The organism is Alteromonas sp. K632G, assembly GCF_017653625.1.
In the GTDB taxonomy this organism is placed as follows: Bacteria; Pseudomonadota; Gammaproteobacteria; order Enterobacterales; family Alteromonadaceae; genus Alteromonas; species Alteromonas naphthalenivorans.
Genome location: NZ_JAGGDM010000012.1, coordinates 1 through 115,343 on the forward strand (window position 1 = coordinate 1; position 115,343 = coordinate 115,343).

Genomic DNA, 115,343 nt, shown 5'->3' on the forward strand with positions numbered 1-115,343 from the left:
TCACTGGCATTTTCGATGATGTGGCTACCCATGTACTGCTGAGTGAAATATATGCAGCAAAGATCAACAGGCCCTAGCTACAGTAAAATTGTTTTTAGGAGACTTAGTTTTAATTCGTGTACTTTTTCCACGCAACATATGACGTAGTTCACTACGGGTGTTACTGGAATTTGCGGTTGTCAGCGCTTTGTTTGGAGACGTAAAAACCATGCCGCCGTTTTCGTCCACATAAAAAAAGTCAGGATGGGAAAAATCTTGGATGTCTTTTACTGACACACTATCTGGCTTCCCATCATTATTCTCATCAGTCGGTAGCGTAATATTCCACTCACTTAAATCAAATTTATCAGCGGGAACGTCATCTGCGATAGCACCAACACTAAATATTGAAAGTATGAGCAACATAGCCGCATTACTGCACTTTCCTCGTTGAATGATAACTTTCATAAAAAACCTTTTAAATTATATGTTAAGCGTACTTCTTATGCGGTACTTGCTTGATACGAATCTCTTCCATAACAACAAACGGCTTTACCAATAAACCATCAAGGATGCATTTAAAAGCAGAGATAAAATACCAAAAAACATTACCAACGAAGAATTAATGTAATACCAATTTAACATTCAAACAATTTAATTACAAAATACTTTCATTTCATTCATTAGGTTGTGGAGAACAATTGCCTAGTATGGGCTAGTGAAACGTAAAGGAAGGTTTAAAAGCTAAAAAAGTGTGGGTGTCCATTAGTGGTGAGAATATTGATGAGACTCATGGGTGAAACTCTTTTTGAACCTTGCATTTGTGACTGTCTGCTAAATAGAGGGTCTGCTAGATAGACGCTTGTTCATATTTAATAGGCTAAAGAAGTAGGTTCGTCTAGCCTTCAAATACGTGGGTGTCTATAAATTGCTATACAGAACTATGGGTGTCCAAATTCAAAGAACAGGTACAATTATTAAAGAATTATTGAAACCAGCGAGTTTCCTGAGGCTCGCAAGCCAGCCTACAAACTACTTATTGATTTTTGTGAGGATATTGGAACGCTTAAATCCAGTGCTCAAATAACTGAACACTATCTAGCTGAAGAATTATTGGGAAAGCAAATTGTGGTTATAGTTAACTTTCCGCCCAAACAAATAGGCCCATTTATGTCAGAATGCTTGGTGACAGGTTTCTATCGTGAAGATGGTGTGGTGTTAGTCAGCCCCGACAAACCTGTGCCTAATGGCGCAAAACTGGGCTGACTATTTAACCCGTGGCTACATCGCTCTGCGTCCTTTCTCAAAACGAGCAATCAAGACGAGCTATCAACACTAGCCTCATAAAGCAGGCTTAAGCATCCGCCTTAGCCAAATGCGCAACTTCATTGCGCCATGCTTTTTCATAGGCCGAGCGAGACAACACCCGTTCAGCATATGACTTTACATTGCCGAACTTTAGGTCTAGCTCACTGCCTTTTGCCCATGACAACACTTGGGCTGTCACGATGTCGGCCATTGTGAACAAACTGCCGCACACATACTCTTTGTCATTAAGAAGTAGCGAGAACGCTGTTAACGCTCGATCAAATTCCCACGCTGCTGTGTTTTGCATCTGGGGAATACGATGCTGCTCAGGTAAAGCAAAGGTATGCTTTGCTTTACTCCATAAGGGCTGCTCTAGTTCGCTAACGGCAAATATCATCATTTGCTCATACAACCCACGTTCAAATGTACCTGATGCAGGAATAAACTCTTCCATTGCATGCTTTTCTGCTAAGAAGGTCACTATGGCACCTGACTCAGAAAGGGCACCTTGTTCAGTGACTAATACAGGAATTTTAGTGGCCGGATTAAGTGTTTTAAATGCTGAGTTTAAGTGTTCACCGGCTTTTAAATTCACCACCTTGTACTCGTAAGGTAAGCCAATTTCTTCTAAAGCCCATGCCACCCTTACCGACCGCGTTTTCGGGTATCCATAAAGTGTATACATTGCGTGCTCCGCGTTTAAAATACTTCAATTTAACAGCATAAAGCCATATTGAAGCCAAAACGCGGTGCAAACAGCTTATGCGTCTTGGCGTCGTAAAAAGACTAATTCAGTGGCTGTACTTTGTGACTCGCTATAAACATAACCTTCACTGTCGAAAGCTTGTAACCCTTCAACATCACTTACTTCGTTTTCAATAATATATCTTGCCATTAATCCACGAGCTTTTTTGGCAAAAAAGCTGATAATTTTATATTGATCGTTTTTATAGTCTTTAAAGACAGGTGTAATCACCATACCTTCAAGTTCTTTTTTCTTAACGGCCTTAAAGTATTCATTAGAAGCAAGGTTCACCAAAACGTTATCACCCTGCGCATGCATGGCGTCGTTTAAAACCTGAGTAATACGACTCCCCCAAAACGCATACAAGTCTTTACCTTCCGGGTTAGCAAGCTTGGTACCCATTTCTAAACGGTATGCTTGCATTAAATCTAATGGGCGTAACAAACCGTAAAGGCCTGACAAAATTCGCAAGTGGTCTTGGGCATAGCTAACGGCTTTATTGCTTAGTGTATTAGCGTCTAGCCCTGTGTATACATCACCATTGAATGCGTACATGGCTTGTCGCGCATTATCAGCAGTGAAAGGGGTAGAGAATTCAGCAAATCGATTAGCATTAAGTGTGGCTAACTTGTCACTAATTTTCATTAACGAAGAAAGGTCGGCTGGCGAAAGGGTACGGCACACTTCCATCAAACGCTCTGTGTCTTGAAGCATGGTAGGCTGCGTGAAATCATCCACCTCAATGGGGGTTTCAAAATCTAGGTTTTTCGCTGGGGATACTACAACTAACATCTTCGACTCCTTATCTTTTTCAGGCTTTATTATACCACTGTGAAAAAGTTGAGGTTGAATTTAGCATTAAAAACCCATAAATCAACGTAACAGAGAAATCCGATTAGCCAGTATTTCCCGTGTCTGCGCTATAAATTGTCACACGGGTTTGGTATAACTATACCCAAATACGCAAACGTTTGAACCTATCAAACAATTACGCCCTACATACGCAAAAGCGAACCGCTTTACACGACTTGCCTTTCCGGCAATTCGTCCGAGTTTTTTAATTTAAGATTAGAGAGAATTATGAGCAACCAGCTAGCTTCGTTACGTGAGATCACCACGGTCGTTGCCGACACCGGCGATATCGACGCAATTAAAAAATACCAGCCAGTAGACGCAACAACAAACCCATCTTTGTTGTTAAAAGCCGCCAGCTTGCCTCAGTATGCCAGCCTAATCGACGACTCAGTAGCGTGGGCTAAACTACAATCATCTGATAGCGATCAACAGCTTATCGATGCATCCGACAAACTTGCTGTGGCTATTGGTAAAGAGATTTCAGACTCTATCCCAGGTCGTATTTCTACGGAAGTAGATGCCCGTTTGTCTTTCGACAAAAATGCCACCGTAGAAAAAGCCGAGCGTCTTGTTCAACTTTATCAAGATGCTGGTATCGATAAATCACGTATTCTAATTAAAATGGCATCAACGTGGGAAGGCATTCAGGCTGCCGAAATACTTGAGAAAAAAGGTATTCAGTGCAACCTAACCTTATTATTTAGCTTTGCCCAAGCGCGCGCTTGTGCTGAAGCTGGCGCATATCTTATTTCACCGTTTGTAGGCCGTATTCTAGATTGGTACAAAAAATCGACTGGTAAAACTGAATATGCTGCTGATGAAGATCCAGGTGTGGTGTCGGTTACCAGTATTTACAACTACTACAAAGAACACGGTTACAACACGGTAGTCATGGGCGCAAGCTTCCGCAACATTGGTGAAATCCAATCATTAGCGGGCTGCGATCGCCTAACTATAAGCCCTGCTTTATTAGAAGAGCTTGCCAATGAACCGGGCGAACTTACTGTTAAGCTTAAAGATAATGGCGCGACTAAAACCCCTGGCGATCGTTTGACCGAGTCTGAATTCCGCTGGGAAATGAACCAAGATGCCATGGCAACTGAAAAGCTTTCTGAAGGTATCCGCAACTTCGCAGCAGACCAAGACAAGCTCGAAGTGATGCTTCGTGAAAAGTTAAGTGCATAAACCACAGGGAATTAGTAAATGAGTACACTAACATCATTGCCACAATGGCAAGCACTTAATCAAATTGCAGCTTCAATGAAAGATGCACACATGCGTGATTGGTTTAAGGCTGATCCTAAGCGTGCTGAAAAAATGCAGTTAGAAGCGTGCGGCATTTTTCTTGATTACTCTAAGAACCGCGTAAACGAACACGCGTTAGGTGCACTTTTCGATTTAGCCCGTGCATGTAAGTTAGATGACGCCCGCGACGCCATGTTTAACGGTGAGCAAATCAACAGCACTGAAGGTCGTGCGGTTCTTCATACCGCGTTACGTAACTTCTCTGATTCACCTGTAATGGTTGATGGCGAAGACGTCATGCCCGAAGTACGTGCCACCCTTGATAAAATTCGCGACTTCACTGCATTAGTTCACAGTGGCGAACATAAAGGCTACACAGGCAAATCTGTGAAGCATATTGTTGCGATTGGTATTGGCGGTTCTTTCCTTGGCCCTAAAATTATGACCGAAGCCCTAAAACCTCATACGGTTGAGACGGTTAAGGTTCATTTTGTGGCTAACGTTGACGGCTGCCATATTCATGATGTGTTAACTAAACTCGATCATGAAGAAACCCTTGTCGTGATGTCTTCTAAGTCATTCACTACGCAAGAAACATTGCAAAACACACTTTCTGCCAAGGCTTGGTTTTTAAAATCTGGCGGCACGCAAGAAGATATCGCGAAGCACTTTGTTGCCGTGTCTTCAAATGTAAAAGCGGCCACTGAGTTCGGAATAGCAGAAGATAATATTTTCCCTATGTGGGATTGGGTTGGTGGCCGTTATTCTTTGTGGTCAGCAATTGGGTTACCTATTTCTTTAGCGTTAGGTTTTGAAAACTTTAAAGGTTTACTTGAAGGCGCGTTCGACATGGACACGCACTTTAAAACAGCCCCGTTAGAACAAAACCTACCTGTATTACTTGGACTATTAGGCGTGTGGTATCGTAATTTCTTCGATGCACAGTCTCAAGTACTTCTTCCTTATTACCACTACCTTCGCGGCTTACCTGCTTATGTACAGCAGCTTGATATGGAAAGTAATGGTAAACAAGTCACTCAAGGCGGCGAAGCCGTAGATTACGCCACAGGGCCTATTATTTGGGGTAGTGAAGGTACTAACGGCCAGCACAGCTTCCATCAGCTTATTCACCAAGGCTCTGGGGTTATTCCAGCTGACTTTATGTTGCCGTTGAATGTACCTAACCAAGATGACACACATCATTCGATGTTAGCATCTAACTGCTTTGGCCAAGCGCAAGCGCTTATGCAAGGCAAAACCTTTGATGAGTGTTATGCCGACCTAGAAGGCAAAGGCTTAGACGAAGCGGAACGTACTCGTTTGGCGGCCCACAAGACGATGCCGGGTAACAAGCCTAGTAACACCTTAATGTTTGATAGCCTTACGCCTAAGACACTTGGCGCACTAGTTGCAATGTATGAGCATAAGGTATTCGTTCAGGGTGTTATCTGGAACCTTAACTCATTCGACCAATGGGGCGTAGAGTTAGGAAAAGTACTGGGCAACCAAGTACTAGCAGGCATTCAGGGAAATGCAGAAGAAGAAAGTTTTGACGCATCTACCCAACAATTGATTGCCCGTTTCAGAGCAGCGAATGCACCAAAATAAGGAAGTCCGAGTGATGTAATCACTCAAATTTGGTGCAAATAATAACTGAACGGCCGGCTTACCCCCGGCCGTTTTTATTGGCAGAAAATAAGAACGTACAAGCTAACTTGCTGCTAAGTATGTAACCTGCTAACTGTTTTGCTAAACACACTGACGATATCTACCTGTGTCATCATACTGTCACAATTTGTTAATAAAAAGTAAATTTACTTGTTTTATTTTAATTGTGGCTGTGATACAAAATTATACAGAGGGAATAAATACCAAACTCTGTATTGTTGTAGTGGTAATAAAAAGGAGAATCCCAGTGGACAAATCAGACTTATTTGCCATGTTAGATATTGAAGCAAGCCCAGCGAAAACAAAAAGTAAAAAACGCAAGTGGAGAGAGATTGAAGCGCTTCAAGATCGCTTCAAACTGGAAAAGGAGCTCTCTGAACTCGATTGTGGTTTCGAATACGAGTTAGAAACACTGGAAAGATAATATAAAGGCCGCCTGTTAATAACAGGCGGCCTTTTTACTTTCTGGCTTCTTACTTTCAAAGCGGCATTCAAAGTTGCGAAAGAACGACGCCTAACGTTTGCCTTTTGTTAACCGCGATCCTTTCAATAGGCTACAACTGCCAGAAACTATACCTGCCAAAGAATGGGTGAAAGTCCTTTGCTTGCTAGGTAGGCATTGGTGTCGCTAAAGTGGTGACAGCCAAAGAAGCCTCGGTAGGCTGATAACGGTGACGGATGTGGCGCATGTAGCACACAGTGCTTAGTGCGTTTGATATGCTTGCCTTTCTTTTGTGCATGACTGCCCCACAATAAAAACACCACGTTTTCTGCGTGCGTGTTAATTGCCTCTATTAGCGCATCAGTATAAGTTTCCCATCCCCACTTGGCATGACTATTCGCCTTGCCCTGCTCTACCGTTAACACGGTATTAAGCAGCAGTACACCTTGTTCGGCCCAAGAGGTAAGCGTGCCGTGGTTCGGAATGGAAAAGTCGGTAATATCATTGGCTAATTCTTTATAAATATTAACCAGCGAGGGAGGTGTTTTAATGTTTGGCAATACCGAGAAGCATAAGCCATGAGCTTGATGTGGGCCGTGATAAGGATCTTGCCCCAATATCACCACCTTTACTTTTTCTAGCGGTGTCATCGTCAGGGCGTTAAATACATCTTCTGAAGGCGGGTAAATGACTTTACCCGCTTCACGTTCAGATTCTACTTTTTGCATTAGGGCTTTGAAGTAAGGCTTATCTTCTTCACTGCCCAATGCTTGTGCCCATGTGGTCACGCTTTTAGTAAATCCAACATGTGCTGTTTAAGCGCATCGTAAGATGCAGGCAAATCAACAGCAAGGCTGTCTTCACCGGCTACATCAGCTAACGGCTTAGGCAAGCTAATAGGCGTGCCCAGCACGTTTTCTACCGTTTCGCGGAATTTCGCAGGATGCGCAGTACCTAAGAATAGGCCAATTTCGCCGTCTTCTAAATCGTGGCTAACTGCACGGTAAGCAATAGCGGCGTGAGGCTCACTGGTATAGCCTAATTGCGCTAATTGGCGCATAGCTAGCTGAGTGTACTCTTCATCTACCATTTCGCCTTTTAAGCAGCCTTTATCAACATAGCCCTGCTCGATTAAGGCTTCAATGCGCGGCCAGTTGTTAGGTTGGCTAACATCCATCGCGTTCGACATAGTAGCGACAGTCTTCTTCGGCGCCCACTCGCCAGTTTTTAAATAGCGTGGCACAGTATCATTAGCGTTAGTGGCAGCGATAAAGCGTTTAATTGGCAAGCCCATTGATTTTGCAATCATACCGGCGGTTAAGTTACCAAAGTTTCCACTTGGTACAGAGATAACTAGTTGATCACGCTTATCTTTAGGTAATTGGCTTACCGCTTCAAAGTAATAACATACTTGGGCTAGCAAGCGACTGATATTAATCGAGTTAGCCGAGTTAAGGTGTAAACCTTCACGGATGTCTGGGTCGTCGAATGATGCTTTTACTAAGGACTGACATTCATCAAAATCAGATTCAACAGCTACTGTATGGATATTGCCACCAAGAGTGGTGAACAGCTTTTCTTGCAGGGCGCTAATTTTGCCTTTAGGGAAAAGAATGACCACATTGATATTTTCAATACCGTGAAACGCATGCGCTACCGCAGCACCTGTATCACCAGAAGTGGCGGTAAGAATAGTGACTGGTTTACCTTCACTAATTCTTGATAAGGTTTGCGCCATGAAGCGACCACCAAAATCTTTAAACGCCAATGTCGGTCCGTGGAAAAGCTCCAAGGTATAAATATTGTCGCTTACCTGCTCTACCGGCGCGCCAAAAGCAAATGCGGTATTCACAATATCTTCTAGTTCGCCATTGTTAAGCTCATCACCAATAATGGCACGCAGTACTGCTATGCTGCGCTCCGCGAACGGCATTTCAAGCAGTTCGTCAATGTTGTCTAGTTTCGGGATATGAGTAGGGAAATACAAACCTTGTTGTTTACCCAACCCTCTTTTAACTGCTTCAGAGAATGAGGCAGTGTCCTGTGCGTCTTTTAAATTAACCAATTCCACGTTTTAATACCTTTTATCGTTGTGCCGTAACATCTAGCTGCTGTATCACTTCATTAAGCGATAGGGCCAACCGTGGTTCCCTGCTCAGGGATTTGGCACACATGGCTAAAGCCATCTTCATTTTGAATATAGTGTTCGTCTAAATAGGCAACGATACGCTGCGCTTTTTCTTTACTGTCACATACGGCGAATACGGTTGGGCCGGAACCCGAAATACCAAAGGCTAACGCGCCTTCTTGTTCGCTGAAGGCTCTTGCTTCATCGAAACCCGGCAGTAACTGTTTACGATACGGTTCTGCAATTACATCTTTCATTACCGAGGCAGCAAGATCATTTTCACCTGCATGCAAGGCGTGTACAAACACCCCTAACTGGCGACCAAAAGTGAGCGCCGTGGCCATATCAACCTGCTTGGGTAATATGTCACGGGCGGCCGCCGTAGATACGCTAATGCCAGAATAACAAATAGCATAATACCAGTCTTTCACTAAAGGCAGCGATAAGGTTACAGGAGATGTTGCCCCAGTCATCAATGTCATGCCGCCAACATAACATGGCGCCACGTTGTCGTAGTGAATGCTACCGCTGATTTGCCCTTCTAGTTCACCCATCATGGTCAATAAAGTGTCTTCATCGAAGGGATAATCATAAAAAGCGTTTAATGCGACAAAAGCGGCAACAATAGAACTTGCGCTCGACCCCAAACCGCTGCCTATTGGCAAGTTTTTCGATAAAATCATCGCCACTGGTGAAGTCGCTTTCCCGACTTTCTCCATTTGCGCACAAAAGTAGTGATAGCATTGAGTCACAATATTGCTGTCTGCGTCGCTAGGCAATTTGTGTGCGAAAGGGCCAACCGTGGTTAACGAAAAGGTATCTGCACTTTCAATATCGACTTCGTCGCCCAAGCGCGAACCATCGACAGGGGCAAGTGCGGCGCCTAATACATCAAACCCTAAACTTACATTGCCAATAGATGCTGGCGCATATGCTCGTAATGCTTTCATAATACTTTTCTTTAATTACTCTTTAAACTTCAGTGGCTCTTTAACGTTAAAAAAGCCAATTAGTGTGCCATTTGCTTCCAAGGCATAGTACGTAATATATCAGCAAATACCCCCGCAGCCGTTACTGTACCACCTGCCCCATAGCCTCGAATAACATAAGGAATAGGCTGGTAATAATCACTGTTAATGGCCAACGCGTTCTCGCCGTCTTTCACTTGCGATAATGGGTTAGACGCAGGCACTGCTTGAATCGTTACCTTACACTTGTCGCCTTCAATGCTACCTATATAACGAAGTACTTTTCCTTCGGCTTTTGCAGCATCTACACGCTTAGCAAATTCAGCATCAAGTTCAGGCAACTGTGTCATGAATTCTTCAATGGAACAGTCTTCAGCAAAACCAGCAGGTAATACCGATTCTATTTCAATATCAGAAAGCTCAAGCTTTAAGTCTGCTTCACGGGCCATAATAAGAAGCTTACGGGCAACGTCCATTCCGCTTAAGTCATCACGAGGATCTGGCTCGGTATAGCCATTATCTTTCGCTGTACTTGTCGCTTGAGATAGCGACATTCCTTCTTCCAACTTGCCAAATACGTAAGACAAACTGCCTGATAATATGCCTTCAAAACGGTGTAATACATCACCTGCACTGAATAGTTTTTGAAGGTTGTCGATTACCGGTAATCCTGCGCCTACCGTAGTTTCGTATAGATACTGACGATTCGTAGATAATGCTGTTTTCTTCAACTTACGGTAGTAGTCTAGTGAACTGGTATTGGCTTTCTTATTCGGTGTCACTACGTGAAAGCCATTTTCCATCATGTCTACATATTGCTGAGCAATAGCATCGTGGCTAGTGCAATCCACAATGACCGGGTTTACCAAGCTGTTCTCGTCCACAAACTGTTGTAAACGTTCAACGGAAAGCCCTTCACTGGCCGCATCTAATGCTGGCTTCCAGTCTTGGCTTAAATCTATGCCTTGACTGTTAAGTAACAACTTACGGCTATTCGCAATACCGTATACCCGCAGCTGTACATTACGATTAAGTAAAGCTGGCTGTTGTTTTGCTATTTGGCTTAAAAGCTCAGTACCCACGTTACCGCACCCTACCAAAAACACATCAATGGTATGGCGGTCTGAGAAAAAATTCTGGTGAATAACCTTAACCGCTTTTTTCGCCCGCTTGTTTTCGATAACTGTTGAAATAGAACGCTCTGATGAGCCTTGTGCTATCGCCACGTTATTAACGCGGGCTTGCGCCAACGAGTTAAAGAAGCGTGCCGCCAAGCCTTTCGCATGACGCATACCGTCACCCACTAAGGTAACAATCGCTAAGTCATGGCGCACTTCGATAGGGTCTAACAATTGGTTTTGCAACTCTAGCGCAAAGGCATCTTCTAACAAGCTTAACGCGCGATCAGCATCTTTACTTTGAATACAGAAGCTTATTGAGTATTCAGAAGAAGACTGAGTGATTAGGCTTATTGAAATATTCGCATTCGACATCACCTCAAAAACACGGCTTGCCATGCCAACCATGCCTTTAAGACCAGGGCCTGCCACGTTGAACATAGTGACATTATCAAGTTGAGAGATACCTTTAACCGAGGTCCACTTTTCGCTGGCTTCATTACTAATTAACGTACCAGGCGCCGCTGGGTTCAGCGTATTACGAATCAAACATGGAATATGATGCTGGGCAATGGGGCCGATAGTTTTCGGGTGAAGTACTTTTGCACCAAAGTACGAAAGCTCCATGGCTTCTTGATAAGTAAGCTTATCAAGCAATACCGCCCCTTCAACTTGATTCGGATCGGCATTGTAAACACCGTCTACGTCAGTCCAAATTTCACAACAACTCGCATCAATACAAGCTGCTAAGATAGCCGCTGAGTAGTCAGAACCATTGCGACCAAGCGTAACTTTTTCACCGGCTTCGTTAGCCGCAACAAACCCAGGCATGACCAGTAACTCACTACCATCGATAGGCACATCGGTAAAGCGCGCTTTACTTAACGAAACATCAGCAATGCTGTCTAGGTACTCACCTTCTGCAAGAATGTAAGTCACCGGGTCGATAATACGATTTTTCACGCCTTTAGCGCTTAAGATACCGCTAAATAACGTTACCGAGATGTACTCGCCAATACTTAAAATACCTGCGGCAATATTGTCAGGTGCAACACCTAATAGTTTAATACCATCGAGGTGTTGATTAAGTACACGCAGTTGCGCAAGAATGAAGTCGGTAACATCCGCGTGTGCGAAGCCGCTGAGCTCTTCGTTTAGTGCATCAGCAATACCGGTCACGGTAGACGTTAATTTTTCAAATAGAGGGTGGAAATCTTCGCCAGCGGCTGCCTGCTCACATAAAAGTGACAATGCATTCGTTACCCCTTTAGGGGCAGAAAGTACCACTGCAGCGCCATCGGTTTGGTGGGTGGCCGTGCTAATGTCGTTCACGCGCAAGTAGCGCGGTGCGTCGGCAAGTGATGAGCCCCCAAACTTTAAGACTTTCATGTGCTGCTCCTATATCGGTTACGCCAGGTTACTGCTTTAAATCGGTTACGATGACGTGAGTAAAAAAAAGCCCGCTCTCTGTGAGGGCGGGCTTTCGTTGTCTTATGCTTACTTGCACTAGCCAGCGACCGCCCGTTTTAAGGTGGTAATCATAATGCTGGTGGTGCCAATAAGAAGAATCGTTTTCATAGGGTCAATTTGCCGTATAGACGTCTATCTGTCAACCGCAGTTTTCACCATACTGTATTGCAAAAAGTGAAACACAAAGTATTTCACGTTTCGATTTAAGCGATAATCAATCAAGCAATGCTAGATTCGGGTAGTAAGAACTATTCATCATCAACTAATTTCGCAGATAAAAAATCAACTAACAAGCGTATTTTTGGCACTAAATGCCTGTTCGATGGAAACAATGCCCATACCGCTTCTCGCTTGTCTCGATATGATGATAGTACTTCTATTAACTTGCCTGCCGCTAACGACTCACGTACATAAAATCCTGGCAGCTGTACTAAACCCAGTCCGGCCAATGCAGCATGATGTAAGGCATTACCACTATTATACTTCACTCTTCCCTTCACACGCACGGTTTGCACTTGCCCTTCATGATTAAACCGCCAAAGGGGCTGAGATCCTACTAAGCACTGGTGTTCGCTGAGCATGTCGGTACGCTTCGGTGCAGGGAAGGCATTTAAATATTCAGGGCTGGCGCATACATATAGCTGTCGAGTAGCCAGCTTTTTGGCCACCAACGTAGAATCTTCTAAATTACCTATGCGTATGGCAAGGTCATAACCTTCATCAATAATATCCATGGTGTCGTTAGTAAAACGACACTCTACTTCTATACCTTCGTATTTTTTTAAAAACTGATTAATAAGCGGGGCGATAAAAGCTTCGCCAAAAGCGACCGGAACCGTGAGTTTAATCAGCCCTTGGGGTACTTTTTGAAGTTGGCTAATATTGAGCTCAGCCTCTTCTAACGCTTTTAGTGCTGGTTGGCATTGTTCAAAATAAATATGTCCTGCTTGAGTGAGTGACACACTTCGGGTGGTACGGTTGAATAACTTCACTCCCAAACGCTTTTCCACATTGGCGACTTTTCTACTTATTTGCGCGCCCGACGTATTTAATTTAGCAGCAGCCGCAGTAAAGCTGCCTGTACTCGCTACTGCACAAAATTCTACAATACCTTCCCATGTCATCGTTTATACCTTTACAGATTCTCGTTTTTTAGCATGGCGCTATGGGGATAAACACTCACTAGAAGACGCCAGTTAACTTACAATTAAACACCAACACATTATTACACTCAAGTAATAATGAATTACCAAATCTGTATTTATAAAGTCACGCCTCAGGTCTATAATCTATTTCATAACGTAAGAAATTAAAGGTAACGACATCGTGTTGTTTACTTACACTTATTTAGGAGCATGCCATGACATTAGCATTGAAAGATGGTCAGACACATATTAAGTCCAAAGCAGCCGTTGCATGGGCCGCTGGTGAACCGTTAAAGATGGAAGAGATTGATGTTGAATTTCCAAAAAAAGGCGAAGTACTAGTACGTATTGTTGCCAGCGGCGTGTGTCATACCGATGCATTTACGCTTTCAGGTGATGATCCAGAAGGTGTGTTTCCTTCAGTACTTGGCCACGAAGGTGGCGGTATTGTAGAAATGGTAGGTGAAGGGGTGACGTCTGTTGAAGTAGGCGACCATGTTATTCCTTTATACACAGCGGAATGCGGTGAATGTAAATTCTGTACGTCTGGCAAAACAAACTTATGCCAAGCGGTTCGTGAAACTCAAGGAAAAGGCTTAATGCCTGATGGCACCAGCCGCTTTTCGAAAGATGGTGAGCCAATTTACCATTACATGGGTTGCTCTACTTTTTCTGAATACACCGTATTGCCAGAAATTTCACTGGCTAAAGTGAACAAATCAGCGCCGCTTGAAGAAGTCTGCTTGTTAGGCTGTGGCGTTACCACGGGTATGGGCGCTGTGCTTAATACTGCTAAGGTAAAAGAAGGCGATACCGTTGCTATATTTGGCTTAGGCGGCATTGGGCTTTCAGCTATTATTGGTGCACGTATGGCGGGCGCTAGTCGTATTATTGGTATTGATATTAACGAAAGTAAATTCGACCTTGCTACGCAACTTGGTGCTACAGACCTTGTTAACCCTAAAAATTTCGACAAACCTATTCAGGAAGTGATAGTTGAAATGACCGACGGCGGCGTAGATTACTCTTTTGAGTGTATCGGTAACGTGAATGTGATGCGTTCAGCACTCGAGTGCTGCCACAAAGGTTGGGGCGAATCAGTTATTATTGGTGTAGCGGGTGCTGGCCAGGAAATATCTACTCGTCCATTCCAGTTAGTAACTGGCAGAGTATGGCGTGGTTCTGCTTTTGGCGGTGTGAAAGGTCGCTCTGAACTACCGGGTATTGTTGAACGCTACCTAGAGGGTGAATTTGGCTTACAAGAATTCATTACACACACAATGGGGCTTGATGGCATCAATGATGCGTTCGATTTAATGCATAAAGGCGAAAGTATTCGTTCTGTTGTGCACATGGATAAATAGCGCTTAGCTTCTAACAAACTGTGTTTAAGTGTTAAAAGGCCCGCATTAGCTAATGCAGGCCTTTTTATGTTTATAACCACCCTAACTCTAGCGCTTTTAGCACGGCTCGTGTTCTATCTCTCACGCCCATTTTCGCCATAATGGCAGACACTTGATTCTTAACCGTACCGGTTGATTTAAACATAGCTTCAGATATTTCTTTATTACTGTAGCCAGCGGCCACTAAACGTAAGATCTCAATTTCCTTTGGGCTCAAGGTTTCTGGTTGTTCAAATGACTCGAAACTAACCTCTAACCCGTGCAACCCTTTTAGTACTTTTTCGGTAACACTGGGCTGAATAAGGGTTTCCCCATTAACGACGGATTTAATTGCGTCAATTAAGGTTTCAAGTGAGACATCTTTAAGCAAATACCCTTTCGCCCCCGACTGCATCGCTTGAGTAACCAGTTCATGATCGTCAAATGTGGTTAACATAATAACGGGGGTATCAATGTTATGTTTTCGCATTGCACGCAAAGCATCAATACCCGTCATCTCGGGCATTCGGATATCCATCAATACAATATCTGCACTATTAGCATTAAGTGCATCAATAACATAAGCACCGTCATCACACTCGGCCACGACTTCTACACTATCATCCAATGCCAACAAGGAGCGTATCCCTTGTCGCACTAACATTTGATCTTCAACTAATACAACACGAATACTCATACTGGCTCCGGCAACAACACATGCGTAAAAAACCCATGTTTATTAAAACTAAATTTCACCGAACCACCTGACTCTTCAATTCGCTCCGACATCCCCGTCAACCCATTACCTAACTGAATTGTTTTTGCCGTAGGCACTTGCTCATCTTGCAGCGTTAATGAATACCCTTTTTCGCTTTTATCTAAGGTGACTTGTAATTGCGCAGACTGCGTATGCTTAATGGTATTGGTTAAGCTTTCTTGTACGCAGCGAAGTAAGATATCTGCTGTCGTGACATCTTCAATGCTGACATTATCGGCAATAGATAATTGAAGGCTTGGACGCGGTAAGTCTTTAAATAATGCCCTTACCGCTTGCTGCCAATCTAATGGGGCGTTTTCGCGAATATCAGAAACCGCTTCTCGCACATCTGATAGAAGCAACTTTGCTAAGCTGTGACACTGGTCTACGTGGGTCTTTACTTCATCTTCCCCAGCACCTTTGGCTTTATGTGAAGCCACCTGCAAGTGGATGGTAAGCGCGGTTAAGTGGTGCCCTAATACATCGTGTATATTTCTGGCAATGCGCAGCCTTTCGTCTTGTCGACCGGCTTGGTGAATGAGTTGCTGGGCACTGGTTAACTGTCGATTTAGTGCTTCAGATTTCTCTCTGGCGGACTTTTCTTTAATAGCTACATTCGACATCATCATGGCAAATAAATTAAATGTCCAAAACAGTGCGGCCGTTAGCCATGCGTAGGGATCTTGCCAATAGAAGGTGTGAATCACCCCTAAAGGTAAAGCCGCTAATACTGAAACAGCCAAACATTTTCTCCACCCTAAGTAATAAGGTAGCAATGCCGACCATACCACTAAGTATATAGCGAGATAACTGTAAGGCAGTAAAAGCAAACTCCCTACTGCCAATAAGTACATTACAATTAATAGCGGAATACGCCAAGAAGGAAGCGACGTGTCCCGCCTAGTTACCACACTAAAGCACAGCGCTAGCCCAACTGCTGCGGCAACAATCAACCACGGTCTGTGGGATGAGACACCATATTGACTAAATGCGTAGTAAAGCGCAGAGCTACTCACAAACAGCCATGTTACTAAGGCGCTTGCTCGCTCTATATTCATAAAACTGAGTATTTTCATAAACCTATTATTAACTTAAGCTACGAAAAATACATAGGCCAAAAGTCACTTTTTATCTTGTGACCTTCGGCACTAATACTAAACAGAAGATATCGGCAAACTGGCTACATCAAATATTTAAGGTGTAAGTCATGCAAAACATTCACAGCGCTATCGTTCTATTTCACATTATTTGTGGTGCAATTTCACTGCTACTTTTTTGGGGGCCATGTTTTACCAAAAAAGGCGGAAAACAACATAAAAAGGTAGGTAATGTTTACCTAGCCACAATGACGCTGACATCAGTCAGTGGTGTAGTTAGCTCATCATTAGTACTGCTTGCTCCCCTTCTCATCTTTCCGACGATGCCGGCGCATTTTGAATCTGTGGAGTACTTTCTTGCTTACCTTCAAGGCCAGTATATTTTCTTGCTCATGCTAAGCCTGCTGGTTTGGAATAATGTCAGGCACGCTAAAAGAGTCTTAGAGGTAAAAGTTAACCGAGGCGAGCTTCGGAAGGTTAAATATTTATGGTTACCTACTGCACTATTTGTTGTAGCCAGTATCGCGTTGTATCAGGGCATAAAATACAACATTACGCTGACTCAAATTTTTGCGCCTATCGCACTATTTAACAGCGTTGGCATTGTGCGATATGCATTCAAAAAAGACATTGCTAAAGGAGCATGGGTGATTCAACACATCGGGCATATTATTGGCTCAGGCATTGGAGCCTACACAGCATTTTTCGCTTTCGGTGGCCGCAACCTATTTCAAAGCCTACCCTTGCTTCAGATAGGAAGTTGGGTATTGCCAAGTTTGATCGGTGTCCCTTTTACTATATGGCTAAGCAGAAAGTATTTGAATATGTTTAACCCAAATCTAAAAGCCGCAAAGTAACCACGCAATTGTATTTATTTGTTATTTAGCGCAGTCTACACTTTATAAATAAGTGCTACTTGGTAATCATAATTGCTATGAAATATAAAATTGTAACTCTCTTTTCTTTGTCTATTGTTCTATCTACAACAGTGGTCGCTATGGGCCAAACAGTGGCAGTTGATACAACCACTGTCTCTACTACCAATTCAGCGCAAAGTGCAGCGCAAAATACAGCAACAGTAGCTGCGCCCCAGGCAGAGGTAACCCTAGAATCACTCACCAATTACCAAGTTAATAACGAACACATGGTGAGCTCAGGTTTGCCTTCTGCTGCGCATTTTCAATTATTGAAAGACGAGGGGATAAGTAGGGTTATAGATCTCATTCCCGGCGAGCGAGGGCAAGAACAGCTAATGGTTGAAGCACTATCGCTTAACTATCACAACATTCAAGTTGAATGGGAACACCCCACCCTTGCCAATTTCAAAGAGTATACGGGCTATATGGCTCAAGCAAATTCAGCCGATGATAAGGTGCTTACTCATTGTAAATTGAATTGGCGAGGTGCCGTATTTACCTATTTGTACCGCATTACCGCATTAGGTGAATCAGAGCTATCGGCTAAACAAGACTTACTGGCAATTTGGCAACCGAATCAAACCTGGTTTCAATTTATTAATACCGTGATAGATGACTTTAACCAAACCCACAATGCTCAACTCGTTACCTCTGTAACGCCTCAGATAGAGCCTCTTGAACAATAATTTCTAATTACATCTTGGTAGCGACATCACCACGAGCATAGTAAGAATTCATTTGAGTTTGACATATACGAAAATTCATATATGATTCCAACATATATGATTTAGCGTATTTGAGATAAATGATGACTGCAGCAACTTCTACTTCATGCGTTTCGCTTTCACCTCTTTCATTGTTTAAATGTTTAGCGGAAGAAACTCGGCTAAAAACACTGCTTATGCTTTGTGTTAAAGACGAACTTTGTGTGTGTGATTTAACTGACGCGCTCAATCTTAGCCAACCCAAAATATCCCGTCATCTGGCCGATTTACGTAAATGCGGGCTAGTGGTTGACGACCGACGTGGTAAATGGGTTTATTACCGCCTCAACCCAGCGCTTCCTGCCTGGGCCAAAGAAGTGATTCATTTATCTGCCACAAACAACGCTGACTATATTAGCGATGCCCTAAACAACCTTAAATGTGACGCGGGCTGTTAAACGCCCTTCTTACTTTTTTCAAATATGTGACGTAAACCATCAGGATTTTTGTAATGAAAATATTGTATATCTGCACGCACAACCGTTGCCGTAGCATCCTTTGCGAAGCCATTACTAATGCTTCAAGCAATTCATCTTTAGAATCGCGCAGTGCGGGAAGCCAGCCTGTGGGTGAAGTACATCCGTTGTCAGTAAAGTACCTTGCCGAGCGTGGCTATAGTACCGATGGGCTTAAAAGCCAGTCTTGGGACGACTTTGAAGACTACCAGCCTGACATTGTCATTACCGTGTGCGACTCAGCAGCGGGTGAAGCTTGCCCTGTGTATTTTGGTAATTCTCTTAAGTTGCACTGGGGTCTTGAAGATCCTTCGAAATTAGAAGGTAGTGAAGAAGACAAAGCCCAAGCGTTCTACAACACCATCGATATTATTGAAAGCCGCGTTGCCGTATTAAGTGATATTGCATCTCGTAACCTTGCTATCGAAGACGTTAAAAAGGCGCTTCAGGAAAAAGGGGCTCAGTAATGTCAGAAAAAACATCACCTTCTGATAACTTAGTGACAAGCGTTGCGCCTGCACCTACAGCAGACGACTTCGCAAAAACGTATTCTGAACACAAACCGCGCATATTGTTACTTTACGGCTCGTTAAGAGAGCGCTCTTACAGCCGTTTAGTCATTGAAGAAAGCGCACGCCTGCTTGAGTACTATGGTTGTGAAGCTAAGATTTTTGATCCTAGAGGGTTGCCACAACCAGACACGGAAGATGACACCCATCCAAAAGTAAAAGAGCTTCGCGAGCTAATGATGTGGTCTGAAGGGCAAATTTGGTGCTCGCCTGAACGTCACGGCAGTATGACAGGCATTATTAAAAGTATTATCGACTGGGTACCATTAAGCATTGGCGCGGTGCGCCCAACTCAAGGGAAAACCTTAGCCGTAATGCAAGTCAGTGGTGGCTCTCAATCATTCAACGCAGTGAATCAAATGCGTGTGCTTGGTCGCTGGATGCGCATGCTGACCATTCCTAACCAGTCTTCGGTGGCAAAAGCCTTTTTAGAATTTGAAGACGATGGCCGCATGAAGCCTTCTTCTTACTACAACCGCATCGTGGATGTGGTTGAAGAACTGGTGAAATTTACACTGCTGACCCGCGACAACAAAGATCATCTTGTTAATCGCTATTCTGAGCGCGTTGAAAGCGCAGAGGAATTAAGTAAACGGGTCAACCAAAAAACGATTTAAGCAATATTGTGTAGAACAGATTGTAAGTTTTAAAGACATCAACGTCATTAAGGACACTGTCTCATGGGATTTTTCGAACGATACTTATCCGTATGGGTAGGACTTTGTATTATTGCAGGTGTAACCGTCGGCAGTCTTTTTCCAGACTTCTTTGCGCTAGTAGCTAGCCTTGAATATGCTCACGTAAATTTGGTAATTGCTGTACTAATTTGGCTCATGATTTACCCAATGATGATTCAAATTGATTTTTCATCCATAAAAGATGTGGGTAAAAAGCCCAAAGGGCTGGTACTTACCTTAGTCGTGAACTGGTTGATAAAGCCTTTCACAATGGCGCTACTTGGCTGGTTATTCTTCAAAGGCATTTTTGCCGATTGGGTAGACCCACAAACGGCCACTGAATATATCGCGGGTATGATTTTACTAGGTGTAGCACCGTGTACTGCCATGGTATTTGTATGGAGCCACTTAACAAAAGGCGATGCAAACTACACCTTAGTTCAAGTCTCTATTAACGACTTGATAATGATTATCTTATTTGCCCCTATCACGGCTATGTTATTGGGTGTTACCGATATCACAGTACCCTGGAATACCTTGATCCTATCTGTAGTGCTATATGTGGTATTGCCGCTCATCGCTGGTGTTATCACACGTAAGAAGATGGAGAAAAAAGGCGAGCAAGCGGTTACGGCAATTATTGAACGCTTTAAGCCATTTTCGGTACTTGGGCTGTTAATTACCATTGTATTGCTGTTTGGCTTTCAAGCAGAAACAATATTAGCCCAGCCTCAAGACATCGTGCTTATCGCGATACCGCTTCTTATTCAAACCTACGGTATTTTTGCGATAGCGTATTTTGCAGCGAAAAAAATGAAGCTACCTCACAATGTTGCGGCGCCTGCTTGCATGATTGGTACGTCTAACTTTTTCGAATTAGCCGTTGCGGTAGCCATATCCTTATTTGGCTTACATAGCGGTGCTGCCCTAGCAACCGTTGTTGGTGTGCTGGTTGAAGTACCAGTTATGTTATCGCTGGTATGGTTCGCGAATAGAACCCGTCATTGGTTTGACTAGCATGAGCATTCATTAGCGCTACAAGATTTAACACAAAACTAAATGCAAAAAGGAGCTCATATGAGCTCCTTTTTTGGTATTTATAAGTGCATGAACACCCAATATCATTACCCGTGAAGATGTTTATTTAACACGCCATGGTTTCTGGCAGAATAAATCCGTAGCGCTTCAAGGTAGTTTCTAATGGCAGTCGTTTTAGCGGCTTTTCAATAAATGCCAGCGCGCCGAGTTCCATCACGCGGTTTTGCATCACCGGCTGAATATCACCTGAAATGACCACTACAAACACTTCTATTTTTCGGCGCTTTATTTCTTCAAGCACGCCTACCCCGTCGAGTATCGGCATGGTTAAATCTAGCAGCACTAAATCAATGCGATGATGCCCCATTATCTCAAGCGCATCCACACCATTAGATGCTTCATAAATTTCACTTGCTAATCCATCGGGCAAGTTACGGCGCGCCATCTTTCTTGCTAGCGCCGAATCATCACAAATCAGAATGTTAAAGCTCATGGTCAACTCTTAGTCATCTACAAGTACGTATATCGCCACAAGGAACTCAAAGCAATGCGTCTATTGTCGAAAACATGGATGAAGAAAGTAGGGATAAGACTATATTAAACGAAAGTATAAAAAAACACTTTTAGGTCAATTTTCCAGTAGCTTATCGTAAATATTTGTTACTTTAGAAGGTATATGCAGCCAAATATAAATACAAAGCACATTGCACTGCATTGAATATCACTTATTGTTTAAGGTTAAATTATGCTGGATGTAACCCTTTCTAAAAAAGTTGCTTATCAAATTCTTTCTCATTTTGATAAGAGCTATCGCTGGTTTACGCGAATTACTAGAGGTGCCCAATCGCGGTTTGAGCAAGGCCAATGGAAAGAAATTCAGCTCGCTTCAAAAGAGCGTATTACCATCTATGAACAAAGCCTTTCAGATGCCGTTGCCGATGTTTACCATTTAACCGAAGTTCATAAAAAAAATGACGAGTTTTGGCAAGACCTCAAGAAGGTTTTCGCACGACAACTTGAAGGCCACCCGCAATTTGAGCTAGCCGAAACCTTTTATAATTCTGTGATTGGACGTTTATTCAAACACCGCAAAATCGACAACAGCATGATGTTTGTATTGCCAAGTCGCTGCTTTTTACCCGGCCAAGACCGAGATAAAGTCATTCACAGCTTCGATACCACCACCACGGTACGCGAGATGTACGTGTCTATTTTCAAAATCTATCGCTACGGCATCCCTTTTGAAGATTACGAACGTGACATGCAAAACCTTGAAGAAGCACTTAGAAAGCGATTAACCACACAGCAATTGGCCAGTGTTCATACTGTGGAACTGCTAAAACCCACGTTTTTTAGAGGAAAATCGGCGTATCTTATTGGCAGAATATGCATGCCAGAAGAAACCCTCCCTTTTGTAATCTCTTTACAACGCAGTGATGAACACACCCTGTTTGTAGACGCATTACTCACGGACAGAAGTGATTTAAGCGTTATTTTCGGTTTTGCCAGAAGCTACTTCATGGCAGACACCCAAAACCCAGCAGAAGTGGCGGCGTTCCTTCAAGAACTATTACCCAACAAAAAACACTTTGAGCTTTACATGGCGCTAGGTCATTACAAGCACGGGAAAACAGTGTTTTATCGTAATTTTCTCGATCATATGGATACCACCGACGATCACTTTGAGGCCGCGCCAGGCATTAGAGGATTGGTGATGATGGTGTTTCACCTGCCCTCTTACGGGGTAGTGTTTAAAATTATCAAAGATGAGTTTGCCGAAAGTAAGAAGATCACCCGAGAGCATGTTAAAGACTGTTATCGGTTAGTAAAAATGTCAGATCGTGTGGGACGAATGGCAGACACCCATGAATACGTTAACTTTCGCTTTCCCTTGTCTCGTATCGACCCTCTTTTAATCGAAGAACTTAAAGAAACCTGCGCTTCTAGTCTCGAATTTACCGATGACGAACTGGTCATTAAGCATTTATACATAGAACGTAAGATGACTCCGCTTAATTTGTATCTTCAACAAGAAGAAGATGAGGACAAAGTACGCAGCGCATTAAACGAGTTAGGGCTTTGTATTAAACAAATAGCCATGGCGAATATTTTCCCTGGCGACATGCTGCATAAAAATTTCGGTATAACCCGACATGGCAGAGTTATCTTTTACGACTATGATGAAATATGTTTAATGAACGAACGTCATTTTAGGGCGCTACCCAAATCAGATGACCCTTATGCGATGGACATGTTGTCGGTTGGTCCCAGCGATGTCTTCCCTGAGCAGTTTGAACATTTTATTGTTGGAAAACGGAAACTTAAGGATATTTTGAAGTCGTTGCATGGCGACCTAATGACCCCAGAATACTGGCACGAAGTTCAGGTGAAATGTGCTCGTGGGGACATTCAACATTTTACGCCATATAACGCTAATGTCCGTTTTAATAGGGGTGCTGATAGCAACCCAAAGTGATCGCAACACGATAGATTGTATGTATAAACACTGATATTTAACTCCATTAATTAGAAGTACCAAAATCATGAATGTGCTACTTGTTGAAGATGATCCCAAGGTTGCCGCTCACATTGAAAAAGGATTTATTGGTGAAGGGCACAGCTGCGTTGCGGCGCGTGATGGCGAAAAAGGCTTAGCTGAAGCTTTGTCCGATGATGTAGATGTTATTGTACTAGATGTAATGCTTCCCTTGTTAGACGGCTTTACCATCTTAGAACGTTTACGAAAAGATAACGTGCTTACCCCTGTGCTACTGCTTAGTGCGAAAAGCCAAGTAGAAGATAAAGTCCGGGGTTTACGTTCAGGCGCCAACGATTATTTAACCAAACCTTTTGCGTTTGAAGAACTACTCGCCCGTGTTGAAGGGTTAGCAGGAAGAGAACGTGAAAGCGGTGATAAAACACTTATCAAAGTGGGCGACCTCACGCTTGATCTTGTTAACAGGAAAGTACAACGCGGTGATACCGAAATAGACTTACAATCAAAAGAGTTCCAGTTACTAGAGTGCTTATTACGCCATCAAGGAAAGGTCGTTACTCGTAGCATGCTATTGGAGCAAGTTTGGAATTATCACTTCGACCCGCAAACCAATGTTATCGACGTGCATATCAGCCGTTTGCGTCAAAAAGTAGACAAAGCATTTAACGTCCCTCTTATTGAAACGGTAAGAGGCACGGGTTATAGAATTGCGGATCCGGTTGTGTGTTAGCAATAGGCAATTTCACCCGAAGCTCTAGTTTTCGAGTTGGGGTATTACTTACCTCGTTAGCGCTTGTTGCTATTTTATTTATCGTTTACTTCTGGCGTCTTGCCAGTAGTGACGTATTTATTCGTGAGGCAAGCGCTGCGGTTGATGCTGAAACTTATGCGTTTACGCTATTGCATGAGCAAGTGGGTATTGATGCGGTTATTAGTAACATTCAAGCGAGAACCACACCAAGCCTTTCGTCAGATTCGAACCTAACCGACACCTCCCACGCCTTAACGCCATCTCGTTTAATTGTGGTTCTTCGCGACAGCGAAAACCAGATAGTAGCAGGCAATTATCCAATGTGGCCTATTGCCATGGGTGAAAGTGTTGACGCTGGTACTCCCTTCACAAGCATTATTAAATTGCCCGTACTGAGCGGCGAAAAAGAGAGTATCGCGCAAGACAGCACCCGCTATTCCTTTTCTGAATCAACCAACAGCATTCTTTTCGAGGAAGTAAACCTAGAAGGTTATTCTTTGTTTGTTGGCCGGAATATCGATGATTTATACAGTGCACAGTGGTTAGGAAAAACGTTTGGTTGGATAATTATTGCCTTGCTATGCGTATTGGGTGCCATAAGCTTTGCGGTCGCACTTTACGTAGTTAAGCGTATTAACCGCATGGCACAAACTGCTGATTACATTATTCGTACTGGTAATTTAGAAGAACGCTTGGAAATAGACAGCAACTGGGATGATTTAAGTCGACTGGCTGTTGTGTTCAATCATATGCTCGATACCATTGAAAGTGCGGTGAACAATATAAAGTCGGTAAGCGACAGTATTGCCCATGACTTGCGTACACCGTTGGCACGCTTACGCAATAATTTAGAACATATTGGTGATGAGAAACTACGCCACGAAACTACCTACGAAGCTGACAAACTCTTAAATATGTTCAACAGTCTTTTGCGAATTAGCAAACTAGAAACGGTTCACAAAAAAGAAGGGTTTTGTGAAACCGAGCTAAGTGAAATGATTATTGATGTAGAGGATTTATATCAGCCATTGGCCGAAGACCGTGATATTAACCTAATTAGTCAGCTGTCAAAAGTTCAGTTCTACGGCGATCCAAACTTACTGTTTCAAGCAGTAGCGAATGTGCTAGATAACGCCATAAAATACACGCCTGATGGCGGAACCGTTACGCTACAACTTACCGCCACGTCTTCCCATGTGATTATCAGCGTGAATGATAATGGGAAGGGAGTTGATGAACATGAACTTGATAGTTTAGAACGTCGTTTCTTCCAAGCTGATAAAAGCAGAACCTGTGAAGGGAACGGGTTGGGGTTATCGCTTGTTTCGGCAATTATTAAACTGCACAAAGGTAAACTCTGGTTCGTGCACGACCCGCTTATGCAAGGTCACGGGTTGGGCGTAGTATTCACCTTCCCCCGTTAATGCTTTGATGTTAATGCTTTGATAAACTGTTAAATCGACACTAGCTTTGTTTCTGCATAAAAATAGTCACCTCAGCCATTACCACGCCAAATTTTCTAATGTATGAGCGGTTCATCATGGCGCTATCGTCAAATGCCCAAAACCAATCATCGAAGGTAACTGCATAGGTTGTATCATCAACCGGTAAGTCCATATTGTAATGAAAGTTAAATGCGTTGCCGTATGAAGTGCCTGTTGCAGGGCCATCAATATCGCCCGCGTTGCCCACGTAGGTGCCATCGGCCTGTTTAACAATTTTCCACGTACGAGTTTTTGGCCCTTCACCTACCCCGTAGGTGAATGTTTCATCTAGCGTTAATGTACCGCCCTCGTTTTTACCTTCAATATCTACCACAAAGCGCTGAACCACTTCGCCAGAACGATTTTGTACTATGCCCCAAGCCCGAACGTTGCCAGCAAAAAATTCCTCAATATTAAACGTGGGTGAAACTTGTTTGTAAGTATTGCCATCTACCGATGTAGAACATCCGGCTACAAGAGTAAGGCAAGATAAAAGCCCGACTAATACCGTGCGCTGTATAAATTTCATAATGACCTCGATTTTGGTTTATATGGCTGCCTGCTTAGCGACTTATTTTTTTAATAAATATTTCGCCAAATGAATGCCGTTCACTGCGCTTGCTGTGCGCTTTTTGTTTATATAGGTTGATGCTTTAAGCTGATATTTTTAGCTAATATTTTTGTTTATAGTCTTTATTCTTGAGCTTATTTGATAAGCTTTTTAACGCGCTTAGAATCGCTGCCCATAATTAATAAAGAATGGGCTTATTACTTTTGTAACAAGGCCTTGCGTAATTTGGGTTCAGAGGTTTTTTCTGACAGCCAAATGTCGAAAAAAGACTGCGTGAAGTTTGTATCTTCAATAGTGCCAGCTAGCTCACCATTGATATAAAACTCACTGGCTTGGTCTGAGGTAGCCACACCGGTAATCACGTCACCGTCTTCAACATCGGGGAAAAGCGCCGCCATTTTGTCTCGCCATTCACTTAACATTGCTTCGTCGCTAATACCTTGCTTACGCATTTCATCTACTGAACGCTGTGCTATCTTTTTACCGTCTAGACTTCTTTGATAATCAAGCTTTAATGCAAAAGGAGCGTCAGACTGCCACTGTCCCTTCGGCGCATAGAGCGTAGCGTCGTACACGTCCCAAAACATATACGTAAACATTGCATTACCCACAACTTGCGCCTCGGGCACTTGTTTGGTGACATAATCAGGCACACTTTGCGCCAGCACATTTTTCGACAAAACCACAAGTGATATTCCCAATACGATGACGAGCTTTAAAGTGGAATAACGACGTTGAAACATATACATGTACCTTCTTTATCTATCTTCTAGTTATACTGTTGGAATTGCCACATTGATCATTTGAATAGCTTGTTTTGAATTTTGAAAGTTTTGCTGATGCCCTATGTTTACCCTCGCCGCTAGAGCCCTTTGCGCCAGACTGGGAGGGGGCTGAACATGTATCAATGTTTGTTAAGCGGGACGATAAAATACATCCCATCATTTCAGGCAACAAATGGCGTAAATTAAAGTACGCGTTTGCTCTTTTGCCGCACCAAGAAATGGCTTTAAATTCGCAGGCGGGTTTACGCTCGGATTTGAAAACCCAGCTACCTTCCTCAGTAGTCAGTTTTGGCGGTGGGTTTTCCAATCATCTGCATGCTTTAGGTTATTTATGTCATCAGCTAAATGTGCCTTTTCACGCTATTATTCGCGGCGACTACACAAAACACCCCAGCCCAATGATTCAGGATTTAGTGAAATGGGGCGCTCAAGTTCACTACGTAAATAAAAAAACCTATCAGCAAAGGGATGAGCCTACTTATTTAGCAAGCCTACGAACTCAGTTTCCCGATGCGTTGATTATTCCTGAAGGTGGCAGCCAAATGGCGGCGCTAAAAGGCGTGCAAGAAGTCGTAAACGAAATAGATATCCCTTTCGACCGTATTATTGCTCCTGTTGCCAGTGGCGCGACCTTGGCAGGGTTAACCTCTGCATTATCACCCCACCAACACGCTATTGGCATTGGCGTATTAAAAGGAGAAGGATACCTAGAAGGACTCGTAGAAAAGTTTATTGAGCCGGGGCGGGCACTTAATCTTGCTCATACTTCTACACCCACTCATGCATCAGCCCTTAGCGCTCGCTCAAAAAGCCACTTCAGCATCAATCATGATTTTCATTGTGGTGGATATGGGAAAATACCCCCGTACTTGAAGACATTCTGTGAAAACTTCAATCGAACAATGCCGTTTGAAATTGAAGGGGTTTACTCTGGAAAGGTGTTTTGGGCACTTAAGCACTTGCTAGCCACTTTGGCTTCAACCAATGCCTCGACCAATGTAGGTGAAAAAAGGACAATTGAAAAAGGACAGACACTTATCATCGTTCACACTGGCGGAATTCAGGGTGCCAGAAAAAATAAAACCCCTTGATCTTATAGACCCACACATTCGTTTAACCTAATATCAAGGCTGTGGAAGGTGTATATCTAAAAGCACAGCCTGGTTGTATCTAGCTTCGCGTTACTCATAGCTACCGCTCAAACGCAATAACTGTTAGGAGATGCACCATGATAAAAGGAACAAGTAGCTTACCACCCCCTTTAAACATACTGGTTTCTAGGGCGCTCAAGTTATGCGAACTGGTACTTTCTACCAGTTCCGTTTTCTATCCCTTCGCGGCTATTTATGAAAATGGCAAAGTCGGTTGTTTGTTTAGCGAAGAAACCCATTATCGTATCGACGAAAGTCAGCTTATAGAGTGTTTGCAGTGGCGAATCATCGACACTACCACAGACTCTGAAAGTTACAGTATTCTCGTTTACGCCGCGACGGTTGAAACGCAAAAACACACTCGTTTAGATGCTATCGCCATCAGCGCTGCGTGCCCCAATGACGAGGAAAAACTTTTACTCTATCCTTATTATCGTGTGGGCGACAAAATTGTGGTTTCCCCTCCCATCAATACAATGCCAGAATAGGCGTTATCGCGTATAAATTGCGCTTATTCGTTTTCCTTGTGATTACGATGACTATTTTTTGTCGAACCTATGCTGTCTTTGCTTGCCAATTTGGTATCGTCTGCTAGCATTCAGCCCAAAATTCATTAGCTTATTTAGGGATTAATTATTATGTCTCGCGTTTTAATTATTGGTGCTGGCGGCGTTGCCTCAGTAACCGTAAAAAAGTGTGCACGTTTACCTCAACACTTTGACGAAATTTTTCTTGCCAGCCGCACTGTGTCTAAGTGTGAAGCCTTGCAACATGAAGTGGGTGCAGACCGCGTTAAAGGCGTATTCGCTCTTGATGCTGATAACGCCAAAGAAGTAGAAGCGCTTATTAACGATGTTAAACCTGACCTAGTAATTAACCTTGCGCTACCGTATCAAGACTTGCCTATTATGGATGCTTGTTTAGCAACCAATACTGATTACCTTGATACCGCAAACTACGAACCAAAAGACGAAGCAAAATTCGAATACTCTTGGCAGTGGGCTTACCAGCAGAAATTTAAAGACGCTGGCATTATGGCGTTGTTAGGCAGTGGTTTCGATCCAGGTGTAACCAACGTGTACACCGCTTACGCTGCTAAGCACTATTTCGACGAAATTCACTATTTGGATATTGTTGATTGTAATGGTGGTGATCACGGTCAAGCATTTGCTACCAACTTCAACCCTGAAATCAATATTCGCGAAATTACTCAACGTGGTCGTTTCTGGGAAAATGGCGAGTGGAAAGAAACCGATCCACTCAGCGTGCGTGAAGATTTGGATTACCAAAATATTGGTGTGCGCGCGTCATACTTGATGTTCCATGAAGAATTGGAATCTTTGGTTAAGCACTTCCCTACTCTAAAACGTGCGCGTTTTTGGATGACATTTGGTGATGAATACCTAACACACCTTCGCGTATTAGAAGGCGTTGGCATGACCAGCATTGAACCGATTGAATTCCAAGGCCAAAAAGTGGTGCCTTTAGAGTTCTTAAAGGCAGTTCTGCCCAACCCAGGTTCGCTGGCTGAAGGTTATACCGGCATGACCTGCATTGGTACTTACATTACCGGTATAAAAGATGGCAAAGAAAAAACCATTTTCATCTACAACAACTGTGAACATGCCAAGTGTAACGATGAAGTTGGTGCACAAGCGGTGTCTTACACCACAGGTGTTCCGGCCATGATTGGTGCAGCGCTAATGCTAAATGGCACTTGGAAAGAAAACGGTGTTTGGAACATGGAACAATTCGATCCAGATCCATTCATGGATATGCTTAACGAGCATGGCCTTCCATGGCATGTACTTGAGTGTGATAGCAGCCCATTCACTAAGTAATAGAACACTGTAACTGGAGCAAATAAAGGTTGGCAGACTTAACGCAACGAACAGATATCCCTTCTCCTTGCTATGTGCTGGAAGAGGAAAAACTCATCCGAAACCTTGAGTTGATGAAGCGTGTACAAGACGAGTCAGGCGTTAGAATTATTCTGGCTTTAAAAGGGTTTTCAATGTGGTCGAGCTTCGACATCATTAAACCTTATTTACATGGCGCAACCGCAAGTTCGGTATGGGAAGCCAAATTAGCCGCTGAAATGGGTAAAGAAGTCCATGCCTATTCTCCTGCGTATAAAAAGGCGGATATAGAAGAGCTGGCTACGCTGGTGAATCACTTGTCGTTTAATAGTCTGTCACAATGGCAAACTCACAAAGATGCGCTTGCGGGCGTGTCTCTGGGTTTGCGTATTAATCCAGAGCATCAAGAAGCAGATACCCCGCTTTACGACCCCGCAGCGCCGGGGTCGCGATTGGGGCTTCGAGTAAGTGAGCTCGAAGGGGTAGGTTTATCGGGCATTGACGGTTTCCATTGTCATAACTTGTGTGAGTGTGACTCATTTGCTACCGAACGTACGCTTAAAGCAATAGAGGCACGCTTTGGCGATTACCTAGGTCAGTTAAAGTGGTTAAACTTAGGTGGCGGTCACTTGATGACTAGCGAAGGTTACGATGTTGACCACCTGATTAAAACCCTTAGCGATTTTAAACAGCGCTACCCGCATTTAGACGTTATCTTAGAGCCGGGCTCTGCCGTCGCGTGGCAAACAGGGCCGCTAATTGCTGAGGTCGTGGATGTAGTAAACAATGATGGTGATATTGCCATTTTAGATATTTCAGCCACGGCGCACATGCCTGATGTACTTGAAATGCCTTATCGGCCGACGATTTTAAATGCAGCGTTACCTGGCGAGAAAGCCTACGACTATCGCTTAGGTGGAAATTCCTGTTTAGCCGGTGATGTTATTGATACTTACTCGTTTGATGCGCCATTAAAAGCCGGCGATCGGGTTCAGTTTGAAGACATGATGCATTACACCATGGTGAAAACATCATTCTTCAACGGCGTTGAACACCCCGCCATTGGTATTTTGCGTAAAAACGGTGAGTTCGAAATTGTTCGCCAATTTTCTTACGAAGACTTTAAAGGCCGCTTGTCGTAAGCAGTAGATAGCGCCTTTTAACTAAAAAATAAATGCCCGCTGCGTTAACGCCAGCGGGCATTTCTATTTATGACGTTTGAATACAGCGTAGTGGATAAAAACCTATTTTATAAAATGCCTGTACCGTTAAGATTCTGGCTTTTATCAACCGTGCCTTCCGCGATAACCGTATCATCAAGATAAATAGCAAATGGCGTACCTTCAGGGCCAGTAAGATTATACCGAAACCCATGCATTTCATCGGCTAAGGCTAACTTCACCTGCGTATTAGGGTGAATTAAATCGTACTCGCCGGAATCGCCGGATTTACCAAAAATATCGACAACCCATTTACCCTCTGGCATCTCAATTTTCAAAACTTGCTGACTCATAACTATCCTCCAACCTTACACTTAACGTGATAAGCGATAGTGCAAAATGCGCTAAGCCTATTGTGTGTTAACTATATTGTTTAGATAGGTACCCTTAACCCATAGGTCTGAGATCAATCAGCGTCTTTCGCACCTTTTGCGTCTAGCCCAGCTTGGTACAAGGCATTCTTTTTCAAGTCATAATGCTCAGCCACCACTGCTGCGGCTTTCTTTAATGGCATGTGGTCACATAACGTGGTTAAAAGCGACATGGCTTCAGCCGATATTTCAGATAAATTCACTTGAGCTGGCGACACCATCACCACGAACTCACCTTTTTGGTGGGCTGCGTCTGCTTCTAAATAATCAATAACATCACCCGGCGTACCACTCACATAGGTTTCAAAGGTTTTGCTAAGCTCTTTGGCGACCACTATGTGTCTGTCTCCTAGCACACGGGCAATGTCTTTCACTGTGGCTAAAATACGGCGCGGTGCTTCATAAAATACGCTCGTGCAAGTACGCGCTTTTAGTTCGGCAAGTTGGTTGTCTTTAGCTTGTGTTTTTACCGGTAAAAAGCCTTCAAAAATAAATCGGTCTGTTGGCAGCCCAGAAGCACTTAACGCGGTAATAGCGGCACATGGGCCTGGCAATGCGATAACAGGAATACCTTCTTCTCGGCAGCGCCTAACAAATACAAAACCAGGATCGCTAATTAATGGCGTGCCCGCATCGCTGATTAACGCCACAGATTCGCCGTCTTTTAAGCGCTGTACCAGCATCGCGGTACGTTTATCTTCATTGTGATCATGCAGCGATAAGGTACGTGTAGAAATACTGAAGTGCTGTAACAACCGAGAGCTGTGTCGTGTATCTTCCGCAGCAATCCAGTTAACCTGTTTTAATACCTCGATAGCGCGGGCGCTAATATCATCAAGGTTGCCGATAGGTGTAGGAACGATATACAAGGTGGCGAAATTGGTCATATAAACAATAAAAATAACGAATAATAAAGAAAGTGTACCACGCCATTGGGCTAGTTTACGTCGGCAAACGTAGATTTTCATCGTGGTTAGGATAAACTTGCCGCTACTTGCCGTTAAACGAAGTGAAAGGAAACAGACTGTGGGTCACATTGGACATTTTACAAAGCGCATTACCTTTGCAATGGCGACAGCCACCAGCGTGCTATATTTAGCAGGCTGCGGGAGCACACCTGAACCCACCTCGGCACCTAAGATTATCAATACTGAGCCGGTAGAAGCGCCAGTAAAGCAACATATCACGCCAGAACACAAGCTGGTAGAAGCCAAAAAAGTATGGCTTCAAACCCGAGATAAAGTAAAACGAGATACCTTACTACTAGATGCAGTGGGTCTTTATCTCGCGCAAGACGATACTATTTTAGCGCAGCAAATCTTGTTTGAAATGAAACAAGACGGTGTAGCTACCTCGTTGCAAGATAGCTACGCCATACATGTTGCAATGGCATATCAGAACGACCCTTCTTCATCGCCAGCACAACTTACTGCCATGCTGGAAGATGTGAATACTAGCCCTGCCCTTGTTGCCAAACTGGCGGCGCTGGAAGCAGACCTTTATGCCAAGCAAGGTTTGTGGGCTAAGGCGGCCAATAGCGTTTTGTCTACTGAACTAGAAGACGAACAAAAAGTCGCTAAAGTTTGGGCATTATTAAACCAAATACCTGCTGATGAACTCACCCAAAGTGAAAATCAGTACCCTAAATTGCAACCCTTCTTTGCTCTTCGTCAGTTAACCGTTGAAAGTGCACGAAACCCGCAGCAGTTGAATCAGTCCATTGCCCAATATCAACAGGTTTATGCAGGCCATATGTTGGCACAGCATTTACCCAAAGAGGTTGCCTTAGCGCAGGCACTAACTGCCCCTCAAATTCGTGAACTTGTTGTTCTATTGCCGTTAAGCGGAAGGCTTGCGGCTACTGGTGAGGCGGTGAAAGATGGCATTATGGCGGGTTATTACCAACAGCTCCAACAAAGCAGCAACCCAAATAGTATGCCTGACATTCGGTTTGTTGATACCACCAACGCCGATACACAAACCCTGGTCGCCGCCATTGGCGATGCTAAATTTATAGTCGGCCCGCTACTAAAAGAAACCGTTGAGCAATTAATACCCGCGTTACCGCCTGGCGTGAACATGTTGGCGTTGAACCGCCCGGATGAAATGCCGACAATTTCAGATAGCTCAGCCTCAGTAATCTCAGCGTCAGTAAACTCAGAGCCTTTAAACCCAGAAGGCGTTAACGCTGAATCTGAGATGCCTACCACCACAGCACCAGCGGTTAATTATTTCGCCCTTGCGCCGGAAGATGAAGCCAATCAGCTTGCAGAGTTTATTTATAGCAAAGGCTTTAGAGCCCCAATTGTTATTGCAGCGCAAAGTAACTTGTACCAGCGTATGAACGATGCGTTTAAAAATCGTTGGAACACGCTGCACGAACAAGAAGCCCAAGCCCGCAAGGCTAACATCACTTCAGTAACGTTCAATGATAGTGAGTCACTAAGAGAAGGCATCACGCAGGCTTTAGATGTAGCCCAAAGTAATCAGCGTATTAACCAAATTGAATATATGACGAACGAAGAAGTTTACAACATGCCCCGCAGCAGGCGAGACATTGATGCCATTGTTGCATTCGCGTCGCCGCAAGATACCGAACTTCTTAACCCCATAATAGAAGCGAGCTTAAACCCGTACGATGGAAAACAAGTGCCTGTTTATGCGACCTCTCGTTCAATGGACTACAACAGTGGCAAGAACCAGTGGCGTGATTTACAAAACGTTCGCTTTATCGACATGCCATGGATGATGCCAGACCATAAATGGCAGCAACTTGCTCAGCAAACCAACCAAACTTGGCCCGATCGCAGTACGTTGCAAAATAGACTGTTCGCGTTCGGTGTAGACGCTTACGAATTACTCCCCCAATTAGGGATGCTAACGACCTTGTCGTACATAACATTCGACGGGTTAACCGGCACACTTACGCTGAATGAAAACAGTGAAGTAGAACGAAACTTACCTCAAGCCGTTATTCGTAACGAGCGCGTGCAAATGCTAATGGAGTAAACTACATTGTCCGTATTGCAAGGGAATGCAGCAGAAAACAAGGCCGTTACTTATTTAGAGGAACAAGGGCTTACATTACGTTGTCGTAATTACCGAACCAAACGTGGTGAACTTGATATTGTTATGCAAGATGGTGACACCATTGTTTGTGTAGAAGTGAAGTTTCGCAAAAAGTCACAGTACGGTCAGGCCGCTGAATTTGTCACAATGAAGAAACTTCAACGAATTCAGGCTGCGTTTGCGTTCTATTTGTTAGATAATAACTTTAATCCCGCGTCTACCCCATTACGCATAGACGTTATCGCCATTGACGGAAGCGACCTTCAGTGGCTTAAAAATATTGGATAAAAAGCGCGTAGCGGTTAGGTGTGCTGGTGATTAGGTGTAGGTAGTACTTAGGCTGTAGTAAACCCTCCGCCGCATGGATGCGGCAGCGGAGCTCCCATGGATGGGTTCACAGCGTGTTTACGGAAGCCTAAATACTGCCTGCGCCGAATTCTCAAGCCAACCTCCTACAGCCTGATGTGCACTCATTGTTGAGATTGCTTGATATCCTGAAATGCAGAGAAAAGAAGTATGATTGAACAAATTAAAGCGAACTTTACTGAAAGTATTCAAACCAAAATTGCTGCATCTGAAATTTTGCCTGAATCAATTGAAAAAGCAGCCATGATGATGGTTGAAGCGCTAATTCGCGGTAATAAGATTTTAAGCTGCGGTAACGGTGGTTCGGCAGGTGATGCTCAGCACTTTTCTTCTGAAATGCTTAACCGCTATGAACGCGATCGCCCTAGCCTTCCAGCTATTGCGTTAAGCACTGATACTTCTACTATTACTTCCATTGCTAACGACTATAGCTACGATGAAATTTTTGCCAAACAAGTTCGTGCGTTAGGTCAGTCTGGCGATATTTTGCTTGCTATATCAACCAGTGGTAACTCACGAAATGTCATTGCCGCCATGGAAGCAGCCTTGTCTCGTGATATGACCATTGTAGCCTTAACCGGTAAAGACGGTGGTGAAATGGCAGGCTTCTTAAGCGAGCACGATGTTGAAGTGCGTGTGCCTTCTAACCGCACTGCCCGCATTCAGGAAGTTCACTTGTTGGTGATTCACAATTTATGTGAATGCATTGATGACAGCTTATTCCCGGCCGACCTTGGAGACGAATAACGTTTACCCATTTATGAAACGAGTTAAGACGTTAACTATTACTCTTGTATCACTTCTTTTTGTAATGCAATTACAGGGCTGCGTGGTGGCGGTTGGCGCCGCGGGAGCGATGGCTGCGAAAGTGGCGAACGACAGACGCACCGTTGGTACTCAACTTGATGACCAAAACGCAGGTCGCGCTGTGGCTTATCAATGGTCAAAGAGTGAAGCGCTAAAAGAGCAAACCAATCTACAAGTCGATATGTATAACGGCATTGCTTTACTTACTGGCCAAGCTCCCACGCAAGCGTTAATTGATGAAGCGGTTAGACGGGCTCAGGAAGTCGATTACCTCAAGAAAATTCACAATCAAATTCGCATTGGTGAACCTATTGGGGCGGGTACTCAAGCTAATGACATATGGCTTGCATCAAAAGTACGCACCAAGATAGTGGCCGATGAACGCGTGCCAGCCTTACAGGTTAGTGTGGTAGTGCAAGATTCTGAAGTGTTCTTAATGGGCCGATTAACCAATGCAGAAGCTAATGCAGCTGTAGATATTGCAAGGAACATAACGGGCGTAGCCCGCGTAGTGCGCGCATTTGAGATCATTTAGTCGCGATACCGCAACGGCCCTACTTGTTGCTGGGGCCTTGTTTATGGAAATTCTGGATGCCACGGTGATCACCACCGCGCTTCCCGTTATTGCCGCTGATTTCGGCGTGCCAGCAACTCAGCTTTCTATTGGCGTTTCTGCCTACCTTGTTGCCGTTACCTTTTTTATTCCGCTAAGTGGTTATGTGGCCGACAAATTTGGTGCCCGTAATGTCTTCATGGCCGCCATTATCATTTTTGTGGTGGCATCAATATTATGTGGAATTAGCACTAACCTAACTAGCTTTACCTTGTCTCGTATTATGCAGGGCATTGGCGGCGCGCTTATGGTGCCCGTAGGACGTTTAGTGGTGCTGCGAGACTTACCAAAAGAAAAGCTAGTTAAAACCGTGGCTATTATCACGTGGCCGGCGTTAAGTGCCCCTATTCTTGGCCCTGTATTAGGGGGTTGGATTGCCACCCACTTGAGCTGGCAATGGATATTCTTTATGAACGTGCCATTAGGCATATTCGCGCTTATTGCTTCCGCCTATTTGCTTGAGAACTTCACCGCGAATGTGGGTAAGTTTGATGTAGTAGGTTTTCTGCTAACCGGTATTGGCTTTGCCTCTTTTATGGCCGGTATAGAACTATTTGCTGGTCACAACACCTCTACCCTATTGGGCAGCGTGGTGACCGTGTTTGGACTGTTATTATTGATAGCTGCGGTGTTTCATATTCGCCGTGCTAAAAAACCTCTGTTTTCTTTTGAAGCCATGCAGTATCGCACCTTTCGATTGTCAATGTACGGCGGCTCGGTAGTACGTATAGCGTTAGGCAGTGCGCCATTTTTGGTGCCGCTTATGCTGCAATTGGGAATGGGTTACTCGCCGGTGGAAGCAGGTACATTATTGCTATGGCTGTTTGTGGGTAATATTGCCATTAAACCCGCGACTACCTGGATAATGAACACCTTTGGCTTTAAGCGTGTGCTTATTGCAAATGGCATTATGATCTCACTGGGTTTTGTGGCGCTATCGCTAATTACTCAACAAAGTTCATCGGTTGTGATTGCGGTTATTTTGTTTGTTAGCGGTGTGAATAGGTCGATGCATTTAACCTTATTAAACACCATCGCCTTTGCGGATGTGCCAAAAGACAAAATGCGCGATGCCAATACACTGGGTGCAATACTCATGCAAATGAACCGTGGCATGGGGATCACCATTTCTGCGCTTATGCTGGCCGTAGCTTCACTGATGGTGGGTAATCCAAATAGCGATCCGTCGCTTATCAACTTCAAAATTGCTATGGCGATGATGGCAGTAGTTGCGCTGCTTAGTATTACCGACAGCCTAATGTTATCAAAAACTGATGGCGACTCAGTTTTGAAAAAGCGACTTAAAAAGCAGGTGAGTTGAGGTAGCACGGGCAAGTGCTACTGCTCAGAGGAAGCGAATGACTGTGCTTATTTAGGGTTTATCGCGGATTTAAACTGACACTTCAACAACCTAACTTAACTATATCTGACAGTCCGTTGTGTACGTAGGGCGGCCGTTGGCTTATTGAAACTTTCACAGTACCGTTGTTGCGTTCTGCACGCATTAAAGTTTTTCAACGCAAATTAATACACAGACTAGCCATGGCCTCTGAGAGCATTCGTGAGTGCAGATTCTGAAGGAGCTATAAATAAGGCGGTCTTACCGTGCGTTGAAGAGAGAAAGAGCCCTTCGTTTGAAAGCATTTTTAGATACTTCCGAGCAGTATTTTCAGCAATGTTATAACTGTTGGCGGTTTCTTTCACTGTAAACGCTCTTCCAGGTTCCTTAACAGCTTTCTTGATCAAGTCAATTTGGACAAAGTTAAGCCTCTTACCCCACTTTGTTTGCTCCAGCAGAGCTGTAATTTTCTGAAAATCACTTACTTTATTTTCAAGGTAACTTTTCAAATCATTAAACGCTTGAATGATTATGTCTAGTTGATAATAAATAAAGTACGTAAGATCGTTGTGTCCTCTTTCTGTATATAAAAAAGACTCTCCGTAATCTCTTGGGTTTTCTCTCAATAGTTTTGATATTGAAACATACTTGAAAAGTTTATAATCACTCTTTAGCATAAACCAATAAAACAGTGCTCTCGCAGTTCTACCATTTCCATCTCTGAAAGCGTGTTCATATCCTATAAAAAAATGCAGTATGATTGCTTTTAATATTGGATGCATAAAACTTGAACCGCTTTCAGACGTGTGATCAATATTTGCAAATGCGCACAAAGATCTTAGTCTATCTTCAATTAACTTAAAATCGGGAGGGCGATGGGCAATATTTCCGTCGCCATCTTCAATGTAAATATCGTTGGCTTCCCTAAAACTACCTGGTACTACGTTGTTTTCCGATGTCTTAAACGTGGCGAAATAATGAAACTCTAGAATCAAGTCGATAGTTAATGGTTCTCCAGCTTTTCGTTCTGCATGTTTGAGAAGTAAAAAGTTATTAAGAATCATTCTTTCATCTTCATCTATTGGTTCCCGTTCTTCCTCAAGCATTTTTTTAGCCACCTCCCGAGTGGTAGAGGCCCCCTCCAGTTGCGCACTTGTAATCGCTTCTTCCATAATTAGTGAGGAAACAAGAAACCTATTCTGGAGGCTATCACTAGCAGCTGATTCTTCAATACTTCCAACGTTACCACCAGCTAATTTATCAAGATGATACAATTTCGATTCCATACTTGCTGGAATATTATATGTAAATGAAATTCCTCCTGGATCTTGAAGGCCTGTATGTTTCAAATTGAGACCACGTTTGAATAAAACAGTTTTCCATGCCAACTCAACGTCATCACCTTTATCCACGCGCCACTTAAATTGTGACCAATGTAGATAACGGCCTTGTTCATCAGTATCAGAATACTTAGTTATGTATGGGTGAATTGCACTAAACTCTGAATCAAAATTAAAGCTGGGTGCCTTTTCTATTCTCAATTTAGCCATTGTGGAGTTCTGGTTGTTGACGAAATATAAACATAACACAGTAGAAGTGAAACGCAAATTTAAAATTTTGCGTTTCATGTCTATAATGCAATTTGTAAAGTAATATAAGCATAAGAAATATATAAGAAATACGTGGAATCAGGTGCTTGACTAAGAGTTCTAACTAGTACGTGTTTTTCCTACATCACAGCACTGCTAACGTAAGCCGTGAATAAGTTACCCATCAGATTATGTTGTAACTAGCTAACAAGTTACTTTGATTCTTTAAGCCTCGAAAAGTGTGGCCTCCACTGGATTCGCTAATGCTGACCAGTTTTCGATGCATTGAATGTCCGTCCCTTGTCTATTTGAGCCTGACAGGAAGGATGATGGGCGGCAAAGTACGTTTAACTGCCGCTGAGTCGTGCAACAACAAACGACAGAAATGAGCGATCTGCGGAGTCTCGGCAAACCAGAACATGGTAATAATTTTGTTCGAAAAGTGACTTAGTGGGGCTTGCTGGGTATATTTAAAAACATGAATTTTAGAAGAATTAATGCAATCAAAAAATGGAACTTGGATTGAAGACATTTAATATATGCCTACTGTTACTCATACCGCTAATGGCCAGTGGTGTAGAAACGAACGTCGAGACGACTATTGAAAAAACAGTTCAGAATGAATGGATTTTGACATATAGAACAGATGCTCAAATAGATATGTTGGCGTTCAAAAGCTCCCCAGATAAATCTCGAACTTTTAGATGGCGTCCACTGGATGATAATTTTGTTGTTACCGTTTTAGATAATAAGGAAATAATCAGGAAAAGCGATTCAACCAAATTTACAAAAGTTAGTCTGTACTTGACTCCAACCTATATTGCGTTACCAAAAGACTATGCGCCTTTTTCGCCATTTTCTGATGGAAGTATGCTTATTCATTCAGGGCGATTTTTTGCTTGTCCGAATACTTGTACTGGTTATCAGAACAGTTGGGAAATAACTCTTATATCTAACAATACCGATTTAATAATTGTTGATGGTAAGAGCTTTAAAGGAAAGTCTTCTTGGGTAGACAAGGATGAAGGACAAAAGGTTTATGTTGGCTCAGCAGTGCCAATTGAAAACGAAGATATTTTCGCTTTAATTGACAATGAACTGCCTTCGATCCTTTTCAAAGCTCTTCAACGACAAATACCTGAAATGATGGTCTATTTTTCTGAAAAATTGGGCAAGCTGAAGTTCAAACCAACACTATTCGCCTCTTACAGTGACGATAATAGTGGTTCTTATGGAAATCAAGGAGGAACACTTCCCAATCAAGTATTCATGCACTGGTATGGAAAGAAAGCTATTGCAGATTTAAACGAGTTTCAAGTTAGTTGGTTTTTTGCACACGAAATCGCACATGTTTTTCAAGGAGAGGCAAAAAATATTTCGGCCATCGAACAGCAATGGATTCATGAAGGTGGCGCAGAATATATGGCTTACGAATTGCTAAATAGTTTGGGCAGCAAATATCGTAATTACGCAAAAGAAAAATTTAGTACGGATACAAAAAATTGCCTTAAAAACACAAGCGAACAATCTTTTGGAGCGCTAATTCAGCAAAAAAAATATGATGCTTTGTATGAATGCGGTTTGGTCTTCTGGAAAATTATTGCAACTGACGAATTAGCCCTAGAAAATAAAGTTAGTATTTTTGATATATGGACTAATTTCAACCATCAAGTAGATGATGGAAATCCAGCAAATTTTAATACTTTCATTAACACTTTAAAGCCATTTGTCACAGAAAACACATACAACACTATTCAGGGGTTCTTAGAATACAGAACTACTGAAAATAAACATCCAAACAAAGAATAATTGTTCATTGCAGAGCATCGTCGAACGACCGTTAATGGCACATAACGGAATTAAAAGCAGAGAGTGATGAATGTCCGCTCCTTGTCTGAAGCGGATTTGCGCAAAAATTATGTCTAATCTCCGAAGTTCGCTCATAACCGTCCATCAGCTGCCGTTATGAGCTATCCATTAAAGCACTAAGCTCAAACCTCAGCCTCTACACATCACGCGTTAACTTTTTTTAAATACAGCTCAACGCCTATGTTTGCTGCATCAACCGCACCAGCTACATAGCCTGGAAATTGCACCGACCATTCGCTGCCAATACCGACTAAATTTTGATACCACGGGCCATTTTGCGCGGTTATGTAAGGTGCTGGTGCATGTGTATTCGCAGCATGTGTATCTAAATGTGTTGCTGTGAGTGGGTCTTGTGCCCAGTCTTTAATAATATCGGCTTTGGGAGTGGCGGCTTGTGCGCCAAAAAGCCTGACTAATTGCGCTCTGCAGTGTGTGATAAAATCTTCATTACTAATGCGTTTTCGATCATCAGCGGGTATGCCAATAAAGCCAAATAATGCGGCTTGGCCTAGTGGATTTGATGCATCGTGTATTTCTGCCATTGGCCCAACACTGCTGCGGGCGCTGCCCGAGAGCGTTTGCTTACGCCAAAATGGCGTATCGTACACTGCAATATACTTAGCGTGGGGTGCCATCCAGGTTGCGGTATTTTGCCACTGCGGTACTAAATCGCTTGGCAATGCGGGGGTAAATGTTATTTGGCTTGCGGCTAAGCGTGGTGGTAGCGCAAGCATTACGTGCTCAACGTTTACTTTATTATCGGTTGTGTTTGAGGTGCTAAAGTTAACTTCAATATTACCGTGTTGGTGGGTAATTGTTTTAACCAAAGCGCCGGTCACTATGTGTTTGTTGCTAAGCTTTGCATGTAAGGCATTAATAAGTGTGCCCATGCCACCTTTTAACCGCATAGACGTAGGCGCATGCGTATAACCGGGCATTGCTGTGGGCGGTTGTGTATGTGAGCGCTCTACTAGCGTATTGCCTTGCTCGTACTGGGCAAATGTTTCTAGGTTTAGGGTTTTAATAATGGCATTTAATTGCGGCTGAAACTCTGGCCAAAACCACGTTGGGCCAAGATCAAAGCTATTTGTTGTCGCTTGCGACAGGCTTGTAAAGTCCATAATACGGCCACCTAATTGGTCTCTGGCTTCAAGCAATATGTAATCGGTAATGCCGCATTGCTCTAACTGGTAAGCTGCATACACGCCGCTTAGCCCACCGCCTATAATCGCAATTTTTGTACGCATTATTTAGCCTCCACAGCCTATGTTTTTAAAATTACCTACTTTTAGGTAAATTGTAGCGCTGTTATTTCCCGCAGATATTAACGCTTTACTCGTGCTTGGCAGCCTTAGCCAGCTTCCTTTTGAATATTCTACCTCGTTGTGTATTACGCTGCCGCCCAGTACAAATAGCTCTAAGGCATTATGTGCTTTTAGGTTATCAAATAGGGGCTGTTGCGGGGTTAACTTTACCAGTTTAGTTACTTCGTTATCATCTTGATAAAGCGGGCATATTAGGCGGTTATTTTGGGTTATCCACGTAGCCGGATCGTGTGTATTTATGCGCACAGAGGTGGCTTCTGTTACGCACATTTGCCACAGTTTTACAAAAATGGTTGCGCCACTTTTACTTTTAGGTGCATGTGAAGACCCTGGCGGGTTTCGTAAATAAAAGCCTTGTGGGTAGTCGCCCGACTCATCTGAAAAAGTGCCCGAAAGTACCAATATTTCTTCACCACCTGGGTGAGCATGGCTTGGAAAAGTAGACTCAGGCGCGTAGCGTACTACGCTAGTTGCTCTGGCTTTTTCAGCGCCTATTCTGTCGAGCATTACCCGCTCAACACCCGCCTGAGGCGATGTTTGCCAACTATATTGACTTGGCAGCATTAAAGCGTTTTTTGAAAAATCTGAATTGACTCGCATATATCTAACCTAAATCAAATAAGAGCAATAATGTATGTTATTGCTCTATGATACCAATCCGCACTAATACTTAATCATTTTGCGGGGCTTAGCGTTTCGCTACCTGCGTTAAAAAATTCTCATTTAGAACAACTTAATAGCGAATTTTTTGCCTAACTATCAACACGTTTTTCCAACCTCAAAATAGATCACTTAATTAAGCGAATTGGTATAAATTTACGCTTATTAAGCGTTTTGTAATTGTGCGTGAGCGTCAAGTACTCGTGCACTGTAAGTTAGCGCAGCACCTGCATTTAAGGCTACAGCAACGCCTAACGCTTCAGATATTTCACCAATTGTTGCGCCGTGCTCAACCGCTTTTTTAGTGTGCATCGCAATACACCCATCACAACGTGTTGTTACTGCAACAGCGAGCGCTAATTAGCTCATGTAATTTAGGCGTTAAGTGGCCTGTCTTTTCGCCAGCGCCATCCATTGTCATTAATCCGCGTAGGGTATCTGGGCTTTGCTTAGCAAACGCACCTACAGTGTTCATTACTTCGGTGCGGTACGCGTTCCAATCTTGTGACATTTTTTTACTTTCCTATCTTAAATTTTTACTAAGCTACGCAGTAAATGCGTACTTCTGGTTCATTAGTAAGTAGTGGCGCGAGCGCGGTAACCACATCTGCATTAAATAAATCGCTTTCTAAGTACTCATGAGCGTGCTCAATAGTTTCAAAGCCGTGAAGTACCTGTACATCTTCATCACGCGCTAATAACTCTTTTGAAACTGCGCCTCTTACAGTGTCTAAAAATGGGGCTTTGTAGGTATTAAAAACCTCTGCTGCTGCTTTTCTATTACCGTGGTCAACATTTAGTGTAATTTGTAAATAAACCATATTTGTTCTCCAGTGATTAAATTTAGCTACGGGCAGCTTTAGCCCATTAGCGCTTACGATATTTAGTTACGACCTGCCATTACGCCGCCGTCAACATCCCATACGGCACCTGTGACCCAAGCAGCTTTGTCGCTGAGTAAAAACGCAATGGTATTGGCGACATCTTCGCTGGTACCTACACGGCCAATTGGGTGGAAACTGTTAAAGCCTTGTAGGGCATCGTTTACTTGTGCTTTAGGAATAAAACCTTCGTAAATTGGCGTTTGTACAACCGCTGGCGATACTGCATTGACGCGAATGTTGTGCACGGCTAATTCCATTGCTAAATGTTGAGTTAGCGCATGTAAGCCTGCTTTAGCCATTGAATACGCTGACGATGGTGTAGCGGCAATAGCTTGCTTACCCCACATAGAACCCACATTAACAATGGCGCCTGCGCGTTTTGCTGTAACTAAATTAGCGGCTACTTTTTGAGTAATAAAAAATAGCGCGCGGTTAATTTGCATGTACTGATCGTAATCAGCTGCTTCGTGCTCTAAAAATGGTTTAGGGAAAAACACACCGGCCGCATTTACCAGTAAATCGACGTCTGCGTGGTCTTGTGAAAGTGTGTTAATTAAGTTTTGCACGCCTTCGTCGCTGGTTAAATCAGCGGTTAACACCTCAACAGTGCCTAAAGCTGATAACTGCTCTTTTGCTGCTTGGGCTTTTTCTTTTCGGTGGCCAACAATAACAGCGTGGCCGCCTTGCTCTAAAATTAATCGAGCCGTGTCAAAACCCATTCCGCTAGTACCACCAATAACGAGTAACTTTTTACCTGAAAATTGCTTAGTCATGTTTATTGCTCCAAGCGCCACTAAGCGCTGTATTTGTTATATAAATAAAAAGTATTGGGTTGCCTAATAGCAAGTAACTTGCTGGTTGGCTTGGGCGGTATTTTTTACTTATTTACTTGCTTTAACAAACGAGATAATCTGAATCATCAGTAAAGAAAAAGTTTATCGTATGAAATCACCTATACACCTCAATGCATTAAAAGCGTTTGAAGCAAGCGCAAGGCACCAAAGTTTTTCAGCGGCAGCTGAAGAGCTAAATGTAACGCCTGCAGCCGTTGGGCAGCTGGTAAAAACATTAGAAGAGTGGCTCGACACGCCGCTATTTCATAGAATGAGCTCAGGTAAAACACGGCTAGTAACCACCGAAACCGCGCAAAGTGCCCTGCCATTAATACGCGAAGGCTTTGATAAACTAGCCCAAGGGCTAGAGATTTTAAAAGACAACACCATAAGTGGCGCGTTAACAGTGGCAGTAAGCCCCGCATTTGCCGCCAAGTGGTTATTGCCTAGGTTGCATTTTTTTCAAGAAATATGTTCGCAAACCAGTGTGAATTTAAATACTAATTTAAAGCCTGTTGATTTTACTGAGCAGCGCATAGATATAGGCATACGCTTTGGTACAGGCACTTGGCAAGGCTTGAGCGCAGAAAAACTAATGGATGAAGAGGTATACCCGGTATGCTCACCTAAGTTTTTAGAAGACTCAAACCGCTTAAACACCATAGATAAATTATTGAACGAAACCCTAATACACGATCAATCAATGGACGACCATATGGGGTTTCCGTCTTGGTCGGCGTGGTTAAAAAAAGCCGGAGTAACAGGCCCTTTAACCACTAAAAGCATTCAAATAAATAACTCAGCGGCTGTATTGCAATCAGCTATTGATGGTCACGGCGTGGCGTTAGCACGCAGTGTTATGGCTAAAGATGATCTAGCCGCAGGGCGATTGGTCAGGTTATTCCCTGATATTTATTTTGAATCGCCTTTGGCGTATTACGTTATTTACCGCCTCGAATGTGCTGAACTGCCAAGAATACACGCATTTAAAGAATGGCTGTTTAAAGAGGTAGAAAACCCGCGGGCTAAAAGAGATTAAAGCTCAGGAGTACTTTGATAAAATACAGCAGTAAAGAAAATATTCACCATGGTAAAAGATAATCTCTGTGGTTAAGTACGTTCATTCCCCGTAAGCTTTCGCTCCAAGTTAGCCACTTTAATGACTAAAGTGGCGTTTAATTAGGAGTAAACATTATGTCACAAGTAAGAGTAACGCCACGGCAAGATGGCGAGCAAGCCCCAGCCGAACTTCTAGCCGAAATGCAAGGTCGTCGTCCAAACGGTGAACGAATAGGCCGTGATCTCCATGATGTAGCTGGTCATGCATTAAGCAGCATTTCGTTGAAGGCTCAAGTGGCCGATAAATTACTGTCTAAAGGCCGCACCGCTGAAGCTCAAGCAGAAGTAAAAGCATTGGCGCAGCTGTCTCAGCAACTACTCAGTGAGATTAGGCAAACGGTAAGTGGCATTAAACACCTTTCCTTTAGCCAGGAAATCGCTAAAAATATGGCTAAGTTGTCGGAGCAGGGTTTTCATGAAGTGAGCGATGTAGACGAAAGCAGCTTCACTCACCTTACTCCCCTTCAAGAAACTCAATTGTCGTTAATAGTAAAAGAAGCGACTACGAATATTCTTCGTCATAGTAAGGGCAACCAAGCAACGCTTACCCTTCAATGTACCAACGATATGTTGACTCTCGTTATAACTGATAATGGTAACAGCCACTGCCAAACTGAGGGCAACGGCGTTCAAGGCATTCGCGAGCGAGCTGAACTCATTAATGCAACGGTTGAGTTTCAGTGGGGCTCCCCAACCGTGCTAACACTTCAATTACCGCTACTTTCTAAACCCGATAATAACGCACAGAGCACACATTGAAATATGACTAATTCTATATCGAGCAACCGGCAATGAATCGAATTTTAGTGGTAGAAGACCAATCTTTGGTGCGTGATGCTATCGCCACCTTATTGTCTTTAGAAGACGACTTTGAAATAAGTGGGAAGTGCGCTAATGGACAAGAAGCGCTAGATTGGCTTGGCGCAAACGAAGCCCCCGATATTATTCTTACCGACATTGAGATGCCCTTAGTCTCGGGGCTAGATTTAGCAGAAAAGCTTGCAGCTTTATCTATAGACAGCAAAGTGGTGGTAATGACCACATTCTCCAAACCTGGCTACATAAAGCGAGCGCTGGCACTGGGCGCTAAAGGGTTTGTTTTAAAAGAGGCTGACAGTGAGTACCTTGTTAACTCATTACATAAAATTGTAAAAGGCGAAAGAGTTATTAGCCCCGAACTTGCTTTAATGGCACTGAATGATAACAACCCGCTTTCGGCAAAAGAAAGCAAAGCACTGAAACTCGCCGCTGACGGATTAAAAACCCATGATATTGCGCAGAAGCTGTTTTTGTCAGAAGGTACCGTGCGTAATTATTTGTCTGAAGCCATCGCAAAACTTGATGCAACAAACCGTGTAGATGCCGCCAGAATCGCAAAACAAAAAGGCTGGTTATAAACCAGCCTTTGTTATATCCGCTACCCCTATTTCAGATGTAGCGTTTGTCTTTTTAACTTACTCAATTCGTTAATTAAAACTCAGTTGAGAAACGTACGCCAAACTCACTCGCGTCATTACTTAATACTTGGATAATATAATCCCCAGTATTTAAGCGAGCGTTGTCATAACGCTCATCAAAGATATTACGGCCATATAAAGCAACCGTATAACCTTCATCTGCTGGCGTATAGGCAACATCGAAATTAACCAATTCACGGCTATCAATGTTCGTCATACGAGTAGGCTCTGAACTAGGCTCGCCGTACATTTCTGCGCGGTATGAATAGTCGATACGTGCGCGAATTTTATCACCGCCTTCAAGGTCGAAGGTGTATGACGGGCCAATTGCGAAAGTTAAATCAGGCGTTAATGGCGCAACAGGGTTAAATCCGTCTTGCTCATCAACTTCAACATCCATGTAACCAATGCTGGTTAGCATACTGAAGTTGCCTACGTTCAAGGTCGTATCTAGCTCGATACCACGTGACGTTTGCTCAACCACTAAGTTAGCCGTATCAAAACCACCTTCACTAACTTGGCTTACTTGGTACGGTAAGTCTTCAAACTCAGTGTTAAATACTGCAATGCTCACGTCAAAGTATTCATTTACACGACCTTTAAGGCCCACTTCGTAGTTCACCGCTGTAATGTTGTCAGAGGCTTCAAAACAGTTGCTTGCATTAACTGCTGCTACTGCGCCGTCTAAATCATCGAAGCCACCCGCGCCAAAGAACTCGCCAATTAGGCAGTATGGACGAGCAGGATATTGACCTGACTGATAACCGTTTTGAATGGTGGCATAACCTGTCATGCCATTTTCAAAGGTATAGTTGGTCGCCAATTCCCACGTTACTTCGTCCCACTCATTTGAGTCATAAATGGTGCCAAGCGCATCGAATACATTTGCAGACGCGTCTTTTTCATCTTCAGTGTAACGAATACCACCAGATACACTAAGCTCGTCAGTTAAGTCATGACGAAGGTTTAGGTATACCGCTTTACTTGTGGTTTCTTGGTCAAGTTGAAGGGTGTTGCCACCGCCATCAAAACTTGAATCACTACCTTGACGGTTGCTACCTTCTTCATTGAAGTAATAAAGGCCAGCAACGAAGTCAGTGTACTCATTGATGTAACCATTCAATTGAACTTCAATTGACGTTTGGTCTGCTTCACCACGCTCTGGGTATTGGTCTAACGAGTAGATAGTACCATCATCATCCAGACCCGCTTTGTACTTAGATGTACGGCGGCTAGCAACGACTTTAGCGGTGTAATCGTCACTAATATCCCATTCGGTAGTCAGTGACACACCACGGGCTTCATTAGATACGCCAGTGACTTCTGGTGTGCCTGTAGCGTTATCGTAAATATCATAACCTTCTGGGGTTACATCGCTATTTCTAAGCTCAAGACCTAGGCTGTTTGTACCAGCATAAAAACGCCCATCTGGCATTTCATCAATAAGCACTGTGTAAGGGCGTAAACCACCGTCACCATTATTGGCATCAGCGGTTAGTACCATACGGAAATCATCAGACGGCTCATATTTTACCGAGATACGACCAGAAATATCTTCTGTTTCGCCCACATCATATTCTGCATTAGGTACGTTAATGAACTCGCCCAAACCATCACGGGTGTTGTAAGCAAGGTTCATGTTGAATGCTAGGGTGTCAGATAATGCATGGTTCACGAACAAGTCAGTCTTAACACGACCGCGAGTACCGAACTCTGCATTTACTTTAGTCACATCGCCTTGATCTGGCTCTTTGGTAATGATGTTAATGGCACCACCAATAGAGTTACGACCGTATAGCGTACCTTGAGGACCACGAAGTACCTCGATACGCTCGATGTTATTCAAGCTCCAGTTTTGACCCACTTGGCGGCCTAAATAAACGCCATCAACATAGACGCTTACACCAGGATCAGTAGTGATAAGATGGTCTTGAAGACCAATACCACGAATAAAAGGGTTTACAGAAGAAGTGTGACCCGCTGAAAAGCCCGTTACGTTTAAGTTTGGAACAAACTTACCAACATCCGTTAAGTCAGTAATGCCTTGTTCAGCTAACATATCACCGTCAAATGCACTAATTGCAATTGGTACTTCATAGATAACTTGAGGACGCTTGGTTGCTGTAACGGTAATCGCTTCATACATTTGTTCTTCAGTGGCTTCAGCCTCTTGAGCAAATGCAGAATGAGAAATAGCAGGTACAGTTAACGCTACTGCCAAAGCGACAGGCGAAAGCCTACTAACTAGTGTCTTAGACACGTCAGTATTGGTGATCATGTGTAACCCCTTTGCGAGAGTGTTTAGTGTCAAAAAATTTATTGTTTTTAGGCTGCTTCAAGTTCTCTATGGAACTTTAAAACCAATAGACTCACAAAATAGAGGGCGTTACGACGAGTAACATTTAGCTGATTTATGGATATCCTGATGAAAGTGGCGTGTATCCCTACTGGTTTTAGTGTCACTTTCTCTACCCTACCAGCCCCCATCTACCCACGACTGGAGTATTGGCTTGAAGACTGGAGAAATATCATACTGACTTCCTTTTAACTTGCATAGCGAAATATTGCACTTTTATTAAAATGAGACTTTAAAATTAGACTAATTGGTTAGGCCGAAAACAGTGCTAACCCCCTCATTCCAATTGACATATTATTATTTATAATCATTACGTTAGCATAGGTTACTTATTAAGCATAAAACCGATTCCCTTTAACTATTCACTAGACCATTTAGACAATATTTTCCCACACCTTTACAACCTTCAGACAAAAAGCACCGCAGGTTGTAGCCGCCCCACTACCCCAATTCGCCTTCTTTATACTTTGCCTCTTGTCGCTAGCCTTTAAGATTAACCTCTTGCATTAGCAGCAAATTGTTACCTTTTTAGATTTTGCTCAACCTTTCAATTTATAAAAACCAACGCCACTTTGTCGACAATAACTACTAAGAAAGTTTGACCAAGCAGCCTAAACCCCCTATATTGTCGACATAACATTTATTTTGTGGTGCATAGCTTGTCGGTACAGATAACCCTAGAAAAGCCTGTAACTAATGCAGATAGAACCTTCTTTCAATTGCGTAAAGACATTGTAGAAGGCGTTATTCCTGCAGGCTCTAAACTCAGTGAAACTGATTTGTCGACAAAATACGAAGTCAGCCGTGCGGTTATTCGCGAAGGTATTAATCGACTTGCCGCCTGCCACCTAGTTGAGCGGAAAGCGAATATTGGGGCCAAAGTAGTATCGCTAACCCCTGAAGGGCTAATTCAGCTTTACCAAGTAAGAGAAGCCTTAGAAGGCATGGCCGCACGCCTTGCTGCAAGACACATGAGCGACGAAGAAGTCGCCTCACTGCAAGGCTTATTAGATTCTCACTTCAATAAAGTGAAAGACGCCCAGTTGTATTACCAAGAAGCCGGCGACGTGGACTTCCACTACCGCATCGTGACTGGCAGTAAAAACAGCCACCTCATTAGCGTGTTAATAGACGGGCTCTATCATCTTGTACGCATGTATCGCGTTCAACTAGGCATGGCTGGCCCAAGGGTTACTACAGCCTTTGACGAACACAGACACATTGTGAACGCGATTGCGAATCGCGATGAAGAGCTAGCCGAGATGCTAATGCGCCGCCATATTCTTTATTCAAAGAACAATATTGAAAACAAACTTAGCGCCACACCAACCTAATTTAAAACCAGAGAGTGTTACTTATGAGTGCAGGAAAGAAATTCAGACAAGCACTGGCCGACAATAAGCCACTGCAAATATTAGGCACCATTAATGCCTATACCGCCATGATGGCAAAATCTATCGGTCACAAAGCGATATACCTCTCAGGCGGTGGCGTTGCGAATGCTTCATACGGGCTCCCCGATTTGGGCATGACATCACTAAACGACGTTATTGTGGATGTACAACGCATCACGTCAGCCTGTGACTTACCCTTATTGGTAGACATAGACACAGGCTGGGGCGGCGCATTTAATATTGCAAAAACCATTCGCGATATGGAAAAAGCGGGCGCAGCGGCTGTACACATGGAAGATCAAGTTGCGCAAAAGCGCTGCGGTCATCGCCCTAACAAAGAAATTGTGAGCACAGAAGAAATGGTCGATCGCATTAAAGCCGCGGTAGATGCCAGAACCGACCCAGACTTTTTCATTATGGCGCGAACCGATTCTTTCGCTCAAGAAGGGTTAGAAAAAGCCATTCAACGCGCTAAGGCTTATGTTGCGGCCGGTGCCGATGGCATATTTGCAGAAGCAGTAAAAACTGAAGAACACTACCGCGCATTTTCAGAAGCGTTAGACGTCCCTATTCTTGCCAACATTACCGAATTCGGACAAACCGAACTTTGGAACAAAGAACAACTTGGCGAATGGGGCGCTGCGATGGTGCTTTACCCACTAAGTGCATTCCGCGCCATGAACAAAGCTGCCGAGAACGTTTACCAATCAATACTTGATAATGGCGATCAAAAAGCCGTTGTCGACACCATGCAAACCCGCATGGAGTTATACGATTACCTTGGCTATCACGACTACGAGCAAAAACTCGACGAACTGTTCGCCAAAGGCAAAGGCTAACGGCTGAGGTGAATCGAGGCCGTTTTACCTGCGAGGTCGCTTTGGCTGAGGAGGCAGGGATACGGCGCTGCCACGCCGGTTGCCTTTGCAGTAAATATGCGCGGTCCTGCTGAGGTCGGTGATGTAGAGGTAGAGAGTGCGAGCGCTGCCCCTCTGAGGCATGGATGCCGAAGCGGAGCCCCCATGGATGGGTTTACGGCGTGGCAGCGCCGCACTTTGTACCTCTGCAGCAAAGCGGCTTCACTGAGGACGCTGATGTAGAGGTAGAGAGTGTGAGCGCTGCCCCTCTGAGGCATGGATGCCGAAGCGGAGCCCCCATGGATGGGTTTACGGCGTGGCAGCGCCGCACTCTGTACCTCTGCAGCAAAGCGGCCTCAAGCAAATTGCGGCAATTAATTATACTAAACAAACTTTTGTACCTTACATACACAAGACCGGAGACAACAAGATGGCTAAACAATTAAGTGGCGCGGGATTACGCGGCCAAGTTGCAGGAAAAACAGCACTGTCTACTGTAGGCGTATCAGGCTCTGGCCTGACATACCGTGGTTACGATGTAAAAGATTTAGCAGCCAGTTGCCAGTTTGAAGAAGTGGCTTATCTTATTTTAAAAGGTAAATTGCCTACCCAGTCCGAGTTAGATGAATACAAAGCCTTACTTCGTAGTATGCGCGGATTACCTCAGGCCCTTAAAGATGTATTAGAGCGTATTCCAAAAGACGCACATCCTATGGACGTACTTCGTACAGGTTGTTCTATGTTGGGTAACCTTGAAATGGAGAACGACTTCAGCGAACAGCAGCACGCAACCGATCGCATGTTAGCTTGTTTCCCAAGCATTATTTGCTATTGGTATCGCTTTACTCACGATGGTGTTCGTATTGATGTAGAAACCGATGACGATTCAATTGGTGGTCATTTCTTGCATATGCTGCACGGCGAAAAACCTCGCGAGTTGCATGAACAAGTCATGCACGTTTCACTTATTTTGTATGCAGAGCACGAATTCAATGCATCTACCTTTACCGCTCGCGTATGTGCTTCAACCTTGTCAGATATGCACTCATGTGTGACCGGCGCTATTGGCTCGCTTCGCGGTCCATTGCATGGCGGTGCGAACGAAGCAGCCATGGAAATGATAGAAGGCTTTACATCAGCCGAAGACGCTGAAGAAAAAATGATGGCCATGCTTGCCCGTAAAGACAAAATCATGGGCTTTGGGCATGCCATTTATTCTGAATCAGACCCACGTAACGAAATCATTAAAGGTTGGTCTGAAAAGCTCGCTGCCGATGTAGGTGACGAGGTGCTTTACCCCGTATCTGTGCGCTGTGAAGAAGTGATGTGGCGCGAGAAAAAGCTATTCTGTAACGCTGATTTTTTCCACGCTTCCGCTTATAACTTTATGGGAATTCCCACCAAGTTGTTTACCCCTATCTTCGTGATGTCTCGCCTAACGGGGTGGGCAGCACACGTGATGGAACAACGCGCTGACAACCGTATTATTCGCCCATCAGCTGAATATACTGGTGAAGATATTCGTGACGTACCTCCTATGTCTGCACGTAGTTAACGACTAAGGCTTAAAATCATGAGTAATATGAATTACGAATACCGTAAACCTTTGCCTGGCGCAGGTATCGATTTCTTTGATACCCGCGAGGCAGTGGAAGCCATTGAACCTGGCGCCTACGATAAACTTCCCTACACTTCACGAGTGTTTGCCGAAAACTTAGTGCGCCGTTGTAACCCTGACGCGTTAACCGATTCACTTAAGCAGTTTATTTATCGCAAGAACGATTTGGATTTTCCGTGGTTTCCAGCCCGCGTGGTATGCCACGACATCCTGGGGCAAACCGCGTTGGTTGACTTAGCTGGCTTACGGGATGCCATTGCGGCGAAAGGCGGCGATCCAGCGAAAGTAAACCCAGTTGTGCCTACCCAGTTAATTGTCGATCACTCATTAGCCGTTGAACATGCGGGTTTTGAACCCGACGCGTTTGAAAAAAACCGCGCTATTGAAGATAGACGTAACGACGACCGATTCCATTTTATCGACTGGACTAAGTTAGCGTTTAAAAACGTGGATGTGATACCGCCGGGTAATGGCATTATGCACCAAATCAACTTAGAGCGTATGTCGCCAGTTATTCAGTCTCGCGACGGCGTTGCCTTTCCTGATACCTTGGTTGGCACCGACAGCCATACCCCTCATGTTGATGCACTAGGCGTTATTGCTATTGGTGTAGGCGGCCTTGAAGCAGAAAGCGTTATGCTGGGGCGCGCCTCTTACATGCGCCTACCTGATATTGTAGGTGTTGAGCTTACGGGTAAGCCACAGCCCAATATTACTGCTACCGATATTGTATTGGCACTTACTGAGTTTTTGCGTAAAGCGCGTGTGGTGTCTTCTTATTTGGAATTTTATGGCGAAGGTACTACGCACCTCACCCTTGGCGATCGCGCTACTATTTCAAACATGACGCCCGAATACGGCGCTACCGCGGCGATGTTCTACATCGACCAGCAAACCATCGATTATTTGCGCTTAACTGGCCGTGAAGAAAAGCAAATTGCCTTAGTTGAACAATACGCGAAGCACACCGGTTTATGGGCAGATTCATTAGCGAGTGCCGAATACGAGCGTGTTCTCACTTTTGATTTATCCTCTGTTGGCCGCAACATGGCTGGCCCATCTAATCCACATGCTCGTTTAGCCACCAGCGATTTGGCTCAGCGCGGCGTTGCTAGCGCATGGGAACAAGAAGAAGGCAAAATGCCTGATGGTGCGGTAATTATCGCTGCCATTACTAGTTGTACTAATACGTCTAACCCGCGCAATGTAATTGCAGCAGGCTTAATTGCCCGCAATGCAAACCAGCGTGGCTTAACCCGCAAACCTTGGGTGAAAAGTTCGTTAGCGCCAGGTTCTAAAGCGGTAAAACTGTATTTAGAAGAAGCCGATTTGATGGGCGAACTGGAACAGTTGGGCTTTGGTATAGTGGCTTTTGCCTGCACCACCTGTAACGGAATGAGCGGCGCGCTAGACCCGAAAATTCAGCAAGAAATTATAGACCGTGACTTATACGCCACGGCAGTGCTTTCTGGTAATCGTAATTTCGATGGCCGTATTCACCCGTATGCGAAACAAGCCTTTTTGGCATCACCGCCATTAGTGGTGGCCTACGCCATTGCCGGTACGGTTCGTTTCGATATTGAAAAAGACGTATTAGGCATAGATAACGACGGTAACCCCGTCACGCTTAAAGATATTTGGCCAAGCGACGAAGAGATTGATGCCATTGTCGCTAAAAGCGTGAAACCAGAGCATTTTCGTAAAGTGTACGAGCCCATGTTCGACTTAAAAGTGAATACTGGCAGCGACATTAGCCCGCTGTATGATTGGCGTGAAATGAGTACCTATATTCGCCGCCCGCCTTATTGGGAAGGTGCAATGGATGCTGAGCGTACAATGACAGGCATGCGACCGCTGGCTATATTGGGCGATAACATTACCACCGATCATTTATCGCCATCGAACGCGATTATGGCTACCAGTGCAGCGGGTGAGTATTTGGCGAAAATGGGGTTACCGGAAGAAGACTTTAACTCTTATGCCACCCATAGGGGCGACCATTTAACGGCGCTTCGCGCTACTTTGGCGAACCCGAAAGTGTTCAACGAAATGGTGCTTGAAAACGGCGAAGTGAAACAAGGCTCGCTTGCTCGCATTGAGCCAGAAGGCAAAGTGGTGCGCATGTGGGAAGCCATTGAAGCCTACATGCAGCGCAGACAGCCACTGATTATTGTAGCAGGTGCCGACTATGGTCAGGGCTCTTCACGAGACTGGGCTGCCAAAGGTGTTCGTTTAGCTGGGGTAGAAGTCATTGTCGCAGAGGGCTTCGAGCGTATTCACCGTACCAACTTACTTGGCATGGGTGTATTACCCCTTGAGTTTAAACCGGGTACAACACGCAAAACCCTTGAACTTGATGGCACTGAAACCTACGACGTTAAAGGTGAACCTGCACCGGGTGCTACGCTAACCTTAGTGGTTAATCGAGCCAACGGTGAAACCCTAGATGTGCCCGTAACCTGTCGCTTAGATACCGCAGAAGAGGTGTCGATTTACAGCGCAGGCGGTGTGCTTCAACGCTTTGCCAAAGACTTCTTAGAAGCTGAAGAGGTTGAAAGCTAGCGCCTTCATCTTAGCGCATTGACGTTTGGCACTGAGCCACTTCACTTCATAAACACGCCGTGAACCCATCCATGGGGGCTCTGCCACAGCATCCTTGCTGCGGAAGGTTTATGAAGCGAAGTAGCTCAATACCTTAGTGTGTAACGACGTTAAGCCAAAACTTGTAATACAACTGTGGAAAGTGATTTTTAAGCGCTGCTTTCGCTGAGTGACTGGTTGCCTTGCTGTTGTAAGCTCCCAACTTGCATCCATGCGTATTGAGGGCCCTGAGCCCAAATTACGTTCCCCTAACATCCTCCAACAATGTTTAACTAGGTGTTAGACGCTGGAGGTTGTTCGGAATTTAAAAAAGGAATAAACATGACGAAGTATGCCCCTCAAATTCGTGTACCAGCTACCTATATGCGCGGTGGTACCAGTAAAGGTGTGTTCTTTAACGTATCTGATTTACCCGAAGCGGCGCAGCAGCCTGGGCCGGCGCGAGATGCGCTTTTATTGCGTGTGATTGGCAGCCCAGACCCTTACGGTAAACAAACCGATGGCATGGGTGGCGCTACGTCGAGCACTAGCAAAACCGTGCTTATTAGTAAGAGTGAGCGCGATGATTACGATGTCGACTACTTATTTGGTCAAGTTTCTATCGACAAGCCTTTTGTAGATTGGAGTGGAAACTGCGGTAACTTGACGGCCGCAGTGGGCGCATTTGCGATAAATAATGGGTTGGTCGATGCCAATAAAATTCCAGATAACGGCATTGCTGTCGTCAATATTTGGCAAGCTAACATCAATAAAGCCATTATTGCCAAGGTGCCTATTACTCATGGTGAAGTGCAAGAAACCGGCGACTTTGAATTAGACGGGGTGACGTTTCCTGCCGCAGAAGTTGAGGTTGCGTTTGTCGACCCTGCCGATGGCGAAGGCGCTATATTTCCTACCGGTCGTTTAGTCGATACGCTTGAAGTACCTGATGTAGGCTCTTTCAGTGCCACCATGATTAACGCAGGCATTCCGACTATTTTCATCAACGCTGAAGATATTGGCTACACGGGTACGGAACTTCAAGATGACATTAATAACGATGATGCCGCCCTTGCCAAATTTGAAGCTATTCGTGCTTATGGCGCGGTGAAAATGGGGCTAATTAATGATATTGGCGAAGCGGCCTCTCGCCAGCACACGCCCAAAGTCGCTATGGTAGCGCCACCTGCAGGCTATAAGGCCTCTAGTGGTAAAGATATTTTGGGAAATGATATTGATGTACTGGTTCGCGCTATGTCTATGGGTAAGCTGCATCACGCTATGATGGGCACAGCCGCTGTGGCCATAGCTGCAGCTGCGGCTATTCCGGGTACATTAGTGAACCTTGCTGCTGGTGGCAGTGAACGTGAAGCAGTTGTTTTTGGACACCCCTCAGGCACCTTGCGTGTAGGCGCAAAAGCAAGCTTTGAAAACGACAAATGGAATATTGAACAAGCCGTCATGAGTAGAAGCGCCCGCATATTGATGGAAGGCTGGGTTCGCGTTCCGCAAGAACAAAGCTAACCAACAGTATAAAATTTAACCCTTTGAGAAATGCCAGCTTTTCTTCCCTTATCGCTAAGGTAGACTTCCGTATAATATTGCGCTCTTAGGGGCGCTTTTTTTATGTTTATTCGTTATTCTTTTCGTCTGATTACTTAGAGTCCACGTTGTCATGAATAAAGTATTGGTGGTAGAAGACAGCCTAACCGTTCGTAAAATTTTAAGTAAACTATTAGAAGACAACCCGTACTTAACGCCAATCCTTTGTAAGGATTTCGCTGAAGCAACGCAAGAACTTAAAAAAGGACACGACTTTCTTGCCGCTATTGTAGATTTAAATTTACCTGATGCTCCCAACGGTGAGAGCGTAGATTTAAGTTTATCGTATTCAATTCCCACTTTGGTGTTAACAGGCAATTTTGATGAGTTTACCCGAGCACAACTTCTCGATTTAGGTGTACTTGATTATATAACCAAAGAATCTCGCTATTCCTACAATCAGGTCATCAAGCTCATTGACCGCTTGAGAAAAAACCTCACCACTAAGGTACTCGTTGTTGAAGACTCTGTTACTAGTCGAAACTATATTTGCAGTCTGCTTAAAAAATTCCAATTCCAAATTTATGAGGCAAGTGATGGCCTAGAGGCACTCAATGTGCTTTCTGAGCATCAAGATATCCGTATGGTAATTTCCGATCACCGCATGCCTAATATGGATGGATACGAACTCATCAAAGCAATTAGACACGAACGTCGAATGCAAGATTTAATCTTTATTGGGCTTTCAGGTACCAATGATGGCGTACTTTCCTCTAAGTTCATTAAAAGTGGCGCTAACGATTTCCTTTCTAAACCTTTCTATCATGAAGAGTTCTTCTGCCGAGTGATGCAAAATTTAGAAGCTCAGGAAATGATTCAGACCATCAGGCAATCAGCCAATATCGATCCCCTGACTCAAGTTTACAATCGCCGCTACCTTATAGAACAAGGAGAAGAAATATTAGCCCAGGACACGTCTACCTCTGCGGTAACCGTATGTATGATTGATATCGATAACTTTAAATCGGTGAATGACAATCAAGGTCATAAGGCAGGTGATATGTTGCTTCAGGAGTTTGCCACTTTGTTAAAAGAACATTTTAGTGAAGACTTGGTGGTTCGCTACGGCGGTGAAGAGTTTACGGTGATATCGACCCGAGCTTTAAAGGAGCATCTTGGGAACGTTTCGCACTTTATTAACCTTGTACGAAGCTCACGTTTCACGCAGCACGAACTAAATATAACGTGCAGCATTGGTATTTGCGCAGAAAAACACACTAACCTTGAAACGCAAATTGACATTGCTGACAAACGGCTTTATCAAGCTAAGCGTACTGGAAAAGATAGAATAATTGCCAGTGACAGCTAACGCTAAACAATTGCATCATACCTGCCCAAATTAGTCGCTTCGATTGCCTTAACGTAATCACAAAAATAAAACAAGCTGTGGTCATATTCTGGAGGTGCCACGCTTGTTATCGAAAAATTATTACATCCAAGACTTTCGTTTCGATTCCACTTCAAATAGCACGTTATTAGCTAACTCATTCGCATAACCTTCAGGTAAAAACGGCACTGAAATAGCCCCAGATGCTAATACAAACTGCACGGTAGCAAGCTTTCGCCTTTTCATGAACACACTTTGCTTTACCACTACCTGCTGAACTTTGTAGGGTTCGAAGCATAGGTAATCCACACCTATGCGCCCTCGCCTTACATAAATGTATTTACCGTCGCTAACCACACCCCAACGCCACCATCTAAGCACAATAACACTTAGCAGTATTGCGCTAACAAAAGTTACCCCTGCAGTAATATCTAAATGTTCTATATAGATACCAAATCCAGCACCCACCACAAAAGGAATAGAAAGCCCTGCTATCACCCAGTGTAAAATGTAACGCTTACTTATAGACTGGTAGTCGCTACGGCGAATTTTACTCTGCGGCATGACTTCTTGGCTTAACTCATCCGCTTCGTCTTCAGTCACAGAAGGTACAATAAGTCGGTTTGGCGACATAAGCTCATTGGTCGAGTGCCCAATTGATGCGTTTTGCTCGAAGTACAGGTTCACGCGCTTAAGAATTCTGTCTAACCAATCTTGCTTCGCAGAAATTACTTGAATGCGGGATGCCCGCATACTCACTTCCTGTTTATTCAATAAACCACTTCTGCGGATATATCTGTCGTTGTGGCGCGACAATGTATAATCGTAAAAGGTAAACAGAGCACCGCCAATACTAATCACTGCGACCAAGGCCATAGCCATCATTAGCATCACAAACGCGTACAAGCCAAACTGCCACCACGCTATGGTCTGCTCGCCAACAAGCTGATTTAGCTGCAAGCCCTTTTCAGCCAGCCATTCTGATAAGTAGCCAAACGCATTGTCGTAAAAGGGGGCTGCAGCACCTAATAAAATCCATACTCGGTTGTTGGTAATTCCGTGGATCACGATATCGGTTATAGAGCGCCTATTCAGTATGGTTTCGCCATCCTCGTTGGTTTCTAAATAGCGCTTGCTTTGCTCACTGTTAACCGCAGTATTAGCAACTGCATTGCTATCATTTACATAAGAGCTTGCGTGACGCCCAGTCTCTTGATGCCCAGGCTCGTGATGCCAATTGTCGCGATGTTGAGGGTCTAGGGGGCGAGAGTCTTGATGCTCGGCAAGCACTTGCTTTCTTAAAGCATGAGCATAGGCCAAGGGAACGGCGACTATTTTAGCCTCTTCTCCTGCACTTCCAGCAGTATCAAGTATTACGAGTGCAAAGCCGAACGGTCGATAGTAGAAAGGTAATTCAATTTTTACATTCTGAATACGCCAAAATGGCAAGTTGGTGTAACTTCGAGAAAACACACCACTGTGAATTTCAACATGCTGGTTGTTTACTCTAAATCGGTACATGAAGAAACTGACGACACCGCTTGAAAAGAAAATAATGAAGAGCGCAGCAATGCCTAAAAGGGTATTGGGCGATTGAATGTTATCGGTAATATTGGCCGTTACCGCAATGGCTGGTACGGCGTAAATGGCGCCTTGTGCCATATTTTTAATGCTGCGAAGCGTAAAATAAGCAATGGCGATAGGTGAAAGCCTACGCCAGCCTTCGCCCGTATCAACCTTAACCGCTTTCCCTTGTGCGCGGCTTTCGGAAGGCTTCGCCGTTTCTACTTCGGGGGAAGCCATTATTTTGCACTCACATCTTTATGATCAAGTATGAACTGCCTTAATCGCTCGGCCACCTCCACCTCTATACCTGGAATTTCAAACGTGTGGGTTGCGCCACCAGCCGAAAACACCTGCAAAGAAGCGAGCCCTGCTAAACGAGCAATAGGCCCACGCTTTAATTCAACGTGTTGAACACGCAATATAGGCTGGCAAGATAACGACCTAAATACTAAGCCTGACTGCAAGCTTAAGTCTTGTTCCCGTAAGGCATATTTAATGAGTGGATCGGCAAAAAAATGATAGGTCGTCCATAAACATCCCAGCGCACAAATGCCCACAACAATATAAGGAAAGGCGGCGACTAAGGGCTCTGGTAGCGCAAAAAATGACTGATACCGTAGAGCACTAGCCACCATAATCAATACAAACGCTATGCCAAAAGCCAGTGAAATATTAATTACGCGGTAACGCGGAGAAATAGCTTCTAAGTTTAGTTGGTGAAGTTGAGGCTTGGTTAATGCAGACGTGTTTTCATTAGCTGTTATAGCGTTTAGCTGAGCGTTGCTAAACGTCTCGTTATCAGTACTCATTGTCATTGCGTCTACCCCTTGTAAACTCGCGAAATCAACTTCCAAATAAAAACGGGGCTTAATCAGCCCCGTTTTTTAATAAACGATTTAATCGTCTACCCGCTGCTGATTGAGCCACTCTTGTAAGGCTTTCATATCGTGCTGTACCGCCATTTGCAACTCTTCAACCCAATCGTGAACGTTTTGCCACCACGTAGGGTGGTCGCCTTGTTGAATTTGATTTGCAATACGCTGAACACGAGCAAGCCCTACAGAGCCTGCTGCACCTTTAATTTTATGCGCTTGCGAGCAAACTTCAGATTTCTCATCAGCGCTTAGGCTCAACTGCAAAATTTCCATGTATTCAGGCATTTTCTCCTGGAACACTTTCACACTTGCTCGCACCATATCATCGCCTATTGTATCCACTAACATCTGGAGCAAGTCCATATCTAAAATGTTACTTAATATTTTGCTTGGCTCTGGTGGGCGTTCTACCTGACCTTCAACTTCTAACGGCGCAGGTGGCGCATGGAATAATTCGTTGAACACCTCAATCACGCGAGATTTCTTAATGGGCTTGGCAATAATATCGTCCATGCCATTTTGCAAATATTCTTCCCGCTTTTTAATCACGTTCGCAGTAAGTGCCACAATAGGCGTTTGCATTACTAAGTCTTCTTCATGCAGCGTACTGGCCACGTCGAAGCCCGTCATATCTGGCAACTGAATATCTAACAGTATTAAGTCGTATTGGTTCGCGCGGGCTTTATCAATCGCTTCTTGCCCCGTCATGGCCACATCCACCTTTTGCCCCATTTTTTCAAGCAAGGCTTTGGCAACCATCACATTAAGTTCAATATCTTCTACCAGTAGAATGTTCAAGTCAGTAACCTGAAGCTGCGCCACTTGCATAGGCTTTTTCGATATTTCTACCGGAAGCTCTATTTCAAAGCGCGTGCCTTTACCTACCACACTGGTAACCTTGATATTACCCTTCATTAAATCGACCATTTGCTTACAAATAGCCAAACCAATACCGGTGCCTGTTGCAGACTGGTGATCGGGGTGATCAACCTGATAGTACATAGCGAAGATTTTTTCTATCTCTTCTTCAGGTATGCCTACCCCAGTATCTTCAATAACAAAAGTCACGAACGCGACGTCATTTTCTGGTTTAGTGGCTTCAATGGATAAGCTCACATGGCCTTTTTGGGTAAACTTCACTGCGTTAAACAGGATATTCCACAAAATTTGGCGCAGGCGCGTGCCATCGACTTCAACTAATCTCGGAAGAGGCTCTTTAATCGTAGTCTTAAGCTCTAGCTGTTTATCACCCGCTAATAGTCGAATAATACTGCTTAGCTCTTCGGTGAAGTCGCGAAGCGATACAGTCTTTAAACTAAGCTCAACTTTATCTCTATCCAGCTTATCCAAATCGATAATATCGTTAAAGATATTGCCAAGCGTGATAGCACTGGCATAAATAGTACTTACCCAGCTAAATTGCTCTTCGTTTAATTCGGTATCGCGCAGCATTCTACTTAAGCCAACAATACCGTTTAACGGCGTACGTAGTTCGTGGCTAATCGTAGCGATAAAGCGCGTTTTGTCGGTACTGGCTTTCGCTGCTGCATTTTCTGCTTGTTTACGTTCAGTCATGTCTCGACCAAATGATAGCAAGCCTAAACGGTTACCTTCTTTATCGAAGAATGGAACTCGCTTCATTTCGAAGTAGCGACGGCGGCCATCGGCAAAGCGTAGCCATAACTCTTCGGTAATACTGGCGTTAGTTTCTAGTACTTCGTGATCACTGGCGACGATTTGTCGCGCCAAGTCTTCTTCATAAACATCGGTAGGGGTTAAACCAAGCAGTTCCTGCTCTGTTTTACCCGTCATGAGTTCTGCTATACGGTTACAGCCCGCAAAGCGCCCTTCTTCATTACGGTAGTAAATAAGATCTGGCGAGGCATCGATAATCGAGCGCAGCAAGGTAGATAAGCGGCGGGCTTGCGCTTCTTGTTCAGATTTATCCTGAATTTCACGCTCTAAGTCTTTAAATAAGGCTTCACGCTCTTCTTGCGCTAATTTACGCTGCTCAATTTCGTGATTTAATTGGCGGATATTTGTTTGCAGCTCACGGTTAAGAAAAACATCTTCTTCTCGCAAGCGCTCTAGTTGGCTTACCACTTCTTTAAGATTGGTACGTGAATTTTCTAACTGCTTTATAAGTTCGCTAAAAAAGTACAGTACCCAAGGTGCCGAAAGCATGGTGAGTATAACCGCGCTGATAAAGTCATCAGGCTGTACTGCACTGCCCATGCTTACGCGAATTACGTAAGAGCCGCCAAGCGTAAATACCAGCGAAAATACAACGAACAGAATACTTAACTTAAGCGTACCGAAGCGCTGTACAAACTGCGCAAAACGAATAGCCCAAGAATCGTTTGGTGAATCTGAATGCATGAACGACTTATTTTTAGGATTATATTCAGCATATCCTATCAGGCTTTATGCATTACGGAAATGCTGACAGACACCGTATCTACTGAACAATAGAATGTTGTTTATAGGAATTGATTCACCATGGTGTAATTTTTGTACAACTGCAAATGATTCTGGTAGGCTGGATATAAAGAATGAACAACTACATAAAAATACAGAAAACATGCCTTTGACTAGATATTAAATCCTTCAATGTGAATTTTTATTCACTTTTAGCGATTCCAAGTCACTTACTTGAATTTCATTGCCTACCAATAGAACGATATATCGGGTTATAACATTTTTGTTACAAAGATGAATTTAAAAGTTTAACATCATGAAAGTATTGATAATTTTAAACTATATGCTAAATCTTTGCTATACCCTTAATTTTAGCGTTTGATTTTACATATCAATATAGGTATTTTGTACGCCCCGCAAAGCAATAATGCATAAAAATGCGGAACACGACTGGAATCCTCTAATAATAAATAACGACAAGAAAAGGCGCATAGAGCGGTAATAGTGCCAGCTCGACAAAAGACGTCTGAACAATGTTGTGATACGCAATACCTAGGCGCATCTACACGCAACGCACACCTTGCCCCAGTCAAAGGTTGAAGGAGTTAAGAGATGAGTTTATACAACCCCAACGATTCCCGGGATAACTGTGGATTTGGCTTAATCGCCCATACCCACGGAGAAGCTAGCCATACGCTAGTAGAAACTGCTATTCACGGTTTAGACCGTATGCAGCATCGAGGCGGTATTGCCGCTGACGGGAAAACCGGAGACGGCTGTGGTTTATTACTACAGAAACCGGATGCGTTCTTCCATACTATCGCCGCAGAAAATGGCTGGAAACTCAGCAAAAAATACGGCGTTGGCATGATCTTTCTAAGCCAGGACCAGGCCCTTGCGCAAATTGCGCGTGAGGTGTTGAATGAAGAACTTGAAAAAGAAACCCTTAGTGTTGTTGGCTGGCGCGAAGTGCCTGTCGATCGCTCTGTATTGGGTGAACTTGCTCTTACCGGCGTGCCACAAATAGAACAAGTATTTGTGAATGCACCAGCAGGTTGGCGCAAGCGCGATCTTGAACGCCGCCTTTATATGGTGCGTCGACGCGCTGAAAAGCGTCTTGAAAGCGATCCAGATTTTTATGTTGCCTGCCTATCAGGTTTGGTCACTATTTATAAAGGCTTGGTAATGCCGAAAGACTTACCCGCCTTCTATTTAGATTTAGCCGACGAACGTCTGCAAAGTGCTATTTGTGTATTCCACCAGCGCTTTTCAACCAATACGCTTCCACGTTGGCCATTGGCTCAACCGTTCCGCTTCTTGGCCCATAATGGTGAAATTAATACCATTAAAGGTAACCGAGATTGGGCAATGGCACGTGCCTCTAAATTTGCTACGCCGCTTATCCCTGATTTGAAAGAAGCAGCCCCTTTTGTTAATACCGAAGGTTCTGATTCATCGTCACTTGATAACATGCTTGAGCTATTCTTAGCCGGTGGGATGGATTTGTTCCGTGCCATGCGTTTATTAGTGCCACCTGCTTATCAAAATAACAAAACCATGGATGACGACCTACGTGCATTTTACGAGTTTAACTCGATGCATATGGAACCATGGGATGGCCCTGCCGGTATCGTATTAACGAACGGCCGCCACGTGGCATGTAACCTAGACCGAAATGGTCTTCGCCCTGCCCGCTACGTTATCACCAAAAATGGCTTCATTACCCTTGCCTCAGAAGTGGGCATTTGGGATTACGAAGAAGCTGACGTTATTGAAAAAGGCCGCGTAGGCCCAGGTGAAATGCTAGCGGTTGATACCTACACAGGTAAAATCTGGCGTTCCACTGAAATTGATGAAGAATTAAAAGCGCGCCATCCTTATAAAGAGTGGCTCGATAAGCATATTCGTCATTTAACGCCTATTGAAGAGCTAGATGCTTCACTGATTGGAAAGCGCGTTTTTGATGACGACACCATTTCGGTATTCCATAAGCAGTTCAGCTATAGCTATGAAGAAATTCAGCAAGTTATTAAAGTACTTGCGAAAGACGGTCAAGAAGCCGTTGGCTCTATGGGTGATGATACGCCAATGGCGGTTATGTCTTCACGCCAGCGTACCGTTTACGATTACTTCCGTCAGCAGTTTGCACAGGTAACTAACCCGCCTATCGATCCATTACGTGAAAACCACGTAATGTCGCTAGCCACCTGTATTGGCCGCGAGCAAAACGTATTCAGCGAAACCTCAGGTTATGCAGACCGCGTATTGTTTAACTCGCCAATACTGATGTATACCGATTTAAAACAGCTACGTGAATTTAATCCTGATAACTACTATTCAGAAGTGGTTGAACTTCAGTATCAACCGCAAGAGGGCTTGAAGAAAGCCATCGAGCGTATTTGTAACGAAGTAGAACACTTAGTTAAACAAAAGCGTGCGGCGTTCGTGATTTTATCCGATCGCAATATCAGACAAAACCGCTTACCTATTCCAGCTGCTATGGCCGTTGGTGCAGTACAGCGCCGTTTAGTTGATAAATCACTACGATGCGACGCGAACGTAGTAATAGAAACCGCCAGTGCCCGTGACCCACATCACTTTGCCGTACTCATTGGTTTAGGTGCTACAGCGGTTTATCCGTTCTTAGCCTACGAAACCATTGAACAGCTTTGTGAGAAAGGCGAATTAGACATTTCACCTATGCAAGCCACGTTGAACTACCGTAAAGGTATCAACAAGGGCTTGTACAAGATAATGTCGAAAATGGGTATCAGTACCGTGGCGAGCTACCGTAGCTCGAAGCTATTCGAAGCTATCGGTATTAACGATGCGGTAATGGAATTGTGCTTCAGAGGCGTTACCTCGCGCTTACAGGGAGCCGATTTTGACGACTTCCAACAAGATACGGTTAATCTAAACCGCGTTGCTTGGTTAAAACGTAAGCCTGTTGATCACGGTGGTTTGCTTAAGTATGTACACGGCGGCGAATACCATGCGTATAACCCAGATGTAGTCAGCACTCTGCAAAAAGCAGTAATGTCCGGCGAATACAGCGATTACCAGCAGTATGCGAAACTGGTTAACGAGCGCTCTCCTGCGCACATTCGTGACCTGCTAGCGCTCGACCCACAAAGCGAGCCAGTGGATATAAGCGAAGTTGAAGACGCACAGAACTTATTCCCGCGTTTTGATACGGCAGCAATGTCTATAGGCGCGTTAAGTCCTGAAGCGCATGAAGCGTTAGCGATTGCCATGAACCGTTTAGGCGGGCAGTCGAATTCAGGTGAAGGTGGTGAACATCCATCACGCTTTGGTACTGAAAAGAACTCGAAAATTAAGCAGGTTGCTTCTGGTCGCTTTGGGGTAACACCGCATTACTTAGTAAATGCGAATGTTATTCAAATTAAAGTGGCACAGGGCGCGAAGCCTGGTGAAGGTGGTCAGTTACCTGGCGACAAAGTGAATAAGTACATTGCACAGTTACGTTTCTCAGTGCCTGGTGTAACCCTTATTTCGCCTCCACCGCACCACGATATATATTCAATTGAAGATTTAGCCCAGCTTATTTTCGATTTGAAACAGGTGAACCCAACTGCACTTATTTCAGTGAAGTTAGTGTCTGAACCTGGTGTAGGAACTATTGCTACCGGTGTAGCAAAAGCCTATGCAGATCTTATTACGGTATCAGGCTACGATGGCGGTACAGGCGCAAGCCCACTTACGTCGGTTAAATATGCTGGAAGCCCGTTCGAATTAGGTTTGTCTGAAACTCAACAAGCGCTCATTGAAAACGGCCTTCGCCATAAAGTACGCGTTCAAACTGACGGCGGCCTTAAAACAGGTTTAGACGTAGTGAAAGCGGGTATTTTAGGTGCTGAAAGCTTCGGTTTTGGTACTGGTCCCATGGTGGCGTTAGGGTGTAAATACTTACGTATTTGTCACTTGAACAACTGTGCAACCGGTGTAGCAACACAAGATCAAAAGCTTCGTGACGACCACTTCATTGGTTTGCCAGACATGGTTATGAACTACTTTAAGTTTATTGCCCAAGAAGTACGTGAAATTATGGCAGCCCTTGGCGTGACCAAGTTTGACGACCTTGTTGGCCGTACTGAGCTATTAAAAGTGATAGACGGTGTGACTGCGAAGCAAAACCGCCTTGATTTAACGCCATTGTTGGTAAGACCGAAAGCAGGTGAACATACCCGTTTATTCTGTTCACAAACCACCAATGAACCCGTTGATAAAGGTGTGCTAAACGCACAAATGCTTAAAGACGCGCAACAAGCGGTTGTTGACGGCGAGTCTCTTGAATTGAAATACCCTGTTCGCAACACCGACCGTTCGGTAGGTGCTTTGTTATCGGGTGAAATTGCTAAGCACCATGGCAACCACGACTTTGAAGATACGCCTATTAAAGTGAATCTTACCGGTACTGCTGGTCAAAGTTTTGGCGTATGGAATGCTGGCGGCTTGCACATGCATCTTGAAGGTGACGCAAACGATTACGTAGGTAAAGGAATGACTGGCGGTAAGCTTGTTATTCATCCACCAAGAAACATGACTTACAATGCGCATGAAAGTGCCATTATGGGTAATACCTGCTTATACGGTGCAACTGGCGGTAAATTATTTGCTGCAGGCCGTGCCGGTGAGCGTTTTGGTGTACGTAACTCAGGTGCTATTGCGGTAGTTGAAGGTATTGGTGACAACGGTTGTGAATACATGACTGGTGGTATCGTTGCTGTACTTGGCCCTGTAGGCGTGAACTTCGGTGCCGGTATGACAGGTGGTTTTGCGTACCTTATGGACGACAACGACGACCTAGATAACCGTGTAAACCAAGACCTTATTGAGATTATGCCTGTTGACGGTAAAGCGATTTTAGTAGAGCACTTACGTGGTCTTATTAATCAGCATTACGAAGAAACCGGCAGCGACCATTCGTTAGGCTTGCTAACCGATTTCGCGGCAACGCTGAAACGCTTTAAGCTTATTAAGCCGAAGACCAGTGATGTGAAAAACCTATTAGGTCACATCAGTCGTTCAAGCGCAGAATTGCGCATCCAGGCTCAGTAGGAGGAGAAAAGTTTATGGCAAAGAACGTATACCAGTTTGTCGATGTTGAACGTATCGATCCGCCGAAAAAGCCGATCATGGTGCGTAAACACGAGTTCGCTGAAATTTATCAGCCGTTAAGTCAGTCACAAACCGAAGGCCAAGCAGATCGCTGCTTGGACTGCGGTAACCCGTATTGTGAATGGAAGTGCCCGGTACACAACTACATTCCTCAATGGTTAGACCTTGCCAATGAAGGTCGTATTATTGAGGCGGCTGAGTTGTCGCACAAAACCAATAGTTTGCCAGAAGTATGTGGCCGCGTTTGTCCTCAAGACAGACTGTGCGAAGGTGCATGTACCCTAAATGACGACTTCGGCGCGGTAACCATTGGTAGTATTGAAAAATACATTACCGATACCGCGTTTAAAATGGGCTGGCGCCCAGATATGTCTGACGTAGTTTGGACAGATAAGAAAGTCGCTATTGTAGGTGCAGGCCCAGCAGGCCTAGCGTGTGCCGATATTCTTGTGCGTAACGGTGTTAAGCCCGTAGTATTCGACAAGTACGAAGAAATTGGTGGCTTGCTAACCTTCGGTATTCCATCGTTTAAGCTTGAAAAAGATGTAATTAAGCTTCGACGCGAAATCTTTACCGACATGGGTGTTGAGTTTGTACTTAACACTGAAATTGGTAAAGACATTGAAATGCAAAAACTGTTAGATGATTACGACGCCGTGTTCTTAGGCATGGGTACGTATAAATCGATGCAAGGCGGCTTTGAAAATGAACATGTACACGGTGTTCACGATGCTCTGCCCTTCCTTATCTCAAATACAAACCGCGTGATGGGTCTTGAAAAAGACGAAGCCGACTTTGTGGATATGAAAGGTAAGCGCGTAGTGGTACTTGGTGGTGGTGATACCACCATGGACTGTGTACGTACGTCTATTCGTCAAGAAGCCGACCGCGTTATTTGTGCTTATCGTCGTGACGAAGAAAGCATGCCTGGTTCTCGCCGAGAAGTAGTTAACGCAAAAGAAGAAGGGGTTGAATTTATGTTCAACATTCAACCTTTAGACATTGCTGTTGATAGCGAAGGAAATGCTTGCGGTGTTAAATTCGTAAAAACCGAGATGGGTCCACCAGATATTAACGGGCGTCGTCGCCCAGTTGAAATTGAAGGTTCTGAGCACGTAGTTGAAGCTGATGCAATTATTATCGCGTTTGGTTTCCAACCTAGTCCTGCCCCTTGGTTTGCTGAGTTCGGCATTATGCTAGATGAAAAAGGCCGCGTACGCGCTCCTGCTGCTGGTAAGTTTGCTTTCCAAACATCGCACCCTAAAATCTTTGCGGGCGGTGATATGGTACGTGGTAGTGACCTTGTGGTTACCGCTATCGACGAAGGCAGAAAAGCCGCTGACGGTATCATGGATTACATTGGCGTTTAATAACCACGTGTAAAACAGCACGTTAACCGTACCTCGTTGTATGTAATCTATTTAAAAGCTCGCTTAGGCGAGCTTTTTTGTGGCCAGTATATCTAAAGCTGTAAAGAAATCCGCTCAGGGAACCTTCTTCTACAACATACTTTGTAACAACCTTCCGCTAGCTTTCTACAAGCACCCATGTACAATATATTTAACATTGAGTTAAATTTAACGTACACAAAGTAAAATTTAACCACCATTACTAGGGCATGGAGAAAGATAATGATTTCGTTCAGAGAGAAAAGTTTGTGGGTGTCTTTTTTAGTATCTGCGGTGATCGCCTCTATTTATGGAGATAGCGTATATACACTTATGTTTTTGCAACCAAATACTAGCCTAGATGTCACCACCGCCCTCATCATGCGAATTACTATTGCCTTCATTATCTTAGAGGTAGCGTTACATGTTGCGTTAGCCATGAGCCAGCAAGAAGATGCCAATACCCCTGAAGATGAACGAGAGCGTTATCATCGACTTACCGCGAATAATGCGGGTTATTGGGTACTGTCAGTAGGTATTGTGAGCTGCGTGATACAACAAATGATCAACAGTAACATCGATTTTGACGCGCAAAATAGCTACACCAATTATGCTCTTGCGCCTATTGAGCTAAAGTTAGTCCTTATTTTTTGGTTATCGGAGGTAACCCGCTTTGGTACTGAGATTTACTATTGCCGGAAAGAAAGTTAATGGCTGAACATTATTCAATAACTAACAATATAAGAACCTTGCGCTTTCTTGTCGATGAAATGACGCAGCAGGAACTCGCGTCAAAAGTGGGTGTTACACGCCAAACCATTATGGCGATTGAGAAAGGAAAATACTCACCATCTCTTGAAGTGGCGTTCAAAATTGCCTTGGTATTTGATAAGCCATTTAATGAGGTGTTTCAGTATTCGAAAGTGAAGGAGTGATGGGATTGAGAACCCGGTTCTCAAATTATTTTCACCTTATACCCATCACGTTATGAACATACCTTGTGCAACTATTTACCTATTGCTCTTATATAGTTAGCCCATTATTATCGATACAAAGAGTGATTAATGGTTAACAAGAATAATGACAAGTGGTTTACGTAAAAGCATTAATATAGTTTTACTTAGCGGGCTAGCAATGGCGAGCCACGCGTTTGCCGATACGGTGTCCACCGACAGTTCATTAGATGAACCTGTTGTTCGGTCTTGCCCTGCCTCCTTTTTTGACGTCTCGCTAATGGCTAATGCTCGCCAGTGTCAGCAATTCGACGATAGCTTGCCTGCGAGTTTGGTCTATTTTACTAAGCACGCGCCTAAAGAGGTTATCGCCTTCTATCAAAATGCCTATCCGCAATTTGTCAGAAAACCTGCGGTCAACCAACGCACCATGCTTGCAGCAACAGATGATTCGGTTCGTATTGTGGTCTCCCCGGATAATGTGGGCACGCAAGTTGATGTACTCATCATTAGTAAGCCATAACCTTCCATAAATTTTATTTCCGACTAGTTACTCTCCTCGTTCAATGTGGCACTGCCTTTGCAATTTCAGTAAAGAACCACAGTGGTGTCAAAAAAAGCGTCATTTAAATGACGCGCATTACACGTTGATATGCGAGGAATATGATGGAACTGGCAATTATTTTAATGATGTTACTTATCGTGGTGGCATTAGGCGCCATAAAATTATCAGATGGTGGCGTAGCGTTTCCTTTTCGCCGAAAGCCACAGCTTTTCACTCCTGTAGAACACTCTTTTTTAAACCTTATTGAACAAGCAATGGGGCGAGAGTTTCGTATCATTTGCCGTGTACGCTTAAGCGACATAGTGTCAGTAAGGCAATCGGCCAACAAGAAAACGGCCAGCCAAGCTATTTCTAGAGCCTCTTCGCGCCAACTTGATTTTATCTTGGTCGACAAACAGGACATGAGCCCCATATTAGCTATCGACCTTGTGCATAACCAAGGGAAAGAGGGTTACAAAACTCAGCGTGATTGGTTTGTTTCTGGCGCATTAGATGCTGCCGGTGTTCCTCATGCGCGAATTAAGGTTAAGTCGGGTTATACTGTAGACGATATTCGTGAATGCCTTGAAAATAAGCTTATTCCTTATAGAAGAATTCAACAAAAAATGTCGCAGCTTCCTACGCACAACCCTGAGCCAACTAAGCGCCCGACTCGCCCAGTTAGGTCGAGCCGCGCGGCAGCTGCATAAAAAAGCCGGTTTCCCCCTAGCCTTTGTTGCACTCCATTATTGCTGTAATAGCAGGTGACAAAGGCTTTTTCCTGTCAGTTTTCCTCATTTCCTTATACAATTCATTACCATATCTGTAGCAAGTTTTGCTTCCCCCAACATTTGAACAAATCGGTATGTACATGAAAGAGACTGACATGAAAGAGACTGGCATAAAAAAAATTGGCATTCTAGGCGCAATGGATGAAGAAGTTGCGTTACTTAAAGCTTCACTTTCAAACCTTAAAGAAACCACATGGAAGCACTTAACCTTTTATGAAGGCACCCTTAATAACGTTGAGGTTGTGTTAGTAAAGTGTGGTATTGGAAAAGTTGCGGCGGCCCTTGCCACTACGGTACTTATCGAGCAATACGCACCAGATGTGGTAGTAAATACAGGTTCAGCAGGCGGGTTTGATAAGAACTTAAACATTGGCGACGTAGTGATTGCCACCCATGTTATCCACCACGATGTGGACTTAACCCATTTCGGCTACAAGCTTGGCCAATGTGCTGGCATGCCTGCAGACTACCGTTGTGACAATACGCTCATTGAAGCCGCAAAAACGGCGACGGGCGAGTTAGAAAACATCCAATCTACCAGCGGTCTTATCTGTACTGGCGATTCGTTTATCGGCACCGACGAAGCGGTAGAGGCGCTGCGTGAAAGTTTCCCAGATATGAAAGCAGTTGAAATGGAAGGTGCAGCTATAGCCCAAACCTGTCACATGCTCGACGTACCGTTTTTGGTAATTCGCTCGCTATCTGACATTGCGGGTAAGACATCAACTGTCAGTTTTAAAGAATATTTAGATACGGCGGCAAAACATTCAGCGCAACTTGTTATGGCTATGATCAAAGCGCTGGCGTAGCGGTAAATGGAAGCATTGCTGACCCAATCAGCATATCAGTCGGTGCTGGTATTATGGTTGGCAGTTGTTCTAGATGCCCTTTGGCGGTGGCCGCTTAGCAGCCACCCGCTTACCCTCATGCGTTATTTGGTTAGGCAGATGGGGTTTAAAGTTCTTCCCTCTTTAAATTACTCTCGTTCGCAGCATTATATCTCTGGTTCATTAGCGGCTATCGTATTATTAGCCCCCTTAATCGTTTGCCTTGCCATACTCATATACATGGCTCAATACCCTGCTTTTTTCGAAGCCGTGATCATGGTTGCCTTGCTCGACTTTGCCTATCAGCGCCATCAGTTCAGTAAGATATTAAAAACAGTAGGAAAAAATAAAAAAGTACTCACCAGAGAAACCGTAGACACCATAGTTGCCCGTGAATGCACCCAATTAACCGATGTAGGTATTGCGAAAGCAGCCATTGAATCGCTATGGCTTAAGTTTTTATATCTTTATTGCGGCGTTATTTTTTACTTTATGTTGGCAGGCCCGATTGGTGCGCTAACCTACCGTTTGTTATTACTCACCTCGTGGCAATGGCACTACCGAAACCCTAAAATGGTGCATTTTGCTAAACCTGTGCGAAAGCTTGTTTCGTTATTAGTGGTTCCCCCTGCGTTACTCGGTTGTGTTGCTGTGCTTCTTTTCACTCACCCCGTAAAAGGCATTCGAGCAGTAAGACGAAGTAAAGCACGAGATAAAACCTCCTTGTTACTTGCGCTGTTTGGTGGAATACAAAATATTCAATTAGGCGGCCCTGCAATTTATCATGGACGAAAATACCGCTACCCTCGCGTAGGCGGTGCCGAGCAAGTAAAGTATTCAGACATGATACGCAGTAAGCGCACTATAGTGGGTGCCATGGCTGTGGTCACCGCCATTGCGAGTGTTTGTTTGCTATTGATCGCAGTACAGACACAAACCCTGAGCGAGGTCTTCTAACGTGAAGAGTCTATTTCACAAATTGCGCAAACACGCTGCATTTATAATAAGTGTTTTACTACTTAAGATATTGAGTAAAGGTAGTACTGTAGAGCGTTCGCTAATAATCGTTACATTACTCACACTAGTACCTCTTTCCACTTCAGCTGAAGCGCAAAGTGGTGAGAAAATTAGTGAGGAAACTCAGCATGAATATGTTCAGGCTGTAGAAGCCAGAAAATCAGCCCCGCGGATTATCACGCTTGCACCTCATTTAACCGAGTGGGTTTATAGCCTTGGTTTAGAAGCACACTTAATTGGCGTTAGCGACTACAGTAACTTTCCTAAAGAAGCACAGCTTTTACCTAAAGTGGCCGACTATCAAGGAGCCGATTTATCCCAGATAATGGCGCTGCAACCTACCCTGATATTAGCGTGGGAAGGAGGCAACAAGCCGCAAGATTTACACCGTTTAGAAAGCTTAGGTTATAAGGTGTTTCGAGCCAAAATCACTGAAGTTGAGGACATCGCCAGTGAGTTGATGCGGTTAGCTAAAGTAACTAACACAGAAGAAAAAGCCAATGCGCTCACCAGTGAGTTTTTACATCATTTAGCAGCAATAAGAGCCGAGTACGCCACGCCTTCAAATAACAAGGTGTTTTATTACTCTTGGACATCGCCGCTAATGACCATAGGTGACAATGCGTGGCCGAACAAGCTACTTAACGTATGTGGTGCGCAAACCCTATTTGCCGACAGCCCAGTCGATTACCCGCAAGTTTCGGTACAAGAAGTATTATCTAGGCAGCCTTTTGCTTTGGTGGCCGCAAGCAATCAGCCAACGTCCGATCTTGAGCAATTTTGGCGTCCTCACCGTCGTTTTTTGTCAGCCCCCTTAATTGTGGTCAATCCAGACATTACCAGCAGGTTCTCACTGCGGTTAATTAATGAACTAAAAACACTGTGTAAGGGTATTAACTAGTACTGCCACAAGGTATAATATCGCCTTGTTATGTTTAAAGGTTATTCATGCGAATCGTTTTAGTCTTGTTTGTCGTCGTTGCTGCTGTCACGCTATTTGTGTCAATGCAATGCACAGCGAAAGCAACCTCTCAAGTGTCGGTTGCGGCTTCCCCGTACCTTATTGAGCGGGTGAAAAACAATGACTGGATGCTTATCGACGTGCGTTCTCCAAGCGACTTTGCTGATGGGCACATTCCAGGTGCCATCAACATGCCTCATGAAAATATTAACGATTATCTTACCGAGCTAGAAGGCCATAAAGACAAGCCTATTATTATTTATTGTCAATCTGGTACTCAGGCTAAACTTGCTATGAAGTTTCTAAAAGACTTAGACTTTTCAGAAGTTATGCATTTAGAAGGCGATATGCTGGGCTGGAATGCCTCCCAAATGCCAATCGACAGAATGTAGCTTTCCGTAGTTATAGCCTTAGCAGATAAAGCCTTTGAAAATATAGCGTCTGTAAATCTAGCTCTCTGCCACTGAATTCGCCACTAACTGCACGCTACGACCTAAACTCTGTCCTACACCGCTATTTACTATCAGACGACAACATCCCTACGTTTTTGATACACTGACACGCATTCACTATGGTGACAGACATTTAATGAAAATAGACCTCGCAACACCCGCTATGCTTTTTCCAGCAATCTCATTGCTGTTACTGGCCTATACAAACCGGTTTTTAACCCTTGCTACGCTTATTCGTAACTTTTCAAAAGAAGAGCGTGACGACAATACTCTAGCCCAAATCAAGAATTTGAGGCTTCGTATTCAGCTTATTAAGCGGATGCAAATTGCGGGAGTTGGCAGCTTCTTTTTGTGTGTTGTATCTATGCTGGCGATTTACCTTACCTACCAACAAGTGGGAAATTGGATATTCGCATTAAGCTTAGTGTCTCTTCTGTATTCACTTTGGATGTCGGTAAAAGAAATACTCATTTCTGTAGAAGCATTAGATTTTCACCTTGATGGTATGAAAGAGCAACATGACAGCACCAAATCTAAATAGCGTTACTTATCTACCTTTGGCGCCCGAACATTTTGATGATGTTATACGCTTAGGCAACCAAGTTCAGGGTGAAAATTACCTGATGCCCGACACATTAAAAGCCATGTACGACAAAAGCTGGCACAACAATATTAATGCTAGCTTAGTGAGTTATTGCGGTGATGACATTGTTGGCTTTCGAATTACCTACGCCCATTCGCAGTGGCAGTGTGATAAATGGTGCAGCCCTGAATTATGGCCGGTAGCACCCGAGAAAGTATGCTATTTCAAATGCAATACAGTATCGCCCGCCATGCAAGGAGCTGGCATTGGAAGTACCTTATTAGCCAAGTCGGTGAGCGCGGCCAAAGCGCAAGGCGCTGAAGCAGGACTTGCTCATATTTGGCTTTCAAGCCCGGGTAATAGTGCGTTTAAATACTTTACTAAAAACGGCGGCGAACTTATTAATAAGCACCCGAACAAGTGGCGCTATGAGTCTATACATGAAGGTTACGATTGCCCTGTGTGCCCTGAAACCTGCGAATGTGAAGGCGCAGAAATGATATTGCGGTTCTCTTAAAGCCGAAATAAGTACACAATTTAATGATTATTGGGTAGCACTGTTTTCACGCTTAAAAGCCGCAAATTAATTAGCGACTGACGAAACAGAAAGTAATACAGATAGCATTCCAAGCAAAAAATACAGACATTAAAAAGCCCCGATAAATCGGGGCTTTTTTGTATTTCTTTTAGCACCTAAGTGCTAATGCCAAACTAGGCTAACGTAATTCTCGCGAATTTACGTTTACCCACTTGATAAACATTTTCGCCAGCTTCGGTCAGTACAAGACGAGTGTCTTCTACTTTATCGCCGTTAATTTTCACAGCACCTTGCTTAATCATACGCATAGCATCAGACGTTGAGCCTACCAGCTTGGTTTCTTTTAATAAGTTGCCAATTGCGATGCCATCATCGCCCAGTGCAATTTCAAACTCTGGCATTTCATCAGGAATCGCATTTTTCTGGAAGCGCTGGATGAAATCTTGATGCGCACCTTCTGCTGCCGCATCGTCATGGAAACGGGCGATAATTTCTTTCGCCAGCAATATTTTAATATCACGCGGGTTTTCGCCGTTCTCAACACACTGCTTAAGTTCAGCAATTTCTTCAAGTGGGCGGAAGCTTAGCAGGTCGTAATAACGCCACATTAAATCATCTGAAATCGACATCACTTTACCAAACATATCGTTTGGTGCATCAGTAATACCGATATAGTTGTTTAATGACTTAGACATTTTTTGAACGCCATCTAGGCCTTCAAGTAACGGCACCATCACAATAGACTGTGGCTTAATACCTTGCTCTTTTTGAAGCTCGCGGCCCATTAGCAAGTTAAAGCGTTGATCGGTACCACCTAACTCAACATCAGATTTTAGCGCAACTGAATCCCACCCTTGTACTAACGGGTACAAAAATTCGTGTATCGCAATAGGCTGACCATTGTTGTAACGCTTTTTAAAGTCGTCACGCTCAAGCATACGTGCAACAGTTTGGCTGGCAGCTAATTTAATCATACCCGCAGCGCCTAATTGATCCATCCACTCTGAGTTAAAGCGAATTTGAGTCAGTTCAGGATCAAGAATTTTGAACACTTGTTCTTGATACGTTTGCGCGTTTTCTAATACCTGTTCTTTGTTTAAGGGCTTGCGTGTCACATTTTTCCCTGTAGGATCGCCAATCAGGCCAGTAAAATCCCCAATAAGAAAAACAACGGTATGGCCTAACTGCTGAAAGGTACGCAGTTTATTGATCAAAACAGTGTGACCAAGATGAAGATCAGGCGCAGTAGGATCAAAACCCGCTTTAATGGTTAGGGTTTTGCCGGATTTTAATTTCTCAATTAAATCCTCTTCGGGGAGTATTTCATCCGTTCCCCGTTTAATTTCAGCTAGCGCTGTTTGCCAGTCTTTCATCGGTTATTTCACACTCTTGATGTTGTAGAATCTATTTTGAGCGGCATTTTACGCGGACATTGGAACCATTAAAAGGTTTCTGCGTCAAAAAGCGGATGACTTGTCGTCACGTTCGTTATTGAACGCAATGGTTGAGGGCTTATTAACTGCTGCACTTTGCATATCAAGGTGCACGTCGAGGACATTGAGATCAGGAGGAAGGGGGCTTACGCAAACACGCGGTAAACCCATCCATGGGCGCTCCGCCATCGCATCCATGCGATGGAGGGTTTGCTACAGCCCCCTCCCTCCTGCTCATGCCCTCGATGTATCATCACTTGCAGTTAAAGTAGCTTTTCGCTATTTACTATAGCCATTGCGTTCAATAATTAACTTTTGCGCTAAAAAACAATGAGAAAAGTTGCATTTTTAAGCAACTTATGTGACAAGTACATTGCACATAAAATTCTCAAGTAGGTAGTATTATGAGAATCAAACTAGACGCCCTTAAGGCGCTAAACATATTTAAACAATTGCCTAAGCAACACCGAACAGGGTTAGCTATCGCTAGCATGTTTTTAGGTGGGCTTATTCTTTTGCCGTCAGACACGGTAGAAGCGAGTCGTCATCAAGACGCTTTGGTCCTTGATACCGGTATTCGTTACCCTCTTGATTTGAACATTATGCCGTCAACCGACGTGTTTTCAATTGAAGAAGAGTCGAACTGGCAAACCTATAAAGTACGCAGCGGCGATACCCTTGCAAAACTGTTTAAGCGTGCGGGTTTTACTTCTCGTGACGTTTACAATGTTACTCAAGCGGGTGATCTTGCTAAAACACTGGTTACCTTATTACCCGGTGATGAGCTTTCGTTTAAAATTAATAACGATGGCACATTTGGTGAGCTTAAATACAAGCTTTCTTCTACCGAAACCTTATTTATTCGCCCTGACTCCACCAGCGAAGATAATAGCTTAACGGCCGAACTTGAAAAGCGTGACGTGGATATTCGCTATAATTTTGCCCAAGGTGAAATTCATTCAAGCTTTTGGAATGCTGGGGCAACAGCAGGATTAACCAGCAACCAAATTATGAACCTTGCGGGCATATTTGGCTGGGATATCGATTTTGCGACAGAAATTCGTTCAGGCGATACCTTTAACGTGGTGTTTGAAGAACAATACATTGATGGTGAGTTCGTCGGCTATGGCGACATAGTTGCAGCAGAATTCACTAACCAAGGTGAAGAGTTTAGCGCTATTTTGCATGAAGATGGTACTTACTACACGCCTGAAGGCCGAAGCATGCGTAAGAGCTTTTTACGTGCGCCAATTAACTTTAGGTACGTGAGCTCTAACTTCTCAAAAGCACGTTTCCATCCCGTACAAAAACGCTGGAAAGCACATCGTGGCACAGATTACGTTGCGGCTGTTGGTACGCCAGTTATGGCGGCGGGTGATGGTAAGGTGATTAAGTCTGCGTACGATAAATACAATGGTCACCATGTATTTGTTCAACATGGTGAAAAATATACCACCAAGTATTTGCACTTCAAAAAACGTGCTGTGAAAGTAGGCGACACGGTTAAACAGGGTCAAACCATTGGTTACTTAGGTAGCACTGGCTTGGCATCAGGCCCGCATGTTCACTACGAATTCTTGGTAGACGGGGTACACCGCAACCCTCGTACTGTTTCGCTACCAAAAGCTCTGCCTATTGCCGCTGAAGAGCGCGAAGCATTTATGGAAATTGCCCATGTACGTCAACAGCAGCTTAACAACAACAAACGCATTATGCTTGCAATGAAATAGCCTACTTATGGCAAAGTATATTGGCCTTATGTCAGGAACTAGCATGGACGGCGTTGACGCCGTCCTTTGCGATATCACTGGCGATAACTGCCAAACTTTACATGCGGTCTCTATTTCCTACCCTGAGAACCTGCTTTCTTTACTTCATTCTCTTTGCAGCCCCTCTACTAACGAGCTAAATGCGATGGCAACCGCCGACAGGTTGGTGGCCGAAAGCTTTGCACGTGCCGTAAACGTGTTGCTATCAAAAACCCAGCTTTCACCAGACGATATCACCGCAATTGGCTCACATGGTCAAACGATAAGGCACTTTCCACAGGGAATTGAACTTTCACATGACGTTGAGCAAAAAGGTTTTACGTGTCAGATTGGCGACCCTAATACTCTTGCCGTGTTAACAGGTATTGATGTTATTGCTGACTTTAGGCGCAAAGATATTGCTCTTGGCGGCCAAGGTGCGCCTTTAGTTCCTGCTTACCATAATGCTATTTTCGCTCATGACACCAACCCCAGAGTGTTGGTTAACATTGGCGGTATTGCGAACATTTCAGTATTAGCAGCTAAACGAGATGCTATTGCCCCTCTTGGCTATGATACTGGCCCAGGCAATACCTTAATGGATGGATGGATTAAGCAGCATTTGAACCAACCCTATGATGACAAAGGGCAATGGGCTAGTACCGGTGTAGTAAGTAATGACCTATTAGCAAGACTGCGAGCAGATAGCTATTTTCATCAAACTGCACCCAAAAGTACCGGCAGAGAGTATTTCAATTTAGCATGGTTAACGTCTTACCTTGATGGGATCGCAAGTTCACAAGCCAGCACCCTCGCCCCTCAAGATGTGCAAGCGACGTTATTAGCGCTAACAGCAACGAGTATTGCTGATGAAATTAACAAGCAAAAAATGCCCAAGGGAGCACAAGTCCTTGTATGTGGGGGCGGTGCCTTTAATCCGGTGTTAATGCAACGTATAACCGGCTTACTGCCACGTTATCAAGTGAGTGACAGCCATAGTATCAATATTCAACCCCAACACGTTGAAGGAGCCGCATTCGCGTGGCTAGCTTTTGCACATCGAAATAATATACCAGGCAACGTACCTGCGGTTACCGGTGCTTCGCGAGAGGCGGTACTGGGAACATATTGCCCAGCAAGCTAAATACAACCCGCCAACTAAATTCAAGTAAGTATTTTAGTTTTGATAGTAACCAGCGCGTTTCATTACCGCTTCAGATTGGTGTTGCGCTGTTTTTAATGCTTCACGAATAGAGAGTTGCTGCTTCACTGCTAAATTTATCTGGACCCCCACTAGGTAACCGAGTGCCGTGAATTCAGGTATTGGAACAAACTGGCTTCCCGTCGTAGGGACATTAATATTATCTAACTCGGTTGCTAGTAATGCGTTGTATTCATAGCTGGCATAGGGAATAGCTTGTACATAGCTGTCACTGTAAGTTGAATGACGCGTGCCAGCCGGCGCTGCATAATAACCATACTTACTTTTGACCAAAGTTATAAACTCTTTAGACGTTAGCCAATAAGCAAGTTCCTGTGCTACTGCTTTGTTTTGAGATAAATGAGGTATAGCGAAATTCCAAGACCAAAACCATTGAGCCCCCTTTGTCGTTGTCCCTATTGGCGCATAAGTCACACCAACATTCTCTGAAACTTTAGAGTATGAAGGGTTTGGATATAACCACCTAATGATGATGCATCAACAAAGAATGCTAATTTTCCGTCAGCAAAGAGTTGCTGATTATCTTTCCAACCTAAATCGTATTCACCTGGCGGTCCGTTTTTTACTGCGATTGAGACATAGTCGTTGATTGCTCGCTCCCACGACTTAGAAGTCAGCAGTGGCTTCATATCCTCATCAAACCAGCTTCCACCGTATGTATTTACCATGGTGCCAATTAGCGCCATATTTTGCCCCCACCCTACTTTTGTGCGCAGGCCTACCCCATACAGCTGTGATTTGGGATCTTGGACTACCGTAGCTATGTCGCTTAGGTTTTTATATGTTATTTGCGTGGGCAAACTAATATTAGCGCGCTGTAATAGGTCTGTTCGGTAGAAGGTCAGGGTCGTTTCTCCTACAAACGGCAAACCATAGATCTCATCTTGGTATGTATTTGAATGCTTGGCGATGGGTATAATATCTGTCATATCATAGTTCGAGGGGTGCTCGGAAAAAGGTAACAACCAACCCTTTTTAGCCCAGATAGGCACTTCGAAATTACCCAGCATTGTTAAGTCAAACTGCGTTTCGTTAACTGCAAAGTCTCCTAGAAGGTGCTTTCTAAGTATGCTCTCTTCCATTACGCGCCATTGAATATCTAGCGCTGAAAAAGGCGAATCATTGTTATCCAAGTACCTAATAGCGGCTTCAATCCCATTTATATTAGGCGCACCAACTATCAACTTTTTGTCACTCGCAATATTATCCGGTTCGATAAAAATTCCATATCGCTCTAGTATCGAATCGATGGTTCCATCTGCTTCTAAGGAAGCCAAAGCTTGGTTGAAACGCGCCATAATTTGAGGCGCATCGGGCAGTTTTTTTGATATTCCTAAGAAATGGGGATTACTTTTTCTAAGCCCTTTTATGAACTTAAATTTCTGTGCTAAATGAGGCCGATGATTAGTTATTGTTTGTTTTGCGCTGTACTCATCAATGTAAATAAAGTCTACTCGCCCCCTATCTAACATATCTAACAATGTCGGTAATGATTTGGCTAAGAGTACATCGATATTTTCAGCCTCTTGAAGGCTTGACGGTAATTGGGCTCCACGTAGAACCCCAAGACGAGAAAGACCCAAGTTGGTAAATTGTGTCATCGAATCACCTAATTCGACGTTTAATAGATTCTTTATATTTCGGCTATTATGAATAAGATAGTTGATGCCCCCACCACGAATAGCATCGGAATATATCATTCCCTCAATATGTGCGGAGCTATCGCGAAGCGGAAAAACACCTTCAACTTGAGCGCCATCGGCCAGAAAAATAGCCCTAGCATGTGGAAAGAATTCAACTTTGGGTATGTAGCCCATTCTTTCAAAGGCAAGGTGAATGATTTCGTTTACGTACCCTTGTTTAGGGTCATGAGCGCTGCTGAACGGACTTGCTTCTGAGGTAGCTAGAGTAATCGTGTTTCGTTGCTCGGCACAAACGCTAAGTGAAAACGTATAACTCCCTAATAGAATCAAAAATATCGAAAAAAGGCCGATGATATTTGAGTTAATAGAGCCAGACCAATTATTCATAATCCCAATAGTAGTTGAAAACCATTAAGTTAGTATTGACATGAACGACCGAAATTACCAGTTAATCTAGTTTTCTGCGCAACTCGAATTTTATGTAATTGGCTTTTTGATATTGAGGCAGCAATTTTATCTACTAGTGTTTTCGTTCCGCCCAACGTTACCAGCAACTATTAGATCCTTGCTTATTGAAACAATCTACTTCGCTGTTCATCTCGCATAAAAATGCCAGCAAAGGCTGGCATTTTTAAAATCATGATGAGCATCACTACAGCAAAGTAAGTATTACTTCGCCATGTTTGCCTTCAAATTATTGGTCTTCAAATCGTCAATGGATACTTTCTGAGGATTTTTAACTGCTTTAATGTCAAACAGTCCATAGCCAGCCACAAACATAAAGCATACTGCAGGAACAATATAAGAAATAACGATACCTGCTGAGTCGATAATTGCAGCTTGGAAGAGTGGCATTATTGCACCACCTAAAATAGCCATTACCAAACCCGCCGCGCCAAGTTTAGTATCTTTCCCTAGCCCTTCTAACGCGATGCCGTAGATAGTAGGAAACATTAGCGATAAACATGCAGATATTGAAATTAGTGCCACCACACCGACTATATTTGGCGATTGTGTCATAACAATACACAAACCTACTGCTACCAGTGACATCATCATAAGCAGTCGTGCTGGGTAGAGATACTGCATTACCCACGTCATCACAAAACGTGAAATAAGAAACACTATCATGCTGTATTGAAGTACATCGCCGCCTTGTACCTCATTACCTCCAATCGCTTTCATGACGTATTGGATAGTAAAAGTCCACACACAGGTTTGCGCGCCCACATTGAAGAACTGAGCCATTACACCAAAGCGATAATGTTTGTTCGCCACTAGGCGCTTCAATGACGCTGCAATGTCGATATCGTCAGCTTTAGACTCAGTGGCTTCATCCACAGGGGTTTTAATCAAAGCTACAGCAACCCAAACCACAAGAAGTACACACGCCATAGCAACATAAGGGATCATCACCGCATCCAGTTCAGCACCTATAACAGATTTTAGCTCAGTCATAGACATAGCACTTCGCTCTTCAGCTGAAGCCTGATTCAAGTTAGGGAGTATAAGCGTAGCGGCTAAGAATACGCCAAAGTTTGTTCCTACAGGGTTGAATGCCTGTGCTAGGTTTAATCTTCTAGTGGCGCTTTGCTCGTTGCCCATCGCCATAACATAAGGATTAGCGGACGTTTCTAAAATAGACAACCCACCGGCCATCACAAACAAGGCCAACAGGAAAAAGCCATAAGTCATTGTCTGACTTGCTGGGTAAAATAGAAAGGCACCGGCTGCGGCACATCCTAGCCCTACTAGCACACCCGTTTTATAAGAGTATCGTTTATTAATAAAGGCTGCGGGTATCGCTAAACAGAAATAAGCACCGTAGTAAGCGAACTGAACTAAGGCCGATTGTAGTGACGACATAGTAAATATCTTACTAAAGACTTTCACTAGTGGATCTGTCATGTTGGCGGCAACACCCCATGCAGCAAAACACACCGTCAATAGAATAAACGGCAATAGCGTATCTCTGGAAACTATAGGCGTTTTAGTTTGCATCACCCCAACCTCATCTTGTAAACAATTTGTTGAACAATTTAAACAACAATAAATGTTCATGTCAATAAATCAACAAGACTTATTTAATAATAATTAAGGCTATAAAAGTCACAGGAAATTCACACCAATACAATAACTTCAACTATTCATACCATTCCAAATCTTATCAATTCTTTATATTAAACAAGGCTTAAACCACATTTACATATGAAAAAAGCACTACAAAAGTCTATAAAAATAGCATTTCCGTACCGAAAAAACATCACATTGCCTCACTTCAACTATTAACAACTTTGTAAAATACAAATAAATAAACATGATTGATTTATTTCTTTAACTGCATTAAATTGCGTTTCCCATACGAAAACTGTTAACACGATGTAATTTAAGTTCACTCTGTTCTAGGCATTGGAAACAAATAAAAACATCGTGATGAGCACACAAAGATAAGTGCAAGTTATAAGCACGTTCAATCAACTCTAAGGGTAAGATATGAAGCATACTTTTCATTGGTTAAAGCAAAAAACTCTGGCTTTAAAGCCATTTACACTTACTTCCTGCTATCTATTAGTCAGTTTTTCTTACCCTACATTTTCTGCTCAAGATACATCGGAATACATAGAATGGCAGGCCAGCTACACGGGAGAAGCCGCTAGTAATGTTGAAGGGGGGAAGCGTGAAGGGAGTGCATATGCTGGTCAATTATTTTTGGGCGCAGAAATAGACTTAGAAAAATTTGCAGGTTGGGAAAAGACTAAAGTCCATGTGGCATTTACTAATCGTCACGGACAAAACCTTGCGGCCACGCATATTGGAAGCAGTACGTCTGTTCAAGAAATCTATGGCGGCCAAAACTCCCGTTTAGCCAGACTTACCGTAGAGAAAAGCTTTTTTGACGACCAGCTACAAGTAGAAGTTGGCAGAACTGTGGCTAACATCAGCTTTCTTGGTTCAGAGCTATGCCAGTACTTTCAAACGAATTCTGCCTGCGGTAACCCCACCTTTGTATTTAAAACCAGTAACTTTACATGGTGGCCTGTTTCAAGTTGGGGAGGTCACGCAAAGTACTGGCTATCACCTGAAATCTATTTTCATACTGGTGTGTATGAAGAGAACACTCCCCATCAAGATTTGCGTGATCATGGCTTTGATTGGTCAACGGATGAATCTACTGGCGTGGTCGTACCTGTGACGTTGGGCTATCAAACTACATGGGAAAATGACGACTACCCAAAACGCTATGAAATTGGCGGTTGGTATGATGGCGCGGACTATACCGATCCTGCTAAAGATGAGAATGGTAATTTTGCTGCTGTCACCGGTAATGACTATGCAACACAAAATGGGCGCTCTGGTATTTTCGCCCGATTCGAGCAAACCATTTTACGTCCAGATTTAAATTCTAAACGCAGCGTTACGATTTTTGGTGCCGTGTTAACGGGCACATCTGGTGAGCTAATAGAAGATGAGTATATTAAAGCTGGCTTTGTTAAACGTGGTACCTTCGAAGGAAGAGACGAAGACACAATTGGTTTTGTCTTCACGCAACAATTTTATAGTGAGGATGCTATTGAAGACCAACGCGTATTGCGCGAAGCAAATGGCGGTTCAGGTCGCCCTGCAAGCAGCCAAACCATGATGGAGTTAAGCTACGGTGTCCATATTAACGACAATATTCGGGTTCAGCCCAACGTGCATTATATTATCAATCCAGACCAGTTTAGCGAGCGTGACCGACTTCAATCCTTAGATGATGTATGGGTGGTGGGCGTACGATTTGACGTAAACCTTGCAGGTTTACTACTGCGCTAGTTAAAGCAAACTCCCTCTTATTTCTACCGTACAGGTCGTCATTTTGAGGGCCTTTTTTCTTTTTAGCTTAAACGCATTTTCATTAGTTAACGCCTCTTCTCGTATTACGCGACTAACATCTGCATTAACAACTTCGCAGCGTTCCCCCTCGCCTCTATTACACTCATTTTGCTATTTATTAGTACCAATCGGCATATCCTTTCATCTTGAATCAATCCAAGTCGCGTCCATTTCTGTAATCACTTACACACAGTTTTAAAAGGAACAACAAATGTCAGAGTTATCTCTGTTTAAGCCTCTAGAATGGGCAGGAAATACACTTCAAAACCGCATGGTATTAGCACCTATGACACGCGGCCGTGCAGGTAGCAACCGCATCCCTAACAAAATAATGGGCGATCAATACGTACAGCGCGCCGATGCTGGCCTTATTATTACCGAAGCAACGGCCATATCGGAAGAAGGTATTGGCTGGGTAGACACGCCTGGAATCTATACCGAAGAAATGGTGGAAGGATGGCGCTCTATTAATGAAAGAGTGCATGAAGCTGGCGGCAAAATCATCCTTCAGTTATGGCATACCGGTCGTGCGTCTCATAGTGACTTTCATAACGGCGACCTGCCTTTTTCTGCGTCTGCTATTGCCATCGAAGGCGATGAAATTCACACGCCAAAAGGTAAAAAGTCTTATGAAGTGCCAAGAGCAATGACGCAAGATGACATTCGTAGAACGGTGGCTGATTTCAAACATGCGGCTGTAAATGCGAAAGCTGCAGGCTTTGATGGTATAGAAGTGCACGCCGCTAACGGTTACCTGTTAAATCAGTTTTTAGACAGTCGCAGCAATCAACGTAGTGATGAATATGGCGGCAGCGTAGATAATCGATACCGCTTCCTTAGTGAAGTGATGGACGCTGTGCTAGAGATTTGGCCTTCAGAGCAAGTTGGAGTGCGTTTATCGCCTAACGGCGTATTTAATGACATGGGTGCAGATGATTTTCGCGATACGTTTACTTATGTCGCCCAAGCACTTAATAAGCTAGACCTTGGCTATTTACATGTGATGGATGGCCTAGCGTTTGGTTTTCATGAACGCGGTGAGCCTATGACACTTGCTGAGTTTCGTGCCTTGTTCGACGGCATGTTAATGGGCAACTGTGGTTATACCCAAGAGGAGGCAGAGAAACGTATTAGCGACGGTGATGCCGACATGATTGCTTTTGGGCGCCCTTGGATCACCAATCCTGATTTGCCTACGCGGTTTAAAAACAACTACCCGCTGGCAGCGTTTGATGACCCTTCAACATGGTATGGTGGTGGTGAAGAAGGTTATACCGATTACAACACCTACCGTGAAGAAAGCGGAAAAGCGGCCATGGAGTCTTTAACCTAACAAATAAGGTTAATTTAACTGCAGGTGCAAAAATGTTGCAGTTAGTAAATAGAAAAGCAGTCATTTCATGACTGCTTTTTTTATATCTTTAGCAACACTGCGCTATTAATATTTCGCTAGCATTACAGCTTTAGTTAAACGCCACTTGTTTATCGGCTAATACCGCAAGCTTTTCTAGGCAAGACATCCATGCATATTGATGTTGATCGCATTCTTGTTGGTTACTGAAACCACTGTGAATTAGCGTTAACGCCACTTCGCCTTCGCTTGTTTCTTCAAACGAAACATCCACTGAGCTCATTACCGTTTCTTCTACGCCATCTTCCCACGCCCAAGAGAACACAAGCTTCTCGTTTGCTAAGATAGTCACATATTCGCCCGTTAGCGCTATTTCAACGCCGTTGGGTTCAATCATCTTTATGCGGTATCTTCCGCCCTCTTTAAAGCTACTCATAATTTGCGATACCGTGCAATTACCCGGAGCAAACCATTCAGATAAATATTCAGGTTCATGAAACGCAGCAAACAAAAAGGAGATGGGCGCATGAAGGGATACATTCAGGGTAAATTGAAACATGTTAAGTCGCCTGTAAAAAAACTAGAGCCTTGGTAAGTTTAGGCGCTAGCAGAAAAGGATTCTAGGCTGTTATCGGCTATGTTCGACATTTTCTTTAGTTTGACCGATAGCGTTGCCTTATGTGAATGATTATCTTAGGGTATCCTCACTAGCAGTCTCGACTCTGCGTAAACTATTTAAGCTATGTATTCGTGTGCTAATCGTAAAAGCCACCAATAAAGATTACTAAGGCTCATTTATGTCAATTCAATCGCCTACACTCAACGTCTCTATACTCAGCAAAGATGCCAGCGCATTAGCAGAGGAAATAGCAAATGCATGGCCCCAGCCTCATGCTTTGAATATCTGCCAAGCCGTTACCACTTCTGAACAAATTAACCCCGACGAGGTTGAGGTATTGCTTGCCGATCCTAATTTGGCGGCTAAGGTTATCGACCAGTGCACTGGCTTGAAGTGGTGCCAGTCAACGTGGGCTGGTAATGCACCTCTGCTTAATTTGGACAAAAGCGATTATATACTCACTGGCGTAAAAGGCGTGTTTGGAAAGCTAATGCGCGAATATGTGTTTGCTTATCTCTTGCAATACGCACGCAATATTCCGGCGTTTGCGCATAACCAGAATCATCAGCCCCCAATTTGGGAAGAAAGCCCTCGAGCACCCCTTACGGGTAAAACCCTTGGCATTTTAGGCGCTGGTTCAATAGCCCAAGCACTTATTCCTGTGGCAAAAAGTTTTGAAATGAAAGTCATAGGCTTATCGAGAAGTGGTCAAGCGGTAGACGGTTTCGATAGCGTCTATGCAGCAACTGATCTACTCAAGTTTGCCCAAAAGGCCGACCATGTAGTGAACCTGATGCCAGATACGCCCGCAACTACAGGTGTATTAAACCAGGCTTTCTTTAACGCACTGAAGCCTCATAGCGTGTTTATCAACGCAGGACGCGGAAGTGCCATTATAGAAGGTGCCCTTTTAAACGCGCTGGATAACGGCACACTACAAGCAGCAGTCCTTGACGTATTTACACAAGAACCACTGCCAGAGAAGCACCCATTTTGGACACACCCCAAGGTGGTAGTTACTGCTCATACTGCCGCAGTATCATCACCTGAAGATGTTGCTAGCGTATTTATAACCAATGCAATGCGTTACATGGCTAACGAACCGCTCCATTATCAATTTGATTTCAACAAAGGCTACTGACGTGGGTCGGTAGCGGTTAGCTCTATACGATCACGGTGCTTTTCATGAAACTCCAGTAACAAAGGATAGTCTTTAAAACTGTGCAATTCTCTGAATAGCACCCAATCTACCATTGAGTACAGACATATTTCAGGGTACGTCCAGCCGCTAAATCCACCCGCTTCCAACTGCTTAGACAGTGTCGAAAAAACTGATTCTATACGTTCTTTTTGCAAACGAATGATGAGCTTGTCTTGATTGATATCAATATCAGAACGCTTTAGTAGCATCAGCTGCACGAATGAATCATTAGCAGCATCTATCAGAGTGAGTAGGTTTTCTTCCTCCCAAGACAGGGAGTCATGGTCGAATTTACTCGCCAAATAGCTATAAATTACTCTGGAATCGAAAATTAGCTGCCCGTCGTCTTCTAGGCAAGGCACTTTTAAAGTGGGGTTTCGCGATGCAAGTAGCTCTCTGTCTTCCCCAGAGAATATTTGTAAATCGAGGAATTCATGGGGCGTGTTAGAAAGTACTACGCGAATTCTACGTACAAATGGAGATGTTACCGAACCATACAGTTTCATAGCTTCAACCTGAGTGAGTTTACTTACACACTCAGTTTAGCCATAAAATCAACGAGGAGAAAAGTACAAGATCATAAACGCGAGACAAGCATACACCATGATGCGATGTATGCCCGATAATCATTTACACGCTGAAGCTAGCGCCGCATCCACAGGTAGTGGTTGCATTTGGGTTTTGCACTAAAAAGCGTGAACCTTCTAAACCTTCAACATAGTCAACAACGCCGCCCACTAAGTATTGCAAACTCATAGGGTCTACCACTAAGGTAACGTCGTCTTTATCAATTGTCATATCGCCGTCGTTCACCTTCTCATCAAAAGTGAAACCATACTGAAAGCCAGAACAACCGCCTCCAGTAACATAAACCCGCAGTTTTAATTCAGGATTTTCTTCTTCCGTGATGAGCGCTTTTACTTTTGTCGCCGCTGCATCAGAAAACTCAATTGGCAACGCCATTTCTACAGACATACTCACCTCTTCATTAACCATGTGCACCTGCACGCCTTCACGTACACGTATCGATAACCCAATTATCTAATACTTGAGTAATGCTATCAACTATTGGGGTGAAACTAACTGAAACAATAGCTAGCGACATTTCATTTAGCATAAATATGAATGGCAAAATGGACACTCAAGCCCGTAAGGCATACTCTAAAAAGAAACCGACGGGATTAACATGGCGCATTCAGTATCTTCTATTTCCCTTCAAAATCGTAAGCTTAGACTGCCAGAAGGCGCACAAGCTCCTGCTATTGATGAACGAGAACATTACAAACAAGCACTGAAAAGCTGGCAAAAAAAATTACTGCATGTTCAACAGGCCTACTATCACCAAGGCAGGCGTGCAATCATTGTGTTTGAAGGATGGGACGCCGCAGGAAAAGGCGGCGCTATTAGAAGGATAACCGAAAAACTCGACCCTCGCGGGTTTCGCGTTCACTCCTTTGCCAAACCCACACCTGAGGAACAAGGTCGCCACTACCTCTATCGGTTTCAAACCCGGCTACCTGTACCGGGAAGAATAGCCATTTTCGACCGCTCTTACTATGGCCGTGTGATGGTAGAACGCATTGAAGGTTTTACACCTAAACCCGCATGGGAAAGAGCGTATCAAGAAATTAATGAGTTTGAACGACTCTTAATTGATGACGGCGTAACAATTATAAAACTCTTTATGCATATTTCAGCAGCCGAGCAATTAGCGCGCTTTGAAGAACGCTTAAATAACCCTTACAAACGCTGGAAGCTAACCGAAGAAGATATACGAAATCGTGGCCGACGGGACGATTACATTAATGCCATAGAAGAGATGTTTGATAAAACCGATACTGAAATGGCACCTTGGCATGTGATACAGGCCGAGCATAAATGGTTTGCACGTATTAGCGTGCTAAAAACGATTGTAGAGGCACTGAGTGAAGGCGTGATTGTAGAACCACCACCAATCGACCCTACCGTGGTGTATTTAGCAAAGCAGCAACTTGGTATTACCTTAGAGAAAAGCGAATAAACAATAGCAATTTACCCATGCCTTGTTGCTAAGACATGGGCAATACTATTTTAGAGTAAGTCGTGGCATGGGCGGCTTTGATACGATGTAAATCGTCTATTCTTGGCCTTCGCCCTAGCTTTAGCTTTAGCTTTAGCTTTAGCTTTCAGGCAAAGTCACGTTTAGCTCTAGTACGCTGCAATCGTCACTGCTTTCCAACTGTACCGACACTTGGTCGTCTGCAATACTCACATATTTACGTATTACCTGAATAATTTCTTGCTGCATCATGGGCAGATAATCAGGCTCAGTACGTTTACGTCTTTCGTGGGCTACAATAATTTGTAACCGCTCTTTGGCCATGGCCGCAGTGCGCGGCTTTTCCTTTTTCTTGAGTAGGTAATCGAAAATACTCATTACTTGCCTCCTAGCAGGCGCTTAAAGAACCCTTTCTTCTCTGCTTCTAGAAATCTATGTTCAATGGTTTCGCCTAATAAGCGGCGAACGGCGTCTGAATATGCCTGACCAGCATTGGCTTCTAAGTCTAGAATAACCGGCTGACCTTGGTTAGAAGCCTTAAGTACCGCTTCCGATTCAGGAATAACACCCAATAATGGTATCGCTAATATTTCTTCAACATCAGCAACACTAAGCATTTCTGCACTTTCCACTCGCTGAGGATTGTAGCGGGTAAGCAATAAATGCTCTTTTACCGGCTTGCCTTGTTCAGCGCGCAAAGACTTACTTTGCAAAATACCTAAAATACGATCTGAATCACGTACCGAAGAGACTTCAGGGTTAGTCACAACGATAGCTTCATCGGCAAAATACAATGCCATTTGAGCGCCTTGTTCTATACCTGCTGGTGAATCACAGATAATAAAATCGAAATCTTCTTTCAACTCGTTAAGAACGGCTTGAACCCCATCGATGGTAAGCGCGTCTTTATCACGTGTTTGTGATGCTGGCAGAATAAACAAGTTGTCGGTACGCTTATCTTTAATTAGCGCTTGTTTCAGCGTGGCTTCTTTATTTATCACGTTAACGAAGTCGTAAACCACACGGCGTTCACAGCCCATGATTAAATCGAGGTTACGTAAGCCCACATCAAAATCGATGACTACTGTTTTATGACCCGCTAAGGCTAAACCTGTACTGATAGCCGCACTTGAAGTCGTTTTACCAACCCCACCTTTACCCGATGTTACTACGATAATCTTTGCCATTTTTAATTCCTTGTAGAATACGTTAACACTTAGGCGATAGGCTCAATGTGTAACGTGTCCTCTTCTAAATAGATTTGTGCGGGCTGTTTCCAGCATGATGCTTTTACGGTTTCATGCATAATGAATTGCCCAGCAATTGAGATAAGTTCTGCATCTAACGACTGACAAAAAACGCGGGCATGCACATTACCTTTTACGCCCGCCAAAGCTCGGCCTCTAAGTGTGCCGTAAACATGAATATTTCCATCTGCTAGTACTTCTGCCCCTTCGCTCACCGCTGCGGTAATCACCAAATCACCACCTTCGGCATAAACTTGCTGCCCTGAGCGTACTGGGCGGCTAATGACTTTTACAGGTTTAGTGACAGCTGCTGGTGTGGGTACTGGCGGAGATACTGGTGTGGATGCCGCTGGCTCATTCGCGGCCTGCTCTTTTGACGTGGTACTTTCTGATTTTGTTGTTTTCAACGAGCTTTCTGTGAATTTACTTTGGCTAACATCCGCTAAGCCCAAATCGTTGATGATACTTCTAAGTGGCCCTACTTCACCGCGAACCGCCATAGGTTGAAGCTTAAAGCGTCGACACAACGCAACAAGCAACTCGAACTCGGTGGCACTGAGCGATTTGACTAAATGCAATATTAGCGATGAACGAGTGAAAAACTGGGGGGCACTATTTACCTTTTCAGCAAGCTGAGATTCAAAGGTATCTGGCTCAAAATCGATCACTTCTAACACGATACTGGTTAGTGTAGTGCCCTTCATGCGAAAGCATGTATCTGTCATTAATTATTCCTGAGTAATTTTTATTGCTCAACTGCCCAACCATGAGGGCTTAAAGCGAGTATGCACTCTATCAAATTCCGCTTCATCGGCAATAGGCAAGCGCTTAACAAGCGCACAACTGCTCACAAAACAACCACAATCTAACATTCCTTTGCACTAGGCATCTAGTATCGACCTAAAATTGCTTTGAAAATCCGTAAAAAAAGCGTGGGGCTCCACGCTTTGCATACCAATATTTTGTCCATAGAGCCTTTCAACCAGGGAATTAAAGCTCGGTTAACCGCCCTACTAAATGCTTTAGCGCTGAATTTCAGTCAGTTTTTTAGGGTCTAATAACGATTCCAGCTCAGACCTTGGCAAGTCGGTCATCGCTTCTGCAACATCGATAACGGGCATTTTATCTTTGTAAGCTTTTTTCGCTATTTCTGCGGCTTTCGCATAACCAATGATAGGGTTAAGCGCAGTCACTAAAATAGGGTTTTTCGCCAATGCTTTCTCAAGGTTCTCTTGGTTAACCGTAAACCCTTTAATGGCCTGCTCGCCCAAAAGCACACAGCTATTCGACATTAACTTGATGCTCGACAGCAAATTATCGGCAATCATAGGCAACATAACGTTAAGCTCGAAATTGCCCGACTGCCCGCCCACCGTTATGGCTGCATCGTTTCCTATCACCTGTGCAGATGCCATCGCTACCGCTTCGGGTATTACGGGGTTCACTTTGCCGGGCATAATAGATGACCCTGGTTGCAATGCCGGCAGCGATACTTCACCTAAACCAGCAAGGGGCCCTGAGTTCATCCAACGTAAGTCATTTGAAATTTTCATTAAGGTAACGGCGAGGGATTTTATCGCGCCTGATAAAGTTACCGCCGTATCTTGCGAGCTAATTAATGCAAAGCAGTTATCAGCGGGGGTAAATGTTATACCTGTAAGGTCAGATAGAGTGCTCGCAAAAGTGGCGGCAAAATCAGGGTGTGCGTTTACTCCTGTGCCAACTGCCGTTCCACCCTGCGCTAACGTTTGAATGGCGGGTTGAAGCGATTTTATTGTCTTACGTTGCTGACTAAGCTGCGCAGACCAAGCACGCAAACTTTGATCCATCCTAACCGGCATAGCATCCATTAAGTGTGTGCGGCCGGTTTTGCAATAATCAGACACTGAGTTCGCTTTGGTACCAATGATATCGATTAGCCTACTAATGGCAGGGATAAGCGATTCTGTCAGTTCGATAGCGGCACTTGCATGAATGGTAGTGGGAATAACATCGTTTGAGCTTTGTCCGTTGTTAACATGATCGTTAGGGTGAACCGCTTCCCCTTCATGTTTACCTTGTTGCTGATTCGCCAAGTTAGCGATGACCTCATTGGCATTCATATTGGTGCTAGTGCCTGAGCCCGTTTGAAATACATCTACCGGGAAGTGTTGCTGTAACTCGAGCTCATCAAGCAATGTGTCACAGGCCTGCTGTATAGCGTCGGCAGTTCCAGCATTAAGGGTTTCGAGTTTTTTGTTCGCAAGTGCAGCGGCTTTTTTAATTGTCACTAGGGTGCGAATAAAAGTAAGCGGCATTCGTTCACCACTTAATGGAAAGTTATTAATTGCGCGTTGTGTCTGTGCGCCATATAACGCGTCGCTAGGAACTTCGAGCTCGCCCATGCTGTCACGTTCTGTTCGGGTATTTGTCATTACTGTCCCCTTAATCTGATGAAATAAACGTTACTCTACTCTTGCCTACTTCACCCTGCACGGTTTGGATCCTTATTTATCTCTTTCAACAACATTGCATCCATCAACGCGGTTATCAAAGTTTCCCTCAAAGCTCCTATTAACGTAGGACCCAACAAAGCTGAGTCACAAGTGCTATCGGTACGTATTGACAGGACGTATTAACAGGACATCTTGACAGAATACCGATTAATGATAATAATAACCATTATCATTTAATGCAATTATAGCATGATCTGATCACGTAAAAGTTCGTAGGAATTAGTACTGTTTGTTTAAAAAGCACATTACATGTGCTTTTGCTAAAACCTGTTATTTTCACTGTAATGTGTGGGGCTGGAGCTTTAGTACTGGGCCTTTATTTCTGTGCCTTTTATTACCGGGCCTATTATTACTGGGCTTTTTATTACTAAGCCTTGTAGGACCACCACCTGTTGCTAGCATCTGGAATCGAGAGTGTCTTCTTTAACTTCAACTGAAAAAGTCAGTAGATACAGCATTAGACAGAAAACGCTAATGTTAAACAAGCGCCTGTTCTTACCAGCGTTTATCGTCGTGCTGCTTGTTTACTCATTCACGCGTGAAGCGACCATCGCGGTTCTATCCGATGCCTATTTTCAAGTAGCTGCATTTGTTTATGCATCACTGTCAGTTTATTACCTTGCCACTTTGAAAGTATCCGCTGAAGCCATTGGCGACTTTATGCGCAAGCATCCGCTCTATGAAGTAGGCTTGGCATCTTTTCTTGGTGCCCTTCCCGGCTGCGGGGGCGCGATTATTGTAGTCACTCAATATACCCGAGGTGTTACTAGTTTTGGTGCCGTGGTTGCCGTGCTAACAAGTACCATGGGTGACGCCGCGTTCTTGCTTTTGGCTCAGGCGCCGTTTGACGGCTTAACCGTAATGGGTGTAGGCATGGTAGTGGGTACCCTTACCGGCGTTATTGTAAACCGGTTCCACAATTACCAACCGCCGTCCTCCACTACTGCGTTTGGCAGTGCTGACGACAATACCGATGATAGTGTTGATGATAGTGAGCCATCAGCTACCATTGCCTCCTCTTCCATTGATAAGCTTTCTACATATTTTTGGCTGATTGTCGCATTACCATCACTTGCTATCGCCCTAGGCTTGTCGTTCCAATCGCCCGTTCATGAATATCTGGGGGTAACGGAACCTACATTGCAACTTATTGGTGCCGTATTGTGCTTATCGGCCATTACACTGTGGTCGTTAAACGGCGGCAGTGCAGGTTATGCTTCGCTAACTAAAGAAGATGCTATTACGCCTCCGCCACGCTGGCAGAGTAAAGCCGCGCTAGATACCCAATTTGTATTAGCTTGGGTTGTCGTCGCTTTTTTATTGTTTGAATTATCGATACTGTGGTTTGGACTTGATATAGGTGCCACCCTAACCTCTATGGGCGCAAGCGTTGTAGGCTTAGCAATTTTGGTGGGGTTTATACCCGGGTGCGGCCCACAAATATTAGTGACCAGTCTGTATTTGAATGGTGCAGTACCTTTTTCTGCTCAACTTGGTAATGCTATTAGTAACGACGGTGATGCATTGTTTCCCGCCATAGCACTATCACCAAAAGCGGCCATTCTAGCCACTGTCTACTCCGCTATTCCTGCCATAACGGTGGGCTATGGGTATTATTTTCTATTCGAGAGATAGCGATATCAGTGAGGCTAGTAGCTGTGAAACACTCACGGTTCACACTTGAGAATGAGCTTCTTCGCCCGGCACTGTGGGTTTGCATTGTACTTATCGTCGAAGCGCTACTGCGTATCTTCTATTATACTGCCACTATTCAATGCGTCTTCCCACTTGACCGTTTTAGCTAAGTCTCCGCGCTTTGCATTATATTGGTATACAGTAGTTTCAAGGGTAATTGATGTAGGCTGAAAGCCATCGGGTAGCGTAAAGCTTGTATTAATGGCTTGAAAATATTTAAACCTGTACTCAATTTCTTGCTGAATAAACTCTGGCTCACCAATAGTAACCGTGTACTCCTTCCCTTCCCGCTCACCTACTAAGGTGACTGCAAGTTTGCCCTTAACTACTGCTTTGTTTTGTCGCTGCTGTAGTACTACAAAACGCATTTGAAACTGATTAGGCTCTGGCAGTGAGACAACCTCTACCCCTTCAATGATAAAACCATCTTGGGTGGTTTCAGGTGCCATAATTCGTTGGTAAAAAGCGAGTTGCTGCTGAAGCTCAGCCTGTTCGGTTTGAACGTTATTGAGTTGCTCGGCAATCGATTTCTTTTCCAATTCTGTTAACTGTAATGCGACTTCCAATTGGTTAACCTGAGTCACATATTGATTATTTTCACTGACTAATAACGCAATGGTTTTGTCTTGAGCAGCTACCTTCAGGCTATCACCCTCATCCACTATTCGCGCTAACTTGTAGCCAAACGCTATCATTATTAGTAACAAAGCAGCGACAAGCAATGACCACTTGTAATCACCTAGGAGTTGTTTCAATTTATCAGTTGTCATGAATAGTTATGGTTCTTAATTTTCTCGAGCCAGATACATTAAAATTCTTAACATTATGAATTTCAAGTGTTTGTGGTAAGCTGCTTATATCTACGATTTCTCTACTGTATCACAACATGCGTTTGCAGGCTTTACGACAAGAAGTGGCTCACCCGAGGACGTCTATACAACTTTGCCTCTTGGGTATTGTGGGCGGCGTAAGTGCTGCATCACTGATCATCATGTTCCGCCTTTGCGTAGAATGGCTTCAAGCGTCAGGTTTCGGTGCACTACGAGAGTGGTTCAATGATGAGTGGCCCGTTTGGTTTCTCATGCCCTTACTTAGCGTGCTGTGTATTTTGCTTATTGCCTATATCACGGGCTTTAAGCACTATCGTATGGGTATCCCCTTTGTTATCCACCGCGTAAAATATTACTACGGCCATATTCCCTTTCGCACTACTATTAATCAATTTTTCGGCGGTATGTTGGCCTTAGCCGGCGGCTTCGTGGTAGGCCGCGAAGGCCCTTGCGTTCATTTAGGTGCATCGGCCAGTAGCTTCTTAGGCCAATGGCTACGACTTCCCTACAACAGCATTCGTATTTTAGCGGGTTGTGGTATTGCTGCGGGCATATCCGCCTCATTTAATACCCCGTTTGCCGCGGTTATCTTCGTTATGGAAGTGGTACTGCGGGAATATAAAATTCATATATTTGTGCCCGTTATGCTTGCCGCTGCGTGTGGCTCGGTGTTAACCCGTATCGTATTTGGGCAAGTAAACGAACTGTCGTTTTTATCTTTTACCGCGTTTAGTCAGTGGATGTACCTATACCTTGTTTTACTTGGCGTTTTACTCGGTATGCTCGCGACATTATTTAACAACCAACTTATGCGGGTAATGACCTGGTTTAGACCTGTCCCTATGGTATGGCGACTCATGCTGGCGGCGCTAATAACAGGTACAGTGGGTATGTTGTTGCCCGAGGCGTTAGGGGCCAACTTTATTGATGTCGAAACGCTGTTTTCCAGCAACCCAGAAACCCTTTTACTGTGTGCTATTTTAGTGAGTAAAGTCGTGCTGGCTGTATTTGCTATTGGACTGGGTATTCCCGGCGGAATTATTGGGCCTGTAATGGTTATCGGCATGCTTGCTGGTGCGGTACTGTTGGTGCCCTTGTCTTACTTTATCGACGTACCTGAATTTACTAACAGCTTTGCCTTATTAGGTATTGCTGGCATGCTAACAGCCGTGCTTCACGCGCCCTTAGCTGCCTTGTCGGCGGTAATGGAGTTATCGTACAGCCCTGAAATTATTTTGCCCGCCATGTTGGTTATCGTGCCTGCTTATGTGACATCAACACAATTTTTCGGCAATCGGTCGATTTTTATTCGCCAATTAGATTATCAAAACCTACCCTATGCTATTTCTTCCATTCGGGAAGCCCTTGAAAAAACGGGTGTACTGGCAGCATTAAGCAAAGACTACAAACTTTTTCATGACGCTCCAGATAAGGCACTTGAAGACTATTTATCGAAAAATCCAACAAAGATCGTAATTCAACAATCAAAATTTGAAATAGATGTGCAGTATCGTCTGGTCCAATATAATGTGAGCTTAGAACACGATGCGAATGCGCTCAGTTATCACGAGATGGAAGGCTTAAATGCTCAAAGCACGCTTCATGAAGTATATGAGCATCTCAAAAATACGCGTTCTGGCGCGGTCTATATTTACGATCAGGAACTCAACGACATCATTGGCGTTATTACCTGGAATATTTTGCAAAGCTTTTTACAAAAGGCACAGTATTAACAATGTACATTTTATGGTTTAAAGCACTTCATATTTTTTTCATGCTTGCGTGGATGGCCGGAATTTTTTATCTTCCTCGGTTGTTTGTTTACCATGCTGAAGCTACATCGCAAGAAGTGAAAGATCAGTTTAAAGTGATGGAGAGAAGGCTGTGGTTTTTTGTCACCCCTTTCGCTTTGTTAACCTTGGCGTTTGGTGTTGCACTTATCGTGAGCTATGGGAGTACGTGGTTTAAAATGTCAGGTTGGCTACACATTAAATTCATGCTTTTGCTTGCGCTTTACGGCTATCACTTCTATTTGTTTAAGCTAGTAAAACAATTCTCCCGTGATGAAAATCGTCACAGCGCCAAATTTTACCGCATTATTAATGAAGCTCCGGTACTGCTTATATTGGCTATTGTTTGTTTAGCAGTAGTAAAACCGCTATAAATTCAACAGGCCGTGTTACCACGTACTGATGTTATGGAATAACCGTTAAATAACCTAAAGGAAACTACATGGATGATAGTAACCAGCACTTAAAAGATTTGTTGTCGCAAACTGATTTAGCGTTTAAAGCGCTGATGCGCCAACCTAACTCTAGTGAGTTAAGTCATGCTTACGACAACGCTAAAGCAGAGTTAGACGCTTACATGAAGTCATTGCGTAATACGCTTTCTCAGCGCAAACACCTGCAGCGTCAGAAAGCTCGTTAAGAAGTTTTCGTAAAGGTTTCAAATTGGTTAGGTAATGCTGCGCTCAGTTCGCCAGCCAGATCAATATAATCTTGAATCATTGCTGGAAGTTGTTTCCACAATAAGGGTAAGTTGGCTTTAAGCTGTTGCGCTTGGCTGGGGTTACGATACTGCAATGCCAGTTCAACATTTGCTAGGGTAGTAAATAACTTTAAGCAACGAGACAGCCGTTTCTCTGGGGTATCTGAGTCATTGATATCTTCACGCATTGCATCTTTTGCACTTAACTTTTCCCACGCTTGTTGCCAGACATCTTCAAGTTGCTGGTGCACGTAAAGTAATCCTTCAAGCCATTGAGCTAATTCAGCGGGTATTGCAGAAGCGGGTTCAACAGTAGCATCACCCTCTGAATACACACAGCGTGATGGCATTAAGGGCTTCTCGTCGGTCATACACTGCAGGTGAGCCCTTAAGTTATTCATCAGTACATCCGCTAATGCATCTACATCTTTGTCTACCAGTGCACTTGAAGAGCTCTGTATCAACCATGGCATCCACTGCTCTGGCATAGGTATTTCTGGTGATGCTGCAACAGCGAATATCATACCGTCGGCTTTGTAGGCGCTAGGTAGTACATGCGTTAACTTGCCCTTTTCAAATACAGGCAAAAGAATATCGATGGGACGCGCCGTTTCTGACATTAAAAATTCCTACTAGCGGTTGAAATGACCTATTTATAACCTGTACCCTTCGCGCCCGTTTTTATGTTGGGTTAAAAACCTGTGTTAACCGTTATATTCAAAGCACAACAACATAGTGAGCGAGTAGCAATAGAATTAGTTTGCGTGGTTGCGCAATAGCTAACCTGTTGTCATGATAGCAAAACTAAACTAAGAGTGACTGCAATGGCAAAAGATAAATCAGGATATATTATCGCGGCTGCCTTTATTGGCCCAGGTACAGTAACAACGGCAAGTCTAGCAGGCGCTAACTTCGGTTTTCATTTGGTGTGGGCATTACTGTTTTCAATTTTTGCCACCATTGTATTGCAAGATATGGCAGCTCGCTTGGGGGTGGCAACGAGCAAAGGCTTGGCATCAGCCATGAAAGACATGGTGTCTACACCATGGCTGAAAATGCTTTTCATTGCGTTAATTGTTAGCGCAATCGGCATTGGAAACGCCGCTTATGAATCAGGCAATCTAACCGGCGCTGCCATCGGTCTAGATGCTTTTTGGGAAATTGGCACAGGCACCTGGGCGCTTATTCTTGGGGTACTTGCCATTGCTCTACTTTGGACAGGTAGCTATTCATGGATAGAAAGCGTACTGGTTTACCTCGTGTTTATTATGGCTGGCGTGTTTTTCGTTACCCTTATTGTTGCTAAACCCGATATATCACTAATGTTTAGCCAGCTACTGCAGCCGCGTTTAGCCGCCGATTCTATTACCACCATACTTGCGTTGATAGGCACCACTATTGTGCCTTACAACTTATTTCTTCATGCGAGTCTTGTGGCGAAGTCATCCACAAACACGGACAATACAAATTCTGATAAAAGTGATGCGATTAAAGCGTGCAGAAAACAATCGGCAACGGCCATTAGTATGGGCGGCTTAATTACCCTTGTGGTGATGGCCACTGCTATGATGGCCTTTTTCAACCAAGCTGCCACCATGGACGCCGGAAACATGGGTGAGCAGTTAAAGCCCGTCTTAGGTGACAAAGCTCAATGGTTTTTTGCATTAGGCTTATTCGCGGCTGGGCTAACCAGTGCCATCACCGCACCGCTTGCAGCAGCCTATGCGGTTTGTGGAGCACTTGGGCTGTCTGACGACATGAAAAGCAAGGGGTTTAGGGCGGTGTGGCTGACAATAATTGTGTGTGGCGTTGCCGTTGCTGCACTCGGCTTTAAACCCTTACCTGCTATCTTATTTGCTCAAGCAACCAACGGCTTATTGCTGCCTATTATCGCTATCTTTTTATTGGTAGTGATGAATAAAAGTAACGCACTTGGCGAATTCAAAAACACCCTATGGAGCAATCTTGCAGGCGTTTTAGTGGTATCTGTTGTGGTGGGATTGGGTCTTTATAAATTGACTAGCCTATTCATTTAATTCGATAATTTCAGCCACAAAAAAGCCCGTTATGCGATAAGCAGACGGGCGTTTTTATAGGCTAGCGTTTAATTAGTGGCTAACTTGACCACTACTTGGCTAAACGTTGTAGCACATCATTAAGCATCGACTGGCTACAGCCAAAGTTAATTCTGAAATGATCAGCTTTATGAAAATCTGCGCCAGGAGAAGGGCCTACGCCTTTTTCTTCAGCCCATCTTTGCACGTTTTCTACGCCTAAACCGCTTGCGTCTACCCACGCTAAAAACGTGGCTTCTTGCTTCAGCATAGATAACCCATCGATACCGTTTATCGTTTCATACACGGCATCACGGTTAGCGCGCAAATACTCAATTTGAGCGCTGTGCCATTCGTCACACAAAGTAAATGCGGCTTCGGTAGCGGCTAATCCCAACACGGTAACCCAAGGCATGATGCCAGCGGCTGCGCTGGTAAATTGCTGCCGGAGTTTAGGGTCTGGAATAATCGCAAAAGAGGTGCCTAAACCCGCAACGTTAAAGGTTTTGCTAGCAGCCATTAGGGTAACGCTGTTGTTGGCTAAGTTAGCCTCACGACCAGCAGGAATATGCTTCACTCCAGGCTCTAAAATTAAATCACAGTGGATTTCATCAGAACATAAACGCACGTTATTGGCGTTACAAATATCAGCAACCCTATCTAGCTCTGCTTTGGTTAATACTGAGCCAACTGGATTCATTGGGTTACAAAGAATGAATAACTTACATTTAGGGTCGGCGGCATTGGCTTCTAGTGCTTCGAAATCCAACGTATAGCGCTTTCCTTCCGATTCAGAGTCAATCACAGTGCCAATATCGACACGCTCTAATTCATTTAATTTAGGCGCCGCGAGCAATGGTGGGTAATTAGGCGTTTGAATAAGCACCTTATCGCCTGGCTCACAATAAGCTTTACAGGCTACATTAAACGCAGGCACTACGCCGGGTGTCCACACAATCCATTCTGATTTAACATCCCAGTCGTGTTTGTCTTTCAACCAGCGCTGGATTGCACGAATGGCACCTTGATGCTGACTAGGTAGTACATAACCTAAATTACCGTGCTCAACTTGTGCTGAAATTGCATCTAAAATAGGCTGTGCGCAACGAAATTCAGTGTCGGCAACCCAAGCAGGAATAATGTCCTTGCCTTTATATTTCTGCCACTTGAACGAATAGGTATCTTTACGAGGTGGGGTTTGGTCAAAATTAATCGTCACACATACATCCTGTTGCCATTACATTATGGGCACCAGTGTAATAATTCGTGAGCATATAAACTAGCGCTGCTTAGACCATTTAGGACTTTTTTATTTGTTTGCTAACGCCATTACCTATATTCGCTGACGAGTAGTTCGCTATTAGCTAACGCGACTTTTCGTTTTTGCTTGCACAACAGATTTCGCCTTTGCGGCCAAGGCGTCCATTTCCAAGGGTTTCGCTAAAAATCCAGACACGCCTAACTTGCGCGCTTCCATAACGAGTTCTTTATTAGGATCGCCAGTAATAAGTAAAAAGGGAACGGATAAATTCGCAGAGCGGCATGCTTTCAACAAACTTAACCCATCGAATTCTTTCATGACTTGGTCGCTGATAATAAGCTGAAGTGTGTCTGGCGTTTGTTGGAGTAAGAATTCACGAGCAATTTTACTTCGGCTAAACGGATAAACCGTCGCCGACAAACGGGTTTCTAATGCATCGGTAATAAGATCGAGCGTAATAACATCGTCTTCAATAACTGCTACAGAAAACACGGGCTTTGCCTTTTTAATTTCAATAACTTGATAATAGAGGCCAAATTCGATGTTGCCAACTCATCTTTCGTCGACATTTTGGCAAAAAACGTGAATATAAAAAAAACGCCAGCTTTCAAGCTGGCGTTTTTGAATCATATCAATGCATTTGAAAACTAATTAAGTTATCAAAGCAGTGGTGATTACTTTTTCTCGCGTGAAGAACGCTTACGTTCGTTTTCAGTAAGTAACTTCTTACGAATACGAATAGATACTGGCGTAACTTCAACTAGTTCGTCTTCATCGATGAACTCAAGCGCTTGCTCAAGAGACATCTTGATAGGCGGAACCAAAGTTTGCGCTTCATCAGTACCAGATGCGCGAACGTTGGTTAACTGCTTACCTTTAAGGGCATTTACAGTTAGGTCGTTATCGCGGCTGTGAATACCGATAACCATACCTTCGTAAACTTCTACACCGTGACCGATAAACAAACGACCACGCTCTTGAAGGTTAAACAAGGCGTTAGTTAGGGCTTTACCGTTAGCGTTAGCAATAAGAACACCGTTCTTACGCTTCCCAATGATACCGCCTTTGTATGGGCCATAGTGATCAAACGTATGGTAAAGCAAACCAGAACCAGACGTCATCGTCATGAATTCTGTTTGGAAACCAATCAATCCACGGCTAGGAATTACGAAGTCGATACGTACACGGCCTTTACCATCTGGAGACATGTTGGTCATTTCAGCTTTACGCAGACCAAGTTGTTCCATGATTGAGCCCTGATGCGCTTCTTCACAGTCAACCGTTAGTGTTTCAAACGGTTCTTGTGTTTCGCCATTCTCTTCTTTAAGAATAACTTCTGGACGTGATACTGCTAGCTCGTAGCCTTCACGACGCATGTTTTCAATAAGGATACCCAAGTGAAGTTCACCACGACCTGATACGCGGAATTTATCCGGATCTGGTGTTTCTTCAACACGTAGTGCAACGTTATGTACTAGTTCGTCGTTCAAACGCTCTAGAATGTTACGTGAAGTAACGTATTTACCTTCTTTACCAGAAAACGGTGAAGTGTTTACTTGGAAAGTCATGGTCACTGTTGGTTCATCAACAGATAACGGTGTCATTGCTTCTACTTGGTTAGTATCACAAATAGTGTCAGAGATTTTAAGCGAACCTAAACCTGTGATTGCGATGATATCGCCAGCACTTGCACCTTCAACTTCATGACGTGCTAGACCAAGGTAACCATATACTAAGCCAACTTTACCGTTACGCTTCTCACCTTCAGCAGTAACAACAGTTACTTGTTGGTTTGGCTTAACGGTACCGCGCTTAATACGACCAACACCGATTACACCAACATATGAGTTGTAATCAAGTTGAGAAATTTGCATTTGGAATGCACCAGAAGCATCAGCGTCTGGAGGCGATACTTGGTCAACAATCGTTTGGAACAACGCGTTCATGTCTTCTTCAGGTTTGTCGGCGTCTAGTGAAGCCCAACCATTCAGTGCAGAAGCATAAACAACTTGGAAGTCTAGTTGATCGTCAGTTGCGCCAAGGTTGTCGAACAAATCGAATACTTGATCCATAACCCAATCAGGACGTGCGCCTGGCTTATCAATTTTGTTGATAACAACAATTGGCTTTAAGCCTTGAGCAAATGCTTTTTGTGTTACGAAACGCGTTTGAGGCATTGGACCTTCTTGCGCGTCTACTAGAAGCAACACTGAATCGGCCATTGACATTACACGCTCTACTTCACCACCGAAATCGGCGTGTCCTGGAGTATCTACGATGTTGATACGGTAGTCGTTCCAGTTAATCGCAGTGTTTTTCGCTAAGATTGTGATGCCGCGTTCTTTCTCGATGTCATTCGAGTCCATCACGCGCTCTTCTTGCTCACCGCGAGTTTCAAGAGTGCCTGACTGTTGTAACAGTTTATCAACCAAAGTTGTTTTACCGTGGTCAACGTGAGCAATAATAGCAATGTTACGTAATTTATTAATATCAGTGGTATTCATCTAGGGAGCCTGTGTAAATCATTACATGATGTTAAGCATGCATTAGATTTGTTGCAAAAAATGCAGATAGTAAATTTTGCGCGGATTGTACAGAAAAACCACGGCGTTTGCGCACCTTTTTTTAAAAGGGAGGCATGTTTTTCACTATTATAGTCTTTGATTAACGAATTTATTACTTTTGCGCCCTGTTTTCGGTGGTAAGTGAAGACAAGTTACTCTAGGCTAGCTAACGGCTACTTAAGTTTAATTTGCACCAAAATATAGCGATTGAGCACCATTATAGTGCAACACCATTAATCATTCAGTTATCCTCTTGCTGCTAAGCCAGCAAAATTGGAATCACGATAGATGGCATGAAAATCGCTTTTAGTTTTTCCACTGTTGGGATGAAGCTGATCATTCCGCATTTTTACATTAAACCTGGAGGACACGATGTCAGTAGAAAAGGCATTAGAGCTGATTAAAGAAAGTGAAGCGAAATTTGTTGATTTGCGCTTTACTGATACTAAGGGTAAGGAACAACACGTATCGATTCCTGCTGCTACGGTAGACGAAGAGACATTTGAAGAAGGTAAAATGTTCGATGGTTCTTCAATTGCTGGCTGGAAAGGCATTAATGAATCAGACATGGTACTTATGCCTGATCCTACGAGTGCGGTAGTTGACCCATTCGCAGAAGAGACTCAAGTTAATATTCGTTGTGACATCCTAGAGCCTTCTACTATGGAAGGTTACGAACGTGATCCACGTTCTGTTGCGCGCCGTGCAGAAGAATACCTAAAATCTACCGGCATCGGCGACACCGTATTCTTCGGTCCAGAGCCAGAATTCTTCCTTTTTGACGATGTTAAATTCCACACAGATATGGCTGGCTCTTTCTATAAGATTGATGCTGCTGAAGCAAAATGGAACTCAGGCGCTGATTTTGAAGGCGGAAACATGGGTCACCGTCCTGGTGTTAAAGGCGGTTACTTCCCAGTTCCTCCAGTAGATTCAGCACACGATATTCGTGCTGCTATGTGTTTAGTAATGGAAGAAATGGGCTTAGTTATTGAAGCGCATCACCATGAAGTTGCTACTGCTGGTCAAAACGAAATCGCTTGCGAATTCAACACACTAGTAACGAAAGCAGATGAAATCCAAGTTTATAAGTATGTAGTACATAATGTAGCTCACGCTTATGGCCAAACTGCTACGTTCATGCCTAAGCCTCTTGTAGGTGATAACGGTTCTGGTATGCACTGTCACCAATCAATCGCTAAAGATGGCGTAAACATCTTTGCGGGTGATAAGTATGCTGGTCTGTCTGAAGAAGCGCTTTTCTACATTGGCGGTATTATTAAACACGCTCGTGCAATCAACGCTTTTGCAAACGCATCAACCAACTCTTACAAGCGTTTGGTTCCAGGATTTGAAGCACCGGTAATGCTTGCATACTCTGCACGTAACCGTTCTGCATCTATCCGTATTCCATACGTAACTAGCGATAAAGCGCGTCGTATCGAAGTACGTTTCCCTGACCCAACAGCTAACCCATACCTTGCTTTCTCAGCAATGCTTATGGCTGGCCTTGACGGTATTAAGAACAAGATCCATCCTGGCGATTCTATGGATAAAGACTTGTACGACTTACCACCAGAAGAAGCGGCAGAAATTCCAACCGTTGCTAGCTCGCTAGAAATGGCACTAGAAGCATTGGATAACGACCGTGAGTTCCTTAAAGCGGGTGGCGTTATGACTGACGACATGATTGATGCATACATCGATCTTAAGTCTGAAGAAGTAACTACGCTTGCCATGACAACTCACCCAGTTGAGTTCGACATGTACTACAGCGTTTAATTAACGCTTAAGTGCTTATTTATACAAAAGCCCGCTTATGCGGGCTTTTTTTTATGCCAAAGCTTTTCTACTATATAAGTAAGAAACTATGAGTGGGTCTTCCTATTGACTATTTATCCCTACATTGCGTTGCTTACGGTGATGGTGTTACTCCCCAGTGAAAGCCATGGGCAAAGCACATCAAACGACCCTGATGAGTCTACTACCTCAAGCTCTCCTGTTTATAAAGTGAAGCAAGCCGATGGCACTATCCTTTATACCGATAACCCTTCACCAAAAAGCGACCCTGTTGAGTTTGAAGCGAAAACACAGAATGTAGTGTCTAGCCCCTCAACACCGAAACCCGTTTTCGCTCAAACAACTAAATCCAAGGAGGTTGCCTATAAGGTGGTTATAGCCTCTCCTGCCCCTGAGGCTACTCTTCGAAACAACGCCGGAAACTTCACCATACGAGCGAACCAGCCGACTTCAGTGAAGGCGCCCCGCTATCAGTTAATTTTTGATGGCGCCCTATTGCAGAGCAATACAACAGGCGTATTTACCTTAAATGGTATAAATCGGGGCGAACATCAGTATAAGGTTGAGCTAACAGATAATAAGGGCAAGACTCTTGCATCCTCTGCACTACAAACGCTGTTTCTACATCAAGCATCAGCGTTAATAAATAGCAACTAACGTTCGAAAGTAGCGCAAAGCCCGCACCATAGCGGGGAACAGAAAAAAAGTAACACCAATTCTGTGCCTACAATTTTTACCGATACGTTACAATGCACCCATATAGTGCAGAGGAGATAAGCTCGGATGCAATCTACCGAGTTAGACACGCAACAATTTTTGAACAGCCTGAATACTGCGCTTGTGATGGTAGACAATAGATTAAATATTGTTTACGCCAACCACGCAGGAGAAGCCCTGTTTGAAACTGGCAGAAAGCAACTATGCGGTCATCGACTTGATGACTTTTTCCTGCCTGGAAATATCGACACCACTCGTTTACGCGCAGCACTAAGGCACGGAGAAGACTTTACCGAAAACGAAATTCGCCTTTGTTTTAGAGATAATCGCAATGTCATGGTTGATTTAACCGTAACGAACTTGCAGTTAGAAGAAGGGGCTAGGCTACTATTTGAAGTAAAAAAAATAGATCAGCAAAAGCGAATATCCCGTGAAAATTTACAAAACGCACAACATTATGCAGCTCGCGAACTTGTCCGTGGGTTAGCTCATGAAATTAAAAACCCATTAGGGGGCATTCGCGGGGCGGCGCAATTACTTGAAAAAGAATTGAGCGAAGAGCATAAAGAATTTACTCAGATGATCATTGAGCAATCTGATCGACTTAGAAATCTAGTCGACCGTTTGCTTGGACCAAATTCACTGCCTCGGTTTAATTGGAGCAATGTGCATCAAGCATTGGAGCAAGTGCGAAGCCTGATGCGGGTTGACTCAGAAACCCCTATCACCATCATTCGGGATTACGACCCTAGTATTCCACCTCTGATGATTGACGCCGATATGATTCAGCAAGCTGTTTTAAATATTGTCAGAAATAGTATTCAGGCGTTAACCGAAAGTGAAACGCCTGACCCTCAAATTCGCTTGGTAACGCGTATTGAGCGACAGATGACTATTCAGGGAAACCGCCATGCCCTAATCGCTAAAATAAAAGTGATAGACAATGGCCCAGGCATTCCCTCAGAAATAAAAGACACGCTTTTTTACCCCATGGTGAGCAGTAAGCAAAATGGTTCCGGCTTAGGGTTATCGATATCGCAAACATTGATAAACCATCACGGCGGAAAAATAGATGTAGAAAGCCACCCTGGGCACACTGAATTCGTAATTTATATTCCGATAGACCGCAAGGAGACAGACAATGACGAATGAGTCAGTATGGATTGTCGATGACGATAGTTCTATTCGTTGGGTGCTTCAAAAGGCCTTACAAACAGCAAGCATTGGATGCTTGTGTTTTGAAAACCCGCAAGATTTACTCCTTCAATTACAAAGCGGTCAAGCGCCAGAAGTGATTATCTCTGATATTAAAATGCCGCAGATGGACGGCATGACATTGCTTAATGAAGTTCATGCTACGCACCCCATGATGCCGGTAATCATCATGACAGCACATTCCGATTTAGACAGCGCGGTAAACGCCTATCAAAAAGGGGCATTTGAATATCTACCTAAACCCTTTGATATCGATGAAGCGGTCACGCTGACTCAACGTGCGTTAGCCCATGCAAGAGAGCAGTCGAAAACGCAGCAAGCCCCTCAAGACGATCCGGAAACCGAAATTATCGGAGAAGCACCCGCGATGCAGGAAGTTTTCCGTGCAATCGGCCGATTATCTCGTTCTTCAATTAGTGTATTAATTAATGGCCAGTCAGGTACTGGTAAAGAGCTGGTTGCCCACGCCTTACATCGCCATAGCCCGCGCTCTAGTAAACCTTTTATCGCACTTAATATGGCCGCTATTCCAGCCGACTTGGTAGAGTCTGAGTTATTTGGCCATGAAAAAGGCGCGTTTACAGGTGCCCAAAATGCGCGCCAAGGGCGCTTTGAACAAGCTGACGGCGGCACCCTTTTTCTTGATGAAATAGGTGACATGCCTTTAGATGTGCAAACTCGACTTCTTCGGGTTTTAGCCGATGGACAATTTTACCGTGTGGGCGGCCATCAATCTGTGGCAGTAGACGTACGAATTATTGCTGCCACCCACCAAAACTTAGAAAAGCGTGTGGCTGACGGAAAGTTTCGTGAGGATTTATTTCACCGGTTAAATGTTATTCGTGTGCATCTACCGTCTTTATCTGAACGCCGTGAAGATATTCATTTATTAGCCCGTCACTTCTTACGCCGAGCAGCGAAAGAGTTAGATGTAGAAGCAAAAAGTTTAAGCAAAGATGCTGAAAAGTTAATGGCTCAGCTTCCTTGGCCAGGTAACGTAAGACAACTCGAAAACGTATGCCGTTGGTTAACCGTGATGGCTAGCGGACAAGAAGTGTTACCGAGTGACTTACCGCCTGAAATCCACTCAGACAACAGCATCGAAAAGCCCGCCGCCGAAGCGGGAGATTGGCCAGACTTACTCGCCCGTTGGACCGACAAACAACTTCGCGATGGCAGATACAATATTCTTAATGACGCCATGCTTACGTTTGAAAAAATTATGTTGGAACGTGCCCTTGAGCATACTCATGGCCATAAGCAAGATGCCGCTAAGCGTTTAGGTTGGGGCCGTAATACCCTTACTCGTAAACTAAAAGAGCTAGGTATTACGTAGTTTGCGCTAGCTTGTAAGGCCTGCTAATACACAAAAGCCCGCTTTATTCATTGTGAAATAGCGGGCTTTTCTATGCTTGTTGAAAACAAGAAATAGGTTCGTTACTAATTGGAGGCTAGCCGCCTTTTTTCAACAAACTTGTCATCGCCTGGTTGAACAACCTTACCCACTGCATGCTAAATTGCCCTTTAGCACTGCGGTTAATTTCAATAACTGCCTCTTTCTTAGATAGTTGTTTTTCATCATTGTGGGCACGAGAATGTGTCATCGCATCATAAGTATCAACAATGGCAAGTAACTTGGCCCCATCACAAATATCATCTTCTTTAAGGCCTAATGGGTAACCGGTGCCATCAGTACGCTCATGGTGCTGCATCACTATTTTACGGGCCAAATCCCATTGGTCTAAGTGTTCAAGCAAGCGGGAGCTTTTATACACATGGGAACGCATTAAGTTGAATTCTATATCGGTTAACGCCTCGCTTTTATGCAAAAGCTTTAGTGGCATAAATGCCATACCGAAATCATGTACATAACTGGCTACGGCTAGCTGAGATTCATCAATAGGTTTGCCTGCGGTACTATTAATATACAACGCTAACTTAGCAACCCTATCCCCTCTGCCTACCCAAAATTTCGAGCGCTTCTCGATGGTTTGCATAAGATCACGAAAGAAAAGAACATCCAATTTCTTTTCATTACTCATGTCTTTGGGTATACCCGACGTTGCCAGCGTAGGCGGTTTTATTTGAATATTTTCAGGGTTACTGTCGTCGGTTATTACGTCTAAGGCGGGGTTGAGTAATAATACAGCCTCGGTAAGACGTTTCTCATGTTCATCGCCATTATCCGGTGTAATTCGGCTTATCGCCATGACCAACTGTTGGTGCAAGGTATCGTCATATTCGGCTTTTCCTTCAGCCATAACAGCTTCTACAAATGCCTTAACCCTATCCATGGTAAGTAACACCAAGTCACTCATGGTGCTGGTATACGACACCTGTCCTTTACGTAAGTAATCGAGTAAGTCTTCTACATGCTGAAGCAAGGGGATCATGGGTGAGAAATTCACTAACCCAAGGTCGCCTTTAATAGTATGAATTGATCGGAACAACGCACGTTGCAGTTCATTGTCTTCTGGACGAAGCTCTAATTCTATTAATGTCTGCTCACTCGATTCGTAAAGCTCATTAATTTCTTCCATTAAGTCACAAAGAATATCTTCTTCGAGGTCGTCAGGTACAAATGTCTGCATTATGGATACCGGGTTGGTGAGGATAAGGTTTCACTTTCTCTTATTGTAAGATGCTATCGACCAAGTTACCTCATACTAAAGTTAAGTATTTTAGATTAACTTGCCTAATTTGAACGTATTTCTTGCGATACCATGGCAACAGAACCGCTAAAGCATCTATAATAACTCATCGGACAAGTGTACGCTGAAACTTACTTTATACTTCGCGCGTCATTTATATTCAGGAGTCACTTTGATAGCTTTACTACGCGTTCCCGCGCTGTTACTCACCTTTTTACTCGTCAATATAGCCCTTTTGGCGGTATGCATTTTTCGTCCTTTTCACAAAGATAACGTACATACGGCGGGTAAACTTTATTCGTTAATGTCTTACGTAATGGGTTTAAAGGTGATTGTGCGAAAAGATTCAGCGGTAGACATAAAAGAGCCCTACGTATTTATTGCGAATCATCAAAATAGCTACGACGTAATGACTATTTGTAAAGCCGCATTACCCGGCGTTGTCACTATTGGTAAGAAAAGCCTAAAGTGGATCCCAATTTTCGGTCAAATTTATTGGCTGTCAGGCAATATTCTCATCGACCGGAAAAATTCAGGCAAAGCCCGTAACACATTAGATATTGCAGCCAACCGTATTGCTAAGAAGCGTACCTCTGTATGGTTCTTCCCTGAAGGAACGCGAAGCTATGGACGCGGTTTATTGCCTTTTAAACAAGGTGCTTTCAGGCTGGCGAAAACCACCAAGGAACCCATCGTCATGGTTACTGCGAGTAATCTACACAATAAAGTAAAGTGGAATCGGTGGGACAATGGCGTAGTACTTATCGATATTAGTGCGCCTGAAGCCCTCACCGACGAAAAACCAATTAAAGCATGGATGCAGTATTTCAACGACCAGATGAAAAACAAAATGGCCCAGTTGGATGCTGAAGTCGCTGAAATGGAAAAAAGCAGGTAAACTTGCGAAAAATGATTGAGGTTTTGCTTTATGAGTCAGTTTGATGAACGAGAAGAATGGTATTCCTTTAATGAGGAGACCATAGAAGCGCTACTAGAAGACGGTAGCCAGGCCGATGCTGAATACACCATTGAGCATCACTTTGCGAGTAACGACTTCGACAAGCTAGAAAAAGCGGCGGTTGATACGTTCAAAGCGGGTTTTGAAGTGACTGACGCAGAAGAGTTAATGCTTGATGATGGTGGCACAATTTTTTGTTTCGATGCTATCATTGAACGAGCGTTAGACCTTGCAAAACTCAATGCTGATTCCGATACCCTACTTAAAATTGCTGACAAACAAGACGTTCAATACGACGGCTGGGGTACGTATTTCATGCCCCGCGGCGATGATGAAGATGAGTACGAAGACGACTACCTAGAAGATTGATTCTGACAGACTAATCTCTTTACTCAATACTACATTAAGGGTGGCTTCAGTTTTTGTTCATCTTATCTAATCAACAATGGCACCTGTTATTTTGATTAGAAAGGATGTTAACAATGAAATCACCCATTCAACCTCTTGCTAAGTTCTGTTTATTAGCACTATTACCCTGCTCGTTTATCAATACTTCATACGCCGAACAAGCGCTATCAAGTGACACAGTTTCTGTTGAATCAACAGAATATCGCTACGGCGCCGTTTACTCCCCTACTGAAACGTCCACGCAGGCTGCAATAAACGCGACTACCAAGAATGCCTTTACCAGTGCTATTAACGATACTGAAAACGGTAATGAGACCCAAACTAGCGTATTGGAATCATCTTCACTGGCTGAGAAAAAAGCGAAACGTGAAAGCCTTTTTAGCGGCACGAGTAAATCCTATGCCGAAGCACAATCAACCACACTATTGCCTGATTACTGGATTTATGACAGTTGGGTATCTTTAGACACTGATATCGATTATGACGGATATTATTCCGAATTTACCGTTGAGTTTGATGCAGATACCGTTTACGACAGTGCCCTTGTCTATGGGGTTATTTACTTAGGTAGAAACGATCGCTATGAAGCCATTCATGTTACCTCTGAATTTGTACTGTATGGTGAAGATTCCTCAGATTCATTTGTGGTAGAAAGTCGTCTGCTTTCAGGCTTTCCCGCTGCAGACTATGATGTGCTC

At 43.9% G+C, this 115,343-nt stretch carries 106 protein-coding genes and 1 pseudogene (1 of these 107 running past the window's edge); 63 read left to right on the forward strand and 44 right to left on the reverse strand.

What is annotated here, in order from left to right; translation table 11 throughout:
- Positions 1-84 precede the first annotated feature (84 nt).
- Positions 85-405: pseudogene (locus tag J5X92_RS12520) on the reverse strand (polysaccharide lyase family 7 protein); the annotation flags it as partial.
- 561 nt (positions 406-966) lie between these two features.
- On the opposite strand from J5X92_RS12520, the gene J5X92_RS12525 reads away from it, so the two are divergent.
- Positions 967-1,245 carry a tRNA-binding protein gene (locus J5X92_RS12525; protein WP_348272399.1) on the forward strand — a complete coding sequence of 93 codons (279 nt, stop codon included), beginning with the start codon at positions 967-969 and terminating at the stop codon, positions 1,243-1,245.
- Between the two features lie 88 nt (positions 1,246-1,333).
- Here the strand turns inward: J5X92_RS12525 and J5X92_RS12530 are convergent, their stop codons facing one another.
- Together J5X92_RS12530 and yaaA are read right to left on the reverse strand one after the other, a co-directional pair.
- Positions 1,334-1,972 carry a glutathione S-transferase family protein gene (locus J5X92_RS12530; RefSeq protein WP_126873801.1) on the reverse strand — a complete coding sequence of 213 codons (639 nt, stop codon included), beginning with the start codon at positions 1,970-1,972 and terminating at the stop codon, positions 1,334-1,336.
- Between the two features lie 75 nt (positions 1,973-2,047).
- Positions 2,048-2,824 carry a peroxide stress protein YaaA gene (gene yaaA / locus J5X92_RS12535; protein WP_126873802.1) on the reverse strand — a complete coding sequence of 259 codons (777 nt, stop codon included), beginning with the start codon at positions 2,822-2,824 and terminating at the stop codon, positions 2,048-2,050.
- A 288-nt stretch (positions 2,825-3,112) separates the two neighbouring features.
- Here yaaA and tal point away from each other — a divergent pair, with 288 nt between their 5' ends.
- The 3 genes from tal (at position 3,113) to J5X92_RS12550 (ending at position 6,224) form a co-directional block, all read left to right on the forward strand.
- Entirely contained in the window at positions 3,113-4,072 is a 960-nt protein-coding gene (gene tal / locus J5X92_RS12540; protein WP_013782892.1) for a transaldolase, read from the forward strand.
- A gap of 18 nt (positions 4,073-4,090) precedes the next feature.
- The gene (pgi, locus tag J5X92_RS12545) at positions 4,091-5,740 is read left to right on the forward strand and encodes a glucose-6-phosphate isomerase (RefSeq protein WP_126873803.1); all 1,650 of its coding nucleotides are present in this window, start codon (positions 4,091-4,093) and stop codon (positions 5,738-5,740) included.
- A 307-nt stretch (positions 5,741-6,047) separates the two neighbouring features.
- Positions 6,048-6,224 carry a DUF3545 family protein gene (locus tag J5X92_RS12550; RefSeq protein WP_013782890.1) on the forward strand — a complete coding sequence of 59 codons (177 nt, stop codon included), beginning with the start codon at positions 6,048-6,050 and terminating at the stop codon, positions 6,222-6,224.
- 146 nt (positions 6,225-6,370) lie between these two features.
- On the opposite strand, the gene ung is transcribed toward J5X92_RS12550, so the two are convergent.
- The 5 genes from ung to J5X92_RS12575 all read right to left on the reverse strand — a co-directional run bounded on the left by ung (position 6,371) and on the right by J5X92_RS12575 (position 13,050).
- A complete protein-coding gene (gene ung / locus J5X92_RS12555; RefSeq protein ID WP_013782889.1) occupies positions 6,371-7,030 on the reverse strand; it encodes a uracil-DNA glycosylase in 660 nt (219 codons plus the stop codon).
- Complete coding sequence (thrC, locus tag J5X92_RS12560) at positions 7,027-8,313, reverse strand: threonine synthase (protein WP_126873804.1); 1,287 nt, start codon at positions 8,311-8,313, stop codon at positions 7,027-7,029. Before thrC ends, ung begins: the two co-directional genes overlap by 4 nt.
- Before the next feature lie 53 nt (positions 8,314-8,366).
- Positions 8,367-9,320, reverse strand: coding sequence for a homoserine kinase (thrB, locus tag J5X92_RS12565; RefSeq protein WP_126873805.1), 954 nt, complete (start codon positions 9,318-9,320; stop codon positions 8,367-8,369).
- Between the two features lie 59 nt (positions 9,321-9,379).
- The gene (gene thrA, locus J5X92_RS12570) at positions 9,380-11,845 is read right to left on the reverse strand and encodes a bifunctional aspartate kinase/homoserine dehydrogenase I (RefSeq protein ID WP_126873806.1); all 2,466 of its coding nucleotides are present in this window, start codon (positions 11,843-11,845) and stop codon (positions 9,380-9,382) included.
- 329 nt (positions 11,846-12,174) lie between these two features.
- A complete protein-coding gene (locus J5X92_RS12575; protein WP_126873807.1) occupies positions 12,175-13,050 on the reverse strand; it encodes a LysR substrate-binding domain-containing protein in 876 nt (291 codons plus the stop codon).
- 236 nt (positions 13,051-13,286) lie between these two features.
- Here J5X92_RS12575 and J5X92_RS12580 point away from each other — a divergent pair, with 236 nt between their 5' ends.
- Positions 13,287-14,435, forward strand: coding sequence for an S-(hydroxymethyl)glutathione dehydrogenase/class III alcohol dehydrogenase (locus J5X92_RS12580; protein WP_126873808.1), 1,149 nt, complete (start codon positions 13,287-13,289; stop codon positions 14,433-14,435).
- Positions 14,436-14,505: 70 nt separating this feature from the next.
- Here J5X92_RS12580 and J5X92_RS12585 read toward each other — a convergent pair whose 3' ends face one another.
- Both J5X92_RS12585 and J5X92_RS12590 read right to left on the reverse strand, forming a co-directional pair.
- Positions 14,506-15,150: a response regulator transcription factor gene (locus J5X92_RS12585; protein ID WP_126873809.1), complete on the reverse strand. Its 645-nt coding sequence runs from the start codon at positions 15,148-15,150 to the stop codon at positions 14,506-14,508.
- The gene (locus tag J5X92_RS12590) at positions 15,147-16,286 is read right to left on the reverse strand and encodes a histidine kinase (protein WP_126873810.1); all 1,140 of its coding nucleotides are present in this window, start codon (positions 16,284-16,286) and stop codon (positions 15,147-15,149) included. The genes J5X92_RS12585 and J5X92_RS12590 overlap by 4 nt, the downstream gene beginning before the upstream one ends.
- Positions 16,287-16,417: 131 nt before the next feature.
- On the opposite strand from J5X92_RS12590, the gene J5X92_RS12595 reads away from it, so the two are divergent.
- The 6 genes from J5X92_RS12595 to arsB all read left to right on the forward strand — a co-directional run bounded on the left by J5X92_RS12595 (position 16,418) and on the right by arsB (position 20,706).
- Positions 16,418-17,164: a hypothetical protein gene (locus J5X92_RS12595; RefSeq protein ID WP_126873811.1), complete on the forward strand. Its 747-nt coding sequence runs from the start codon at positions 16,418-16,420 to the stop codon at positions 17,162-17,164.
- Positions 17,165-17,241: 77 nt separating this feature from the next.
- Complete coding sequence (locus tag J5X92_RS12600; RefSeq protein ID WP_244360738.1) at positions 17,242-17,910, forward strand: protein tyrosine phosphatase family protein; 669 nt, start codon at positions 17,242-17,244, stop codon at positions 17,908-17,910.
- A gap of 122 nt (positions 17,911-18,032) precedes the next feature.
- Positions 18,033-18,386: a metalloregulator ArsR/SmtB family transcription factor gene (locus tag J5X92_RS12605; protein ID WP_208805923.1), complete on the forward strand. Its 354-nt coding sequence runs from the start codon at positions 18,033-18,035 to the stop codon at positions 18,384-18,386.
- 53 nt (positions 18,387-18,439) lie between these two features.
- Positions 18,440-18,910, forward strand: coding sequence for an arsenate reductase ArsC (locus tag J5X92_RS12610; RefSeq protein ID WP_208805888.1), 471 nt, complete (start codon positions 18,440-18,442; stop codon positions 18,908-18,910).
- Positions 18,910-19,629: an arsenical resistance protein ArsH gene (gene arsH / locus J5X92_RS12615; RefSeq protein WP_208805889.1), complete on the forward strand. Its 720-nt coding sequence runs from the start codon at positions 18,910-18,912 to the stop codon at positions 19,627-19,629. The genes J5X92_RS12610 and arsH overlap by 1 nt, the downstream gene beginning before the upstream one ends.
- 63 nt (positions 19,630-19,692) lie before the next feature.
- Positions 19,693-20,706 (forward strand): ACR3 family arsenite efflux transporter, encoded by a 1,014-nt coding sequence (gene arsB / locus J5X92_RS12620; protein WP_208805890.1) that lies wholly within the window; start codon positions 19,693-19,695, stop codon positions 20,704-20,706.
- 127 nt (positions 20,707-20,833) lie between these two features.
- On the opposite strand, the gene J5X92_RS12625 is transcribed toward arsB, so the two are convergent.
- Positions 20,834-21,220, reverse strand: a complete 387-nt coding sequence (locus J5X92_RS12625) for a response regulator (protein ID WP_013782875.1) — start codon at positions 21,218-21,220, stop codon at positions 20,834-20,836.
- A 252-nt stretch (positions 21,221-21,472) separates the two neighbouring features.
- On the opposite strand from J5X92_RS12625, the gene aceK reads away from it, so the two are divergent.
- The 3 genes from aceK (at position 21,473) to J5X92_RS21075 (ending at position 25,399) form a co-directional block, all read left to right on the forward strand.
- Complete coding sequence (gene aceK, locus J5X92_RS12630) at positions 21,473-23,203, forward strand: bifunctional isocitrate dehydrogenase kinase/phosphatase (RefSeq protein ID WP_208805891.1); 1,731 nt, start codon at positions 21,473-21,475, stop codon at positions 23,201-23,203.
- A gap of 67 nt (positions 23,204-23,270) precedes the next feature.
- Complete coding sequence (locus tag J5X92_RS12635) at positions 23,271-23,954, forward strand: response regulator transcription factor (protein ID WP_013782873.1); 684 nt, start codon at positions 23,271-23,273, stop codon at positions 23,952-23,954.
- Positions 23,948-25,399 (forward strand): HAMP domain-containing sensor histidine kinase, encoded by a 1,452-nt coding sequence (locus J5X92_RS21075; protein WP_013782872.1) that lies wholly within the window; start codon positions 23,948-23,950, stop codon positions 25,397-25,399. Before J5X92_RS12635 ends, J5X92_RS21075 begins: the two co-directional genes overlap by 7 nt.
- 40 nt (positions 25,400-25,439) lie before the next feature.
- On the opposite strand, the gene J5X92_RS12645 is transcribed toward J5X92_RS21075, so the two are convergent.
- Both J5X92_RS12645 and J5X92_RS12650 read right to left on the reverse strand, forming a co-directional pair.
- Positions 25,440-25,988, reverse strand: coding sequence for a DUF3833 domain-containing protein (locus J5X92_RS12645; RefSeq protein ID WP_208805892.1), 549 nt, complete (start codon positions 25,986-25,988; stop codon positions 25,440-25,442).
- A 239-nt stretch (positions 25,989-26,227) separates the two neighbouring features.
- Positions 26,228-26,779, reverse strand: coding sequence for a chalcone isomerase family protein (locus tag J5X92_RS12650; RefSeq protein ID WP_232363175.1), 552 nt, complete (start codon positions 26,777-26,779; stop codon positions 26,228-26,230).
- Positions 26,780-26,847: 68 nt separating this feature from the next.
- Between J5X92_RS12650 and J5X92_RS12655 the strand changes: the two genes are divergently transcribed.
- The 4 genes from J5X92_RS12655 to nspC all read left to right on the forward strand — a co-directional run bounded on the left by J5X92_RS12655 (position 26,848) and on the right by nspC (position 30,967).
- Positions 26,848-27,906, forward strand: a complete 1,059-nt coding sequence (locus J5X92_RS12655; protein WP_041452468.1) for a pyridoxal-phosphate dependent enzyme — start codon at positions 26,848-26,850, stop codon at positions 27,904-27,906.
- Between the two features lie 137 nt (positions 27,907-28,043).
- Positions 28,044-28,454, forward strand: coding sequence for a hypothetical protein (locus J5X92_RS12660; RefSeq protein WP_013782868.1), 411 nt, complete (start codon positions 28,044-28,046; stop codon positions 28,452-28,454).
- A 150-nt stretch (positions 28,455-28,604) separates the two neighbouring features.
- On the forward strand, positions 28,605-29,807 hold the full coding sequence (locus tag J5X92_RS12665) for a saccharopine dehydrogenase family protein (protein WP_013782867.1): 1,203 nt from the start codon (positions 28,605-28,607) through the stop codon (positions 29,805-29,807).
- 29 nt (positions 29,808-29,836) lie between these two features.
- Entirely contained in the window at positions 29,837-30,967 is a 1,131-nt protein-coding gene (gene nspC, locus J5X92_RS12670) for a carboxynorspermidine decarboxylase (protein WP_013782866.1), read from the forward strand.
- A gap of 107 nt (positions 30,968-31,074) precedes the next feature.
- Here the strand turns inward: nspC and J5X92_RS12675 are convergent, their stop codons facing one another.
- Together J5X92_RS12675 and rsmI are read right to left on the reverse strand one after the other, a co-directional pair.
- Positions 31,075-31,338, reverse strand: coding sequence for a hypothetical protein (locus tag J5X92_RS12675; protein WP_013782865.1), 264 nt, complete (start codon positions 31,336-31,338; stop codon positions 31,075-31,077).
- A 113-nt stretch (positions 31,339-31,451) separates the two neighbouring features.
- Positions 31,452-32,303: a 16S rRNA (cytidine(1402)-2'-O)-methyltransferase gene (gene rsmI / locus J5X92_RS12680; protein WP_041452691.1), complete on the reverse strand. Its 852-nt coding sequence runs from the start codon at positions 32,301-32,303 to the stop codon at positions 31,452-31,454.
- 139 nt (positions 32,304-32,442) lie between these two features.
- Here rsmI and J5X92_RS12685 point away from each other — a divergent pair, with 139 nt between their 5' ends.
- The 5 genes from J5X92_RS12685 (at position 32,443) to J5X92_RS12705 (ending at position 37,592) form a co-directional block, all read left to right on the forward strand.
- Positions 32,443-34,425 (forward strand): penicillin-binding protein activator, encoded by a 1,983-nt coding sequence (locus J5X92_RS12685; RefSeq protein ID WP_339891096.1) that lies wholly within the window; start codon positions 32,443-32,445, stop codon positions 34,423-34,425.
- 6 nt (positions 34,426-34,431) lie between these two features.
- Positions 34,432-34,773, forward strand: a complete 342-nt coding sequence (locus tag J5X92_RS12690) for a YraN family protein (protein ID WP_126873819.1) — start codon at positions 34,432-34,434, stop codon at positions 34,771-34,773.
- Between the two features lie 228 nt (positions 34,774-35,001).
- Positions 35,002-35,598 (forward strand): phosphoheptose isomerase, encoded by a 597-nt coding sequence (locus J5X92_RS12695; protein ID WP_208805893.1) that lies wholly within the window; start codon positions 35,002-35,004, stop codon positions 35,596-35,598.
- 13 nt (positions 35,599-35,611) lie between these two features.
- The gene (locus J5X92_RS12700) at positions 35,612-36,193 is read left to right on the forward strand and encodes a BON domain-containing protein (protein WP_126873820.1); all 582 of its coding nucleotides are present in this window, start codon (positions 35,612-35,614) and stop codon (positions 36,191-36,193) included.
- Positions 36,180-37,592 carry an MFS transporter gene (locus J5X92_RS12705; protein WP_244360741.1) on the forward strand — a complete coding sequence of 471 codons (1,413 nt, stop codon included), beginning with the start codon at positions 36,180-36,182 and terminating at the stop codon, positions 37,590-37,592. Before J5X92_RS12700 ends, J5X92_RS12705 begins: the two co-directional genes overlap by 14 nt.
- Positions 37,593-37,807: 215 nt before the next feature.
- Here J5X92_RS12705 and J5X92_RS12710 read toward each other — a convergent pair whose 3' ends face one another.
- The gene (locus J5X92_RS12710; protein WP_126873821.1) at positions 37,808-39,160 is read right to left on the reverse strand and encodes a Fic family protein; all 1,353 of its coding nucleotides are present in this window, start codon (positions 39,158-39,160) and stop codon (positions 37,808-37,810) included.
- Positions 39,161-39,721: 561 nt separating this feature from the next.
- On the opposite strand from J5X92_RS12710, the gene J5X92_RS12715 reads away from it, so the two are divergent.
- Positions 39,722-41,008: a hypothetical protein gene (locus J5X92_RS12715; RefSeq protein WP_126873822.1), complete on the forward strand. Its 1,287-nt coding sequence runs from the start codon at positions 39,722-39,724 to the stop codon at positions 41,006-41,008.
- Positions 41,009-41,211: 203 nt separating this feature from the next.
- On the opposite strand, the gene J5X92_RS12720 is transcribed toward J5X92_RS12715, so the two are convergent.
- The 6 genes from J5X92_RS12720 to J5X92_RS12740 all read right to left on the reverse strand — a co-directional run bounded on the left by J5X92_RS12720 (position 41,212) and on the right by J5X92_RS12740 (position 44,710).
- Positions 41,212-42,315, reverse strand: coding sequence for an FAD-dependent oxidoreductase (locus tag J5X92_RS12720; RefSeq protein WP_126873823.1), 1,104 nt, complete (start codon positions 42,313-42,315; stop codon positions 41,212-41,214).
- A gap of 3 nt (positions 42,316-42,318) precedes the next feature.
- Complete coding sequence (locus J5X92_RS12725; protein ID WP_096042626.1) at positions 42,319-42,993, reverse strand: cupin domain-containing protein; 675 nt, start codon at positions 42,991-42,993, stop codon at positions 42,319-42,321.
- Positions 42,994-43,218: 225 nt separating this feature from the next.
- Complete coding sequence (locus tag J5X92_RS21080) at positions 43,219-43,365, reverse strand: carboxymuconolactone decarboxylase family protein (protein ID WP_221885336.1); 147 nt, start codon at positions 43,363-43,365, stop codon at positions 43,219-43,221.
- Positions 43,366-43,378: 13 nt separating this feature from the next.
- A complete protein-coding gene (locus tag J5X92_RS21085; RefSeq protein WP_221885335.1) occupies positions 43,379-43,564 on the reverse strand; it encodes a hypothetical protein in 186 nt (61 codons plus the stop codon).
- A gap of 28 nt (positions 43,565-43,592) precedes the next feature.
- Complete coding sequence (locus J5X92_RS12735; protein WP_096042628.1) at positions 43,593-43,874, reverse strand: hypothetical protein; 282 nt, start codon at positions 43,872-43,874, stop codon at positions 43,593-43,595.
- Positions 43,875-43,936: 62 nt separating this feature from the next.
- Positions 43,937-44,710: an SDR family oxidoreductase gene (locus J5X92_RS12740; RefSeq protein WP_126873824.1), complete on the reverse strand. Its 774-nt coding sequence runs from the start codon at positions 44,708-44,710 to the stop codon at positions 43,937-43,939.
- Between the two features lie 169 nt (positions 44,711-44,879).
- Between J5X92_RS12740 and gcvA the strand changes: the two genes are divergently transcribed.
- The 3 genes from gcvA to J5X92_RS12755 all read left to right on the forward strand — a co-directional run bounded on the left by gcvA (position 44,880) and on the right by J5X92_RS12755 (position 47,286).
- Complete coding sequence (gene gcvA, locus J5X92_RS12745) at positions 44,880-45,809, forward strand: transcriptional regulator GcvA (protein WP_126873825.1); 930 nt, start codon at positions 44,880-44,882, stop codon at positions 45,807-45,809.
- A 155-nt stretch (positions 45,810-45,964) separates the two neighbouring features.
- Positions 45,965-46,648, forward strand: a complete 684-nt coding sequence (locus J5X92_RS12750) for a histidine kinase (protein WP_126873826.1) — start codon at positions 45,965-45,967, stop codon at positions 46,646-46,648.
- A 32-nt stretch (positions 46,649-46,680) separates the two neighbouring features.
- Positions 46,681-47,286: a response regulator transcription factor gene (locus tag J5X92_RS12755; protein ID WP_126873827.1), complete on the forward strand. Its 606-nt coding sequence runs from the start codon at positions 46,681-46,683 to the stop codon at positions 47,284-47,286.
- A gap of 73 nt (positions 47,287-47,359) precedes the next feature.
- Here the strand turns inward: J5X92_RS12755 and J5X92_RS12760 are convergent, their stop codons facing one another.
- Positions 47,360-49,624 (reverse strand): TonB-dependent receptor, encoded by a 2,265-nt coding sequence (locus J5X92_RS12760; protein ID WP_126873828.1) that lies wholly within the window; start codon positions 49,622-49,624, stop codon positions 47,360-47,362.
- A 737-nt stretch (positions 49,625-50,361) separates the two neighbouring features.
- Between J5X92_RS12760 and J5X92_RS12765 the strand changes: the two genes are divergently transcribed.
- From J5X92_RS12765 to J5X92_RS12790, 6 genes are all read left to right on the forward strand, one after another.
- Positions 50,362-51,036 (forward strand): GntR family transcriptional regulator, encoded by a 675-nt coding sequence (locus J5X92_RS12765; RefSeq protein WP_126873829.1) that lies wholly within the window; start codon positions 50,362-50,364, stop codon positions 51,034-51,036.
- A gap of 23 nt (positions 51,037-51,059) precedes the next feature.
- The gene (prpB, locus tag J5X92_RS12770) at positions 51,060-51,935 is read left to right on the forward strand and encodes a methylisocitrate lyase (RefSeq protein WP_126873830.1); all 876 of its coding nucleotides are present in this window, start codon (positions 51,060-51,062) and stop codon (positions 51,933-51,935) included.
- Between the two features lie 448 nt (positions 51,936-52,383).
- Positions 52,384-53,508, forward strand: coding sequence for a 2-methylcitrate synthase (gene prpC / locus J5X92_RS12775; RefSeq protein WP_126873831.1), 1,125 nt, complete (start codon positions 52,384-52,386; stop codon positions 53,506-53,508).
- 27 nt (positions 53,509-53,535) lie between these two features.
- Positions 53,536-56,133, forward strand: a complete 2,598-nt coding sequence (gene acnD / locus J5X92_RS12780; RefSeq protein ID WP_126873843.1) for a Fe/S-dependent 2-methylisocitrate dehydratase AcnD — start codon at positions 53,536-53,538, stop codon at positions 56,131-56,133.
- Between the two features lie 360 nt (positions 56,134-56,493).
- On the forward strand, positions 56,494-57,675 hold the full coding sequence (gene prpF, locus J5X92_RS12785; RefSeq protein WP_013782839.1) for a 2-methylaconitate cis-trans isomerase PrpF: 1,182 nt from the start codon (positions 56,494-56,496) through the stop codon (positions 57,673-57,675).
- A gap of 151 nt (positions 57,676-57,826) precedes the next feature.
- A complete protein-coding gene (locus tag J5X92_RS12790) occupies positions 57,827-59,062 on the forward strand; it encodes a response regulator (protein WP_208805894.1) in 1,236 nt (411 codons plus the stop codon).
- 120 nt (positions 59,063-59,182) lie between these two features.
- Here the strand turns inward: J5X92_RS12790 and J5X92_RS12795 are convergent, their stop codons facing one another.
- From J5X92_RS12795 to arcB, 3 genes are all read right to left on the reverse strand, one after another.
- A complete protein-coding gene (locus J5X92_RS12795; RefSeq protein WP_126873834.1) occupies positions 59,183-60,883 on the reverse strand; it encodes a PH domain-containing protein in 1,701 nt (566 codons plus the stop codon).
- Complete coding sequence (locus J5X92_RS12800; RefSeq protein ID WP_126873835.1) at positions 60,883-61,461, reverse strand: PH domain-containing protein; 579 nt, start codon at positions 61,459-61,461, stop codon at positions 60,883-60,885. The genes J5X92_RS12795 and J5X92_RS12800 overlap by 1 nt, the downstream gene beginning before the upstream one ends.
- Positions 61,462-61,542: 81 nt before the next feature.
- On the reverse strand, positions 61,543-63,900 hold the full coding sequence (gene arcB, locus J5X92_RS12805) for an aerobic respiration two-component sensor histidine kinase ArcB (protein ID WP_208805895.1): 2,358 nt from the start codon (positions 63,898-63,900) through the stop codon (positions 61,543-61,545).
- Between the two features lie 651 nt (positions 63,901-64,551).
- On the opposite strand from arcB, the gene gltB reads away from it, so the two are divergent.
- The 12 genes from gltB to J5X92_RS12865 all read left to right on the forward strand — a co-directional run bounded on the left by gltB (position 64,552) and on the right by J5X92_RS12865 (position 77,111).
- Positions 64,552-69,018: a glutamate synthase large subunit gene (gene gltB / locus J5X92_RS12810; protein WP_208805896.1), complete on the forward strand. Its 4,467-nt coding sequence runs from the start codon at positions 64,552-64,554 to the stop codon at positions 69,016-69,018.
- 14 nt (positions 69,019-69,032) lie between these two features.
- Entirely contained in the window at positions 69,033-70,448 is a 1,416-nt protein-coding gene (locus J5X92_RS12815) for an FAD-dependent oxidoreductase (protein ID WP_208805897.1), read from the forward strand.
- A 261-nt stretch (positions 70,449-70,709) separates the two neighbouring features.
- Entirely contained in the window at positions 70,710-71,177 is a 468-nt protein-coding gene (locus J5X92_RS12820; RefSeq protein ID WP_013782832.1) for a hypothetical protein, read from the forward strand.
- Entirely contained in the window at positions 71,177-71,401 is a 225-nt protein-coding gene (locus tag J5X92_RS12825) for a helix-turn-helix transcriptional regulator (protein WP_013782831.1), read from the forward strand. The genes J5X92_RS12820 and J5X92_RS12825 overlap by 1 nt, the downstream gene beginning before the upstream one ends.
- A 145-nt stretch (positions 71,402-71,546) precedes the next feature.
- Positions 71,547-71,942, forward strand: a complete 396-nt coding sequence (locus tag J5X92_RS12830; protein ID WP_013782830.1) for a hypothetical protein — start codon at positions 71,547-71,549, stop codon at positions 71,940-71,942.
- A gap of 143 nt (positions 71,943-72,085) precedes the next feature.
- Positions 72,086-72,673, forward strand: coding sequence for a DUF2726 domain-containing protein (locus J5X92_RS12835; RefSeq protein WP_013782829.1), 588 nt, complete (start codon positions 72,086-72,088; stop codon positions 72,671-72,673).
- A 191-nt stretch (positions 72,674-72,864) separates the two neighbouring features.
- The gene (locus J5X92_RS12840) at positions 72,865-73,563 is read left to right on the forward strand and encodes a 5'-methylthioadenosine/adenosylhomocysteine nucleosidase (RefSeq protein WP_126873134.1); all 699 of its coding nucleotides are present in this window, start codon (positions 72,865-72,867) and stop codon (positions 73,561-73,563) included.
- Between the two features lie 6 nt (positions 73,564-73,569).
- Positions 73,570-74,538: a cobalamin biosynthesis protein gene (locus J5X92_RS12845; protein WP_126873126.1), complete on the forward strand. Its 969-nt coding sequence runs from the start codon at positions 73,570-73,572 to the stop codon at positions 74,536-74,538.
- A 1-nt stretch (position 74,539) separates the two neighbouring features.
- A complete protein-coding gene (locus J5X92_RS12850; protein WP_126873125.1) occupies positions 74,540-75,499 on the forward strand; it encodes a helical backbone metal receptor in 960 nt (319 codons plus the stop codon).
- Between the two features lie 47 nt (positions 75,500-75,546).
- Complete coding sequence (locus J5X92_RS12855; protein WP_126873124.1) at positions 75,547-75,951, forward strand: rhodanese-like domain-containing protein; 405 nt, start codon at positions 75,547-75,549, stop codon at positions 75,949-75,951.
- 196 nt (positions 75,952-76,147) lie between these two features.
- Positions 76,148-76,552, forward strand: coding sequence for a DUF2721 domain-containing protein (locus J5X92_RS12860; protein ID WP_126873123.1), 405 nt, complete (start codon positions 76,148-76,150; stop codon positions 76,550-76,552).
- Positions 76,530-77,111, forward strand: a complete 582-nt coding sequence (locus tag J5X92_RS12865; RefSeq protein WP_126873122.1) for a GNAT family N-acetyltransferase — start codon at positions 76,530-76,532, stop codon at positions 77,109-77,111. Before J5X92_RS12860 ends, J5X92_RS12865 begins: the two co-directional genes overlap by 23 nt.
- A gap of 194 nt (positions 77,112-77,305) precedes the next feature.
- Here the strand turns inward: J5X92_RS12865 and tyrS are convergent, their stop codons facing one another.
- On the reverse strand, positions 77,306-78,505 hold the full coding sequence (gene tyrS / locus J5X92_RS12870; protein WP_126873121.1) for a tyrosine--tRNA ligase: 1,200 nt from the start codon (positions 78,503-78,505) through the stop codon (positions 77,306-77,308).
- A gap of 84 nt (positions 78,506-78,589) precedes the next feature.
- Positions 78,590-78,763: a hypothetical protein gene (locus J5X92_RS12875; RefSeq protein WP_185864178.1), complete on the reverse strand. Its 174-nt coding sequence runs from the start codon at positions 78,761-78,763 to the stop codon at positions 78,590-78,592.
- Between the two features lie 206 nt (positions 78,764-78,969).
- Between J5X92_RS12875 and J5X92_RS12880 the strand changes: the two genes are divergently transcribed.
- Both J5X92_RS12880 and J5X92_RS12885 read left to right on the forward strand, forming a co-directional pair.
- Entirely contained in the window at positions 78,970-80,295 is a 1,326-nt protein-coding gene (locus tag J5X92_RS12880) for a peptidoglycan DD-metalloendopeptidase family protein (RefSeq protein WP_126873120.1), read from the forward strand.
- A gap of 7 nt (positions 80,296-80,302) precedes the next feature.
- Entirely contained in the window at positions 80,303-81,457 is a 1,155-nt protein-coding gene (locus tag J5X92_RS12885; protein WP_126873119.1) for an anhydro-N-acetylmuramic acid kinase, read from the forward strand.
- Between the two features lie 33 nt (positions 81,458-81,490).
- On the opposite strand, the gene J5X92_RS12890 is transcribed toward J5X92_RS12885, so the two are convergent.
- From J5X92_RS12890 to fucP, 3 genes are all read right to left on the reverse strand, one after another.
- Positions 81,491-81,949 (reverse strand): hypothetical protein, encoded by a 459-nt coding sequence (locus J5X92_RS12890; RefSeq protein ID WP_208805898.1) that lies wholly within the window; start codon positions 81,947-81,949, stop codon positions 81,491-81,493.
- Positions 81,946-83,565: an extracellular solute-binding protein gene (locus J5X92_RS12895; protein WP_208805899.1), complete on the reverse strand. Its 1,620-nt coding sequence runs from the start codon at positions 83,563-83,565 to the stop codon at positions 81,946-81,948. Before J5X92_RS12895 ends, J5X92_RS12890 begins: the two co-directional genes overlap by 4 nt.
- Positions 83,566-83,847: 282 nt before the next feature.
- Positions 83,848-85,179 (reverse strand): L-fucose:H+ symporter permease, encoded by a 1,332-nt coding sequence (gene fucP / locus J5X92_RS12900; RefSeq protein WP_126873117.1) that lies wholly within the window; start codon positions 85,177-85,179, stop codon positions 83,848-83,850.
- 492 nt (positions 85,180-85,671) lie between these two features.
- On the opposite strand from fucP, the gene J5X92_RS12905 reads away from it, so the two are divergent.
- Both J5X92_RS12905 and J5X92_RS12910 read left to right on the forward strand, forming a co-directional pair.
- Positions 85,672-86,991 carry a carbohydrate porin gene (locus J5X92_RS12905; protein WP_126873116.1) on the forward strand — a complete coding sequence of 440 codons (1,320 nt, stop codon included), beginning with the start codon at positions 85,672-85,674 and terminating at the stop codon, positions 86,989-86,991.
- A 271-nt stretch (positions 86,992-87,262) separates the two neighbouring features.
- Positions 87,263-88,384, forward strand: a complete 1,122-nt coding sequence (locus J5X92_RS12910) for an alkene reductase (protein ID WP_126873115.1) — start codon at positions 87,263-87,265, stop codon at positions 88,382-88,384.
- A gap of 130 nt (positions 88,385-88,514) precedes the next feature.
- On the opposite strand, the gene J5X92_RS12915 is transcribed toward J5X92_RS12910, so the two are convergent.
- Complete coding sequence (locus J5X92_RS12915) at positions 88,515-88,961, reverse strand: SRPBCC domain-containing protein (RefSeq protein ID WP_126873114.1); 447 nt, start codon at positions 88,959-88,961, stop codon at positions 88,515-88,517.
- A gap of 238 nt (positions 88,962-89,199) precedes the next feature.
- On the opposite strand from J5X92_RS12915, the gene J5X92_RS12920 reads away from it, so the two are divergent.
- Positions 89,200-90,162: a D-2-hydroxyacid dehydrogenase gene (locus J5X92_RS12920; RefSeq protein WP_126873113.1), complete on the forward strand. Its 963-nt coding sequence runs from the start codon at positions 89,200-89,202 to the stop codon at positions 90,160-90,162.
- Here the strand turns inward: J5X92_RS12920 and J5X92_RS12925 are convergent.
- Both J5X92_RS12925 and erpA read right to left on the reverse strand, forming a co-directional pair.
- Positions 90,156-90,728, reverse strand: a complete 573-nt coding sequence (locus tag J5X92_RS12925) for a glutathione S-transferase family protein (RefSeq protein WP_126873112.1) — start codon at positions 90,726-90,728, stop codon at positions 90,156-90,158. The genes J5X92_RS12920 and J5X92_RS12925 overlap by 7 nt on opposite strands.
- A gap of 124 nt (positions 90,729-90,852) precedes the next feature.
- Complete coding sequence (gene erpA, locus J5X92_RS12930) at positions 90,853-91,197, reverse strand: iron-sulfur cluster insertion protein ErpA (protein WP_126873133.1); 345 nt, start codon at positions 91,195-91,197, stop codon at positions 90,853-90,855.
- Between the two features lie 211 nt (positions 91,198-91,408).
- On the opposite strand from erpA, the gene J5X92_RS12935 reads away from it, so the two are divergent.
- A complete protein-coding gene (locus tag J5X92_RS12935) occupies positions 91,409-92,242 on the forward strand; it encodes a PPK2 family polyphosphate kinase (protein WP_126873111.1) in 834 nt (277 codons plus the stop codon).
- 138 nt (positions 92,243-92,380) lie between these two features.
- Here J5X92_RS12935 and minE read toward each other — a convergent pair whose 3' ends face one another.
- From minE to J5X92_RS12955, 4 genes are all read right to left on the reverse strand, one after another.
- Positions 92,381-92,638, reverse strand: a complete 258-nt coding sequence (minE, locus tag J5X92_RS12940) for a cell division topological specificity factor MinE (RefSeq protein WP_126873110.1) — start codon at positions 92,636-92,638, stop codon at positions 92,381-92,383.
- On the reverse strand, positions 92,638-93,447 hold the full coding sequence (gene minD, locus J5X92_RS12945; protein ID WP_013782808.1) for a septum site-determining protein MinD: 810 nt from the start codon (positions 93,445-93,447) through the stop codon (positions 92,638-92,640). Before minD ends, minE begins: the two co-directional genes overlap by 1 nt.
- Before the next feature lie 29 nt (positions 93,448-93,476).
- Entirely contained in the window at positions 93,477-94,232 is a 756-nt protein-coding gene (gene minC, locus J5X92_RS12950; RefSeq protein WP_126873109.1) for a septum site-determining protein MinC, read from the reverse strand.
- Positions 94,233-94,529: 297 nt separating this feature from the next.
- On the reverse strand, positions 94,530-95,921 hold the full coding sequence (locus J5X92_RS12955) for a class II fumarate hydratase (protein WP_126873108.1): 1,392 nt from the start codon (positions 95,919-95,921) through the stop codon (positions 94,530-94,532).
- Positions 95,922-96,416: 495 nt separating this feature from the next.
- On the opposite strand from J5X92_RS12955, the gene J5X92_RS12960 reads away from it, so the two are divergent.
- Positions 96,417-97,637 carry a putative manganese transporter gene (locus J5X92_RS12960; protein ID WP_348272397.1) on the forward strand — a complete coding sequence of 407 codons (1,221 nt, stop codon included), beginning with the start codon at positions 96,417-96,419 and terminating at the stop codon, positions 97,635-97,637.
- A 104-nt stretch (positions 97,638-97,741) separates the two neighbouring features.
- On the opposite strand, the gene J5X92_RS12965 is transcribed toward J5X92_RS12960, so the two are convergent.
- Entirely contained in the window at positions 97,742-98,467 is a 726-nt protein-coding gene (locus tag J5X92_RS12965) for a DUF6776 family protein (protein ID WP_013782802.1), read from the reverse strand.
- Between the two features lie 116 nt (positions 98,468-98,583).
- On the opposite strand from J5X92_RS12965, the gene J5X92_RS12970 reads away from it, so the two are divergent.
- From J5X92_RS12970 to J5X92_RS12980, 3 genes are all read left to right on the forward strand, one after another.
- Positions 98,584-100,260 (forward strand): chloride channel protein, encoded by a 1,677-nt coding sequence (locus J5X92_RS12970; RefSeq protein WP_041452464.1) that lies wholly within the window; start codon positions 98,584-98,586, stop codon positions 100,258-100,260.
- A 2-nt stretch (positions 100,261-100,262) separates the two neighbouring features.
- On the forward strand, positions 100,263-100,691 hold the full coding sequence (hemJ, locus tag J5X92_RS12975; RefSeq protein WP_013782800.1) for a protoporphyrinogen oxidase HemJ: 429 nt from the start codon (positions 100,263-100,265) through the stop codon (positions 100,689-100,691).
- A gap of 68 nt (positions 100,692-100,759) precedes the next feature.
- The gene (locus tag J5X92_RS12980; protein ID WP_013782799.1) at positions 100,760-100,957 is read left to right on the forward strand and encodes a hypothetical protein; all 198 of its coding nucleotides are present in this window, start codon (positions 100,760-100,762) and stop codon (positions 100,955-100,957) included.
- Here the strand turns inward: J5X92_RS12980 and J5X92_RS12985 are convergent.
- Positions 100,954-101,637: a UPF0149 family protein gene (locus tag J5X92_RS12985; RefSeq protein WP_208805900.1), complete on the reverse strand. Its 684-nt coding sequence runs from the start codon at positions 101,635-101,637 to the stop codon at positions 100,954-100,956. The genes J5X92_RS12980 and J5X92_RS12985 overlap by 4 nt on opposite strands.
- Before the next feature lie 204 nt (positions 101,638-101,841).
- Between J5X92_RS12985 and J5X92_RS12990 the strand changes: the two genes are divergently transcribed.
- The gene (locus J5X92_RS12990; protein WP_208805901.1) at positions 101,842-103,053 is read left to right on the forward strand and encodes an Nramp family divalent metal transporter; all 1,212 of its coding nucleotides are present in this window, start codon (positions 101,842-101,844) and stop codon (positions 103,051-103,053) included.
- 91 nt (positions 103,054-103,144) lie between these two features.
- Here J5X92_RS12990 and J5X92_RS12995 read toward each other — a convergent pair whose 3' ends face one another.
- The 3 genes from J5X92_RS12995 to typA all read right to left on the reverse strand — a co-directional run bounded on the left by J5X92_RS12995 (position 103,145) and on the right by typA (position 106,836).
- Complete coding sequence (locus tag J5X92_RS12995) at positions 103,145-104,290, reverse strand: PatB family C-S lyase (protein ID WP_013782796.1); 1,146 nt, start codon at positions 104,288-104,290, stop codon at positions 103,145-103,147.
- A gap of 141 nt (positions 104,291-104,431) precedes the next feature.
- A complete protein-coding gene (locus tag J5X92_RS13000; RefSeq protein WP_013782795.1) occupies positions 104,432-104,824 on the reverse strand; it encodes a response regulator in 393 nt (130 codons plus the stop codon).
- 182 nt (positions 104,825-105,006) lie between these two features.
- Positions 105,007-106,836 (reverse strand): translational GTPase TypA, encoded by a 1,830-nt coding sequence (typA, locus tag J5X92_RS13005; protein ID WP_013782794.1) that lies wholly within the window; start codon positions 106,834-106,836, stop codon positions 105,007-105,009.
- Positions 106,837-107,268: 432 nt separating this feature from the next.
- Here typA and glnA point away from each other — a divergent pair, with 432 nt between their 5' ends.
- From glnA to glnG, 4 genes are all read left to right on the forward strand, one after another.
- Positions 107,269-108,678 carry a glutamate--ammonia ligase gene (glnA, locus tag J5X92_RS13010; protein WP_013782793.1) on the forward strand — a complete coding sequence of 470 codons (1,410 nt, stop codon included), beginning with the start codon at positions 107,269-107,271 and terminating at the stop codon, positions 108,676-108,678.
- 105 nt (positions 108,679-108,783) lie between these two features.
- Positions 108,784-109,353, forward strand: coding sequence for a hypothetical protein (locus tag J5X92_RS13015; RefSeq protein ID WP_013782792.1), 570 nt, complete (start codon positions 108,784-108,786; stop codon positions 109,351-109,353).
- Positions 109,354-109,479: 126 nt separating this feature from the next.
- Entirely contained in the window at positions 109,480-110,565 is a 1,086-nt protein-coding gene (glnL, locus tag J5X92_RS13020; protein ID WP_013782791.1) for a nitrogen regulation protein NR(II), read from the forward strand.
- A complete protein-coding gene (gene glnG / locus J5X92_RS13025; RefSeq protein ID WP_208805902.1) occupies positions 110,555-111,964 on the forward strand; it encodes a nitrogen regulation protein NR(I) in 1,410 nt (469 codons plus the stop codon). The genes glnL and glnG overlap by 11 nt, the downstream gene beginning before the upstream one ends.
- A 115-nt stretch (positions 111,965-112,079) precedes the next feature.
- Here the strand turns inward: glnG and J5X92_RS13030 are convergent, their stop codons facing one another.
- Positions 112,080-113,219: an HD domain-containing phosphohydrolase gene (locus J5X92_RS13030; protein ID WP_013782789.1), complete on the reverse strand. Its 1,140-nt coding sequence runs from the start codon at positions 113,217-113,219 to the stop codon at positions 112,080-112,082.
- Positions 113,220-113,451: 232 nt separating this feature from the next.
- Here J5X92_RS13030 and J5X92_RS13035 point away from each other — a divergent pair, with 232 nt between their 5' ends.
- The 3 genes from J5X92_RS13035 to J5X92_RS13045 all read left to right on the forward strand — a co-directional run.
- The gene (locus J5X92_RS13035) at positions 113,452-114,177 is read left to right on the forward strand and encodes a 1-acylglycerol-3-phosphate O-acyltransferase (RefSeq protein ID WP_208805903.1); all 726 of its coding nucleotides are present in this window, start codon (positions 113,452-113,454) and stop codon (positions 114,175-114,177) included.
- A 30-nt stretch (positions 114,178-114,207) separates the two neighbouring features.
- A complete protein-coding gene (rraB, locus tag J5X92_RS13040; protein ID WP_013782787.1) occupies positions 114,208-114,606 on the forward strand; it encodes a ribonuclease E inhibitor RraB in 399 nt (132 codons plus the stop codon).
- 113 nt (positions 114,607-114,719) lie between these two features.
- Positions 114,720-115,343 carry the 5' portion of a choice-of-anchor H family protein gene (locus J5X92_RS13045; protein ID WP_013782786.1) on the forward strand. 216 nt of this gene lie beyond the right edge of the window, so 624 of the gene's 840 nt are visible here — the first part of the coding sequence; the start codon lies at positions 114,720-114,722; the stop codon falls past the right edge of the window.

Coding starts and splice junctions, on each gene's coding strand:
- J5X92_RS12530 (WP_126873801.1), bottom strand. CDS start 1,972: ATGTATACACTTTATGGATACCCGAAAACGCGGTCGGTAAGGGTGGCA.
- yaaA (WP_126873802.1), bottom strand. CDS start 2,824: ATGTTAGTTGTAGTATCCCCAGCGAAAAACCTAGATTTTGAAACCCCC.
- tal (WP_013782892.1), top strand. CDS start 3,113: ATGAGCAACCAGCTAGCTTCGTTACGTGAGATCACCACGGTCGTTGCC.
- pgi (WP_126873803.1), top strand. CDS start 4,091: ATGAGTACACTAACATCATTGCCACAATGGCAAGCACTTAATCAAATT.
- thrB (WP_126873805.1), bottom strand. CDS start 9,320: ATGAAAGCATTACGAGCATATGCGCCAGCATCTATTGGCAATGTAAGT.
- thrA (WP_126873806.1), bottom strand. CDS start 11,845: ATGAAAGTCTTAAAGTTTGGGGGCTCATCACTTGCCGACGCACCGCGC.
- J5X92_RS12575 (WP_126873807.1), bottom strand. CDS start 13,050: ATGACATGGGAAGGTATTGTAGAATTTTGTGCAGTAGCGAGTACAGGC.
- J5X92_RS12580 (WP_126873808.1), top strand. CDS start 13,287: ATGACATTAGCATTGAAAGATGGTCAGACACATATTAAGTCCAAAGCA.
- J5X92_RS12585 (WP_126873809.1), bottom strand. CDS start 15,150: ATGAGTATTCGTGTTGTATTAGTTGAAGATCAAATGTTAGTGCGACAA.
- J5X92_RS12590 (WP_126873810.1), bottom strand. CDS start 16,286: ATGAAAATACTCAGTTTTATGAATATAGAGCGAGCAAGCGCCTTAGTA.
- J5X92_RS12595 (WP_126873811.1), top strand. CDS start 16,418: ATGCAAAACATTCACAGCGCTATCGTTCTATTTCACATTATTTGTGGT.
- J5X92_RS12600 (WP_244360738.1), top strand. CDS start 17,242: ATGAAATATAAAATTGTAACTCTCTTTTCTTTGTCTATTGTTCTATCT.
- J5X92_RS12605 (WP_208805923.1), top strand. CDS start 18,033: ATGACTGCAGCAACTTCTACTTCATGCGTTTCGCTTTCACCTCTTTCA.
- J5X92_RS12610 (WP_208805888.1), top strand. CDS start 18,440: ATGAAAATATTGTATATCTGCACGCACAACCGTTGCCGTAGCATCCTT.
- arsH (WP_208805889.1), top strand. CDS start 18,910: ATGTCAGAAAAAACATCACCTTCTGATAACTTAGTGACAAGCGTTGCG.
- arsB (WP_208805890.1), top strand. CDS start 19,693: ATGGGATTTTTCGAACGATACTTATCCGTATGGGTAGGACTTTGTATT.
- J5X92_RS12625 (WP_013782875.1), bottom strand. CDS start 21,220: ATGAGCTTTAACATTCTGATTTGTGATGATTCGGCGCTAGCAAGAAAG.
- aceK (WP_208805891.1), top strand. CDS start 21,473: ATGCTGGATGTAACCCTTTCTAAAAAAGTTGCTTATCAAATTCTTTCT.
- J5X92_RS12635 (WP_013782873.1), top strand. CDS start 23,271: ATGAATGTGCTACTTGTTGAAGATGATCCCAAGGTTGCCGCTCACATT.
- J5X92_RS12645 (WP_208805892.1), bottom strand. CDS start 25,988: ATGAAATTTATACAGCGCACGGTATTAGTCGGGCTTTTATCTTGCCTT.
- J5X92_RS12650 (WP_232363175.1), bottom strand. CDS start 26,779: ATGTATATGTTTCAACGTCGTTATTCCACTTTAAAGCTCGTCATCGTA.
- J5X92_RS12660 (WP_013782868.1), top strand. CDS start 28,044: ATGATAAAAGGAACAAGTAGCTTACCACCCCCTTTAAACATACTGGTT.
- J5X92_RS12665 (WP_013782867.1), top strand. CDS start 28,605: ATGTCTCGCGTTTTAATTATTGGTGCTGGCGGCGTTGCCTCAGTAACC.
- J5X92_RS12675 (WP_013782865.1), bottom strand. CDS start 31,338: ATGAGTCAGCAAGTTTTGAAAATTGAGATGCCAGAGGGTAAATGGGTT.
- rsmI (WP_041452691.1), bottom strand. CDS start 32,303: ATGACCAATTTCGCCACCTTGTATATCGTTCCTACACCTATCGGCAAC.
- J5X92_RS12695 (WP_208805893.1), top strand. CDS start 35,002: ATGATTGAACAAATTAAAGCGAACTTTACTGAAAGTATTCAAACCAAA.
- J5X92_RS12700 (WP_126873820.1), top strand. CDS start 35,612: ATGAAACGAGTTAAGACGTTAACTATTACTCTTGTATCACTTCTTTTT.
- J5X92_RS12710 (WP_126873821.1), bottom strand. CDS start 39,160: ATGGCTAAATTGAGAATAGAAAAGGCACCCAGCTTTAATTTTGATTCA.
- J5X92_RS12720 (WP_126873823.1), bottom strand. CDS start 42,315: ATGCGTACAAAAATTGCGATTATAGGCGGTGGGCTAAGCGGCGTGTAT.
- J5X92_RS12725 (WP_096042626.1), bottom strand. CDS start 42,993: ATGCGAGTCAATTCAGATTTTTCAAAAAACGCTTTAATGCTGCCAAGT.
- J5X92_RS21080 (WP_221885336.1), bottom strand. CDS start 43,365: ATGCACACTAAAAAAGCGGTTGAGCACGGCGCAACAATTGGTGAAATA.
- J5X92_RS21085 (WP_221885335.1), bottom strand. CDS start 43,564: ATGTCACAAGATTGGAACGCGTACCGCACCGAAGTAATGAACACTGTA.
- J5X92_RS12735 (WP_096042628.1), bottom strand. CDS start 43,874: ATGGTTTATTTACAAATTACACTAAATGTTGACCACGGTAATAGAAAA.
- J5X92_RS12740 (WP_126873824.1), bottom strand. CDS start 44,710: ATGACTAAGCAATTTTCAGGTAAAAAGTTACTCGTTATTGGTGGTACT.
- gcvA (WP_126873825.1), top strand. CDS start 44,880: ATGAAATCACCTATACACCTCAATGCATTAAAAGCGTTTGAAGCAAGC.
- J5X92_RS12750 (WP_126873826.1), top strand. CDS start 45,965: ATGTCACAAGTAAGAGTAACGCCACGGCAAGATGGCGAGCAAGCCCCA.
- J5X92_RS12755 (WP_126873827.1), top strand. CDS start 46,681: ATGAATCGAATTTTAGTGGTAGAAGACCAATCTTTGGTGCGTGATGCT.
- J5X92_RS12760 (WP_126873828.1), bottom strand. CDS start 49,624: ATGATCACCAATACTGACGTGTCTAAGACACTAGTTAGTAGGCTTTCG.
- prpB (WP_126873830.1), top strand. CDS start 51,060: ATGAGTGCAGGAAAGAAATTCAGACAAGCACTGGCCGACAATAAGCCA.
- prpC (WP_126873831.1), top strand. CDS start 52,384: ATGGCTAAACAATTAAGTGGCGCGGGATTACGCGGCCAAGTTGCAGGA.
- acnD (WP_126873843.1), top strand. CDS start 53,536: ATGAATTACGAATACCGTAAACCTTTGCCTGGCGCAGGTATCGATTTC.
- prpF (WP_013782839.1), top strand. CDS start 56,494: ATGACGAAGTATGCCCCTCAAATTCGTGTACCAGCTACCTATATGCGC.
- J5X92_RS12790 (WP_208805894.1), top strand. CDS start 57,827: ATGAATAAAGTATTGGTGGTAGAAGACAGCCTAACCGTTCGTAAAATT.
- J5X92_RS12795 (WP_126873834.1), bottom strand. CDS start 60,883: ATGGCTTCCCCCGAAGTAGAAACGGCGAAGCCTTCCGAAAGCCGCGCA.
- J5X92_RS12800 (WP_126873835.1), bottom strand. CDS start 61,461: ATGACAATGAGTACTGATAACGAGACGTTTAGCAACGCTCAGCTAAAC.
- arcB (WP_208805895.1), bottom strand. CDS start 63,900: ATGCATTCAGATTCACCAAACGATTCTTGGGCTATTCGTTTTGCGCAG.
- gltB (WP_208805896.1), top strand. CDS start 64,552: ATGAGTTTATACAACCCCAACGATTCCCGGGATAACTGTGGATTTGGC.
- J5X92_RS12815 (WP_208805897.1), top strand. CDS start 69,033: ATGGCAAAGAACGTATACCAGTTTGTCGATGTTGAACGTATCGATCCG.
- J5X92_RS12820 (WP_013782832.1), top strand. CDS start 70,710: ATGATTTCGTTCAGAGAGAAAAGTTTGTGGGTGTCTTTTTTAGTATCT.
- J5X92_RS12825 (WP_013782831.1), top strand. CDS start 71,177: ATGGCTGAACATTATTCAATAACTAACAATATAAGAACCTTGCGCTTT.
- J5X92_RS12830 (WP_013782830.1), top strand. CDS start 71,547: ATGACAAGTGGTTTACGTAAAAGCATTAATATAGTTTTACTTAGCGGG.
- J5X92_RS12835 (WP_013782829.1), top strand. CDS start 72,086: ATGGAACTGGCAATTATTTTAATGATGTTACTTATCGTGGTGGCATTA.
- J5X92_RS12845 (WP_126873126.1), top strand. CDS start 73,570: ATGGAAGCATTGCTGACCCAATCAGCATATCAGTCGGTGCTGGTATTA.
- J5X92_RS12855 (WP_126873124.1), top strand. CDS start 75,547: ATGCGAATCGTTTTAGTCTTGTTTGTCGTCGTTGCTGCTGTCACGCTA.
- J5X92_RS12860 (WP_126873123.1), top strand. CDS start 76,148: ATGAAAATAGACCTCGCAACACCCGCTATGCTTTTTCCAGCAATCTCA.
- J5X92_RS12865 (WP_126873122.1), top strand. CDS start 76,530: ATGACAGCACCAAATCTAAATAGCGTTACTTATCTACCTTTGGCGCCC.
- tyrS (WP_126873121.1), bottom strand. CDS start 78,505: ATGAAAGACTGGCAAACAGCGCTAGCTGAAATTAAACGGGGAACGGAT.
- J5X92_RS12875 (WP_185864178.1), bottom strand. CDS start 78,763: ATGGATGCGATGGCGGAGCGCCCATGGATGGGTTTACCGCGTGTTTGC.
- J5X92_RS12880 (WP_126873120.1), top strand. CDS start 78,970: ATGAGAATCAAACTAGACGCCCTTAAGGCGCTAAACATATTTAAACAA.
- J5X92_RS12885 (WP_126873119.1), top strand. CDS start 80,303: ATGGCAAAGTATATTGGCCTTATGTCAGGAACTAGCATGGACGGCGTT.
- J5X92_RS12895 (WP_208805899.1), bottom strand. CDS start 83,565: ATGAATAATTGGTCTGGCTCTATTAACTCAAATATCATCGGCCTTTTT.
- fucP (WP_126873117.1), bottom strand. CDS start 85,179: ATGCAAACTAAAACGCCTATAGTTTCCAGAGATACGCTATTGCCGTTT.
- J5X92_RS12905 (WP_126873116.1), top strand. CDS start 85,672: ATGAAGCATACTTTTCATTGGTTAAAGCAAAAAACTCTGGCTTTAAAG.
- J5X92_RS12910 (WP_126873115.1), top strand. CDS start 87,263: ATGTCAGAGTTATCTCTGTTTAAGCCTCTAGAATGGGCAGGAAATACA.
- J5X92_RS12915 (WP_126873114.1), bottom strand. CDS start 88,961: ATGTTTCAATTTACCCTGAATGTATCCCTTCATGCGCCCATCTCCTTT.
- J5X92_RS12920 (WP_126873113.1), top strand. CDS start 89,200: ATGTCAATTCAATCGCCTACACTCAACGTCTCTATACTCAGCAAAGAT.
- J5X92_RS12925 (WP_126873112.1), bottom strand. CDS start 90,728: ATGAAACTGTATGGTTCGGTAACATCTCCATTTGTACGTAGAATTCGC.
- erpA (WP_126873133.1), bottom strand. CDS start 91,197: ATGTCTGTAGAAATGGCGTTGCCAATTGAGTTTTCTGATGCAGCGGCG.
- J5X92_RS12935 (WP_126873111.1), top strand. CDS start 91,409: ATGGCGCATTCAGTATCTTCTATTTCCCTTCAAAATCGTAAGCTTAGA.
- minE (WP_126873110.1), bottom strand. CDS start 92,638: ATGAGTATTTTCGATTACCTACTCAAGAAAAAGGAAAAGCCGCGCACT.
- minD (WP_013782808.1), bottom strand. CDS start 93,447: ATGGCAAAGATTATCGTAGTAACATCGGGTAAAGGTGGGGTTGGTAAA.
- minC (WP_126873109.1), bottom strand. CDS start 94,232: ATGACAGATACATGCTTTCGCATGAAGGGCACTACACTAACCAGTATC.
- J5X92_RS12955 (WP_126873108.1), bottom strand. CDS start 95,921: ATGACAAATACCCGAACAGAACGTGACAGCATGGGCGAGCTCGAAGTT.
- J5X92_RS12965 (WP_013782802.1), bottom strand. CDS start 98,467: ATGACAACTGATAAATTGAAACAACTCCTAGGTGATTACAAGTGGTCA.
- J5X92_RS12970 (WP_041452464.1), top strand. CDS start 98,584: ATGCGTTTGCAGGCTTTACGACAAGAAGTGGCTCACCCGAGGACGTCT.
- hemJ (WP_013782800.1), top strand. CDS start 100,263: ATGTACATTTTATGGTTTAAAGCACTTCATATTTTTTTCATGCTTGCG.
- J5X92_RS12980 (WP_013782799.1), top strand. CDS start 100,760: ATGGATGATAGTAACCAGCACTTAAAAGATTTGTTGTCGCAAACTGAT.
- J5X92_RS12985 (WP_208805900.1), bottom strand. CDS start 101,637: ATGTCAGAAACGGCGCGTCCCATCGATATTCTTTTGCCTGTATTTGAA.
- J5X92_RS12990 (WP_208805901.1), top strand. CDS start 101,842: ATGGCAAAAGATAAATCAGGATATATTATCGCGGCTGCCTTTATTGGC.
- typA (WP_013782794.1), bottom strand. CDS start 106,836: ATGAATACCACTGATATTAATAAATTACGTAACATTGCTATTATTGCT.
- glnA (WP_013782793.1), top strand. CDS start 107,269: ATGTCAGTAGAAAAGGCATTAGAGCTGATTAAAGAAAGTGAAGCGAAA.
- glnL (WP_013782791.1), top strand. CDS start 109,480: ATGCAATCTACCGAGTTAGACACGCAACAATTTTTGAACAGCCTGAAT.
- glnG (WP_208805902.1), top strand. CDS start 110,555: ATGACGAATGAGTCAGTATGGATTGTCGATGACGATAGTTCTATTCGT.
- J5X92_RS13030 (WP_013782789.1), bottom strand. CDS start 113,219: ATGCAGACATTTGTACCTGACGACCTCGAAGAAGATATTCTTTGTGAC.
- rraB (WP_013782787.1), top strand. CDS start 114,208: ATGAGTCAGTTTGATGAACGAGAAGAATGGTATTCCTTTAATGAGGAG.